This window comes from Pseudoalteromonas sp. MEBiC 03607, assembly GCF_004792295.1.
Taxonomy (GTDB): Bacteria; Pseudomonadota; Gammaproteobacteria; order Enterobacterales; family Alteromonadaceae; genus Pseudoalteromonas; species Pseudoalteromonas lipolytica_C.
In genome coordinates, this window is the sequence record NZ_SRRY01000002.1 from 57,672 (window position 1) to 173,014 (window position 115,343).

Below are 115,343 nucleotides of genomic sequence, written 5' to 3' on the forward strand. Positions count from 1 at the left end.
CATTTTTATTACACCCTTGGGCGTGACAAAGTCGGTGAATCGCAATTATATTTATATCATGCTTTAGCATTAACTATTCGTGACAGATTGGTTGCACGTTGCCGTGTAACTAATCAGCAAATTCACGGACAAAAGCGTCGTAAAACTGCTTATTTATCTCTTGAATTTTTAATGGGTCGTGCTCTTGGTAATGCCATTCTAAACCTAGATTTAGACGATCAAGTTGCAAAAGCATTACAAGACTACTGTACAAAGTTAGAGACAGTTGCAGAAGCTGAGCACGACGCAGGTTTAGGTAACGGTGGTTTGGGCCGTCTAGCTGCGTGTTTCTTGGATAGCTGTGCAAGCTTGGCACTACCTGTGATTGGTTATGGTATTCGTTATGAATATGGCATGTTTAATCAAGCGATTGAAAATGGCCATCAAATTGAACAGCCCGATAACTGGTTACGCGAAGGTCATCCTTGGGAGCTAAGTGCCCCAGAGCAATCAAAGCGCGTAAAATTCTTTGGTCATGTTGAAAGTTATACTGATAAATACGGGCGTGAGCACCGTCAATGGCTTGATTCTCACGATGTCTTAGCTGTGCCTTATGATGTGCCAATTCCAGGCTATAAAAACGATATCGTAAACACGCTACGTTTATGGAAATCAGAGGCGACTGACGAATTTGATTTGAGCGAATTCAACGCAGGGAGTTATTCAGAAGCTGTTGCTCGTAAAAACCTTGCTGAACAAATCACCATGGTACTTTATCCAAATGATAGCAGTGAAAATGGTAAAGAGCTTCGTTTACGCCAGCAATACTTCTTATCATCGGCGAGCTTACAAGACATCATAGATACGTGGGTTAGCAAACATGGCGAAGATTTCTCTGACTTTGCTGATTACCATGTTTTTCAATTAAACGATACACACCCAAGTATTGCTGTAGCAGAACTCATGCGTATTTTGGTTGATGAGTATGAGCTAGATTGGCAAGAAGCCTGGTCTATTACCACTAAAACCATGGCTTATACTAACCACACTTTACTGCCAGAAGCATTAGAGAAGTGGTCAGTATCATTATTTGCGCGATTATTACCGCGTATCTTAGAAATAATCTATGAAATCAATGCCCGCTTCTTAGCAGATGTTGCTCAAGCATGGCCTGGAGATGTTGAAAAACAACGAGCATTATCGCTTATTGAAGAAGGCCCAGAGCCACAAATCCGCATGGCGTATTTAGCAATTGTTGGTAGTTACTCAGTAAATGGTGTTGCTGCACTTCATACCGAGCTACTTAAAGCGGGCTTATTCAATGAGTTTTATCAGCTTTGGCCAGAAAAATTCAATAATAAGACCAATGGGGTTACGCCACGTCGTTGGCTTGCACATTGTAACCCTGATTTAGCCAAACTACTCAATAAGCACATAGGTGATGAGTGGGTAGGTGACTTCAGTAAAGTCAGTCAATTACGTCGCTTATACGACGACACTAAATTCCACAAAGAATGGCAAGCAGTTAAACATAGCAATAAGCAACGCCTTGTTGAACTTGTTAAGGCTCGTTGTGGCGTTGAGTTTGATCCATCAATGATGTTTGATGTGCAAGTAAAACGTATTCATGAATACAAGCGCCAATTATTAAATATATTACATGTTATTCACTTATATGATCGTATTCGCCAAGGTGATACTTCAAATATTGTCCCTCGTTGTGTGTTATTAGGTGGTAAAGCCGCACCTGGTTACTACATGGCGAAGAAGATAATTAAGTTAATTAACAATGTTGCTGAAGTGATCAATAAAGATCCATTGGCAAAACCGTACTTGAGAGTGGCTTTTTTACCGAATTATAACGTGACAGCAATGGAAACTATTTGCCCAGCAACGGATTTGTCTGAGCAAATTTCAACAGCAGGTAAAGAAGCATCGGGTACCGGTAACATGAAATTCATGATGAATGGTGCTTTGACCATTGGTACGTTAGATGGTGCCAATATCGAGATCCGTGACGCAGTAGGTGCTGATAATTTCTTCTTGTTTGGTGCTCGAGCAGAACAAATTGATGATATCAAAGCGCACTATAATCCTGAGCAAATTATTCATCAAACCGACAGCCTATACAAGGTAATGCAGTTACTTGAAAGCGGTCACTTTAACTTGTTTGAACCAAATCTATTCGACGACATTATTGCTGCGATTAAGAGCCCGCACGATCCGTGGTTAGTTGCACATGATTTTGCCAGCTTCGTTGAGGCACAAGAGCAAGTTGAAAAAGCTTACCTAGACACTGCTCACTGGACGCAAATGAGTATTTTAAATACGGCGGCTAGTGGCATGTTTTCGAGCGATAGAACAATTAGTCAATACAGTGATGACATCTGGCACTTGGAACCACTGTTAGACATTAGCGCAAAGCAAAACACACAGAAGAAAAGCAGCTAACTTAAGACGGAGAGAGTTATGCCTAGTTATGCAAATCGATACATAAGTAGTTTAACAAGAGAAACGTATGCACTCATTTTAGCAGGTGGGCGTGGTTCTCGTTTACATGAATTAACAGACTGGCGTGCTAAGCCAGCAGTGTATTTTGGCGGGAAACATCGAATAATCGATTTTCCTCTATCAAACTGTATTAACTCAGGCATTCGTCGTGTTGGTATAGCAACTCAATACAAGTCACACTCATTAATCCGCCATGTAAACCGTGCGTGGGGACACTTTAAGAAAGAACTCGGTGAGTCGGTAGAAATACTGCCGGCATCACAACGTAAAGGTGATGATTGGTATTGTGGTACGGCAGACGCCGTTTTCCAAAATATGGATATCATTCGTCATGAGCTGCCTAAATACGTGATGATTCTCTCAGGTGACCACGTTTACTGCATGGATTACGGCGGTTTACTTGCTAAGCATGTTGAAACTGGTGCAGATATGACAGTGTGCTGTATCGAAGTACCGTGTGAAGAGGCCGCAGGTACCTTTGGTGTAATGACTGTTGATGAGAATAACAGAGTTCGCCGTTTTGATGAGAAACCATCTGAGCCAACTTCAGTGCCGGGTAAACCAGGTACTTGTTTAGCGTCAATGGGTAACTACATTTTTAACACAGAGTTCTTATTTGAACAGTTAAAAAAAGATGCAGAAACAGAGGGTTCTGGTCGTGACTTTGGACACGATATTATCCCGGCCATCATTGAAGAGCACAATGTATTTGCATACCCATTTAGAGATGAAAATGAAGGCCAGCCGTACTGGCGTGATGTAGGTACCCTGGATTCGTTTTGGGAAGCCAATATGGAGCTTGTTATGCCAGAGCCTCAGCTTGATTTATACGATCCTAAATGGCCGATTTGGACATATCAAGAGCAATTACCACCTGCTAAATTCATTTTTAATGATGATGATAGACGTGGTATGGCTGTGGATTCAACGGTATCGGGTGGCTGTATTATCTCTGGTTCAATGGTTAGAAAATCACTGCTGTTTTCGAATGTATATGTTCATTCATATTGTGAAATCGAAGAGTCAGTGATCTTACCTGGGGTTAAAATTAACCGTAATTGCCGCATTAGGCGTGCTATTATAGACCGTAACTGTGAGATCCCTGCTGGCCTTGAAATTGGTTTTGATAATGAAGCTGATAAAGAAAATGGCTTTAGAGTGTCGAAAAAGGGTATCGTACTTGTTACCCGAGACATGTTGAATGAGCTTGAGAAAAAAGCAAAGGCAACAAAAGCAAAGTAATAAATACTTTGTTTAATGGTAAAGTCATAGTGTAGTAAGGAGTAGCAATTGCTACTCCTTGTTTCATAGTAAGAATTAATGTTATGGAGTACTGCTAATCATGCATGTGTTGATGGTGGCTGCAGAGAATGACGCATTACCGAATGCTAAAGTCGGTGGTGTAGCGGATGTTGTTAGGGACTGTCCTAAAGCGTTAGTTGATAAAGGCCTTACTGTTGATGTTGTGATCCCTGATTACGGATTTCATTATCTTGAACGTCATCATATCGGTGTTGTACATGTTCCATTTGCAGGGCATATGCAGCAACTAGACGTGTGGAAACTTGCCAATAGTGAACACGGTGTTACGCAACTGATTATTTCTCATTGGGAATTCAGTCGCCATAATGGTGCCGTGTATTGTAATGATGAACCTGGCAGGCCCTTTGCAACCGATGCGAGTAAGTTTGCATTGTTTAATGCGGCGGTGTGTGAAGCCTTACTACAAGGAATTATCCGAACCCCTGATGTAATGCATTTGCATGACTGGCATAGCGCCTGTGTGGCATTATTACTAAAAAATGACGGTCGTTACCGTACATTATCTAAGTTATTTTTAGCTTATACCGTTCATAATTTGGCATTGCAGGGTATTCGCCCATTTAAAGGCGATAGCTCAAGTTTAGAAGCATGGTTTCCGGGCTTAAATTATAACGGCGAGAAATTGTGCGATCCGCGTTATCACGATTGTTTTAATCCGATGCGAGCAGCGATTAATTTAGTTGATAAAGTGCACCTTGTTTCACCGACCTACTGTCAAGAAGTATTGCGTCCGAGTGATGCTGCAAATGGTTTTTTTGGTGGAGAAGGACTAGAAGCTGATTTGCAGGCAGCCTATCGTGAAGGTCGTGTGGTAGGGATCCTAAATGGTTGTGAATATCCAGGAATGGAACTCAAAGATATCAGCCTTGCAACACTTTACCATCATGCAGAGTCGGCACTATTTCAATGGATGGCGAAGAGCCCCATCTTGGATTCAAGTTATTATCTTGCTCACCAACGTTTATTACAGTTCAAAACAAAACCTTTTGCGGGTCCGCTTGTTACGAGTGTTGGTCGATTAACAGATCAAAAGGCACTTTTACTGCGTCAACCTTATGAAAAAGCATTGGTTTTAGATGAGTTATGTCAACGCTTAAAGCAACATGATGGCTACATGATAATTCTTGGCTCTGGTGATGCTGAACTTGAGCAAATCATGACAACTGTCATGGCACGCCAAGAGAATCTGCTATTTTTAAAAGGCTATGCACACTTGGTTGGTGAATATATGTATCACTTGGGTGATTTATTCTTAATGCCAAGCTCATTTGAGCCATGTGGAATAAGTCAAATGTTAGCAATGCGCGCTGGACAGCCATGCTTAGTTCATGGTGTTGGCGGTTTACAGGATACGGTCGAGCATAATGTCAGTGGTTTTAGTTTTAGAGGTGAGAGTTTAGCCTCTCAAAGCTACGAACTTATTACTGGTTTTAGTGATGCGCTAGACCTTAAAAAGTCGCAACCTGAGCAATGGCGCTCGATATGTGAACAAGCTAAAAATGCTCGTTTTACATGGGGATCTGTTGCAGATGGCTATTTATCAGGCTTATATCAATAAATATTGCGTGATTCATGGTAATTAAGTGACTTTTTTGTCTATTTCAGCTATTAATTACTTAGTGTGATATAAAAATTCAAAAGTAGGTAAAGTGGCTGTATTTGTTGCTAGGCAAGCGGTCTTTAATCGTCGTCAACAAGTTGTCGCCTATGAGCTACTATTTAGAGATAGTTTAAAAAACAGTTTCCCGGATGTTTCAGAGAGCACAGCTACTGCGCGTCTGATTATGGAAAACCAGCTCAATCTAGGCACTCGCCATATTACGTCGGGCAAAAAGGCGTTAATTAACATAGGTCCAGAATCGTTGAAACTGGACCTATGCGCGTTTTTGCCAACTCAAGACGTGGTTATTGAGCTTCTCGAAACGATGGAGCCAACAGATGAAAACTATGAATTTTGTCGGGAGCTTTTCCATAATAACTACAAACTTGCTCTTGATGATTTCGTATACCAACCTGAATGGGACCGCTTTTTAAAGTTAATTCGCTTGATTAAGTTCGATGTGAAGCAAACCCCCTTTGAGGACATTGCCCCTGTTTTACAGAAGCTGAAAAAGCATAAAAAAATAAAACTATTAGCAGAAAAGCTTGAAACTGCCGATGATTATGAGAAAGCCTACAAAATGGGTTTCGATTTTTTCCAAGGTTACTTTTTTGCAAAACCAAAAATGATCCAACATCGCGATATCGATTACAACTATGCATTAGTTTTGTCGATTTATGCTGAAGTAATGCGCCCTGATCCTAATATTAGCGAAATCGCGGGACTGTTTTCATTAGATACTGCACTTGCGTATAAGCTATTACGCTTGATAAACAGTGGTGTATTTCCAATAAAAAGTAAAATAGGTTCATTAAAGCAAGCGCTTGTGTACCTAGGTCATGAACGACTGAAAAAGTTTGTTAGTTTGATCATCACCGCCCATAGCGCCCAATCAAAACCAGCCGAGCTTACTCGGCTTTGTGTTGTCAGAGCGCGTTTTTGTGAATTAATAGCGCAGCGTGTCGCAAAACAACAAACCGGAGAGGCATTTTTAACGGGGCTGTTTTCATTACTCGATGCAATATTAGATCAGCCGATGGAAAAGCTGTTGGATAGATTGCCGTTTCCTGACGAAATACATGCAGCATTAATGCAAGAAAAGAATATTCTCTATTACATTCTCGAAACTGTTAAAGCATACGAAACAGGAAGCTGGTGGGCACTGGAGCAAGCAGTTGCCTATTTAAATATTGAGAGTGGGGAGCTTCCCAAAATATACGAAAATGCGGTAAATTGGAGCGATAGCTGTAGACAAAACTTATAAGGGAACTATGCGCAATATAAATATGGATGTTTTACGGGGTATTGCGGTGCTAGGTTTGATGTTTATGAACATCTATACCTTTGCTATGTTTGAGTATGATTATACTCCAAGCTCATCGCCACCACTTTCTGATACCGTCATAAACATCATTAATGTGTTATTTATTGATGGTCGTTTTAGAAGCCTTTTTTGCCTATTATTTGGTGCCTCATTGGTTATACAATGGCAGCTTTGGCAAAGTATAGATAAACAACATAATCGCTTAAAAGTGCTTGCTTATATTGGCCTTGCTCACGGCTTTTTGCTTTGGGCCGGCGATATTTTGTTTATTTATGCCTGTGCTGGTTGGTTAACCCTTAAATTTAGCCAGCAAGATAACGAAAAAATACTGCGTATGGGCATGTTGTTTTTACTTCTCGGTGCTTTTATTTCATTTTTACTTGCCTTTGTCGAACCTGAATTAACGCCTTTAACGCGAAGCTCAGACGCGTTTTTGATGGCTTATGATGCGGCTTATTCTTCCTACTTTGCTGGATTTGTCAGTAACGTATTAATGTTTACTGTGATGCTTATTGCAGTGCCGCTGATCACAATATGGATGGCCGCAGGGCTAATGCTAATGGGCGTTTATCTATATAAACAAGGGGTTTTTGTTGACGGCTTAACGAAAGCTCAGCTTAACATGATTGTTCCAGCGGCTATTGGTTTAACAGTCGTAAGGTTGATGATAGACCCTAACAGTAGTGTATTTATGTACGCGATTGTCGAGCCTATAAATTGGCTAGCAGCTTTAGCTATGGCCATTTGCTATTGCCATATCATTGTAAAAATAGTTAAAAATAAATCCAGTAAATGGTTACTGCTACAGCAGGCTGGACGCATGTCATTGACTTTATATCTGATGCAAACAGTAATATTTATACTGTTTTTTAAAGTTGCATTCTCAAGCGCTGCACTTAATTTCGATCGAATAGATTATTGGTTGGTTATTGCGGGTGTGCTTGTTTTTCAATTGGTATTTTGTAAAGTCTATAGCCAGTACTTTAAACATGGTCCGTGTGAATTAATCTGGCGAAAATTGTCGAGATAATGTCTCGTATACTACAATAAAAGAAAACAAAACGGAGTGGTTATGCGGACTTGCTGGTTAGTTTTAACATTGCTTTGCTGTTCACCACTTTATGCAGGCGATCAGTTTTCTGTGTTGCTCGTTAATCCATCAGTTAAAACCGACATATTTTGGCAAAAAGTGAGTGATATCATGCACGTGGCTGCCGAGCAAAATAATGTCAATCTCACGACCATTTACGGCGGCGGTAATCGTCATATTCAATTAGCTGAATTAAAACAGTACCTACAATATAACCCCAAGCCAGATTACGCTATCTTGATCAATTACCCAGGTGGTGCTGAGCAGTCAATGACTCTACTTGAGCAGCACAAAGTTAACTTTATAACACTGGAAGAAACCATTGTCGGCGTTGAGCGAGATGAAGTTGGTAAGCCTCGCCAGCGCTTTAAATACTGGTTAGGAGAGGTTTTTCACGATAACTTTAAAGCGGGAGAGCAACTTGGCAAAGCTTTGCTTAATGAGGCAATAGCAGCAAAGCAAACGCCGCATTTTGTTGCGATTAATGGTCATTATGGCTCCGAATCAGATACCCGCAGTGATGGCCTTGTTCATTACTTACGTAAACAAGATGTCGAGCTTGAGCAAGTTGTTTATGCCAACTGGAGCAAGCAAGAGGCAGTGCATAAAGTAAGTCGTTTATTACAACGATATCCAGATACTAATGTAATTTGGTGCGCTTCTGATTTAATGGCACAAGGTGCACTTGAAGCAGTAAAAGAAAAAGCAGAGAAAGCCTATTTTATTGGTGGTATAGATTGGCTTGATGAAAATTTAGACTTGATTGAACAGCAAAAACTCACGGCCAGTGTTGGCGGGCATTTTATGATGGGGGCGTGGGCATTAATAAGCTTAGTCGATCATAAAAATGGTAATCCTTATTGGCAAAACCATAATGCGATTAAGTTTCAACTTGGGGTCATTACACAGCACAATATAAAAAGTTATGGCTGGCTTAGAAATATTAAAGACTGGTCGGTTATCCCCTTTGAAACCTTTTTACTGCAAAACACTAAAAGTAGCGAGTACGCGTTCGATTTTGATACCCTGCATAGTTTATTGAGTGAAAAGCCTAAAAATGCAGCGCTGCACTAAAAGTGCTGCGAAAGAGCCTAGATTCTACCTAGCTTGGCAAAGGCTTCTGGTATAAACTAGCGGCTTTAAAATCCAGACAGAAGTATGCCATGACAGAGTTAAAGCGATTAAATAAATTTATCAGTGAAACAGGTTTTTGTTCACGCCGTGAGGCAGATAAATATATTGAAGAAGGTCGTGTAACTGTTAACGGCAACTTGCCTGAAATGGGCGTAAAAGTCAGCAATGATGATGACGTTCTGATTGATGGTCAGCCATTAAAAGCAAAACCTAAACGAGTTTATATCGCCTATAACAAAGCTGTTGGTATTACTTGTACAACTGAGCGAAAAATTCAAAGTAACATTGTTAAAGCGGTTAACTACCCAGAGCGTATTTTCCCAATCGGACGCTTAGATAGGCCTTCAGAAGGCTTGATTTTTTTAACCAACGAAGGCGACATCGTTAATAAAATCCTGCGTGCTGGTAATAATCATGAAAAAGAATACGTAGTGACAGTTGATAAACCGCTAAACCGCCAGTTTGTTAACAAGATGGCAAACGGTATTCCTATTCTTGATACTGTTACTAAAAAGTGTAAGGTAAAACAAACTGGCCCACAGCAATTTACCATTGTGTTAACACAAGGCTTAAACCGCCAAATTCGCCGCATGTGTGAATATTTAGGTTATGAAGTGGTGACTCTTAAACGCACACGTATCATGAACGTTACCCTAAAAGGTTTAAAAGTAGGGCAGTGGCGTCATTTAACTGAGCAAGAAATGGCAGAGATCAATAACTCAATTGCCGACTCAGGTAAAACAGAAGAGCGCTCAATTGATGAAAATAAACAGCCAACCCAAGCCCGCGGCAAGCAAAAACCACGTAATGAAGAAGAAAAAAAGCGCGATTTTTCTAAATACGTGAAAAAAGCACGCAATGATGCCAAACAAGGTCAATCAAGATCAAAGGCTGGCATTTCGCACTCAGCAAAACCAAATCAAACGAAACGTAGCGGCACCAAACGCACAGGTACATTAAGCCTGAAAAAGTAAGCTTGAGCTTTTAAAATTGTAGTGTTTGAATAGCTTTTTATGCTGTGGCGGTTTTAGTTACCAGTTATTCTAATAAAGAAAAAGCCCTAACAGTTTGCTGTTAGGGCTTTTGGTTGAGAGTCAATCTGTATTAATTAGCGTGACGCTGTTTAGGTACTTTGATCTTAAACAGCATGGTATAAAGCACAGGCACAACAATCAGGGTCAGCACTGTGGCAAAACCAAGGCCAAACATAATGGTTACCGCCATTGACTGGAAGAACACGTCAAATAGCAGTGGGATCATGCCTAAAATAGTAGTAATTGCGGCCATCGCTACAGGACGCACACGACTTACACCAGAATCGAATACCGCTTTATAAGGGTCTTTCCCGCTATCGAGTTCAAGGTTAATTTGGTCAACTAACACAATGCCGTTTTTGATGAGCATGCCGCTTAAACTAAGTAAGCCAAGCAGTGCCATAAAGCTAAATGCTGCATTCATTAGTAATAAACCTGCCGATACACCAATGATTGCTAACGGCACCGTCGCCCATATTACTAATGGTTGCTTAACAGAGTTAAACAGCAGTACTGTGATTGCGAACATGGCTAAATAACCAAGTGGCAATGAACCGAAAATGGCTTTTTGTGCTTTGCTTGACGACTCAAACTCGCCGCCCCATTGCAGTTCATAGCCATTCGGAAGTTTAATGGCTTCTATATCTTTGCGAACACGTGCAAAGAGCTTTGCTGGTGTTTCATCACCAATAACATCGTGGTCGGCCATCACTGTGATGGTACGCTTACGGTCACGTCGCATGATCAAGCTGTCTTCCCACTCAACCACAAAGTCATCAACCACTTGTGTAACGGGTACAAACACACCTAACACAGGGCTGTATATTTGTAAGTCACGCAGGCTTTCAACGTTTAAGCGCTCTTCTGCAGGCGAGCGGGCAATAATGGGCAGCATTTGCGTGCCATCTTTATAAACACCCACTTGCTTACCTGATAAGCTGGTTAACAGCAGCTGATCGAGGTCAGATTTGGCAATCCCTAAACGACGGGCTTTTTGCTCGTTAAACTGAGGACGGATTAACTTAGAGCGTGCTCGCCAATCGTCACGAATGTTAAATGCTCCTGCATCTTGATGCAGAATGTCTTTTGCCTCTTTTGCTAACTGGCGAAGTACCACGGGATCAGCACCAGAAAAACGCGCTTCGATTTTTGCATCAGTTGATGGGCCAATTTCCATACGTTTAACTTTAAGCTGAGCATCAAGTACATGCTCGTGTTGGTAATCACGTACTTTTTTGATCATAGTGGTGACGGCTTCACGGTCTTTTACACGAATAATCAATTGCCCATAAGCTGGGTATGATTTTTCAGGTGCGTAAGTCAGCATAAAGCGAGGCGCACCTTGGCCAACCGTTGTGGTTACTTCTTCTACAAGAGGGTCTGCTTGTAAGAATTTTTCAAGTTTTGCGACGCCATCCATTGTGGTATGAATATCAGCACCTTGTGTATGCCAATAATCAACATAAAACATTGGTGTATTTGATGCAGGGAAAAACGACTGCTTGATAAATTTAAAACCAAACACAGCACTCACAAGCATGATAACCATTAGTAACAATGTGGTTTTACGATAACGCATTGCCGCATGTAACACGCCTTTATAGACATTAAAAATAACACCTTGATAAGGGTCTTCATCATGATGTGGCTGTTTTTCAGTTGCTTGTTTAAACATTAAATCAGCAAAAAATGGCGTCAGGGTGATAGCTGTGATCCAGCTTAATAATAATGAAATAAACAACACCCAGAACAAGCTGCCAGCAAATTCACCACTGGCATCTGAACTCAAACCAATTGGCGCAAATGCCGTAATAGCGATAACCGTCGCACCGAGTAACGGCCACTTGGTTTGATCAACTATGTTAGTTGCAGCTTGCAGTTTTGTTTGTCCGCGCTTGAGGTTTATCAATATACCTTCGGTTACAACAATGGCATTATCAACCAGCATACCTAAGGCAATAATCAGGGCGCCTAATGAGATACGTTGTAAATCTATGGCAAACAACTTCATGAAAATAAAGGTGCCTAATACGGTAAGCAGAAGTATTACACCAATCAATACGCCACTTTTAAAGCCCATAAAGACTAAAAGTACAATAATAACAATGGCAACCGCTTCAAGCAGGCTGATAATAAAGCCACTTACTGACTTCTCAACTTCGGCTGGCTGGTTATAAACGCTGTTGATTTCCATACCATGCGGTCGCTGGTATTCGAGTGACGCTAGATGGGCATCAATATTTGCCCCTACATCAACGACGTTTACGCCTGTGCTAAATGACACACCTACCAGTAATGCTTGCTGTTGGTTATAGCGAATAATATTGTTTGGTACTTCAGCGTATTCACGAAATACCTTAGCAACATCACCTAAATAAATAAGTTCATTTTCACCTGGCTTTGAAATAAGAAGATTTTCAAGCTCTTTAACGTCTTTAAATTCACCAGTTGGGTGTAAGCGAATTGACTCATCGCCGACGCGCACCTTACCTGCGTTCGACACACTATTTTGAGTTTGTAAAAGTTGATAAATGCGGTTGGGTGAAATACCTAGCTGGGCAAGTTTACGGGTTGAAATTTCAACCATAACCTGTGCTTGTTGCTCGCCACCAACAGTTACTTTACTAACGCCATCAACCAACACAAGCTCACGTTTTAAATAATCAACGTAATCTTTCAGTTCATCGTAAGAGTAACCATCGCCAGTTACCGCGTACATCACACCGTATACATCACCAAAGTCATCCATAATTTTACTCGGATAAACCCCAGATGGCATTGAGGCTGCTTGGTCGTTGATTTTACGACGCAGTTCGTCCCATATTTGGCGTAAGTCTTGTTTACGATAATTGCTTTTCATCTCGACGGTAATTTGCGATTTACCCGGTGATGAAATACTGGTTACGTAATCAACATACGGCAGTTGTTGAATCGCATTCTCTATGGGAAAGGTAACTTCTTCTTCAACCTGTTGTGGCGACGCACCTGGATACAGGGTGATCACCATGGCTTTTTTTAAGGTGAATTCAGGGTCTTCAAGTTGTCCTAAGCCAAAGTAAGCCACTGTTCCGCCAATAAGCAAAAACAGCGCAAACATCCAACTTACCACTTTCCTTTCGATAGCAAGTGCAGCAAAGCTCATTATAAGCCTCGCTCTTTTTGCCAAGGACGAACTTTCATGCCTTCTTCTAAAAAGTTAACCCCTGCAGCGACTATTTTTTGTCCTGCTTTGATACCCGATAATACTTCAATACTATCACGATGTAGCTGTCCTACTTCTACAGCTTGCTTATGGACAAGGCCACTTTCTTCGTCATAAATCCATACATAACTATTGTTACTTTCAGGCTCGGTTGGCTCAGAGAAAACAGCTTCTACAGGTAATAATGTATAGGGGGATTGTGAGTTGGTGATCTTGCTTAAATCAATATCAACGCGGCCAGTCATACCTTCAAGTAGATTAAAATCTTTAGGAACCGGTAAAGAAAATACCACTTTATAGGTTAGGGTGATTGGATCTGCTTGAGTATCAAATTCTTTCACAGACAGTTTATAAGATTTGTTAGGATAGCCATCAAAGACAACATCAGGTTGATATTCAACATCTTTATCGATGCGTGCAATGAGTTTTTCTGGGACTTGAATAACAACATCCATTAAATCACGGGTTTCAAGTCGTAAAATATTCTGCTTGGCTTGAATGTTCTCAAAGTTTTTAACAAACACCTTTGCTACAGTGCCTGCAAACGGGGCACGTAGTTCACTGTTATCTAAATTCGTTTTAGCTATCTTTAATGCTGATTCTGCTACTTGCTTGTTAGCAAGGGCTTGGTCTAACTCAGATTGACTGGCGATTGAACGGTCAAAAAGCTTTTGTACACGTTCAAGTTGAGACTCTGCGAGTTCAAAGCGCGCTTTGCGCTCATCATATTGTAGTTGAAAGTCTTCAGGGTCGAGTTTGGCAAGCAGTTGTCCTTTTTCAACATGCTGACCGGCAAGCGCTGGGAACTCAAGTAACTCACCATTCACTCTAAAGGCGAGATATGAACCTTGGTTAGCAACAACTTCAGCTGGAAAACTACGTATAGTTTCATCTGAAAGATTACTTATAGTGAATAATTTTACCGGGCGCACAACTGGCTCAACCTCAGTATTAGATGCCTGCTCAGAACATGCCGCAAGCATCAAAATTAGGCTCGTAGTTATCGCAACGAATGCCAATTTCATTGTCTTCTCCATAGATATGATGCATAAATTAGCTGCAGGATACGCTGCAAACATATAAAATAAAAATTATTAAATTTTAGAAACATCATTAATTTTATTTATATAGTGGTTTTTATATCATGAACCTAAATCAACTCGTTATTTTAGATGCAATTGTACAGAGTGCTAGTTTGAGCCAAGCCGCTATAAAACTTCATAAAACCCAACCTGCACTAACACTGGCGATAAAAAAACTCGAATCTGAGCTGGGGTTTGAGCTTTTAGACCGTAGCCAGTATCGCTTACATCTTACTGAAAAAGGCCGTATTTTTTATCGTGAGGCACGTCAGTTACTTAACGCAAACAGTGAACTGAGCTCGCTTGCTAAAGAGTTGGCGCTAGGAAATGAAGCTAATTATAAAATTTGCTACGAGCAACTTTGCCACCAACCTAGTTACAATCAAGTCATAAGTGAAACCTTCCAACGTTTTGCTAGTACTGAGTTTAGTATTTCTTCAGGTAAACGCTTTGTATCCCTTGAACAAGTAAACAGTCATCAAGCGGACTTAGGGATTGGGCCTTGGTTTGACCTGTTCCATGCAACAGGGGATCTTGAAAGTTTGCCTATAGGTAAATTTGATATCGGTATAGTCAGCGCACCTAATGTGGTACCTAGTAAAATTAGCTTTGCTGATATTCAAAATTACCCATGCTTGGCTATGTTTGAGAGTGACTTGAGTTTCGATAGTGATAGGTTGTCTTATACATTGGGCTCTGCATTAATGAAAATTGACGATATAACCAGTGTAAAGTCGTTTTTACTGTCTGGTGCGGGTTGGGCGATGATTAGTTTGCAACATTGCCAAGCTGAGATTGAAGCCGGTTTGTTGCAGCAAATAAAAATTACTGACCGTGAACACCAGTTTGGCGCTGAAATACGCGTTTTTAGGCAGCACTCTGTCCATCATGGTCCTGTTGCGAGAGCAATTTGGCAAGATTTTAGCGAAGTCAGCAAACAGTATTTGGAGTCTAGTCGTGCAGCAGGCAACTAAAGAAGATTTAATTTATACCATTATTTGCGCCATTCCAGCGGGAAAAGTAGCCAGTTATGGGCAAGTTGCAAAGCTTGCAGGTTATCCTAATAACGCAAGGTTAGTAGGGCGGTTATTGAAAGTGATGCCTGAAGGTTCACGTATTCCGTGGCATCGAGTAGTAAATAGCCAGGGCAAAATATCGTTTCCAGAGGGTAGCAATAAACATCTTGAGCAACGACAAAAACTACTCAGTGAAGGCGTTACCTTTAACAAGGCCAAAATTAATATGCGCTTGCATCAGTGGCACTAATAAACATACAAACTAATTGATAAGTAGTGGCAAACACAGCCAACCAGCACAAATACATGCCAAATTGCATGGCTGTAATGGCGAGTTTTAGCACTGTAAAACACAGTGCCTAAACTGTAAGCAATCCCACCTGCTAGCAGCCACCATAAAGCGCTTAAATCAAGGTTTAAATAAAGTGGGTAAACAAGCGCTAATGCAAACCAACCCATTAATAAATAGGTAGCGAGTGAGACCTTTTTATTGGTGTTTTTGACTAGTAATTTATACGCAACGCCGCCAAGTGCTAAAGACCAAATAAACACCAAAGCTGCAATTGACCATGCCCCTGATAACGAAATAACCAAATAAGGCGTGTAAGTACCCGCAATAAGCAAGTAAATAGCACAGTGGTCACATTTTTTATAAATGGCCCGTATACGCTCCTTGGTGCTTGCGTGATACAAAGTAGAAGCTAAAAATAATACTAGTAGGCTTGAGCCATATACGATGGCACTTACCGTAGCTGACACAGCTTTAGATTGTGAAACTAAGTCCCACAGTACATATACCGCAAACAGGACTCCCATGCCGTGAGTAAGCACGTTAAGTTGTTCTTCTTGGCGTGAGTAGGGGAGTTGTTCTGTCATATCTATCTACTAAAAATGAGTGATTAAAACAGTTTCAGTGTACAAGTGTACGCTGAAGTTGGCAATGCTTATTTTTTCACTAAATGTTGGTCAAAACATTTAAATTTGTTGGTTTTATTAACCAACTCTGAATGCGGTTGAAAATTTAATTTATTTTTAAATCGTTAAAAATCATGAAATTAAAAAATATTTTCAGGGTGGCACAACCTTTGATTAAGTAATTACGACTAATTACTTAAAGAGACAAGGAATACCACTATGAATAACTCACTTAAATTAACTACTGCTGCGTTACTTGTATTTGCGTCAACTCAAGCAAGCGCTACTGACTTTGAATTAGATATCAGCAACACAATTACACAATCTGTTAAAAGCTATGTTCAACAAGCAAGTAACGAATTGAAACAAAGCGTAATGAACAGCATTGAGTTTGATGCTCAAAAGTTACTAGATACTTACATGAGTGAAGATGCAATTGCTTCGAAAGAAGAAGAGTTAAAAGTTGCTCAAGCTCCTAAAGCAACAAACAAGCAGTAAGGAAACAAGACAATGAGTAGTGAAATCAGCTTATTTTTACTTATGGTTGCACCGGTTTTGAGTTTACTCAGTGCATATGCATCAATCGAATTATTTCGTAACGTTGCGCAATGGTTCAACTTCTAAAGTACAAGTAGATATTAAGATTTCATGAAATATTGATCGGCGGATAGAAAGCGCACGTAATTAAAGGCATGTGGTTTTAGAATAGTAGACTTTATGAAGCGTGCGATTTTTCCTTTACCGGTTTTTATTTTACCTGAAGGGTTCACCAAGCTAAGAATCTTTGAGCAACGTTATTTAACAATGGTCAAAGAAGCTGTGCAAGATAATACAGGTTTTGTGCTTTGCACTTACCAACACGACACAGACCTTAACTTGCCCGAGATAGGTTGTTTAATGCAAATAACCGATTTCAATCAAGATGATAATGGCCAACTATTAATTGATGTTTATGCTGAACATGCGGTTTCTATTCACAACGCTAGTCAGGACAAGCAGCAGCTACGCCATGCTGACATCGAAATAACTACGTCACCTTCGTGGTATGTAAGCACGCCAATTAATGACGAAAACACCTTACTAAGTGACACACTTCGTGCTGTGTTTGCAAATCAGCCTGACTTAGCGGGTCTATATAAAACTCCACAATTTGATAACCTTGCTTGGGTCGCTGCTCGTTGGCTAGAGATCCTGCCTATATCGTTAGTTAAAAAACAACAACTTGCTTATAAATCTAGCTTTGAAAACTTGCTAAGTTTCCTCCATACTCTAATTAACAACGAATTTACTGATTAATGTGATCTAACATCAACTTTTTGGCGTATTACTACAAACGACAATAATTGGATGACATAAAGATGGTAAGTCAACAACTTCAAACAGGTTGTAAACCTAACACAGGTCAATACTCTGCCATGCCAGATACACCAAGCAAAGAGCTTGCTGATGCATTATTTGCTGTTGCTACGCACCGTGATAAACGTGCGTTTGCAATACTTTTCCAATATTTCTCACCAAAAATTAAACGTTTTGGGATAAAGCAGTTCGGCTCTGAAGCACAAGCAATGGAATTAGTTCAAGAAACGTTAACCTCAGTTTGGCGTAAAGCACATCTTTACCATAAAGAGAAAGGGGCGGCGACGACATGGGTTTATACCGTGATGCGTAACGCGTCTTTCGACATGCTCAGAAAAATGAAGAGCAGTAAAGAAGAGTGTATCAGTGAAGATATTTGGCCTCTAATTGATGAAGCCCAGCCGGGTCAACACGAATTTAGTGATCACTTAGAAGATAAACAAATTAAACAATACCTTGATAAACTACCACTTGCACAACGTGAAGTCGTGCGTGGCGTTTACTTTCAAGATATGTCGCAAGAGCAACTTGCTGAACATTTAAATATTCCCGTAGGCACAGTGAAGTCACGTCTTCGCTTAGCCTTGCAGAAGTTACGCAATGAAATGGGAGATCACCATGATTAAGCACCATCCTAGCAACGAATTACTTGCCAAGTTCAGTGAAGGTAATTTACCTGCCACTTTGAGTGTTGCAGTCGCTATTCATGTTGAAATGTGTCCTGTGTGCCAAAAAGAGTTAGCCGCGCTTGAGGCAAAAAATGCTGACGACATATTTATCGAATCTGCTAATGATATGGATGATATGTTCGATAAAACTCTTTTTGATGCCATCATAGCTGACGAGTCAATTGATGAGGTATACGAGCAAGCACAGGTATCGGTTGATGTTAAAGATAAAACCTACACATTACCTAGAGCACTTACGCGTATTGGCCACAGTAACTTTATGCAAATAGGTAAACTTGCCCGCTCTCGCATTGATTTAGACGACGGCCCATTACGAGCAAGTCTATTGCACATTGATGCGGGTGGTGAAATACCTGAGCACACACATACGGGTTTTGAGCTAACTTTATTATTAGATGGTGAGTTTAGTGATGAAGACGGACACTATGTACCAGGTGACTTTATGATGTTAGATGGTCGCCACAATCACACGCCAAAAACAATTGAAGGGTGCTTGTGCTTTACAGTTGTTAGTAGTGCCCTACACTTCAATAAAGGTATTAGTAAATTACTAAATCCAATTGGTAATCTAATCTATTAGTAGAGTTTATATGCAGCAATCGACAATTAAAATTGGTTTAAGCGCCTGTTTAGCAGGCGACAAAGTTCGCTTTGACAGTGGACACAAAAAATCTAATTTTTGCATGGATGAGTTGGCTAACCATGTTGAGTATAAAAAGTTTTGCCCTGAAGTAGCGGTAGGGTTGCCAATCCCTAGACCAACGATTCGCCAAGTGCGAGTTGGCGACACCATTAAAGTGTGCCGTCCTGATGGTACTGGCGATGTTGGCCCTAAACTAACAGAATATGGTAAACGAGTGGCAACAGAGCAAACCGCTGAGTTAAGCGGCTTTGTGTTTTGTGCCAAAAGCCCTAGTTGCGGTATGGAACGTATTAAAATCTACAACGAAGCGGGTACAGGTAACACCTCAGAAGGTGTCGGCTTTTTTGCAGAGCAAATAATGGCACACAATCCATTGTTGCCTTGTGAAGAAAACGGCCGTTTAAACGATATGCATCTTCGCGAAAACTTTGTTATGCGCGTTTATACCTACAAGCATTGGCAAACACTATGTGAGCAGCCACTCACAGTTCATAGATTGACCCAGTTCCATGCTCAATATAAGTATTTATTGATGGCACATAATTACGAAGCTTACCGTAGTTTAGGGAATTTACTGGGCACCTTTGATGGTGAAGATATCCAAGCCTTGGCAGATGAATATATTCTAGGGTTAATGACAGCCCTCAAAAAACCAGCTTCTCGCAAAAATAATGCAAATACCTTGATGCATTTACAGGGTTATTTCAAAAAGTCACTTTCTAAAATAGAAAAGCAAGAACTAAGAGATGCAATCGACGAATACCGTAAAGGTCTCGTACCACTTTATGTTCCACTGACATTAATTAAGCATCATTTAAAAGTTCACCCAAATGAATACTTGGCGAAACAAGTTTATCTAGACCCCTATCCGAACGAATTAAAACTACGCTACGGAATTTAATGAACACTTTATTTTGGTTTAGGCGCGATTTGCGCCTTTTTAATAACGATGCACTGTATCTGGCAATCGAAAATGGTTGCGAGAATGCAGTTTTTTTTATTACTGAAAAGCAATGGCAAAAACATGATGTAGCAGCTATACAGCTTGATTTACTAAAGCGTAGGCTTGGCTTTTTAGGTGAGCTTTTAGCCAGTAAAGGTATTAAATTACATGTCATTGATGCGGTTGATTACGATGGGTGCGTTGAAAAATTAGCGTCATTTTGTGAGCAACATCAGGTAAAAAATGTATACGCTAACAACGAATATGAGCTTAACGAAGTAAACCGTGATAAAGCGTTTTTACAGCATGCTGACAGTAAAAATATTGCTTTTTATGCATACGACGGCGATGTAATTGCGCCACCGGGAAGCATCAAAAATCAAAGCGGCGAAATGTTTAAAGTATTCACGCCATTTAAAAATGCATGGCTTAAAGCTTATCAAGACACCCACTTTTATTTTGCTGAGCCGCCTAAGATGTTCGAGGCCATTGAATGGCAGCCAAATGAGTTATTAGACTCAGACGGCTGCTCAGAAAAATGGCCTGTTGATGATGATACCCTCAGCCACGTTTGCGCACGCTTTATTGAAGAAAAGCTAGCAACCTATCAAGACCAGCGTGATATCCCAAGCATTAAAGGCACTTCGGGATTAAGCCCATATTTAGCCTTGGGTATTGTTAGCGTTCAGCAATTATTGGCACTCATTCAGCAGCGCCATCCTGATGTACTACGTAGCAGCAAAAGTAACTTATTTTGTTGGGTTAACGAATTGATTTGGCGTGAGTTTTATCGTCACCTTATCGCGATTTATCCAAACCTAAGTAAATACGACAACTTCAATGATAAATACAACGCTGTGAAATGGCGTGATGATGAGAGCGACTTTAAAGCGTGGTGCGAAGGTAAAACAGGCTACCCACTAGTTGATGCTGCAATGAGGCAGTTACTGCAAACTGGTTGGATGCATAATCGTTTACGCATGGTGGTCGCAAGCTTTTTAACTAAGCACTTATTAATTGATTGGCGTAAAGGCGAGCGCTTTTTTATGCAGCACCTTATAGACGGCGACCTTGCCTCTAACAACGGTGGCTGGCAATGGGCTGCAAGTACGGGATGTGATGCTCAGCCGTATTTTCGAATTTTCAATCCAATCACCCAAAGTGAGCGATTTGATCCAGATGGTGAATTTATCCGTAAATATCTACCAGAGTTGGAAAAAGTACCTGCAAAGCAAATCCATTTTCCGCATGATTATTTAGCGAAACAGGGTAAGTCGAGCAGTTATTGGCCAGCAATTGTTGATCATAAAGCCGCGCGAGAGCGAGCGCTAAACGCATTTAAGGTGTGACATGGACAAGGCAATCCTTGATAGATTTATTGATGTTTATCAAACACTCAATAAAGACAATTTGCAGCTACTGGATGAAATCTATCATCCAGATATTCACTTTGCAGATCCCTTGCATGCGGTAAATGGTCTTGGGGAGCTACGTGAGTATTTCAAAAACCTCTATGCTAACGTTATATCTTGTGAATTTGTTATTGAAGACAGCTATGTTACTGAAAATACTCAGAGCAAAGATGATACCGCGTTCATCTACTGGACCATGCAATACCGTCATCCCAAGCTCAATAAAGGGCAAGCAATCTCGGTTGCAGGTCATAGCCGTTTAAAGTTTGCTGGTGATAAAATAATTAATCATCGCGATTATTTTGACGTAGGCGCTATGCTTTACAGGCATATCCCTGTACTTGGCTCGGCTGTTAAATTTATTGATAAAAGGGCGAGTGCATAATGACAACATTAATTACAGGCGCAACTTCAGGTATTGGCGAGTCATTAGCAAAGCTATACGCAGACAATAATGAGCATGTGATTGCATGCGGCAGGAACACAGAAAAGCTTGCTAAATTGAGCCAACATCAAAACATTGAGTCTTGCCAATTTGATGCAACAGACCTTCAGGATATACGTTCGAGCACAGTCGCCTATACACAATTCGATCGTGTCATTTTAAATGCAGGCAATTGTGAATATATTGATGATGCTCGTAATTTTGATAGCAGTTTATTCGAACGTGTGATCACCACTAATCTACTCAGTATGGGCTATTGCCTTGAGGCATTACTGCCAAAGATAAAACCCGGTGGTCAGCTGGTGATTGTAAGCTCTAGTGTGACTTACTTACCGCTACCGCGCAGCCAGGCTTATGGCGCGTCTAAAGCCGGTGTAAGTTATTTAGCTAATAGCTTAGCGGTTGATTTAAAAGATGTTGATGTGACTTTAGTTCACCCTGGTTTTGTTAAAACGCCGCTGACTGATAAAAACGACTTTCCAATGCCAATGGCGGTGAGTGCTGAAAAAGCGGCAAATTATATTTATAAAGGGGTCGCGAAAAGGCGCAAAGAAGTGCACTTTCCGCACCGTTTTACCTTCATTTTGAAATTTTTAAGAATGCTTCCTACGCCACTTTGGCTGAAGCTTGCAAAAGGATTATCACGTTGAAAAAAGTGGCTGTTATTGGATCTGGCATAGCGGGTTTAAGCTGTGCGCACCTATTGCATAAGCACTACGATGTAACCGTATTTGAGAAAAACGACTACATAGGTGGCCATACTGCAACCATTGACGTAAAGGTTGATGGCGTTGAATACGCTGTAGACACAGGTTTTATTGTATTTAACGACCGCACTTACCCATATTTTGAAAAATTACTTAAGCGTTTGGGTGTCGAGCGTCAGAAAACTCAAATGAGCTTTAGTGTGCATAACGAACAAACCGGCTTTGAATATAACGGTCATACATTTTGGAGCTTGTTCGCACAAAAGCGTAATATCTTTCGTCCTAAGTTTTGGAAACTCTTAAAAGACATAGTGCGCTTCAATGAAGTGTGTAAATCATTGCATGCACAACAAAACTACAAGGCCAATCAAACATTAGGCGAATTTTTGGATGAGCATGACTTTAACGAGTTCTTTCGCTTCCATTATATTTTGCCGATGGGCGCTGCTATTTGGTCAACCAGTATTAAAGAAATGGCACAAGTTGGCGTAGAGTTTTTTGTTAAGTTCTTTTATAACCACGGTTTGCTGGATATCACTAATCGTCCGCAGTGGTATGTTATTCCGGGTGGCTCTCGCGAATACATTAAACCCATGATCCAAGGCTTCGCTGATAAAATTCGTTTAAATAGCAATATCAGCTCGGTATCTCGAAAAGATGACAGTGTTCACGTTCATTTTGATGATGGTCATAGCGAAATATTCGACAAAGTGGTGTTTGCTTGCCATTCTGATCAGGCTTTAAAGTTATTACTTGACCCAAGTGAAGACGAAAAGAATGTACTTTCAGCCATTCCTTATACTGCTAATTCAGTGGTTTTACATACTGATACAGCGTTGTTGCCAAAACGCAAGGCAGCTTGGGCTAGCTGGAACTATTTGTTGAATAACAACACAGACAAAGCGGCTGTTGTGACTTATCAAATGAATATTCTGCAAGGTATTCAAAGCGACACGCAATTTTGTGTAACCCTCAACCACCTTGACGGTATCAATAAAGATAAAATTTTACGCGAGTTTACCTACCACCATCCGGTATTTAATAAAGAATCGATTGCCGCACAGCAGCAAAAGTCATTAATCGACGGCAAAAATAATAGCTATTTCTGTGGCGCTTATTGGTATAACGGCTTTCATGAAGATGGTGTAAGAAGTGCGGTCAACGTGGCAAAGCAGCTTGGGGTTGAATTTGAATAGCGCCATTTATGTCGGTGACGTAAGACACCGACGTTTTGCAGTTAAAAAACATCATTTCAAATACCCACTTTACATGATGTGGGTCGATTTAGCTCAGCCTGAAGAACTTAATGACATTCACCCATGGCTGGGCTGTTCAGGCTTTAAAGCTCTAAAGTTTAAACAAAGCGATTATTTTAATTTTCAGACAAACATGCAGCTATCAGTACAGCAACGTGCGCTCGCCAAGATAGCTGAATTAGGCGTAAATCAAACCTTTACTAAAGTGTATATGCTTGGGCAACTTCGTTGTATGGGAATATATTTCAGTCCTGTTAACTTTTTTTTCTACCAAAGTAATGATGGTAATTTCACGCATATGCTTGCTGAAGTAAGTAATACTCCGTGGAATGAACGTCATTATTATGTCGTGCCGCTCGAAAAAAAAGTGAACTTTAAAAAGGTTTTTTCCGTATCACCTTTCATGAACTTAGATATGAACTATTATTGGCATATCAGAATGAATCCTGATAACACCATGATTCATATTGAAAATAAAAAAGACGACACACTCTTGTTTGACGCAACGCTACGTTTACAAAAGCATCCACTCAATAAAGAGAGGATGAGTGCGGTGCTCAAGCAGTTTCCAGCAATGACGTTGAGTATATTCAAAGGTATTTATATTCACGCGCTGAAACTATTTTGTAAACGTGTGCCATTTATTGGTCATTCGGGCAAACAAGAGAATTAAACTAGGTGATGTGATGGAAAAAGTATCAAATTTGACTGAGACTCAAGCAACAGGTTGGGTGGCAAAACTATACAAAAAATTAGTAATAGGTGCATTTAATAGCATCAAAATTGGTCGCATTACTTTAATTGAAGGAAATGACCGTACACAATTTGGTGATACATCCAGTGATATACACGCCACTGTTACAGTTAACGATGCAGCTATGTACAAATTGTTTGCATTGTCAGGAAGCGTGGGCGCTGGTGAAGCCTACATTCTAGGTTTCTGGGATTGTGATAACCTTACTAAATTAATTGAAATATTTGCCCTAAACCAAGACGAGCTTGATGCTTTTGAGAAAAAATTCGCTTTTTTTAGTGGTATAGCTCATCGCTTAAACCATTTTAGAAATCGAAATTCAGCTCAAGGTTCTAAGAAAAATATCGCAGCGCATTATGACTTAGGTAACGACCTTTATAGTGCATTTTTAAGTGATGAAATGTTGTATTCATGTGCCGTGTACCCTTCAAAACAAGCCACTCTTGAACAAGCCCAAGATCACAAACTGGCATTAATTTGTGAGCAAGTTGATTTACAGCCAGGTGACTCAGTTATTGAGATTGGCACAGGGTGGGGCGCCTTTGCGATTTACGCGGCAACGCATTTTGACTGCCATGTAACGACTACAACTATTTCAGATGAGCAATATGCCTATGTTGAAGAAAAAGTTAAAGAGCTAAATCTTGAGCATAAAATCACCTTATTAAAGCAGGATTACCGTCTCTTAGAGGGCAAATACGACAAGCTCGTGTCTATTGAAATGATTGAAGCTGTTGGGCATGAGTATTTACCAGGCTTTTTTGCCAAATGTCACTCTTTGTTGAAAGACAGCGGCGCAATGCTGATCCAAGCCATTACCATTGCTGATCAACGTTATAGTCATTACCTGAAAAACTCTGACTTCATTCAGCAGTATATCTTCCCGGGTGGTTGTCTCCCTTGCTTAGACGAAATGAATAAGCAAATTAAACAGCAAACTGACATGGTGGTACATAGTGTAAAAGATATTGGTGTTCACTATGCAAGAACATTGGCTGATTGGCGAGAGCGCTTTGTTGCCAGCTGGCCTGAAATTGATAAAGTTAAGTTTGATCAGCGCTTTTATCGTTTATGGTTGTTTTACCTAGCCTATTGTGAAGGTGCATTTAGAACTCGTGCAATAAGCACTGTGCACCTCGTAGCCCGTAAACCGCGATTTGGACACTCTGACGATGGCATTGCGCTCGATTATTAATTTCGTGTTGTTTCAAGGAGTATGGTTTAGTGCCTTACTCCTTGAGCGCGATGCGGTAATCCCCGCCTCTTTTATTATTTGTTTAATGCTTTTTTTATCAGAGCAACGCAAGCAAGACATACTGCTTTTAGCATGTGGGCTACCAATTGCGCTGGGCTATGAATGGCTTGCAAGTGGTTTTGAGCTAATTAATTATAAAGTATCTCCATTGCCTCTGTGGCTCGCTTTTCTTTGGGCTGCACTATTACTCACCGTTAATACGTCTATGCATTTTTTGCAAAAGCTTCCTTGGTATTTCGCTTGGTTGGTTTGTTTAGCCTTTGCTCCGGCTAGCTATTATGCAGGTATACGATTTGGCGTATTAAGCACAGATCTGACTGTTGTGAGTTTTTGGCTGTATTACGGTGTAGGCTGGGCAACGATGTTTGTATGCATTATTACCTATAATAAGCGTTTTTTAGCCGCTAAATGATCAGTTAGTGATGGTTTTACGTAACATTGCATAACTAGTTTTTTAGGATAAGACGATGAAACAGTTTATGACTATAGCGGCATTTATGTGCTCATTGTTTATGGCAGATGTTGCTGCAAATGGTTTTAAAACCGTTGGCCAAGCTAAAATGGAGTATTTATTTTGGGATGTTTATAACGCCAAACTTGAAACTCCCAACGGCACTTACACATTCGGTCAACACCCTAGTAAATTAACACTTACCTATTTGCGTGATTTTAAAGCCAAAGACATTGTTAAAGCCACTAACGAGCAATGGCAGCATTTAGGCTTGGATGAAATGGTAGGGGCTTACGACAAACAACTGTTGGACTTATGGCCTGATATTTCTAAAAACGATTCATTAACGTTTCAAACAAATGAGCAGGCAATAGGGACCTTTTACTTTAATGGCAAGCCACTTGGACAGATAAATGATGACAAGTTTGCCGATAACTTTTTAGCAATCTGGCTAAGCGCAGAGACTTCTGAGCCATCACTACGCAAACAGCTTATTGGAGGGAAACATGATTAAACTCAAAGCAATTCTTATTTTAGCTATGGTAATGTTAATTACCAGCTGCTCTGCGCCCGATGTTGATTATTATCGAGGTACAGAACCTGAATTTAACTTTAAGCAGTTTTTTAGTGGTGAGCTAAAAGCCTATGGGGTAGTACAGGACCACAAAGGCGAATTAACTCGTAAGCTGGTAGTCGACATGCAAGCAAGCTGGGATGGCAACAAAGGCGTGATTGACGAGCAATTTGTTTATGATGACGGTGAAACGCAAACACGTGTTTGGTACATCACCATTAATGATGATGGCAGTATAACAGGTACAGCGTCAGATGTTATTGGCGAAGCAGAAGGTGAAAGTAATGGCAGTGTGTTCCATTGGACATATTCTGTCGAGCTTCCATATGATGATAGTACTTTAGTGGTAAATTTCGATGATTGGATGTACTTGGTAACACAATCACGCTTGATAAACCGCACTGCTATTGATAAGTTTGGCATCGAGGTCGGGGAAGTAACCTTAGTTATCGAGAAAATCGAGTAATCGTTTAATTACCAGAAAACTTCGCGATGTTGGTTAAATTAAGTCTTTATTAATATTAACGTCGCTAACCTCGTTTTTGATAGTTAAATAGTAGTCATTTTTGAACAAATTACGTAAAAATAGCAATTTGCTGTTGCTAACTTCTCAAAAATGCATAAAGATAGGTTTTGCGAAGGCAAAATAATAACGAATAGGAATCTAACAATGAATAAAGCTCAATTAGTTGAAAAAATTGCTACTGATGCAGAAATCTCAAAAGCGGCAGCAACGCGTGCACTAGATGCATTCACTGGCGCAGTTACTAATTCTCTTAAAGAAGGTAACTCAGTAGCATTAGTTGGTTTCGGTACTTTCTCAGTAAAAGAGCGTGCAGCGCGTACTGGCCGTAACCCACAAACTGGTGCAGAAATCCAAATCGCAGCAGCAACTATCCCAAGCTTTAAAGCGGGTAAAGGTCTTAAAGACCAAGTTAATCCATAATTGGGTAACTAGGTTTATATTGAAAAAAGGGCTTATAGCCCTTTTTTTGTATTTGTTATATTTGAATCGAAGTGGCGAAAAAGGCTTATGCCTTTAACGCTTTATCACCACGACCAATACCAACCGCGCCAGAGCGAACTACTTCAATCAAATCACTTTCATGACGTAATGTATCAAGGAAGGATTCAACCTTCTCTGTGCTCGCTACAAGCTGCAGAGTATAGCTATGACGGCCCATATCTAAGATAGCCCCTTGGAATACATCAACAACTCGTGTAACAGCAGCACGTGTATTCTCATCTTGTGCGAATACTTTAACTAATAACAGTTCACGCTCAATATGTGCCATCTCAGTTAGATCGATAATTTTTAGTACATCGACTAGCTTATTAACTTGCTTGGTGATTTGCTCAACAATACGATCATCACCCATGGTGGTAATGGTAATTCGTGATAATGAATGATCGTCAGTCGTACCAACAGTCAAACTGTCGATGTTATAAGCGCGTTGTGAAAATAAGCCAACAATGCGCGATAGTGAACCAGGTTCGTTTTCTAATAAGATTGATAAAATACGGCGCATTATGCTTTTACTCCTTTACGTAACCACATATCATCTACAGCCCCTAGCTTAATTTGCATTGGGTAAACATGTTCTTTTTCATCAACACAGATATCTAAAAATACCAGTCTGTCGTTTATAGACATGGCTTTTTCAATAGCAGGCTGTAGTTCATCAATATGATCAACGCGAATACCTACATGGCCATAGCTTTCTACTAATTTTACGAAATCAGGAAGTGATTCCATGTAAGAAGATGAGTGACGTCCTGAATACATCATATCCTGCCATTGACGTACCATGCCTAATGAGCGGTTATTCAACGACACAACCTTTACTGCTAAATTGTATTGTAAGCATGTTGATAGCTCTTGAATGTTCATTTGGATTGAACCATCACCAGTTACACAGATTGACTCTTTATCAGGGAAGGCAAGCTTAACACCCATTGCCGCTGGTAGACCAAAGCCCATGGTGCCTAAACCACCAGAATTAATCCATTGGCGAGGATGTTTAAATGGATAATATTGAGCTGCAAACATTTGATGCTGGCCTACGTCAGAGCTGATGTAAGCATCGCCATTGGTTGCTTTGTAAATTGCCTCGATAACTGCTTGTGGTTTGATTTTATCGCCATCTGTGCTGTAGCTAAGGCATTTTTGCTCACGCCAGCTGATGATTTGTCGCCACCAATCTTCTTGCGCAGAACGGTCTATCGATATTGAGCTCTTATCAATAGCCGCTTGTAATTGTTCGAGTACGGTCTTTAAGCAGCCAACAACCGGGATATGCGCTTTAATTGTTTTAGAGATTGAAGTTGGATCGACATCAACATGTACTATGGTTGCATTTGGGCAGAATTTTTTAACGTTATTCGTAACCCGATCATCAAATCGTGCACCTAGCGCTAAGATCACATCCGCGTTCGCCATGGCTTTATTTGCCTCAAGGCTACCATGCATTCCTAACATGCCAATAAAGTTAGGGTGGGTACCGCTGATACCGCCTAGGCCCATTAAGGTGTTAGTGATTGGTGCGTTTAATGATTCAACCAAGTGCGTTAGTTGCTCAGAGGTGTTTGATAAAATAATACCGCCACCAGAATAGATCACTAATTTCTTCGCTTCTAAAATTGCTGTGACAGCTTTACGAATTTGTTTTGAATGACCTTTGGTATTTGGATTATAAGTACGTAGTTCAGTGGTTTTTGGAAACTCAAAAGGAAATTTAAGCTCAGGGTTTAACATATCCTTTGGTAATTCAACCACAACTGGGCCTGGGCGTCCGGTGCTCGCTAAGTAAAATGCTTTAGCTAAAATAGTAGGGATATCTTTAGCGCTGCGACAGTTGTAACTGTGTTTAACGATTGGACGAGAACAACCAACAATATCTGTTTCTTGGAAAGCATCGTCACCAATTAAACCTGTAGGCACTTGCCCAGAAAGCACCACCATAGGAATAGAGTCCATATAAGCGGTTGCAATACCGGTAATACAGTTTGTTGCACCCGGACCTGAGGTGGCAAGAACAACACCAACGTCACCTGTTGCTCTGGCATAGCCATCGGCCATATGTGTTGCGGCTTGCTCATGTCGAACTAAAATATGCTCAATATCTTCTTGCTGAAATAATGCGTCGTATAAATCAAGTACAGAACCACCAGGGTAACCAAAAATATACTTTACATTCAATTCTTTAAGTGCCCGAACAACTAGTTCGGATCCATTGTATTCTGTTGTACTCATCCTCATTCCTCTGTGTGTGCAAGCATAAATGCATAAAAAAACCCCCGCATAGGGCGGGGGTTTTTTAAAAAGCGTGCTTTCACCTTTTAATAGACTCCCGCTGGGCTTGTAACTAAGACCAGTACGAGTACATTGACGACTAAAAGGTGACGGCTAATATTCATTGTTTATTAGTTTCTTCTAAAAATCACAGCCGACTAGAAGGCTGTTGTTTAAAAAATGTTAGATGTATTTTTAAGTGTTTTAGAAACTGATGTCAACCGCAAAAGTGTTATTTTGCATTAATTTTTCTATATTTTCATTTTTGTATGTTTTTATTGCAAATTAAAGTGTGGTTTTATGTTTTTGCAGGTGTAACTATGCATTAAATTGATTGTGTGATGAATGTTGAGCTTTGCATATAGATAATGCGTACTTATCACTGATACGCATAACTTAGCCTAGTAAAATCCACTTTTTAAACTCTTTTAATAAGACACCCACTTTAACTTTTACTTACAGCCAATACGCGACTTAACTAAACAAGACACCCAGTTTTATTTTTCAATCGTAATTAACAATCTATATGGTCTTTAACTAAAAGAGTGTGTGGATATTAAGGTATGAATAATATTTGCCCACTAAAATGCAAATTAACACTAAAAATGATGGATTTAGTTTCTTCTTGGACAAATTGCTAAGCATTAGTTGTAAAGAGTGCTTACCTCAGGTTTGCAACGAGGTTGTGCTCATTAATTATGTTCTGGAGGTTTAATTTATAATTAAGCAAATAAAGCTAAGCTGGTAGTAATTGAGCTTCTTCGCTTTCGTTTCATGTTATTTGCATAAGCCGTGATAGCTTGCTCTTTACCTGCAGTATTTTTAAATGAGCGGGTAAAGGAAGTGGTAAGTGTAAGCCAATTATCAGAGCAGATATTTAATCTTTCTAATATAGGTGCTGCATCTAGGGGGATTACACCAGGTTTACCTTCTCTTATAGAATGGCCAGTCCAATCAATAAGTTGTAAATAGGTTTTAAGTTCAAATGGGAGTCCTTTAGGCATATGTTTGCGTAGTTTACCTGCAAAGCGCATAAGTGTTTTCGGTTGCTTTGCTTTTTGAGCTGACTCAATACGTGATTTTATACTGGTGTAGTCTGATTGCTCTGGTAAATTAGCTGCTTTTGCTCTCACAGGGTTCAAGTCAACATAAGCAAGGCAAGCTGCAAGTGCTGCGTCATCAAGCAAGGCTTGCGATTTAAAGCGACCTTCCCAAAAGCGCCCTTTGCAATCATCTTCTTGATTCGCTTTTCGCGCGATGCTCTCATTTAGAACACGCATAAACCAACTAATACTACTTAGCCTTTCTCGATATAAATTAACTCTGTCATTAACTGCCGAGAGCTCTGCTTGTGTTAGTAATTCGCCATTTAAGAAGCGTTGGCATAGGAATGTACTGTTGAATACCTTGTGCCACCTAATCAAAATAGCTTTATTACTTAAACGCTTCGCTTTTGCTATATCAATGTGCAGAACCAGATGTGTGTGATTACTCATTACTGCGTAGGCGCAAATATCTATACAAAATATCCGACCAAGTTGAAGTAGTTTCTTTTCAACCCAATCCCGCCTATGTTCATATGAGCGGCCTGTTAGTGGATCATGCCCACACAAAAAAGCGCGACGAACGCAGCGTGAAATACAGTGATAATAGGGTGTGTTTGAAACGCTAATTAAGTTTCTGCGAGGGGTTGCCATGTTCTTCTCCTCCATGAGTGAACTATGTAAGTTTAGTCATAATTTTGAGAAGTGAGAACTATTAAGTTGGGTGTCTATTTTTATGTGTATTCACATATTATGGATGTCCAATTAATTGAGGGTATAAAAAAGCCAGTCTTAGACTGGCTTTGGGTAGGGAGTGTTTAAGGGTTAGGTTGTCTTAAGCCCTAAACAATTATTCTCTTATAGACGCTCAATTACAGCTTGAGTGAAGTCTGTCGTACCGTGGCTGCCGCCAAGGTCACGCGTTGTGCGGTCACCTGTTTTGATAACATCTGCAACTGCACTGCGGATGCGCTCTGCAGTGTCAGCCATACCTAGGTGCTCTAGCATTTGGATTGATGCTAAGATCACTGAAGTTGGGTTTGCAAGGTTTTTACCAGCGATGTCTGGTGCGCTACCGTGTACAGCTTCGAAGATAGCTGCATCTTCACCAATGTTTGCGCCAGGAGCCATACCAAGACCACCAACTAGACCAGCACATAGGTCAGATAAGATATCACCGAATAAGTTTGTAGTAACGATTACATCAAACTCATCAGGAGTCATAACTAGTTTCATACATGTTGCATCAACAATCATTTCTGTTGATTCGATTTGCGGGTAACGCTCAGCTACTTCACGTGCAACTTTTAAGAATAAACCAGATGTTGATTTAAGGATGTTAGCTTTGTGAACAGCCGTTACTTTTTTACGGCCTTCACGCACTGCTAGTTCGTATGCAAAAGTTACGATTTTTTCTGCACCTTCACGGGTGATTTTTGACATTGCTTCTGCTTCGTTACCATCTTCAGATACAACTTGGCCAAGACCTGAGTACATACCTTGTGTGTTTTCACGAACAGTGATGATGTCGATATCGTCGTAACGAGCTTGTGTACCTGCAAATGATTTAACAGGACGAACATTAGCATATAGGCCAAACTTTTTACGTAAAGTCACGTTGATTGAAGTGAAACCTTCACCAACTGGTGTAGTTAATGGGCCTTTTAAAGTGATCTTGTTACGCGCAATTGTGTCGATTGTTTCTTGCGGAAGTAACTCACCAGTTTTTTCTAGGGCAGCAAGGCCAGCATCAACGAATTCATAATCAAAATCGCAACCTGCAGCTTCAAGGATCTCAAGTGCTGAATCAATAATGCTAGGACCAATGCCGTCGCCTTTGATCACTGTGATGGTTTGTTTAGCCATTTACTTTTCCTATTTATGAGTAGATAAACACGTAAACTCGTCGCGAAATAGCATGCGATTTACTTGTTAGAAGGTTTACGTGGATGTGTTTGAAAATTTAAGCGGCTTTTATAGCAATTTATTCAGCTTTTTACCAGTTTATCCTGTGAATACTGACTATAAACAGACTAAAGTTCATATTTATTTAACGTTTTCGCACTTTTTAACAACACATTCTAAAAATTGTCTGCAAACTCGCAATTTTTCAAATATGCATAAAAATTAGCTTTTGAGTCCCAACCAGCAGCCGATAGGCTGTCGAAAATGATTTGCTCTTGCCAGCTGCTAAATAAAGCTTTTGGTTGAAAAACATAATAAGTAAATAATTTAATAGCTATCCAATGTTTCTCATTTATGGTGAGTTGCTGTTTTTTGTGTTGTTCACTAGCCAGTAAATGTTGAGTCCAGACGTTGTCACCAATTAGCTGATTTAAATATTCAGTCAATGGGGCTTGATCTAGGTGATTAACACCAAATAGGCAGGCCAATGGTGGGCTAATAACATGCTCTTCGGCTTGTTCAAATATAGTTTTTCGAGACAGGCTCGTAGCTTGATATTCGCAAAGGTATAAAACGTAGGCATATAATGGCAAGCTCACGTGTTCAAATTGCACTGAGTCAGAGTGTTTAAACAATGCTTGAATAATCCGCACCATATTTTCAAGTCGTTTAGAAATATGCTGAAACAGTGGGTGAGTAGTTGTTGCTACTAAGCGTTGAAACAATACTTTCTGAATGATTGCCGGCGCATTGTCGTATCCAACCATCGATAAACAATGACGCAAGTCTTTGGCTCTTTGCTGCTCTTTATTATAGGGCTTAGCGGCAATTGTAAGTTGCGTAATTAATTCAGGGTAGGGACTTAACAGCTTATTTAAACCACGATAGCTGTATTCTTTTGATACTTTTAAGTCACTAATTAATGCTAAGTATTGCTGTCTGCGTTGCTGATTTATAGGTGGTGGTTCTGTAAAATTGATGTTCTCACTAAACCATACGGTGTAAAGCAAACGCGTGTCTTTACACGTTCTTTGTTTGTCTAAAATGCTTAAATTAGCTTTGATGCGATGCCAGCGTACTTTTTCTGGGCGGCTAGCATCGACTAAAATATGCCTACCTTGCTCATCGGTGGTTAAATAGATAAGAATGCGTTCAGCGTAATTTACTTCACTTGCTGGAATGTATGGGCCTATGTGCGCAATGAGCGCCTTTATTGCATTTTGAGCAAACTCATTAGGTGTACGAAGATAAATATCAGCCAATGCTTTATGTATACTAATATGCCCACCAGGTTCACGATAAGTGGTATTCATGGCGATAATGTTAGCTAAAGCTACAAGTGTTGTTGCTCCGTCATAAATCATAATTTTTGGCGCACTTAAAAGTGCTTGTTTGTATTTATTTAACCGCGCTAACAAATGCTGAATAGATAATGTATGAGGACCTGAGCTTTGCAGTAATTTTGCAGCAAGCTGGTGACGATTCTGCCAAAGTTTTTTATCTTGTAATGTTAGTTTTTCACAGGCAGCTAACTTATTGCTTTGAGTTTGTACGCACAGGTAATTAGCTAAACAGCAGCTAATAATTTGTTCACTAATTGCTTGGCTGTAATTTAGGCTACGACATAGAATGCAAGCAATAACGCATTGGTTAACAACTAAATTTGTTGTGTAGCCATGATTAGGAACATATAAACTAAGTTGCGCTTGCATACCCTTTGGGCAGGCTTGGTAGATTAAGTAATATCGCTCAGCAAGGTTGCTTAATAAAGGATAAATTTGCGACCATTTCTGCTTTTGATAATAAAGCTTGAGCAACTGGTGCGTACTATCAAATAAGCGTGCCAAGTCACGAGGCGTCACGTTTTCCATCATAAGCGGTTAGGTTTCTTGTTGATAGCTTTCATAGGCACTTGGCCCCCACAATACTAATTGACCATTTTTAAACAGCAAGCCAGTGCACTCATCTATTGTTGTAATACCATCCGATTTTACGTGTTGCGTGCGGTAAAAAATGATTTGCCAAACATTGTCTTCGACTCGTTTAGCATAGGTTAGATCTGGGCTGCCTAAGTAATCAAGTACGGCGTTTAAGTTTTCAGGCTTATCGATAGATAGTTTCGAGATGTAACGTTTATTAAAAGCTTCACGGTCTTGCCAGATCATGGCTTGTGGGTCATCTTTATAAAAAGTGATCACAAGAGTGGCGATAAGTGCATAAACACCTAAACCCAGCACCAGATATTGGAAAACCTTTTTAAACATGTGTAACTCTTTAAAATTAACGCGAATTTGCAGTATACGCTGTGATATCCAAGTGCGCTACGAGATTGCGATTAATTGAGCCTTAACTGCTTTAAACTAAAGCCTAAGTGAATATCTGTGCGTAACATCACAAGATTTTTCGAAATAACAAACATATCCATCTCATCGTTCAATTTGCGCTTTACTGAAGGGTTTAGTTCATCGTCGTTGATTGCGGCTGCAATTGACTCATACTCATTTACTAATTGCTGCGCAGTTTTGTTACCAATACCTTTCACGCCGGGTATGTCATTGGTTTTATCACCAGCTAAAGCCCAAAAATCAGCGAGTCGATGCTTTGGAACATTAAAGCGCTGTGTAATGTCGTCGGCTTCAAGATACTGTTTTTTGAAGTAATCATAAATAGCAATCTGCTCAGATAAAAATGGTAAAAATCCTTTATCTGTAGAAACGATAGTAGAAGGTACATTATTAGTCGCGGCTTTATGTGCCAGCGTGGCAATTATATCGTCAGCTTCATCATTGTTAGGTGAAAACACCACAATGCCTGTTTGTTCAATGGCTTGTTTAAAAAGCGATAAGTTTTGTTTTAGGGTATCTGGCATCGGTGAGCGAGTGCTTTTGTACGCCTCATAGTAGTGATAACGCCAGCTTCTTTCACCATCAAACACAGCTATCGCGTGAGTAGCATTAGTTTGCTGACGTAACTTTTTACAAGCATGTGCCACGCGGGCACAGCTTGCTTTTATCATATGTTCTTCACTGTGATGACTCTGATTACTATCAACAGCATAGATGCGCCTAATAAGATTTAACGCATCTATTAAAAGTAACTGGGTTGTCACATAGTCTCCTGTTAAGCTTTTATCTCATAGCAAGGAATATACTTACTACCGGGTAATTTCATTCGCCCTTGTTCAACAAAAGCAGCAAGTAGTTTATCCATATCAGCCATTAATGCAGGCTCACCACTTAATACAAATCGGCCATGTTGCTTGATGGCTTGCAAACCTTCGTCTTTAACATTACCGGCCACAATACCTGAAAACGCACGGCGTAAATTAGCGGCTAGTTGCTGAGTCGGCTGATCTAAGTGTAAATCCAAACTCGCCATATTGGCATGAGTCGGTGCAAACGGCTGTTGAAAATCATTATCGATTTTTAGCGTCCAGTTAAAGTAGTATGCATCACCTTGACTCTTGCGGTATTCACGCACTTCAGCCATTTTTGATTTGAGTGTTTTGCCAACTCGCTCTGGGTCATCGATGATCACTTCAAACTTCTCAAGCGCCTCTTTACCAAGCGTTTTCTCAATGAATTTACACAGCTCAATAAAGTAATTTTCACTCTCTCTAGGGCCAGTTAAGATCACAGGTAAAGATTGTTTTTCGTTTTCAGGGTGCAGCAAAATACCTAAAAGATATAACAGCTCCTCTGCGGTGCCCGCGCCACCTGGGAAAATAATAATGCCATGGGCTGTACGGATAAACGCCTCTAAACGTTTTTCGATATCAGGCAAAATCACTAATTCGTTTACAATTGGGTTAGGTGGCTCAGCGGCAATAATACTTGGTTCAGTTAAACCTAAATAACGATTATTAGTAATACGCTGTTTGGCATGGCCTATCGTCGCGCCTTTCATTGGGCCTTTCATTGCACCTGGGCCACAACCTGTACAAATGTTTAAGCCACGAAGCCCAAGCTCATAGCCAACTTGCTTGGTGTATTTGTATTCGACTTCGTTTATAGAGTGGCCACCCCAGCAAACTATCATGCTCGGATCGCTATTGACTCTTAGCGCACCTGCATTCCTGAGCATGTCAAACACCATATGAGTTATGGCTTTTTGCTCAGTTAAATCTTTTTCGTATTTTTGACAAATAAATAGAATATCGCGAATAACCGAGAAGATATGTTCATGAATACCAGTGATAATTTCGCCATCGACAAAGGCTGATTCGGGTGGGTTTTCAAGCTCAATTTTAATCCCGCGTTCGCGGCTCAATAAGCGAATATCAAAATTTTCGTATTTGTTGTAAATTTCAGAGCTTGAGTCAGTGTGGCTGCCCACATTAAGAACCGCGAGCACACAGTTCCTAAATAATTTATAGCGCTCGCTGGTGGATGATTGTTCGAGTAGATCAACTTCTAGTTGCGATAGTAAATCCAGTACACCTGTAGGATTCAGTTGTTTTAACATAAGCACTCTCCTGGCTCGTCAATGAGCCTTTATCATTGTGTGTCAAAGACCTTACTAACAAGATGAGGCCTTTATTTGCTAATGCAAACTTTATTTCGTCCCTCGTTCTTGGCTTTGTATAGTGCTTCGTCTGCACGGTCAAAGGCAATCAGTGGGGTATCACCTTTTTTCAACTGGGTTGCGCCAGCAGAAATGGTGATTTCTACTTGCTTATCTTTGAATTTAAATGGAATACTTTGAATTGTCTTACGCAACTTTTCAAGTGGAGCTGCTGCACTTTCAAGTGACATACCGCTCATTAGTAACACAAACTCTTCGCCACCGTAACGGGCAATAAAGTCTGATTTACGTATTGATTTTTGTAGTGCTTTAGCAATGACTTGTAATGTTTTGTCACCAGCACTGTGGCCATATTGGTCATTGATTGATTTAAAATGGTCTACATCAATTACTACAAATGTCACTGCCGACTCTTGTAGATCAAATAATTGAAACTCTTGATTAAACCGTTCATCAAACGCTGCGCGGTTGGGTAATTTTGTTAAACCATCTAGCAAACTTTTAAATCGCTGTTCATTTAAGCGTTGTTTATAAGTTGAAAGTTTAGTTTCTAAATGGCTAATACGGCTATTGATATCGTTAAAGCTAGCGAGCAAGTTTTCTCGCTCCGTTTGCTCTAGTTTTTCTTTGGCAATTAAATCATCACTTAAAGATTTAAGTTCTTCTTCTACTAATTCTTTAAGTGATGTTATTGAGGTAGCCTGCTGAGTTTGCGTATGAAGATTCTTAATTTTTGCTTCAATCTGTTTGTTCAGCGAATCGTATTCGGCACTAATCGACTCTGAGTGTTTACTGGTTGAAACAATAGAGTGATGTAAATCTTCAATAGTTTGATTTAATGAGATTAAAAAGCTTTGTGCAGATTGACGCTCTTTACTCATATTACGCGTGATGATGGTGATAATACTCAGCGCAGAATCAAGTAAATCGTCAACACTGTCATTATGAGTGATTTTGCTTTTAATTATATTTATTTGCTCTGCACTTTCATCCTCGAGCACAAGCTCATTAGCAAGAGACAGCAGCTCAGACGCTAACTCAGGTTTGATTAATGCCTCGGCTTGACTACTTTTAGCGAGCTTTGCTTGAAGTGCATGGTGATAAATAGTAACCAGCTTAGACAATAAAGGTATAAAGTCATGATTAGACTGTATATTATTCAATTCGTGGTCAAGCAGATAACGCAATGTTCGACGGGCATTATCAGGTAAACCTTGGACTTTTTGTAATTGTTTACCTGCATCAGTGATGCTTTTGTTAAGCTCGCGTTGTTGAGCCATTTGCTTGGTTTCTTGTTGTTTTAGAAGACCAAGTACATCATCTATGAAAGGTGTTAGTAATTCAAAATTAACACCTTTTTTTAGTGCGTTTCTAAATTTGGCTAAACGGTTATCTAGCTCAATGTCTAGCCCTTTACAGCTGAGCGACAGTTTTGCCGCAAACTGTGAAAGCACTTCAACTTGATGTTTGCGTGCATCTTCGACCACTGTGCGTGCGTCGATAGCCTGCTTTAACTTTTTATTAAGAACATCATGCTGTTGCTGCACCTAGTAATACCGCCGTGAAGATTCAAATTTTCTATAGGGTAAGTTTACAACAAATTAATACGAAATGTAGGTTCCAAGTCAAAAACTTAGTTAATTTGTATATCAAACCTGTTGCAATGGCTGTTTATCGGTTTTTAATTCACATTTTTTCTCGCAATTGTTAGGCTTGTCCGCAATTTTAAAAGTAATAAAAAGAGTTGTTATGAAAAAGTTTTTGGCACTGTCAATTTTGGCAGCGTGCTCAAGCAGTGTGTTTGCAGATGTAAACTATTCACTGTCGATTACTGAGCCAGAGCATCATTTAGGTAATGTGAGTGTTGAGTTTCCTGAAACTGCACAAGCACATTTAGATGTTAAACTTCCCGCTTGGCGTACTGGTCGTTATGAAATTTTGAATCTTGCTAATGGCGTACGTTTTTTTGAAGCAAAAGATGATGACGGCAAGCCATTAAAGTGGGAAAAAATTGATCACAGCACGTGGCGTGTTCACTTAAACGAGCCAACTCAAGTCAATGTAGATTACCAAGTTTACGCTAACGAGCTAGGTAAACGCGCTCGTCATATTGATGACAGCCATGCATTTATTGATGCATCTGGCTTTTTCATGTTTAGTGAATCATTCCGTCAAGACCCGGTAACCGTAAAATTAAACGTACCAAAACAATGGCGTTCAGTATCGGGTATGGAAAATGCGGGCTCTAAACACAGCTTTAAAGCCGCTGATTACGATATCTTAGTTGATTCACCAATCGAAAGTGGTATCAATGAGCTACACAAGTTCACCGTTGATGGCCGTGAATACGAATTAGTTATTTGGGGCGATGGCAACTACGACGTAGATCAAATGCTAACTGACCTTAAAAAGCTAGTGACAACTGGCAATGTAATTTGGGATGGTTACCCATATGAGCGCTATGTATTTATGGTCCATGCTACGTCTGGTGCCGGTGGCGCAACAGAGCATTTAAACTCTACGATTATCCAGCGCCCACGTGACCGTTTTGGTTCTCGTAAAGACTACCTTGCGTTTATCAGCACCGCAGCTCACGAATTTATTCATACTTGGAACGTTAAAGCATACCGTCCAAAAGGTATTGCTCCATACGATTACACCAATATTAACTACGCTAAAACATTATGGATTGCAGAGGGCTCAACCAGCTACTTTGAAGATCACTTAATGGTTCGCTCTGGAATTGAAACAACCGATGAGTTTTTCGGTACGTTAACGAAAACGATTAATCGTCACTTACAAACACCGGGTCGCGAAGTACAAAGCGCAACCGAAACCAGTTTTGATAAGTGGATCAACCAAGGCGGTGACCACGCTCGCAACTATAGCACCAATATCTATTTAGAAGGTTCATTGATCTCAATGGCGCTTGATATTGATTTGCTAGAAAAAAGCGATGGCAAAATCAGTTACCGCGATGTTCACCGTGAACTGTACAACAAGCATCGTTTACCTGATGGTTTTACGCCTGATGATGTTAAAGCGATTTTAAAAGAACTTACAGGCCGTGATTACAGTGCTTGGTGGCAAGCGAATGTGGATGAGCCAGCGGCTATCGACTTTGATTCGCTACTTGCAAAAGTGGGCTTAGGTTTAATTCGTCCTGAAGGCGCTAAATCAGTACCTAGTATTGACTCGTTTGCTAAAAACAGCGGTGAGTTATTAACCCTAACTCATGTTCGTCGTGGTGGCGCTGCATGGCAAGCAGGCTTAACTACAGATGATAAAATCGTTGCGTTGAACAAAAAGCATGTTGGTAAAGACTTAACAGCCAGCCTTGAAACGTTTAAAGCAGGCGACACAGTGACTGTTGATTTTATTAGACGTGATGCACTGCAAAGCACAACGCTAACACTGAGCGAAGACTTTGATAAAGAGAAAAAGGTAAAAGCATTAAAAGATGCAACACCAGCTCAAATGGCACTGTTTAAAGCGTGGATGGGCGTTGACCACCCAAATCAAGCTAAATAACAGCCAAGCAAAATAAATCGTTAATGATTTTTGATTGGTAAGAGAGGAGCTGCGGCTCCTTTCTTTTTGTTTGGTACTTGCTGCGTTTTTACAAACTGCTTAGTGTATTTTGCATTTAGTAGTGCACTATTAAGTTGCTGCTTTTTACGTCGCCAAAACGACTTTTTAACTTTGCTTGATCTATCACGAATATCGCTTTGTGAATTATCAGGTTGTGACACTGGGTAGGGCAGTAAAGAATAACCGTATACGCCGGTTTCCCACACATGCTGTAAATCGCAATCGACAGGGCGGCCAAATGTAGCAGTGGCTTTTAATAGCGCTTTTGCACCAGCTAAACTAACAGCCGTTGCACAGCAGCCAGACATAAGCTTTTTATGAATGACTAAATGCTGCTCATCAGCGATGGGTTTTGTAAAGGCAATTTCCCGATTTCGGTCTTTATAAGCGGCCAATTTTATTAGCTGCCAAGGCTGTTTTAATGTATTAATGTTTTCAATTGCACTGTGGATAGAGCGGTCGAGAACAAAGTCATCTTCTAAAATAATGGCGTATTCTAATTGCCGATCGACAATGGTTTGCCATGCTTTTCTGTGACTCAGGTAACAGCCAATTTCACCTTTACTCAATGGTTTATGGTATTTTTTTAGATTTAAATCAGCATTATAATGCTCAGCAATTGCTGTATCAGAAAGCTCTCTACCATCAATTGCATCAATGCGTTCAAATGCTAAACCTTGCGCGTTGAGTTCATTGCTCACACGGTGTAATCGTTCTGTAGAGCTTGCTAAGTTAATTACAAAAATAGCGGTCATTATTGTTACCTGATGGGTCAGTTTGAATCAGGCTAACAAGCTTTAATGACGCTTGGGTGTCAGAACTATTTCGCTTTTATGTCAGGTCGAGGAGTATTTAAAATCGCTTGTTTTTCTTGCTCGGATAAAATGATCCAATCAAAAATTTCGTCATTACTGCGACCACAGCCAGTGCAATAGCCATTGAGGCGATGACATTGACCGATGCAATCTGTTTTAAATTGGCTGGTTGGTTTTTTTGAATGTGCCATAGAGATACGAAGGCTAATGTCTATTAGCCTTCCGAAGTGTATTACTTACCTTCAACAGGCTTACCAATTTCAAGCGTGGTAGACCAAGGCTGTTTACGCGATAGAGTTTTACCCGAATGAATTGAGATAACAGGGGTATTTTCGTCAAGTACAAAGGTTGTGCGTAACGATTCAGCAGATTCTTTTTGTGTTTGATGCCAATTATTACCTGCTAAACACGCTTGGGTAAAATTAACCGCACGGGTGTGATCAGCGACAGCTTGCTGCTGTTGCTCATAGTTGCCTACACAGCGGTAGGTAACATTGTCTTTATCAAGCGCCGTGATTTGACAGTTATCGGCAATAAGGTTGTATTTTGCTGTCCATGTTTCCATGTATTTAGTATTTACACGGCTACGTTTTAAGCCTTCAAAGCGGTTGTCGTAAGCACCTAATAGGGCATTGATTTTCTCGCAAGGGGTTAGGTTATCAATGGCCGTTTGTTGTTCAGTTGTCAGTCCTGTACAACCAGTTAAAACAAGGCCAGTTAGTAAGGCGGCGAGTGGCTTTTTCATATCAGGCTATCCTTTTAAATAGCAGTTCCTTAAACGTTTCCTAAAGGATACCTAAGCCCTTGTAAAAATGCTAATAAAGATTGGCTATTACAATTTAAAATGCCTTCGCAAAGGAAGGCATTTTAGTTGCTAATAACTGTAAACGCGTGAGCTTACATCTTAGTTTTACCTGCAATGTTGGTTACTTTTATTGAGCCAGAGCCATCACTTAGTAACTCAAAGTTTGCTGCAGTATCAACGCGAATGCTGCCTGAGCCATCTGAAACGACAACATCACCCGAAATATCATTTAAGTCGATACCACCAGAACCATCGTGTACTTCAATATTACCCAGTGCGTTGGCAACATCAATATTACCTGAGCCGTCATGAATTTTAATATCACGGCTGATATTACGTGCTTCTATGCTACCCGAACCATCATTGATTTCTAATGTGCCTGTAATGTCATTTGCTGTAATCGACCCTGAACCATCGTTGATTACAGTATTCGCAACTTTACTAATGATAATTTCACCTGAGCCATCGTGCACATCGACATTAAATGAGCGAGGGATCGCAACGGTTAAATCAATGCGAGTTTGCTTATTGGTATGATATTCACATTGACCTGCACTTAGCGCTGCACTCTTACCTTTAGCTTCAAGCGTTAAGCAATATTCATCATGTGGCTGCTCCTGATAAATCTCGGCTTTAACGCTCACTTCATCACTGTCACTACCGGTAATGTGTAAAAAACCTGAGCCTGCTTCTACTTTTAAAGCGCTTAATGATGCTGCATCTAGCGTTAGGTTTTTAGTTGCTTGTAGAGGCATTTCACCCTAAGCAAATGTCTGTGCTGATAATAAGCCTGCGGCAATTAGTGAGAGTGTTTTTACTGTACTTAACATGGTTCTTCCCTTTCATATGTGTGGTGTTATTAGCTTAGTCGCAAGTGCTGATAAAAAAGGTTTAAAGGCTTTAAAAACTTTTTTACACAAATAGGCAAGAAAGCGCGAGCTTCAGGCATTTATGGTTTTTCGCGATGCTTTAGACTGAAATAGTAGACCATAACCTAAGCAAGCCAAGGAGAAACATATGAGTGATTCAGCGCAAACAAACGATATGCAAGTAATTAAGTCAGGTTCTCAAGATCCAATTGCAGGGCCAGCAGAATGTTTCACAGGTAAAGTGCAAATTAGTACTTTATTTAATGCACCAGCACCTGCTCGCGTTGGTGTTGCTGTGGTGGAGTTTTCAAAAGGAGCTCGCACAAATTGGCATTCTCATCCACTCGGCCAAGTATTATTAGTTACAGAAGGTCAAGGTTGGACACAGTGTGAGGGTGGTGAGAAAACAGTCATCAATCCAGGTGATTTAATTTGGTGTAACTGCGGAAAGAGGCACTGGCATGGTGCGACTGCTGATAGTGCAATGAAACATGTAGCAGTTCAAGAAGCACTCGATGGTAAACCTGTTGACTGGTTCGAAGCTGTTTCAGATGAAGATTATTTAGCATAAGGTACATTAAGATGTGTGACAAACATGAAACGCAAGACTTATCACGTCGTAATTTTATTAAAACGAGTTCAGCTTTAGGTGCAGGCCTGTTATTAGGTGGCTTTGCGGCGCCTTCATTTGCAGCATCATCTGAGCAGCTTGCAAATGGCAATATAAAATCTCGTGGCTATGCGGCTTTTGATAATTCAGGCTTACTAAAACCATGGGAATTCGAAAGACGCCCAGTAGGCGATAACGATATTTTAATCGAAATTAAATTCGCCAGTATTTGCCACTCAGATATTCATCAGATGAAAGGGCATTGGGGCGCACAGCAATACCCTCAAGTACCAGGTCATGAAATTGCAGGTATCGTAACTGCGGTCGGTAAGAATGTGACTAAGTTTAAAGTGGGCGACCGTGCTGGTGTAGGCTGTATGGTTGATAGCTGTCTTGACTGTAATAGCTGTAAAGATCAAGGCGAGCAATATTGCCCAGAAACAAAATTCACTTATGGCTACCCTGATGAACGCTCACCGACTGGTATCACACAAGGTGGTTACTCGAATAATATTGTTGTTCGCGATCATTTTGCAGTGCATATTCCTGAAAACATGAGTTTAGAGCATGCTGCTCCTTTATTATGTGCCGGCATTACAACGTATTCTCCGTTGCTTAAATTTAACTTGAAAAAAGGCGATAAAGTAGGTGTTGTTGGTATTGGTGGGCTTGGGCACTTAGCTGTTAAATTGGCTGTGTCGCAAGGTGCTGATGTCTATGCGTTCACTAGCTCTAAAGATAAAGTAGCCGATATTAAAGCCTTTGGCGCTAAAGTGGTTGTTGTTGACGGTGAAGACGCTTACAACGAGCATAAGTCGCAGCTTGATTATTTAATTAATACCTTGCCAGTGAAATATGATATTGCTAAATATGCATCATTAGTAAAACCATTCGGCACGTATACCCAAGTGGGTATGCCAGAAGAGTTTTCATTAAATATGAATGCATTAGCATTGGCTGCAAGCCGCGTAAACTTTAATGCTTCGTTAATTGGTGATATGCAAGAAACGCAAGAAGTTGTTGATTACTGTGCGAAGAATAATATTCTGCCAGCAACCCAGTTAATCAAAGCCTCTGAAATCAATAATGCATGGCAAAGCGTGGTGGAGAAAAAAGCGCGCTATCGTTATGTAATTGATGCCTCGACATTTTAAATAATTTTTAGATTGAGTAAGCCAAACGCCATACCCAGTATGGCGTTTTTTGTTGTTCCTTTTTTATTCGGTGATTTATCGCTTAAAGAGCGAATACTGCCGTAAAAACATATCATTATTTTTTTCTTTTGCTAACTTAAACTCTTTGGCCTCCATGGAGTAATAATGAAAAAAATAACCTTCCTGAGTACGTTGTTGTGCACTAGCTTTTTTGTTTGTAGCGAAGAAACAGATACAACCTTGAACGCTTATGCCGCTGGGTACGTCGCCAATTTTACCTGTAGTGCCACGTTTAACGCTGGCAAAAGCAAAGATCAAATCAATATAGATGAACTTACCGGTATTTACCCTTTAATAGCAGACACTGTAAAAACACTAAAAGCGAACATTGAAACTGAGCACAAACGAGTCATTGTTGATTACGATAAAGATAAGCAGCGCATATCGGTGTGGCGGCCTCGTTTAGGCTGTGTTGATTTACCCGTAGGGGCAAGCCTGAAAGCTGCATCACTCGTGCAAGCACCGTTTAAAGAAAACTTAGCCTACCAAAAGGATGATGGTAAGCCTTGGCAAACGCTAAATGGTGTTAATAAAGCGACGGGCAATAAGGCACTTGATGAGGTTATTGCACAAGCTTTTACTCGTCATTATGGTGAAGGCGCACGAACTTCAGCAATTTTAATAGCAAGCCCTGATGCGATTCTAGCAGAGCAATATAAAGCCGGTTTTACCCCTGAAACCGCCCAGCGTACTTGGTCTGTTGCAAAAAGTATTGGCGCGAGCATTATTGGAGTGGCGGTAGCGCAAAAGCGACTTGATGTTACAAAGCCTGCGGGACTTGAAAGCTGGTCTCATCCGCTTGACCCACGTGGCGAAATTACCCTTGAAAACTTACTTCACATGGCATCAGGTTTAGATAGTAATAAAGCGGGTAACCGGACAGACCGTGTGTATATGGGAGGCGGTTTAGTGTCTGATACTGCAACGCATACCGCATTAGAAGTTAAGCCTGGTAGCCGTTGGAAATACGCTAATAACGACACCATGTTAGCGCTACGCACCTTACGAGAAACGTTTAACGATGAGGCGAGCTATTTGCGTTACCCATATGACAACTTACTCGATAAAATCGGCATGCAGCACACGTTTTTAGAGTCAGATTGGCAAAGTGACTATATTTTGTCATCGCAAGTGTGGACTACTTCACGGGATCTTGCTCGCTTGGGGCTATTACACCTGAATAATGGCCGCTGGCAAGGTGAGCAAATATTACCAAAAGACTGGTTAAGTTATATTAGTAAACCAGCACCTGCTCAACCCCCTGTAACGGCACCAGGATACGGCGCACAGTGGTGGCTTTATAACGAACGTTTTCCTGAGTTACCAAACGATACCATTGCAGCGCGAGGCAACCGTGGTCAATTTTTAGTGATCATTCCAAGCGAGCAGTTAGTGATTGTTAGGCGAGGGTACGACCTTGCAGGACTTAAAGGCTTTAGTGAACATGACTTTACCCGTGATGTTTTAAAAGCACTGGGCAGATAAAGTCAGGCAATAAAAAAGCTACTTTGTGGCGTACAGAAGCAGCTTTGCTAACTGGAGAGTTAGTATCTACTACAAGGGCTCTATAGTGACATCCGCTTGGCCTAAACTTTTAAAAAACTGACTATCGCCCGTTATTTTGCCAAGTTTTATCAGACCATTTGCATAACTTTGCTGCTTATAAAAGAGCGCAAGGTTACCCCAAGGTGCGTAATAAGTAATGTCTCCTGCGCCGGCATCAGTGCCAGCAGGTAAGCCTTGTAGATTTAATTTCTCTGGTAAAGTGGCAATTTTCTCAGCATTGGCGAAGTCATCTACTTTTAGAGTCAGTGGTAGAAGTTGATAAAAATGCTTAGCGGCATTGTTACTTTCTAGAGTCGCTTGCATAGTTTTGCCGTTACTGGTGAACTTTATTTGCATTTCACTTACCATCTTTACTGCTTTTTTAAATATTGCTTATCTGTTACTGGCTCTAACCAATCAACAACCTTACCGTCTTTTGATTCTTGAATAGCTAAGTGCATCATGGCTGTTTTATCTGTAGCACCGTGCCAATGTTTAACATTAGCAGGAATATGGACAACGTCACCTGGTTTTATAACCTGAGGTTGTCCGTGCCACTGATTAACCCAACCCATACCTGATGTAACAATTAAGGTTTGGCCAACAGGGTGAGTGTGCCAGTTTGTGCGAGCACCTGGCTCAAAGGTTACCATGGCACCAGCGGCTTTCGCTTCGCCATGAGCTTGGAAACTAGGCTCGACGCGTACTTTGCCCGTGAAATACTTGTCGAGCCCAGTCATTGGGTACTGAGTGCCATTTTTTTGCACTGTGATTTGCGGTAACTCTAAACGTTGTGAAGAGGCGTTTTCTGCATGACTAAATGCACTCATCGTTAAGATAAGGGTACCGATAATATACTTCATACTTTTCTCCATGTGTTTGTAACCGAACGAATCTTCATTTTGGCTAAAAACTGTGCCTTTAAAAAGTACAATGCACGCAAGTTATTGCCTATTAGTCCGAGGGTTAGATTTTTTAACTAGCCAACTTTATGAAATCGAGCGTATAGTTAAGTATCTTAATTTTGATTGGGTTGGTTATGCACTCAGATTATGAAACTCTTGCTAAAATGAGCGCCTCTTTAGCAGATAAAATTGCGCCGCATATAGGTCAGCAAGAAACCGCTGATAGTGTGATTGAGGATTTGTTTTTTTATAGACAAACACAGGCCGCCACCTCTTGTTCAATGTGTGTGGTTGAACCAAGTATTGCACTGGTGCTACAAGGGGCAAAAAGCATGACCTTGGGCGAAGATGTGTTCAAGTATGACCCACACAAGTATTTGATTACCTCAATTGATTTGCCTGCAAAAATGCAAGTTCTTGAAGCAAAAGACGACGCACCTTATTTAGGCTTAGTGTTAAAGCTTGATTTGGCTATGTTAGGTGAACTGATTTCGCAAATACCGCTCGATAAATTAAACAAGCAATCACTGAACAAGGGTATGACTTTAGGTGAGATGACAGAGCCTCTGCTTAACGCTTTTACGCGATTAATTGAGCTGGTTGATGATCCTGAGTCTATGCCAGTGCTGGCGCCATTAATTAAACGCGAAATTTTTTGGCGTGTACTTAACAGTGAGCATGGGGCGGAGCTTCGTCATATAGTGTCAACAGGTAGCCAAGGGCTGAGAATTGCTCGTAGTGTTAAGTGGTTAAAAGAAAACTATGATCAACCCTTGAGTGTAGAGGACTTAGCGGGTCTTGCGAAAATGAGTAAATCGACTTTCCACCATCACTTTCGAGATCTAACTTCAATGAGTCCGTTGCAATATCAAAAGCGTTTAAGGTTAATGGAAGCTAGAAGGTTGATGGTTGGCGAGAGTATGGACGCGTCAGGTGCTGCTTTTAAGGTTGGCTACGAAAGCCCCTCACAGTTTTCTCGCGAGTATTCCCGGTTTTTTGGTTTATCACCAAAACGAGATGTTGAAGCTTTTTTAGCAACGGCTAAATAGCCGGCTACATATAATACCAATGGGCAATAATAGTTAATTAAGCGAATTGGTATAAAAAACGAATGGGCATATCCCTATGTCCCATTCGTTACCATGACACGTTTTAGTTAAAGACTTGCTTTGAAAAATTCAGCAATTTTAGTGAATGGAATTAAACCCACATCATCATATAAATCAACATGACCTGCATTTGGTACAACCAATAATTGCTTAGGCTCAGCAGCTAAATCATAGGCTTGTTGGCTAAACTCAAATGAGTGAGCCTGTTCACCAGCAACAAACAGTAATGGACGTGGTGAAATAGTTTCAATATCGTTAAATGGATAAAAGTTCATAAAACGCACATTGCTGCTTAATGTTGGGTGTGTTGTTAAATCTGCTGATGAACGCTCTGGTGTATATTCGCCACGCTCAGTGCGATAAAAGTCATAAAACTCTTTTGCAATTGGGTGCGAGCTTTCATCAATGTGATGCGGGCAGCCGCCGGTGTACTGAACTTCGCCACCTAGGTACTCAACATTACGTTGCTCAGCGGCTTCATCAAGCATACCTTTACGCATATCAAGGTCGATAGAGTTACCTAAACCATTGCGCGTTGCACCACCCATGTCATACATACTCGCTGTTGCTACAGCTTTGATACGTGGGTCAATTTTAGCGGCACTAATGATGAAACCACCACTACCACATACACCTAAACCACCAATGCTTTCTTTGTTGACGTATGAACGGCTAGCAAGGTAATCGACACCCGCACTGAATGACTCTGCGTATAAATCAGGAAGCACTGTATTACGTGGTTCGCCGTCACTTTCGCCCCAGAAGCTAAGATCAATTGCCAAAGTAACAAAGCCAAGTTCTGCAAGTTTAGTTGCATATAAAGTAGCACTTTGCTCTTTTACCGCACCCATAGGATGACCAATTACAAGTGCCGGAAGGTTCGCGCCTTTCTCAGCATTTTTTGGTGTAAAAAGATTACCGACTACATTCATCTGTAATTGGTTTTTGAAAATTACTTTTTCAAAGTTAACAGCATCGCTTTGGTAAAAATTATCCGTTGAGGTAGTCATAACACTCTCCTATTTTGTGATTAACAGGGACTGCAATTTGTTTTCACAATGCAGCTTTGATGAGGTTATTGTCGGATATTTATGCAGTTTGGCGTTATATTAGAACAGTCGATTTATTGCCTAAAAGTGTCGAATGTATAAAAAGCTGCAGCAAGCGCTGCAGCTTATTCATTTACTTATGGCGGCCTTGTAAACAGTTCACCACATCAGCCAATGATAGGCCTTGGCGCTGCAATAACACAGTTAAATGATACAGTAAGTCTGCCGATTCATTGGTTAATTCATCGTTATCATGTTTCATGGCTGCAAGGGCAACTTCGACACCTTCTTCACCTACTTTTTGGCAACTACGGCTTAAGTCTTTTGCAAATAAAGACGCAGTGTAGCTTTTGCTTGGATCATCGTCTTTACGCGAAACAATCACTTGTTCAAGCTCAGCTAAAAACGACAAGCTAGGTTTAGCATCATCGCCAAAGCAGCTTTGTGTACCTAGGTGGCATGTTGGCCCAAGTGGGTATGCCAGTACTAATAGTGAGTCGTAATCACAGTCGGTGTGCACAGAAACTACTTCAAGGTAGTTTTCTGATGTTTCGCCTTTGGTCCATAAGCGCTCTTTAGAACGCGAGTAAAAGGTTACTTTTTGCTTGTCGAAAGTGGCAGCTAATGCATCTTGATTCATAAAGCCTTGCATTAAAATTACCCCAGAGCGTGCGTCTTGCACGATAGCTGGGATCAATTCGCTTTTGGCAAAGTCGACTTGAGAAAGAGTGTCTTTGGTTAATTGCATAGTCTTGCCGCTACATTATTATCGATTAAAAATTGTTTTAGTTCGCCAATATCAATGACGTTCTTGTGAAATACGCTGGCAGCGAGCGCGCCATCAACTTGGCTTTGTTGAAACACATCAACAAAGTCTTGCATCGTACCTGCGCCGCCCGATGCAATTAGTGGAATATCGCACAGTGCACGCATTTTTGATAGCTGAACATTGTCGTAGCCTTTACGCACGCCATCTTGATTCATGCAATTTAGTACGATTTCACCAGCGCCTAGGTCTTGCACGCGCTTAACCCATTCTTCGGTTTTGTAGCGAGTACGGCTTGATGCATTTGGGTCGCCAGTCAGCTGGTAGACTAAATACTCGCCAGTGTTTTCATCATAAAAGCTATCAATACCCACAACCACGCATTGTTTACCAAACTCATCGTGTAACTCTTTGATAAGCTCTGGGCGAGCAATAGCGGGGCTGTTAATACTGATTTTATCTGCACCACGTTCTAAAACACGTGCTGCATCAGCAACAGATTTAATACCGCCAGCCACACAAAATGGAATATCAATGTGGCGTGCAATGTTCTCTACCCAATTGACATCAAGTAGGCGTTTTTCGACGCTGGCACTGATTTCATAAAACACCAGCTCATCCGCACCAGCATCGCTGTATGCCTTGGCAAGCGTTAAAATATCACCAACCACTTCATGGCCTTTAAATTTAACACCTTTAACGACTAGGCCGTCTTTTACATCTAAACAAGGGATTATGCGTTTTGATAACATGCTAACGCCTCCTCAACATTAAAGGCACCATCGAGCAATGATTTACCTAAGATAACACCGCCAACGCCTAGTTTTTTCAGCTTTGCGATATCATCAAGAGAGCTTACACCGCCTGATGCTTGAACTTTAATCTCGCTGTTGTGGTTAGTTAAATCTTCATAAAGTGCAAACGAAGGGCCGGTCATGGTGCCGTCTTTACTGATGTCAGTACACAGAAAATCAACCACACCCAGTGCCACGTAAAAATCAACAAGTTCGAACAAGCCAAACTCAGATTCACTTAACCAACCATGTGTTGCTGGTGCCCAGCCGTTGTCAGTTTTATTAACATCTAGTGCGATAACAAAGTGTTCGCTGCCAAATTTTTCAATCCACGCCTGCACTTGCTCACGCTTTTCAACGGCCATTGAGCCTATAACAACTTGGTTAGCACCGGCTTCAAGCCAGTCAGCAACATCTTGCTCAGAGCGAATACCGCCGCCCACTTGATAAGGCACATTAAGCGCTTTGGTTGCGGCTTGAATATGCTGCCATTGTTTTTTATTTGGATCGCGCGCGCCTTCTAAATCAACTAGGTGCAGTTTGCCTGCGCCGCTGCTTGCGTACTCTTGTAAGCGTGCGCCAAGTTCGTAAGGGTAAAATTGTGCTGTATCATACTTACCTTGGTATAAGCGCACAATTTGGTTTTGTAATACATCGAGTGCTGGAATAATCACGTTTATTTCTCTTATTTTTTGCTGCGCTTACAGCTGCCAATCTAAAAAGTTTTGTAAAAGTCGTGTGCCTACTTTGGCGCTTCGCTCTGGGTGGAACTGCATGCCTGCGTAGTTATCTTTGGCAACAATTGCTGAAAAAGCTTGCCCGTATTCACCGCTAACTAGGGTGGCATCGTTCACTGTGTGAGCAAAGCTATGCACAAAGTACACTTGATCTTGCGCCGATAACCCTTTGGTAAGGGCATGCTCTTTTAGTACGCTTAGGTCGTTCCACCCCATGTGTGGAGAAGTTAATGTACCCACATCTAAGTGCTTAACAACACCCGGAATTTTGCCAAGGCAATCGACATTGCCTTCTTCTGTGCTATCACAAAGTAATTGCATGCCTAAACAAATTCCCATCAGCGGGCGTTGATATTCATCAATTGCTTGCTGCCAACCACCGTCTTTTAAGCGTTTCATTGCAACGGAAGCATGGCCTACACCAGGTAAAATCGCACGTTCAAAGCCTTTTAGTTGTTCAGGTGAGGTGATCACCTCTGGCTTTTCACCTAAACGTTCAAAGGCAAAGCGAACAGAGTTAATGTTGGCACAACCGGTATTAATTATGGCAATCATAAACACCCCTTAGAGCTTGCTGTTTGTTGCGAAGCATCTTTTGCAATCGCAGCACGAAGTGCTCTTGCAAACGCTTTAAATAGGCCTTCAACTTGGTGGTGACAGTTACCGTCGCTAACCGACAGAATTAGGCTCATGGCGGCATTATCACTTAAGCTTTTAAAGAAGTGCTCAACCATTTGTACGTCTAAGTCGCCCACTTTTTCACGGCTAAAATCAGCGTTTAATACAAATGAGGCGCGGCCTGATAAATCAATTTGCGCTTCTGCTTTACATTCATCCATAGGTAATGCAAAACCATAGCGACCAATTTGCGTTTTTGTACCTAGGGCTTGTTTAAGGGCTAGGCCAAGCGCAATACCGATATCTTCAACAAGGTGATGCTCGTCAATGTGTAGGTCACCAGTGGCTTGAATATTAAGTCCGATATTGGCGTGAGTGCGAATTTGGTCAAGCATGTGATCGAAAAAGCCAAGACCAGTGCTAATTTCGCCATTTTTTGTTTGGTCTAAATTAATTTGCACATCGATTTGCGTTTCTTTGGTGTTGCGAGTGACACGGCCTTCACGGTTCGCGGTTGTCAGTTTAGTGACAATGGCATCCCAGCTGCCGTCATACAAAATACCTTCACAACATAAGTTATTGGCAAGTCCAATATCTGTTTGGCGGTCGCCAATCACAAATGAGCGTGCTAAATCGACTTTACCTGAACGCATAAGCTCTGTAAGTAAGCCGGTTTTTGGTTTACGGCATTCACAATTTTGCTCATCAAAGTGAGGGCAAATCAGAACTTCATCAAATTTAATTCCTTGGCTGTTTAAGATATTCATCATCTTGTCTTGAGCAATATCAAAATCAGCTGTCGGGAAGCTATCAGTGCCTAAACCATCTTGGTTTGAAACCATTACAAGGCGGTAACCTGCCGCTTGAAGTTGTAACAGAGCAGGGATCACATTTGGCAAAAACACTAATTTTTCGAGGCTATCAACCTGTTTGTCGGTGATAGGCTCTTCGATAATCGTGCCATCGCGGTCAATAAATAAATACGGGTTGCTCATGATAATTCCTGTTCTACTGTATTGCTGGTCAGTGATAAGCCATCTAACCAAATTTTTACTTGTTCTAGTTCTTGCTCGTTACCGATAGAAATTCGTAACCAATCATTTTCGCCATATAAGGTGAAGGCACGCATCACAAGCCCTTGCTCTAATGCGATATTAAATGATTGTTTGTCTTTTAATTTTAAGGTGACAAAGTTACCTTCACCGCTCAGGACTTTGATAACGGCAGGTGATTGCTCAAGCCAGCTTTTCAGTTTGCCTTTTAAGCTATTTAGAATAGTCACCTGACGGCGCATTGAAGCGATGTTGTCACTACTTAATGCATCTGCTGCAATGCTAGCAACCACCGTTGATACAGGATAAGGCGCAATCACTTTACGAATAGGCGCAAGTAATTCGCTGTTGGCTAAAGTGAATCCAGTCCTTAAACCCGCAAGTGCAAATGCTTTTGATAAGGTTCTTAGTACCACAAGGTTACTAAACTCGTTGATCAGGCTTGCTGCTGTTTGTTCAGGGCAAAATTCTATATAAGCTTCATCCACCACCACAATCGCTTTACCCGCAAGTTGTTGGGTGATTTTTCTGATTTTGTCTAGGCTTGTCATGCTGCCGGTTGGGTTATTTGGATTACAAATAAACACCAACTTTGAATCAGCAACTGCAGTGACAATCTCATCAACTGTGCCTTTTAATAACAGCTCTTGAGTTAAACCGTTAATCGCAATGTTGTGGGTATCAGCTGTTACTTTGTACATGCCGTAAGTTGGCAAAAAGAGTGCAATGCTATCTTTAGCTGGGCTACAAAAAGTACGTACTAATAGTTCAATACCCTCATCAGCACCGCGAGTCATCAGTACTTGCTCTGGCTCTAAATTAGCATAGCAAGCGTAACGATTGATCACTTGCTGAGGCTGCGGATCTGGGTAGCGGTTTAAATCAGCTAAATTGATATTTGGCGTACGTGAATACGGGCTTTCGTTGGCATTTAACCACGTTGTACCTGTTAGTTTTTCACTTTTCGCTGAACTATAGGCTGTAAGCGCTGCAATGTTATCTGGCAACAACGTTGTTATTTTTGAATTATCGCTCATTGTTCATAGCCTCAAGACGAATTGAAACAGCATTAGCGTGAGCATCAAGCCCCTCTGCTGCGGCCAAAGGTAAAATTGCTTTAGATAATTCACGTAAACCATTTTTGCTGATGGTTTGCACTGTGTAAGTTCTAAAGAAGTCCAGTAAGTTTAAGCTCGAATAGGTCGCACTGTAACCATACGTTGGTAGTACGTGATTCGTGCCAGACGCATAGTCACCGGCAGACTCTGGGGTGTAATCGCCTACAAATACTGAGCCAGCATTTTTCACTAAGTTTAAATAAGGCTGCGCATCAGCAAGTTGTAAAATAAGATGCTCAGGACCATATTGAGCAGACACCGCAAAGGCTTGCTCAACCGAGTCCACTAATATCAAGCTTGAGTTTGCAAGCGCTTGCTCGGCAGTGTCTTTACGACTTAATTTTGCTAGCTGCTCAGTTAAAGCTTGCTGTGTTTTTTCAATAATACGTTCGCTGTTACACAGTAAAATAACCTGCGAATCGGCACCGTGCTCTGCTTGCGATAATAAATCTGCCGCAATAAACTCTGGGTTTGCACGCTCATCTGCAATCACTAACACTTCAGAAGGGCCCGCTGGCATATCAATCGCCATGCCCGGAATGGTTTGCGCAACAAGTTGTTTTGCCATGGTGACAAAGCTATTTCCCGGGCCAAAAATTTTGTTCACTTTAGGCACTGACTCTGTGCCGTATGCCATTGCTGCAATCGCTCCGGCGCCACCACTTTCTACAATGGTTTTAATACCACATAGTTTTGCAGCATATAAAATGGCAGGGTTGATGGTTTCATCGGCTTTTACAGGTGTAGTAAGCACAACAGTTTGTGCACCGCTTAATTGTGCAAGCACCCCTTGCATGATCACTGATGATGGCAATGGTGCACTGCCACCTGGCACGTAAATACCCACCGCTTCAATGGCTTGATATTTAAGTTCACATAACACACCAGGTTGCGTTGTTAACTTAATGTCTTTTGGCAATTGTGCTTGGTGAAAGCGTTTTACATTAGCATAGGCCGTTTCGATGGCGGCTTTTAACTCGTTTGATAATAACTGCTCAGCTTGATTAATTTCTTCAACTGGTACTAATAAACGTGGTGTCTCGCGCTTATCAAACTCTTTAGCCATCTTTAATAACGCAGCGTCACCTTCGGTTTTAACTGCATTTAAGATGTCGATGCAAATTGCTTCGACCTCTTTACTTGCAGTAACAGCAGGGCGGGTGAGTACCGCCTGCTGTGCTTGTTGATTTTCCTCATTCCAGCGAAACATGGATTATTACTCCATCATTTTTTCAATTGGCATAACAAGGATTGAGTTAGCACCCAGTGCTTTTAACTGTTCCATTGTTTCCCAAAATAGAGTTTCGCTGCTAACCATGTGCAGTGCTACGTAATCGTCGCTACCAGCAAGTGCTAACAATGTTGGCTGGCCAGTACCTGGTAGTAAATCGCACACTTCATCAAGCTTTGCTTTTGGTGCGTGTAACATAATGTATTTACTTTCTTTAGCTTGACGAACACCACGTAGACGCGGCATTAGCGTATTGATTAAATCAAGTTTACTTTGGTCTTTAAGGTCTTTGTTTTGAATTAAACATGCGTTTGATTCTAAGATGGTCTCGCCTTGCATTAGGCCGTTTGCTTCTAATGTTGCACCAGTAGACACTAAATCACAGATTGCATCAGCTAAACCTGCACGCGGGGCTACTTCAACAGAACCCGTTAACATTACCGTGCTTGCGTTGATGCCTTCGCGTTTTAGGTATTGGCTCAAGATTTCTGGGTAGGTAGTAGCAATGCGTTTACCTTCAAACCAGCTTTTATCTTGCGGACCAAGTTCTTGTGGCCATGCAAGTGCTAGGCGGCAGTAACCGAAATCAAGTTTAGAAAGTTTATTTACTTCGAATGCTGCGCCTTGGCGTTCGCGTTCGGCTTGTACTTCAACAAGTACGTTTTCGCCAACGATACCTAGGTCACACACACCGTCCATTACAAGGCCCGGAATATCGTCATCGCGTACACGAAGTACATCAATTGGCATGTTGGTAGAGTGTGCGATTAAACGTTGTTCACGAAGGTTTAATTTAACGCCTAATTGCTTAAGTAATTCTTGGCAGTCTTTTGATAAGCGGCCACCTTTTTGGATGGCGATTCGTAAACGGTTGGTATTGCTCATTATTTATTTTCCTTTAATTCAAAAACTAAAAACCCCGAGGGAACCTCAGGGCGAAAATAAATAATTTGGTTGATTGCTCGCCAGAGGTTCCTTTTAGGAATAACCTCTCAGCGAAAAACCTGACAGGCTATTCCGGTGAATGATGGTGATGATGGATAGTTGTCAGATTGAAACGCATAATTTTTCCTGTACTGCACTCGTTTATGTAAACCAGTGCGTATATCTGTTTAAATAAGTTACGTATATAGATAAACATGCTTTGCTAATCTTTGGCAAGCATTTTTTTTCTAAATTAAAGTATATGCTATAACTGCCGATAATAAATGGAGTGATAGGAGGTACAAATGGATATCATGATCCCCTTTTTAGGTCGCATAACGCGCTTACAGTTGGAGAGTAAAGGCGCGTTTCATATTGCGGGCGTAAAAGACGCGAACGTGCAGCGAATTGAACTCGAAAAACGGCAAAAACGTGAAATTGAACGACGTAAAAAAGCTGCTGAAAATGGCGATAAAAACAGTAAAAATGCTATTGAAGAAGATGAAGAGGGTAATAAGCACCTAGATACCTGGGCTTAAACGAAAGCCAAATTTTTCTGCAACAGTTGCGCAATTTCTGCTAACGTTTAAGTAAGTTCATTTATATTTTACAGGGCAGATTAATGGATAAACCTGCAGTGCCATTGAATGAGCAAGCTCGCCTTGACGAATTGCGTTCGCTTGAAATATTAGATACGCAAAGAGAACCTGTTTTCGACAGAATCACACGCCTTGCTCAGCAATTCTTTTCAGTGCCAATTTGCATCATAAGTTTAGTTGATGAGCAACGTCAGTGGTTTAAGTCTTGTGTTGGTTTAAATGTCAGTGAAACTGCCCGAGATATCTCATTTTGTGGCCATGCAATCCTACAAGACGAACCTTTTGTGATTAATGATGCGTTGAAAGACAAAAGGTTTGCAGATAATCCGCTAGTAGTTGGAGAGCCACATATTCGCTTTTATGCGGGATGCCCAATCATCCTTAAATCAGGTAATTGTATTGGAACACTGTGTATTATTGACTATAAACCACGCACATTGAGTAATAAAAATCTTCAAGCGCTGAAAGATTTTGCTGCAATTATTGAGCGTGAATTTGCCATATTGCAACTTGCTACAATGGACGAATTGACCTTGCTCCCTAATCGTCGAGGTTTTACAAGCACTGCTGAGCATTATTTAGATTTGTGTATTAGGCAGCAATTAAATGCCAAATTGGTATTTATAGATTTAGATAACTTCAAATACATTAATGATAACTTTGGGCATTCTGCTGGTGATAGAGTTCTGAAAGAATTTGCATCATTACTAAAAGAATACTGCCGAAAAGCAGACTTATATGCACGTTTGAGTGGGGATGAGTTCGTGATTCTGTTTACTGATTTAAACACCTCAGAATGCGAAACAATCATGCAACGTCTACTGCAGTCATTTTGTAATTTACCTTCGAGTTTTACAGGTCAAAGCATATTGAGTTTTTCTTATGGAATTGCTGATTTTTCGGGCCAGCAACCCTGTTCACTTGCAAAGCTATTAGCTGTTGCTGATAGTAGAATGTATAACGCAAAGGTACAAAAAAAGGCTCAATTATGAGCCTTTTTAATGACTAATGGCATACTCACTGTTGCGTTTTAGCAGATTGAATACTGCTTTGGATCAATGGTGAGATTGTTAAGCCTTGTACAATAATCGAAAAAATCACAACTACATAAGTCACTATTACTATTAGGTCATGCAAGTCAGACCCTGCAATCATCACTTGATCGCGTGGGATGGCAGCTGCCATTGCTAGTGCTAATCCACCACGCAGGCCGCCCCAAGTTAAGATTTTTACCGAGTGTTTGTCGTATTGACGATACTTTTTAAAGAATACAAATGGCGCACCTACACTTATAAATCGCGCTAGCAACACCACAGGTACCATGAGTAGACCTAAACCGATTTCTTCAAAGGTAATAGGCATAGTCACGATGAGCATACCGATGATCAAAAACAGCAAGGCGTTTAAAAAACTATCGGTGGCATGCCAAAAGTCTTTTACATAACGGGTATCTTCAGGCCCTGTGCGCTCTGTTGCCTTTGAGCGGGTAATATTACCAAGCAAAATACCACTGGTAACCATGGCAAGTGCGCCCGATATTTCCCAAATATTCGCTGCTGCAAAACCAGCGGTTGGGATGGTCAAAGTTAGAAGTAACCGAATATTCACATCGCGGCTATTGATGATCAAAAAGTGCCCAACCAATGCAATGACTAACCCAAACACAATACCGCCAATGGCATCCACTAAGAACAGTTCGGCAACATCAGCAAAAGTGGCTTCGGTGCCATAAAAGGCCACTGAAAATATGGTGGTGAATATGACTAAGCCAATACCATCATTAAACAAAGACTCACCTTCAACTTGCACAGAAATTCCTTCTGGGGCTCGCATTTGTTTAATAATGGCTAACACGGCAATCGGATCGGTTGGGCTTATTAATGCTCCAAACAGCAAGCAATAAATAAACGGCACTGGCCATCCAACAAAGGCAAATAAGTAATAACTTAAATAACCGACTATGACCGTAGAGGTTATGGTTGAAAATAGCACTAATGCAGTTATCTCCCATCGTTGTTTACGAAGGGCTGCCAAGTTGATTTCCAATGCCCCTGCGAATAGCAAAAACCCAAGCATGCCTTTTAATAGCAACTGATTAAAGTTGATACTAGAAACAATCTGAGTTATTTCGAGGGCCGTGCTATCACCGAGCATTTTAACGGCAAGTATAAGAAGTAAAGAAATAACAACAGAGCCTGTTGTTATAGCAATCGTGGTTTGCATTTTGAGGATATATTGGTTAGCAAAAGCAATAAAAATAGCTAATGCTGAAAGAAAACAAATGAGGTACCAAGCATTCATTGTTTGACCTTAAATATTTGTATAACAAGACGCAGAAAGCTGTCACTTTCTGGCCGCATATAGTACGCCTCTAATATAGGTATGTCACAGTGTTTATGCGATTTTTATGACTTTTTAGAGTAAAAATACTTGATGCTGATTGCATATGTATAATTGCTGTTAAAAATGTCTAAAAAGAGACATAAAAAGCCCTGCAAAACATGTAGCATTGATAAGTTTAGTTAGGTCAATTTGTTGAACTGGGCAGATTCTTGACTGGTATTTATAGCCCTGATTGGATAAGGAATCACAATGCCTTCTTCGGCGTAACGTTTATGGAGTGCTTTTATAAACGCTGATTTAACCCAAAATCGGTTGAAGTACTCTTTTGCTCTTAGCATCACCGTAAAGTTAATACTTGATTGATCAAAGGTGTGAAACACCACAAAAGTATCGTAGTCATCAACACCCCATTGATGACTTTTTAAAATCTGTCTGGCAACATCCAAAGTCACTTGCTCAACTTTTTCAAGGTCTGAGCCATAATGAACACCCACCTCAACGGGGACGCTGAGTTCTTTTTCGGGATAAAAGTAATTAATGATGCGTGATTTAGACAGCTGACTATTTGGGATGACTATCATGTTATTCGGCAACATTTTTACCCATGTAGAGCGCCAACCAATTTTTTCAACAAAACCTTGGTCGCCACTTTCAAGTTCTATAAAGTCGCCAACCCGAATAGGTTTATCAATCACCAACTGAACGCCTGAAAAGAAGTTTTCAAGTGTAGGTTGCAAAGCCAAAGCAACAGCAAGTGAGGTAATGCCCAAAGAGGCAATAATCGGAGTGATTGAAATCCCCAACGTGCCCAATAACACCAATAAGCCAATACAGACTATGGCGCAGCGGATCAAGCCTTTAATGATGCTATGACTATTCGAAACAACCACTGAGCGGGCACTGTAATAATCAACGGTGCCAAATAAGAAATGGTCTAAAAATAACACTAAGGCAAAAATACAAATGGCTTTAGCGGTGGCTGCAATGGGTAAGGGGTGTTCGGCCATAAAGCCGGTGATGTTTAATAACTGACCAAAAATGATCACAAGCACCATCATTGTGCACAAGGTCAATGGCGTAGAAAGTGAGTTAACAAGCAAGGTATCGAACACAAAATCAGTTCGTTGGGTCCATTTTTTTAGGCAATAGATAATTACAAACTTTAATAAAAACAGGGTTATGGCGGCTAGTACAGTGCCGCCAATGACGACCAGCCAAGGCTCATTTAGCCATTCATTTTGTATTAGTTCAGTAATCATACTTAGTCCTTAAACCCTAGATACTTGCGATAGCTGCAAGTTATGTACCTAGGCTTTTTGGTTAATAGCTGAATTTTTAGCGGTGAATCACAAATGGTAAGGTGAGCAAAATAAATACAAATAAAAGGTACAAATGTTTATTAAATGTTATCTTTTTGTATCAATAAATTTACATTTAAGTTGTATTTGTTAACATTTAATAAACCTGGAAATGCTTATCTTGCTGTTAATTATAGTGTTTTAAATTGGAGCTAATACTTTACTTGTAAATTTTTTGTTTCATTTTCAATTTCACTCCATTCAATCTAGGCTGGTCACTAATCGGGAACAGTGCAGTCCGGTTACTAGGAAAATATTAAATACATAACAATCTAACGGAGCGTAAACGTGAATTTATCTAAAATCACATTAGCAACTCTTGCTGCTTTTGCTTTGACTCAAGCAACAAGTGCAGTAGCTGCGAACAAGAAATACCTAAACGAACAAACAGGGATTAACCAAGCTTTGCAAACCAATGCGTCATCGGTATTGAGTGCAAATCCTAATCAGTTAGTTGGTTTAGGTGCAGGGAATGATTTAGTTGTATTAAAAGAAATCAAAACCAGTAACGGCAACACCACTCGTCGTTATCAACAGATGTATCAAGGTCTACCTGTCATTGGCGATACGGTTAGCCTTACATTTGATGCTAATGGCCAATTAAAACGTGCACATGGTGCTGCGGTATATGATATTGCCGCCGACATCGATTCTGTCTCTCCGGCTCTTAACAAGAAAAAAGCAATGGCAAAAGGCCTTGCTAATTCACCTGCTGCAATTAAATCAGTTGGGTTAAAAAAGCATAATGAACAATCACGTTTAGCTATTTGGCTAGATGAGGACAGTGTTGCACACCTTGTGTATGAAGTATCTTATGTGACGTATGGCGACAACCCATCTCGTCCGTATCAAATTATTGATGCTAACAGCGGTGAAGTTTTATTTAGCTTCGATAACTTACAACATGCCAGTGCAACAGGCCCAGGTGGTAACTTAAAAACGGGTAAGTACATTTATGGTACTGATTTTGACAGCCTAGATGTTGCTCAGTCGGGCAGCACTTGTACGATGAACAACGCCAATGTAAAAACCATTAACCTAAATGGTGGTACAAGTGGTTCGACAGCGTATTCGTTTACATGCCCAGAAAATACCTTTAAAGAAATTAACGGTGCGTACTCGCCTTTAAATGATGCGCATTATTTCGGTAACGTAATTTTTAATATGTATAACGATTGGGTCGGCACTGCGCCATTAACTTTCCAATTGCAAATGCGCGTTCATTACGGCAGTAATTACGAAAATGCGTTTTGGGATGGTAGTGCTATGACCTTTGGTGATGGTCAAAATACCTTCTACCCACTGGTTAGTCTTGATGTCTCGGCGCATGAAGTAAGCCATGGTTTTACCGAACAAAACTCAGGCCTCGTTTATTCAGGTAAATCTGGTGGTTTGAACGAAGCGTTCTCTGATATGGCAGGTGAAGCGGCTGAGTTTTACATGAAAGGCTCAAACGATTGGTTAGTGGGTCAGGAAATCTTTAAAGGTAACGGTGCACTACGTTACATGAATAACCCAACCCAAGATGGCAGCTCGATTGACCATCAAAACAATTACTACTCTGGTATGGATGTGCACTACAGCTCAGGTGTATTCAACAAGGCATTTTATAACCTTGCGACCACACCAGGTTGGGATACTCAAAAGGCATTTGTTGTGATGGCGCGTGCTAACCAACTTTACTGGACAGCCAGCACAAACTGGGATTTAGCAGGTAATGGCGTGATGGATGCGGCGTGTGATTTAAGCTATGACCCAGCCGATGTTCAAGCGGCACTTGCGGCGGTGGGTGTGACTTCAAGCTTAAGTGCGGGTAGTAGCTGTGGCACGACTGAGCCACCTCCAAGCGGTGATGAAGAACTAACTAATGGCGTTGCGCGCACAGGGATCAGTGGTGCAGCGAAAGATCAAATGTTCTTTACTCTTGAAGTGCCAGCAGGTGCAACGAATTTACAATTCAATACAACTGGTGGAAGTGGTGATGCAGACCTTTATGTTATGTATGGCGCAAAACCAACACTAAGCAACTTTGATTGTAAAAGCACTTCATCTACTAGCACAGAAAGCTGCGCTATTAGTAATGTGCAAGCGGGTACTTACTATGTAATGGTAGAAGCGTGGAATCAAATTTCAGGTGTATCACTTACAGGTAGCTTTGATTCGGGCAGCGGTGGTGGTGTAACACCAATTAACCGCACTGAGTCTAACTTAAGTGTTGCTACAAATAGCTGGACTCGTTTCACGCAAGACCTCGATGCGGGTTACTCGTCACTGGATGTGACTATTTCTGGAGGCTCTGGTGATGCTGACTTGTATGTGAACTTTGGTTCGCAATCGACAACATCTAGCTATGACTGCCGTCCTTATAAAAACGGCAATAGCGAAACCTGTACATTTACAAACCCACAAGCGGGTACTTGGTATATCGACCTTCGCGGCTATCGCGCTGCAAGTGGTGTAACTCTCACCATTTCGGCTAACTAGCCACCCTTTTAGGGAGCTTCGGCTCCCTTTTTTATTTTATTAAAATACACATCATAAAAGGATTGATTATGACAACCCGTCTAACGCAGTGCCTCGTGGGTTTTGCCACGCTATCACTAAGCCAAGTAAGTTATGCAGCGCAAGACGAAACAATTTGGGTCACCATTGATGCCCTTGCTGCAGAGCACTTTCAACAAGATACAGTGAGTAAACGTAAACAAAGCAGTAATTTTGCGATGCAAAAATCGGCTTTGAATCAAGTTAATTTTATGCGCGTTAACAAGCAGGATATTGCTGGTTTAAGTGAGTTTATGCACGATAACTATCATCGCTGCGGTGGTTTTGTCGCCCATGAATCATTAGCAGATGCCGAGCTTTATACTCAGCAATTAAATGCGGTGTCGAACATTGCGATGAATGCCAGCCTTGTTAACTACAGCATTAATAATGCCGCGACAGTTAACGCGCTAATATCTTCGATTAATACTAGTGAACTAAGCGATAAAGTTAATAGTATGATGAACTTTCATAACCGTTATTATGCAGTGCAAAGTGGTATTGATGCAGCAGATTGGTTAAAGAGCCATTGGCAACAAATAGCCAGTAGTCGCAGTGATATCAGTGTTGAATATTTTAACCATAGCTTTTCGCAGTCATCAGTTATTGTGACTATTCCTGGTGCAGAAAAAGCAGATGAAATCGTCGTTATTGGTGGTCATTTAGACTCAATCAATCAGTCAAATCCAAGTAATGGTCGTGCTCCCGGTGCAGATGATAATGCCTCGGGTATTGCGGTGCTTACACAAACCCTAAAAGCGATTGTAGAAAATAACTACCAACCTCAGCGAACCATTCAAATTATGGGGTTTGCTGCTGAAGAAGTGGGTCTTAGAGGCTCAAAAGATATTGCTCAAAGTTATAAAGCACAGGGTAAGAATGTTGTAGGCATGGTGCAGTTTGATATGACTGGCAATAACGGCAGCAGCACAGATATTGTGATGATGACCGACTACACAAACTCATCGCAAAATCAGTATCTATCGCAGTTGCTCGATGCTTATCAACCCTCAGTGAGCTATGGCTTTGATCAATGTGGTTATGGCTGCTCAGATCATGCCTCTTGGTATCAACAAGGATTTGCCGCCTCAATGCCATTTGAATCAACAATGAGTGATATCAACCCATTGATCCACACATCAAATGATGCCCAATTTAATGCGGCTCACGCGAGTAAATTTGCCAAATTGGCAGTGAGTTATGTTGCTGAAATGGCCAAAAATGCCGGTGATGTGGTGACTGAGCCGACTAATCAGCTTGAAAATGGCGTAGCTAAAACGGGTTTGGCTGGCGCAGCAAAAGAGCAGCTATTCTTTACGCTCGAGGTACCTGCAATGAGCAGTAACCTTGAGTTTGTAACCGAGGGCGGCTCCGGTGATGCCGATTTATACGTTAAATTTGGCAGTAAGCCGACCTTACAAGACTTTGACTGTAAAAGCACAACCTCTACAAGTAATGAAAGTTGTGTGATGTCGTCAGTTCAAACTGGAACTTATCATGTCATGGTCGAAGCGTGGAATGAGATTTCGAATGTGTCACTCACGGGAAGCTACAGTACCTCTGGTGGCAGCGAAAACGTTGATCGAACTGAGACAAACGTGAGTGTGGCTACCGGGAGTTGGCGGCGCTTTACTCAACAAATACCCGCTGGCCTTAGTAATTTAACGGTGACGATTACTGGCGGTAGTGGCGATGCAGATTTGTATGTTAACTATGGCTCAGCGTCAACAAGTTCAAATTATCTATGTCGGCCTTACAAAAATGGTAACGAAGAAAGTTGTCAATTTGATAACCCACAAAGTGGAACTTGGTACATAGATTTACAGGGTTACCGAGCTGCATCAGGCGTGACATTAACGATTCAAGGACAATGATTTAAATGCAATCATACTTTTAACCATGAGGAAGCCTTGCTTCCTCATTTAGTCTTGCCCTTGGCAAGTCAGTTACGTAAAATCTGCCCATCACTTTTAATCTATTGGCGAAGTTTATCAAACAACTTTTCAGTGCCACTGGCCCCCTTGCACTTTCTCTTGATGGATATACTCCTCGGCAGCCACAAATTGACATGGCTGTTGCAGTTGATGATGCCTTAAAAAAACGTCACCAATTAGTGGTTGAGGCGGGCACAGGCACGGGTAAAACCTATGCTTACTTAGCGCCTGCGTTAAAATCAAAAGGCAAAACCATCATCTCAACGGGTTCAAAAGCACTGCAAGAGCAGTTATTTCACCGTGATTTACCCAATTTAGTCAAAGCACTGAGCGCCACTAAAAAAGTTGCCCTTTTAAAAGGCCGCGCGAATTATTTGTGTACGTATCGTTTAAGTCAGCATGTTGCGCATGTGCCAACAGATGATCCTGATGTAATGCATCAACTCGCGATGGTGGCAAAGTTTGCAAGCGAAACCCGTTCCGGCGATTTAGCGGATTGTATTGGCATAGAAGAAGACGCCAAAGTACTGCCTTATGTTAGCTCAACTGCTGATAACTGTTTGGGTAAAGAGTGCCCCGATTTTCAAGATTGCTATATTCGTAAAGCGCGCTTAAACGCCATGGAAGCTGATGTGGTGGTGATCAACCATCATTTATTCTTTGCCGATATGGCTGTAAAAGACACGGGTTTTGCTGAATTAATGCCTACGGCAGATGCCTATATTTTTGATGAGGCGCATCAGCTTAGTGAAATTGCCAGTGACTATTTTGGTGAAAGTGTTAGCACTAAAAAGCTGGTGGATTTAATTAATGACTTACGAGCAATATACCGTGCAGATATCCCGGATATGCTGCAATTAGGTAAAACCCTCAACAAGTTAGAAACCAGCGTAGCAGATTTACGCTTACAGTTTGGGGTTGATGGTAGCCGTGGTGATTGGCGTGAAAAGCTGGCTGATAAAGAGATTTGTGCAGCACTGCACCGAGTAATTAGCGACCTCGACTTTTTATACCAAGTATTAAAGTTATGCTTAGACCGTAGCGAAAAAATAGAGCATCCATTTGAGCGTACACTGGCCTTTAAAGGTCAGTTAGAGCGGGTATTTGATACCGCACAAACGGGCTATAGTTATTGGTACGAAACCACTCGCCGATACCTAACGGTAAACATTACACCGCTTAATGTATCGGCTAAATTCGCACAAATGATGAAAGACACGGGAGCTGGCTTTGTGTTTACATCGGCCACTTTATCGGTCGATAACGACTTAGCGCACTTTAACGCCAGCCTTGGCTTAAAACCAGCGCAAAGCATGATTGTTGAAAGTCCGTTTGATTATCAACAACAAGCGCTACTTTGCTTACCGCGCTACTTACCTGAGTCTCACGCGAATAATATGCCCCATGCTATTATTAAGTTGACCCTTGAGTTGATAAAATCAGCAAAAGGTCGCTGCTTTGTGCTATTTACTAGCTATCGTATGATGCACTTAGTGGCTGAAGGTTTAACCACACAAATGGATTATCCGGTTTATATGCAAGGGCAAATGTCTAAACGCATTATCCTTGAGAAGTTTACCCGTCACGGTAATGCCGTTTTACTCGGCACAGCCTCATTTTGGGAAGGCGTAGATGTTAGAGGCAGTACATTAAGTTGTGTTATCATTGATAAATTGCCGTTTGCCGCACCAGATGACCCATTATTGCAAGCAAAAATGCAAGATTGCCAGCTGCAAGGTAAAGACCCATTTGCGCATATTCAATTACCCCAAGCGGTGATTGCATTAAAGCAAGGGGTAGGGCGACTTATTCGCGATAGTAAAGATAAAGGTGTGCTGGTTATTTGCGATAATCGCTTAGTAACACGCCATTACGGCCAAGTATTTTTAAAAAGTTTGCCACCCATGCGCCGCACACGCGATTTAGCAATGGCAAACGCGTTTTTAGAACAGATCAATTAGAGTAACTTAGATGATTAAACACAATATTCTTGCCTTAGATGCATCAACTGAAGCGTTATCGCTGGTGCTACATTATCAAGGGCAAACATTTCATCATTTTGAAGAGTGCCCACAGCAGCACAGCCAAAAGATTTTGCCTTTAATTGATGAGTTACTCGCAAAGGCGCAATGTAAACTAACCGATTTAGATGTGATTGGTTTTGGTCAAGGACCGGGTAGCTTTACGGGCGTGCGTATTAGTGTTGCGATTGCTCAAGGTTTAGCGTATGCCGCACGTTTACCTTTGGTTGGCGTATCAACATTGCAGATGATGGCGCAACAAGCATTTGAACAACACCAAGCAAGTGATGTGTTTTCTGCGATTGATGCGCGTATGGGTGAGATTTATTTCGCTCACTACAAAGCAGATGATAATGGCTTAATGCTACTTGTTGATGAAGAGCAAGTTATTAAACCTGAGTTGCTAACGCTACCTGAAACAGCAGCAACTGCGGTGGGTACTGGCTGGCAGACCTATCCTTCGCTTGTTTCAGAACTTGCAAATGTAAGTCTAAATGAAACTATTCTACTGCCTGATGCGAAATACATGCTGGCCTCGGTTGCAACGGCTTTTGCTAACGGTGAAACAGTGACAGCAGCCAATGCACAGCCTAAATATGTTCGTGATACAGTGACTTGGAAAAAGCTACCAGGCCGAGAGTAACTGAGATATTAACTGAGAGAATAACGGGACTTGCGTGCTTGTCAGTTATGGCACATAATTTAGTCATGTTTGATGTGGAATTACGAGTTTGACTTTACCAATTGGCTCAGGCTTTTATACCGGTGACATTCCCGGTCAATATAGCCGTAAAAATACCGTTACTGATAAGCCTAAGGCGATATCAGACCAAACGGCTGAGCAAAAATCGTCAACCGAATATGTTAAATCGAGCCCTCAAGCTGTTGCTATTGCCGATGAATTTAAAGCTGAGTCGCAAAACTATCAGCAAACAATTTATGACAAACCAAGCAACCCAAAAATCAGCCGGGCAATTTCAACCTACACCGAATTTGCTAACTTAGAGCGCCGCGCCGAAGTGCAAAGCCTCATTGGCGTTGATGTATATGCTTAGTTAATTGCTAATACTGAATTCACAAAAAAAAGCCTAAACTAATTGTTTAGGCTTTTTTATGCTTGGACAGTATTCAATATAAATTACTGTTTAATAAAATCAATCAGCTTGTCGGCAATTGCAGTATTGTTTTGCGAACCGTAGAAATCTTCAGCACGTTTACCATAGGCAAATACTTGCACATCGATAGCCGTGTGGCCGCCAGTAGTCCAACCGGTGAAGCTGGCATGATTGATGATATCTTTTACAGCAAGTAGCAGTGCTTTCTCGCCCATTTTCTTAGCTTCGCTTAGCTTAATGCTGTTAGCATCAGTGAATTCGATATCAGAATACTTTTGCCATACTGCTTTTAAGTCATCGCTTTCAAGTAGATCTTTTGTGATAGTGCCAGCTGTTGCTTTAACACCTTTAATCACCTCAGTTTCCCACTTATATTGACCATGAGCACCAAGCGTTAAACCACCTGTTGAGTGATCGGCGGTGATAACCAGTAGAGTGTCTGGGTTTTTATCTACATACGCTTTTGCTTGTTCAATCGATTTAGCAAAGTCGTCCATTTCACCCATCGCACAAGCAATATCGTTTGCATGACCACACCAATCAATTTGGCTACCTTCGATCATCACAAAGAAACCTTTGTCGTTTTGACCATCAAGTAAATCAAGTGCTTTAGTTGTCATTTGCGTAAGGCGCGTTGGATTTTCGTCAAGCGCAAACGGTAAACCTACTTCAGCGAATAAACCAAGTGCAGGAACTTGTTTTAAGTCACTCATTGCTGCGAAGTCATCGCTGTATTGATAACCTGCAGCTTTAAACTCCTCAACTAAATTCCGGTCTTCACGAACATAATATTTAGTGCCGCCACCTAACATTAAATCAACCGGTAATTTACCCGCGATTTTGTTATCGATATAGTCGTTAGCAATCTCGTCGTAGTTGCGGCGTGATTCGTTGTGCGAAGCAAAGCTTGCTGGTGTGGCATGATTGATTTGCGAAGTAGCTACGAGTGCTGTTGTCATACCGCGTTCTTTTGCAACCTCAAGCATAGTTTTAACTGGTTTTTTATCAGTATCAACGGCAATTGCGCCATTATAACTTTTATGGCCACTACTCAGTGCTGTTGCACCTGCTGCGCTGTCTGTTACATAGGTATGATCATCAGGGTAGGTATGTGCCATACCACGTAAAATAGTATCGAAAACAGTTGGGTCAACAACTTTAGTATTTGGATCATCTTTAAAGTAACGATATGCAGTTGTGTACGCCGGGCCCATACCATCACCAATCATATAAATGATATTTTTTGGTGCTGATTCAGCCATTACTGAGCCTGCTGAGCATAATAATGCTAAAAGACTTAATTTTAATTTCATTGATGTAACCTTATTATTGTGCCCTTATTTATACTGCGAGGATTATTGTATACTAGCCAGACGATAAATAAACGCCTTTAAGTTGAAACGCTTAATAAATAGGAGCAATTGTGCAACCTTTTTCTTTTCAAACTGGCACTCAGGCAATGCATGGCCTAACCTTTGGTCATGGCGAAGAAGTTGTGATTGCCTTACATGGTTGGCTTGATAACGCACATAGTTACATACCTATGTTACAAAATGTGCAGCTTAATCAGCGTTGGTATTGTCTCGATTTTCCTGGCCATGGTTTATCTGATTGGCGAAGTAGTGATGCCCACTATTACTTTATTGACTATATTGATGACGTATATAAGTTTATTGAGTCACTTGATGTAACGAAAGTGCATTTAGTTGGCCACTCAATGGGGGCCATGGTTGCCGGGGTTTTTGCCAGCTGTTTTCCTGAAAAGGTAGCAACGGTAAATTTTATTGAAGGAATAGGCTGCGTTACAACAAACAGTAATGAAGTGAGCAGCCAACTTCGTAAAGCAATTTTAAATAGAGCGCGGGTAAACACTAGAGGGCCACGTGCATTTGACTCAATAGCGCACATTATTAGTGCAAGGCTTGCAAGTGGGGATCTTGAATACCCACAAGCTGAGCTATTAATGACACGCAATAGTTACGAAAAAGCAGGGAAGTGGTATTTAACAACCGATCCAAAGCTTAAAAATCACTCAGGATTTCGCTTTGATGAGGCACAATGTATTGCAACCATCAAACAAATAAACGCACCATGTCAGCTTATCTTAGGGGATAAGGGGTATCCTTTTGTGAAAGATAACCTAGAGGCATATGGTAAATATTACAAGGAGTTAAAAATTCATGAGATACCTGGAGGTCACCATTGCCATATGCAAAGTCCTGCATTAACCTTAGAGCACATTCATGCATTTATTGGGCAGTATAAAGCAAGTTAATTGTATAATTGCACCAAATGTGGGATTATCTGCACCATTAGAGTATTTACTCCATTGAGAAACGGCCTTAGTTAGATTAAGGTTATTAAAAAAATATAATTATAAACAGGAGCTAAGAGTGGAAAAAATCTGGCTTAAACGCTACCCAGAAGGTATGCCTGAAACAATCGACCCTGAGCATTATCACTCGCTACTCGACTTGTTTGAAAAAAGTTTTGCTGACTATAGTGACCTTCCAGCCTTTACCAACATGGGTAAAGTGTTGACCTATAGTGAGTTAGACAGTGCTACAAAACGTGTTGCGTCGTACATTCAAAATGATCTTGGTCTGAAAAAAGGCGATAAAGTAGCGGTTATGATGCCGAACCTACTGCAAACGCCTGTGACTATTCTAGGTGTTCTTCGTGCAGGCTGTGTAGTGGTAAATGTAAACCCACTTTACACGGTACGTGAATTAGAGCATCAACTAAATGACTCTGAATCATCAGCAATTTTCATTCTTGCTAATTTTGCAGATACTCTAGAAAAGGCTTTACCAAAAACCAACGTTAAGCACATCGTGGTTACCCAAGTAGGTGACATGGTGGGTGGCCTTAAAAAGCACATCGTTAACTTTGTGGTTAAGCACATTAAAAAAATGGTACCTAGCTACTCATTGCCAAATGCAATTAAATTTGCAGATGCACTTGCTGGTAACGAAGCAACCTACAAAAAGCCTGATGTTGATTTAAACGACCTAGCATTTTTACAATACACTGGTGGTACTACGGGTGTATCTAAAGGTGCAATGCTATCGCATGGCAACATGGTTGGTAACCTTGAGCAAGTATCGGGCTGTTTAGATAACGTGCTTGAGCGTGGCAAAGAAGTCGTTATCACTGCACTGCCGCTTTATCATATCTTTGCTTTAACAGCTAACTGCTTAACATTTATGAAATATGGTGGTTTAAATGTACTTATTACAAACCCACGCGATATGCCAGGTTTTGTAAAAGAGTTAGCACAACACAAATTTACTGCGGTAACGGGTGTAAATACCTTATTTAATGGTTTACTAAATACCCCGGGTTTTGCTGAACTTGATTTCTCAAGCTTAAAAATGTCACTTGGCGGTGGTATGGCGGTACAGCGTCCAGTTGCTGAAAAATGGCAAGCTGTAACTAAAACCAAATTAATGGAAGGTTATGGTTTAACTGAGTGCGCACCACTTGTAACTGTAAGCCCATATGATCTTGATGGTTATAACGGCTCAATTGGTTTACCAGCACCAAGTACTGACATTAAACTTATGCTTGAAAACGGCGAAGAAGCAGCGAAAGGTGAGCCAGGCGAGCTTTGGGTTAAAGGCCCACAAGTTATGCAAGGTTACTATAACCGTCCAGATGCAACAGCCGAATGCTTAAAAGACGGTTGGTTTGCAACCGGTGATATTGCAACTTACGATGATGAAGGCTTCTTCTACATTGTTGATCGTAAGAAAGACATGATTATCGTATCTGGCTTTAATGTATTCCCTAATGAGATTGAAGAAGTTGTTGCAATGCACGATGGTGTGCTTGAAGTAGCTGCTATCGGTGTCCCGCATGAAGTAAGTGGCGAGCAAGTTAAAGTTTTTGTCGTGAAAAAAGATCAATCTTTAACTGAAAAAGATATAATAAAGCATTGTCGTGATAATTTAACGAACTATAAGGTGCCTAAACTCGTTGAGTTTAGAGATGAATTACCAAAAACCAACGTTGGTAAGATTCTTAGAAGAGCCTTAAAGGACGAAGAGAAATAATAAAAGCCGGCATTAGCCGGCTTTTTTATGTGAAACAAAGGGGTGTAAGTGCAATACCAACTGATCGAAACGCAAAATCAGTTAAATGATTTTGTAGAAAAAATAATAGGAAAACCAGTATTAGCAATTGATACTGAGTTTATGCGGCGCCGCACCCTGTACCCTGAAGTTGCACTTATTCAAGTATATGATGGTGAGCATTTAGCGTTAATCGACCCACTGGCAGAGTTATCGCTCTATGATTTTTGGCAAGTACTTAAAAACCCAGAGGTGTTAAAAGTACTGCATTCACCGTCAGAAGATATTGAAGTGTTTCAAAAGTACGCTGGCTTTGTACCAACACCGCTATTTGATACCCAATTTGCATTGCAAATTTTAGGTCATGGTAACTGCATGGGCTTTGCGCATATGGTCAAAGAGTTACTAGATATCGAAATTGATAAAAGTGAATCGCGCACTAATTGGTTGCAGCGCCCGCTTACAGAAAAACAGCTAGATTATGCCGCTGCCGATACCTTTCATTTACTCCCATGCTTTGAAATTATTAAAAAACAAATTGATGAAGCAGGCTTTTTTGACATTGTGATCAGTGAAAGTGAGTTAGTCGCGCAAAAACGTGCTTATCAAACACCTGCAGAGCAGCTTTACAAAGACATTAAAAATGCTTGGCAGTTACGACCGCATGATTTAGCGGTATTACGTGAACTTGCTAAGTGGCGCCGTGAAAAGGCAGAGCGCAAAAATCTTGCTCTTAACTTTGTGTTAAAAGAACATAATTTGGTTGAAATAGCTAAACGTAAACCAGTAAATCTTAATGCACTTCGCCGCGTTCCGGGTGTTGAGCCAATGGAAGTAAACCGTTCTGGTGTTGAAATTTTAAAATGCATCGAACTGGGTAAAGCGGTTGCGCCAGAAGAGCAACCAGCACAACTAAAACGACTTATTGATTTTCCGGCATACAAAAAAGCCGCTAAAGATATAAAACAAAAAATTACCAAAGCTGCTAAAGCAAATGGAATCCCAGAAGATGTGCTTGCATCTAAAAAGCAAATCAATCAATTGATTAGTTGGAATTGGAAGCTAGATGCACAAGAGCGTAAAGACAGTTCAAAACCCGACTTATTAAACTCGTGGCGTTATGAGCTTGTAAAAGACACCCTTAAAGAGTGGGATAACTAAAAATTTGGCTCTAAGCAATTGCTCAGAGCTTAGAGCCATAAAATTTGTCGCGTTTATTACTTACTTGCAGCCATTGTAATAGGTTGTAATCGTATCGTTTTAATCTGTGCATTTGTTTTGATGTTAAACAATAAAAAGGAGCAAATATAATAAACCTAGGACCTATTATAAATATGCAGCTTAAACCAAACTTTGAGTAATGCTGAATCAATTTTATTTCTTGCGCTGCAATGTAGTGGTGCCCCCAAATTGAATGATAATAAATACCGTGTCGGCAAACAGTAAGAGCATGTTTGCAGTTAATTGCCAGAAAGAACAAAACCAGCGCGATAAAAAAGCACAGCGCAGCGATTAGCTCATAAATAATATGCTGTGGAGAAAAAAGCTTTAACAACATCAATGTGAAAAACAATAATAAGGCTAAAAAAGAATAAACCTTTTTTTCTGACCTTTTCTTAAGATTTAGAACTTTCATACTCATCCCTTGAGATTTTTATAGCTTAATGCTACCTCTCCAAGAATTTAAAGCAATCTGCCAAAAAAATGAAAATAGGGACAAGTGTTCAGCTTTTATTATTATTTTTTTATCTATGTTTTTTACTAGGAATGATGAATAATATATTTTTAATCAATATATTATGTGGTTGTGAGGGCTGTTTTATAGCCGCTTTGAAACAACTTTAAATTGACCAAAGGTCAGAGCAGGTTAATGCAAAAAAAGTGAATAATGTTATTTGTAGATAACTTAAAATCAGCTTATTATTAGTACCAATTAAACTTACTATACTGAAAAATAAAGGAAGCTTCGTTATTGCTTACAATAAAGTGAATAGTAAGTAATATGGCATGCAACTAATAGCTGCATGCCTATTTAACCGACACAGACGAATAAAAAAACGGATTTTATAAGTATAAAAAATAATCAGTGTCAGTATTGATTTCTTAGGTTTTTAGTATGAAACTCACTTACTTTTAAACAAACAATTAATTCAGACTAGAGATCAAAATCAATTACTTATTTAATAAAATCTTATCCAGATTTTGTTTTGATTTCGCAACGCTTTGTAGCGGTGTTAGTCCACTTGGGTATTCTTCTTGCTCCAGCACTAACCACTTGGTGTTGCCGTGCGACTCTAAAGTGTCGATGATGGCAGGCCAATCAATGTTGTTTTCGCCGATAATCGGGCTCATGTTGCTCCCCTCAACCGTACGTACTTTAATGTGCGTAGCAAGTGTGCGGTTAGGGTACTGTTTAATGAAGTAAATTGGATCTTTAGCTGCGTAATTGACCCAGCCAATATCTAACTGCAATGGCATGGTCTTGGGTGTGTTACTGGCAATATAATCCCAAAATGTAGCGTTATTAAATGCATTAAACTCTTTATTATGATTGTGAAAACCGATCTTCATATTAAAGCGAGTTGCATAATCACTAACTTTAGTGAGCTCTTTAACCAGTGACTTAACCCCTTCAGGATGCCATGCTCGCTCATCCCAAGGTACATAGAGTGTGGTAACACCAAGGGTTTTGTAAAACAGTAGGGTGCTATCAATAGTGCTTTCGGTGAGAGCATCAAAGCCGATGTGGGCACTACTGGCAACTAAACCTAATTCAGAGAGCTTTGCTTTTAAGGCCGCAGGGTTATCAGAATAAGGGCCAAAATCTCCGGCAAACTCAACGCCGTCAAATCCCATTTCGGCAAGTGATTTAAGCGTACCATGAAAGTCATTTTTTAAGGTGTCTTTGACTGACCACAATTGCACACTAACTGGCAGTTTTGCGAATAATTGACCACTAAATACAAGGCTAATAATGAGCAATAAAATGCGGGTTTTAAACATACTTAAATCCTAAAAAAGCAGGGGAGTGACCCCCTGCATTAAATTGTGTTATTAAACAACACAAGGGGGAAAGTTAATCGGTATAGGCGTACTCGCTTAAACCAAGCTCAGCTAAAACCTGATCTAAATGGGCTTTTGCTTCATCTGAAGGCCCTGGGTAATCACCAGCAATAGGAACATTGCCTAGGTAGCCTATGTCTTTACAGCCTTCAGGTGTACAGAAAAATGCTGCCAGCACTAATTCTTTAAAGCGTAAAAAGGCTTTACCAATACGCTGAAATTGCGCAGGTGTTTGCTCGTTTAAAAATGCAATATCGTCTAAAATCGCACGATGTTGCTTTTCGTTAAGCGCAACAAATTGCTTTTTAAAGCGAAGCTGCGCTTCATCGTTAAGCCACGCTAGAGAGTTTAAAATTTTAATTCTATCGCGTTGTTGGCCTTCATAAGGCGCGCTCACCCACTCATTAATAACTGCCGGTACTTCTAGCTCACTGGCTGAAGGAATAGCGCCTTCGCGTGGCACAATGTAATCAGCTAATAGTGCTACTAACGTAAGCTCGTCTGCGGTTAAAGTTAGTGGCCAAGGTGATTCTGGTGGCATCACCAAATTAGGGTCTTGACCATAGCCTTTAGCGGTCACAGGCTTAATATCTAAATCAGGCCAATGCTCTTTTGCAGAGACTGCACCGTCATCTTCAAGTGCTTTTGTGCAACCTGCAGTTAAACCAACCGCTGAGCCTGCAGCTAATAAGCCAAGCCATTTTAAAGACTCACGGCGGCTCATGTTAGAAACATAGTTATATGAGTCGTGTTCGTTACGATGATGCATAATTAAAGTACCCCGTTATCAATTTGTTGAGCAAGCCAAGTTGAATTACGCATTGCCAGTGTCATGATGGTGAGCGTACAGTTTTTATGAGGGTTAGAAGCAAATACGCCCGCATCCATTACAAATAGGTTATTACAATCCCATGTTTGACCCCATTGGTTGGTGACTGAGTCTTTCTTCGAGCTACCCATTCGTGTGGTGCCCACTTCGTGGATGATTTCGCCACCTTTTGAAATTGCCTTTTCAGCAGGCGGGAGTTCGCCAACGGTCGCACCCATGTTTTCTAGGATTTGTTTCGCGGTTTTTAAACCATGTTCGATTTGCTTTAACTCTCTGTCAGACCACTTAAAGTGAAACTTTGATACCGGAATACCCCATTTGTCTTTAACGTTTTCGTCAATCTCCATGTAGGTATCCTTGTTCGGTAACATCTCACCACGCAGGGCAAAGCCAACGTAAGAGCCATATGCATCACGAATTTGTTGTTTAAGGGCAGGGCCATAACCTTGTTTATCACCCGACACACCCGAGCCCGGCTGACCAAAGCCACTGCCAATTTCAAAGTGATAACCACGTGGGAAATCTAATTCATTGTTAGCTTGTGCTTGATGACCCCACCAAGGAATAAATAAGTGGTTAGCGGTATGTCCATCTTCGTTATAACGTGGGCGACCTTTAAGTGCCGGAATTTGCGCACCTAACCATGCACCCGTCGAATCCATTAAATTTCGACCTACTTGACCACTTGAATTAGCAAGGCCTTTCGGGTGCTTTTTATTCTTTGAGTTTAATAAAATACGTGCTGATTCACAGGCGCTGGCGGCTAAGATAACCACATCGGCATCAATAGCATGTTCGGTTACTGTGTGTTTATCAACATAAGTGACGCCAGTGACTTTACCTTGCTCATCAACCTTAACTGATTTAACCATAGCATCGGTAATGACTTTTAAGTTTCCGGTGGCTTTTGCCATTGGCAGTAATGATGTCGTAGTTTGGAAAGCAGCACCAATTGAGCAACCAGAGCCACAAGGTGTTGCATAAAAACAGGCCATGCGATCATCTTTCGGGCGAGTTAATACTGCGCGATGCATCGGCACTGCTTGAATGCCCATTTTCTTTGCAGAAGCGGCAATTAAAAGTTCAGGCACACGCGGTTTTGGTGGCGGTTGTAAAATACCCGGTGACGAATCTGGCATATCTTCATGGCCTGTATTAGTGCCACATACGCCAACAAGCTCTTCTGTTTTATCGTACCAAGGTGCTAAATCAGCGTATTCAAATGGCCAGTCGGCACCGTGACCATCACGGCTTTTACCTTTAAAATCGTGCTCACTAAAGCGTAATGAATAGCGGCCCCAGTGGTTAGTTCGACCACCTAACATACGGGCGCGCCACCAATAAAAGTCGCTCCCTTTGGCGCTAGTGTATGGCTCATCAGGTACTTGCCAACCGCCATCAACGGTTGCATCGTAAAAGCCAAAGTTTTTGTCTTTGTTACCTGCACCCATAAGCGGGGCTTCGCTGTTACGACGAAACATTGGGCTTTCTGTTTTCGGGTCATAATTACGGCCCGCTTCAAGTAATAACACTTTGTGACCAAGTTTAGTTAGCGTATAAGCGGCCATTGCACCACCAGCACCAGAGCCAACAACCAATACCTTGTGTTTAAATTCAGACATCTTATAGCTCCTTGATTTTTATATTTTTAAACCACACTTTGTCACCGTGGTCTTGAAGCCCAATATGACCTTGCTCAGCCGTTGCAAAGTTTTTCCAAGTTGCAAACTTACTGCCTTTAACAAGGGTATTCCATGTTGTACTACCAATCACAATGCTGGTGGTGCTAATACCGTTTTGCCAAACTTGTAAGTGGTTGTCTTGCATTTTTATACGCACGTGGTTCCAGCTATTTGCTGGCTTGTGCGCCGCAACTGGAGCAGCAAATAAATCGTAAATCGAACCTGCTAAGTGCGAGTCAATTTCGGTATCTGGATTCTCTTCGTTATCAATAATTTGAATTTCAGGCGCATGAGAGTAAATCATCTGTCCGGTTTCATCAGCCAATACGAAAATACCGCTATTGCCTTTGGTAGAGATTTTCCAATCAATCTGTAATTCAAAGTTTTGGTATTGCTTTTTAGTAAGCAGATCACCGCCACCTTTGGTTAATGTCATAGCGCCATCTTCAACGACCCATGCAGGATTTAAAGATTCGCTTTTAAAGTTACGCCACTGCGACATATCTTTGCCGTCAAACAATAACTGCCAGCCAGCTTGCTTTTCTTGTTGTGTAAGCTGATTATCAGCCGCATTAGCGAGTGCACAGCTACTAACGGTGAGCATTAAAGTCAGTGCTTTAAGAGATTTAAACATAGTGTTCCTCGACGATTTACTTGCTTAAGACGCACATTTTTCGGTGCGTTTGTTGTTATTAATTACTAGATGCAACCCAATGAATGCGACGATTAAAATAATTGGGAAGATCAGTAGGTTTTGTAATACAGCCTGTCCGGCTAAAATTTCAATTTGTTCAGCGCTTGCGCCACTTGCCTGTGCCGATGAGCGTGCGGTATCTATCCAGCTACCAATTACAGGGTTCCAAATGCTCATAGCAAACATGCCTGCACCACCCATTAACGACATACCCAGCGCCCCTGACTTAGGAATATATTCAGCAACGCAGCCAAGCATGGTCGGCCAAAAATAGGTAACGCCAAGTGCAAACAGCATCGCTGCCAGATAAATCATGCTGCCCTCGGCCTGACTCATCATAAAAATCCCCAAGCTTGCACAAATGGCAGAGCCAAGTAACACACCGGTAGGATTAAGCCTATGTACAATTGGTCCTGCAAAGAAGCGACCAACAGCCATTAAGCCGGTGATCAGGGCTAACACCACCATAGGAGAGGCGCCTGAAGACCCTAAAATACGCTCAATCCATTGCTGTGTGCCAAACTCAGTGGTTGCGGTGAATGTCATGCAGGCAATTAAAAAGATGTATAACGGCGTGAATAAGTGGCGAATATTGCTGCTGGTAGAGTGAGTACGCGTATCAAAGCGTGGAAACTGCGCTTTGATCAGCATAGCGCCATAAATAACCGTAGGAACTAAAATTAAAGCCACTTGCCATTGCCAGTTTAAACCCGCTCCCGACATAAAATTCGACGCAAGTGCGCCTATCACAATGCCTCCAGGGAACCAAACATGAAAACGGTTTAGCATAGTGGTGGTATTTTTAGGGTACATTTCTGCAATCAGTGGATTACAGCCCGCTTCAACCGCCCCGTTGGCAAAACCAATCAAAAAGGTAGAAACTAGTAAGCCCCAAAAACCATCAGCAGTGATAGTTAAAACAAGACCAAGTAAATGACAAATAAACGCTAAAGCCACTAATTTCTTAGCGCCAATGGCATTATAAATAATACCGCCGACCATAGTCGCAACGGGAAAACCTAAAAATGCCATGGCATTAACCCAACCTAGTTCGGTATCGGTTAAGCCAAACTCACCGCCAAGTTGACCCAAAATACCAGCACGAATGGCAAAGGTCATAGAGGTCACAATCAGTGCTATACAGCAAAGCCGAAAGACTATGCGGTTATAATTATTGTTGTCCATATTGTGTGTCCTGTGTGTTCAATTGTTGTCGGTTTTATAAACCTAAAATTCGATTATTACGCTCAGTGTTTGTTGCGCCACTGGCAAAATCGTCAAAGGCTTTGTCTGTTGGGTTTATCAAGTGTGCTTTAATAAACTCAGCGCCTTCTCTTGCCCCATCTTCTGGGTGCTTTAAGCAACATTCCCATTCAAGTACAGCCCAACCATCAAAACCATATTGAGTTAACTTGCTAAAGATTTGCTTAAAATCTACTTGGCCATCACCTAAAGAACGAAAACGCCCCGGTCGGTCTTGCCAGTTCTGAAATCCGCCATAAACACCTGAGCGGCCATTTGCGATAAATTCGGCATCTTTGACATGAAACGCCTTAATGCGCGAATGATAGATATCGATAAACGCTAAATAGTCGAGCTGTTGCAATACAAAATGGCTCGGATCATAAAGAATATTAACGCGTGGGTGATTATTGGTTGCTGCTAAAAAGCGCTCAAATGTCACACCATCATGTAGGTCTTCACCCGGATGCAATTCATAACACACGTCCACGCCATACTCGTCAAAGCAATCTAAAATGGGTAACCAGCGCTTAGCAAGTTCACTAAAGCCTTGTTCAACAAGCCCTTGTGGACGCTGTGGCCACGGGTAAAAGGTATGCCATAAAAAAGAACCCGAGAAAGTCGCATGGGTGGTTAAGCCAAGGTTGTTACTCGCTTTCGCAGCTAGCATTAGTTGTTCTGTTGCCCATTTGGTACGCGCAGCAGGGTTACCTTTTACATGTTCTGCGGCAAAGTTATCGAACATTTCATCGTAGGCAGGGTGTACAGCAATTAGCTGACCTTGCAAATGCGTTGATAACTCTGAAATTGTAAGTCCATACTCTGTGGCAATACCAGTGACTTCATCGCAGTATTGCTGGCTTTGAGCTGCTTTTTCTAAATCGAAAATGTCTGGGTTTGAGGTTGGCACTTGAATCGCTTTGTAACCTAAACCGCTTGCCCACTCACATAAACCTTTAAAGTTATTGAAGGGGGCTTGCTCTGAAATAAACTGCGCCAAAAATATTGCTGGCCCTTTGATTTTATTCATTCTTTATTATCCAATCTGTAATTTGTGCCATTTAGTGTCTTGTTTTGAAGAAGCTACAACGTGCTCAATAAACGCCATACCGCGCACGGCATCTTTAATGCCTGGTACATCAAATGCAGAATTTGTCGCGTTGTCGCCTTGCTTAAAGGCATGAATTTGCGCTGCAAAATTACGGTAAATATTGGCGAATGCTTCAAGGTAGCCCTCTGGGTGACCGGCAGGGGTGCGCAGAGCATTGTGTGTGTCAGGGTGTAATTCACCCACGCCAGCTCTTAGTAACGTAGCGGCTTGATTGTGGCCTCTTAGCCATAAGCTATTAGGCTCAAGTTGTGACCATTCAAGGCTGGCTTTATCGCCATAAATACGCAGGCGTAAGTTGTTTTCATCGCCAATAGCAACTTGGCTTGCCAGTAAAACGCCCTTACAACCATTATTGAATCTAAGTAGCACGGTGCCATCATCATCAAGGCCTCGGCCTTCAACCACATGATTTAAATCGGCGCAAAGCTCGGTGATTTCGAGATCAGAAACATACTCGGCTAAGTTAGCAGCATGCACGCCAATATCGCCCATACAACAACTAATGCCAGACTTACTGCTGTCTAAACGCCAGCTCGCTTGTTTTGAACCTTCGTCTTCGCTGTGCGCTAACCAACCTTGGGTGTACTCAACAATCACTTTTCGTATGGTGCCAAGCTCACCAGCTTTAACGCGATGCTTGGCTTCTTTTACCATTGGGTAACCGGTATAAGTGTGGGTCAGTCCATATAAAACTTGCTGTTTTACAATAATGCTTTGTAATTGCTCCGCTTCTGCGAGAGTAAGTGTTGCTGGTTTATCTGATAACACATGAAAGCCGTGCTCAAGCGCCATTTTCGCGACCGGAAAATGCAAATGGTTTGGCGTGACAATAGCCACAAAGTCGATACGCTCATCAGCGGGTAATTTTGCTTCTTCGGTAAATAGTGTATGGTAACTGTCGTAGCAGCGGCTGCTATCAAGCCCGAGTAGTTCGCCGGTTGCTTTACATTTGTTTGCGTCTGAACTGAATGCGCCTGCAACAAGCTCTATCATTCCGTCTAATCGCGCTGCAATTCGATGAATAGCGCCAATAAAGGCTCCATCGCCACCGCCTACCATTGCCATGCGGATCTTAGCTTTGCTCATCTTAAGCGCTCCTAATTTAAATAGCGTCGGCTACTGTTAATATCATGTTATTGATAATAGGAAAGCTTAAGCGATAAGCGCTAATAAAAATTCGGTTGACAATGCAACAAAATCGGCGTTTAAAATATATAGAATTGTTCTTTATAGAGACAAATTAAAGCGATGGATATTCAAGAAATAATTAAAAAAGCTGGCGTAAATCAGCTGATTGCTGCATTTGATTTACTGCCAGATATCCTCTTTTGGGTAAAAGATACAGATAGTAGAATCGTGCATTGTAATCAGCATTTTATTGAGCATCAGGGTTATAAAACACTGGAGCAAATATTGCTAAAAACTGACTTTGATTTTTCGCCAAAGCACCTCGCGTTTCAGTACGTCAATGATGATAAACGGGTGATGGAAGGCTACATAGTAACTGACCGTTTAGAGCTTAACCAAACCCAACAAGGTGAGCTTGGTTGGTTTTCTACATCAAAGCATGCTTTAAAAGATCACGATGGTAATGTGATTGGCACCTATGGGGTGACCCGACATTTACAAAAAACCTCAAAAGCGCTTTCTCATGTCAGGGCAATTGAAGAGCCGGTAAAATTTATTCGTGAGCATTTTCATCGTCAGATCAGTATTGATGAATTGGCAGAGCTTGCACACTTGTCGGTTAGCGCTTTAGAGCGTCGTTTTAAAAAGCACTTAGCAAAAACACCCAATCAATTTATTAACGAAGTGCGTCTCGAAAATGCCCGTAAGCTACTGATTGAAACGCGACTGCCCATTTCACAAGTCGCTTATCAGTGCGGGTTTTCTGAACCGAGTTACTTCAGCAAACAATTTCGGCGTTTGTTTGGTGAAATACCTTCGCAAATGCGTGAACAATTGGACGATTAAATTGCCTCTCTCGCCATTAAAATAGCCCCTTGCTCAGCACTGGCAAGGGCAGGGGTTAAACGCGCTTTACTGGCATTAGGTAAGTAAGGGGTGATGACACTGGCAATGCCGCCCATCAAGCTGACTTTTGTAATACCTTGTTTTTCAAAGTAAGTGATATAGCGCGCAATGAATGCACACGCTTCACTGATTAATTGCTGACAAAAAGCGTCGTATGAATGACTAAAAACTAGGGGCGCAAATTTGGCAAGTTCAGCAGGGCGAGCCGATATTAAACGTTGACTTAACGCTTGGCTTGAGTGGCAGTTAAGTTGGGTGAGCAGGGCATCTACAGCCGCTGAACTTTGCGCAACACCATCAAGAACTTCAAATGCTTTTCGACAAAGCTGTAAACCTAACCAACCACCACTGGCACCATCGCTCAGTAATAAACCATAACCCCCTAATTCGCTAAATTGGTTTTGCAGCTGGTAACCCGCACAAAAGCCCGTACCAAGAATAATCACTGCACCATCATGGTGTTGATGTGCGCCTTTACAGGCAATTAGCATATCTGTTGAGAGGGTAAACTTGGCAAAAGGGTGCTGCCACTTAGTCATAGCTTGGTAAGCTGAGTCGATATTAGCTCCGGCAAGTCCTGCATGCACATAAGTGTTTTTCAGCTCACTTAAGGCAAGCCCTGCCTCATGAAAAGCATGTTCAGTGGCGAGTAGTATTGATTCTTGGCTTTGTTGGCAGCTGGTGGCCACGTTTGCAGAGCCACTTATAGCTTCGCTGAGTAGAGTGCCGTTTTCGTTTTCTAAACGGACTTTACACTTACTGCCACCGCCATCAATTCCTAAAAAATACGTTGCTTTGCTTACCATACTTAATCCTTTGAAAGAAGCTTTTTGATAGCCTCAGCGTTAATTGCACCATTTTCGTTATGCACGCATGAGTGTACATGCACAGCTGCCTTTGCTGAATGATTTTCTATTAATTGCCAAAGAGCTTCCGCGTTTTCTAAAGTAACGCCACCACCCATAACAATTTCAATTTGATTAGCGCAGTGCGCTAAGTATGTGTTGAGCAGCTTGTAGCCATCTACGGCACTTTGGCCGCTTTGCCACGGCGTGCCTGCTGTTAAAACGCGGTCAACTCCTAAGCTAATCAGTTTATCAAGTGCGCTTAACGGGTTTGTTAGGGTATCGAATGCACGGTGAAAGGTCACCATCAGGCCATGCTGTTTGGCTGTGGCAACTAAAGAGCGGGTCACCTCTAAATCAAGTTTGCCATGCTTTACTGCACCGAATACCACCCCATGCACCCCCGCATTCGCTGCCATTATTATTTGTTTTTCCATTAATTTGTGACTCTCGGCACTAACAATAAAATCACCAGCTTCACGGCGGATCATCACCACTAATTCTGCGTTATTGGTTAGGCTTTTTACAGCACTGTCAATTGCAGGTTTACTCGGTGTTAGGCCACCTAAATGTAAATTACTGCATAGCTCAAAACGGCTTACACCTAAGTTGCCAGCCATTAAAACATTGTTTGTCAGCTGCTTTGTGTCTGTTTCATTTAAGCAGACTTCAAGAATTTTACCATTACTCATTGTTATTTGTTTGCCATGTTTATTACACCAGCTTTAAAGTATCTATTTAAGAACCATAATGATAGTATTGTTTCTGTTAGTATTTTAATTATAAATCAGTGGCTTATTATTTAGTTCCTGTTTTAAATGCAAGTGTTTTTGACTGTATAAACTTGTGATTCACTATAAAACATAAATTACAAAAAATAAGATAAAATATTCTTAACGCCGATTTTGTCATATCTGTCACCGAATTTTTATTATCACTTTTTGACCACCTCCCCCTATTCTGAGTTTGAGTTTAACAAGCTGTTAACTACCAAAAATCAGTTTAAAAACCGACAACAATAAATCGTTTTTGCAGGGGCTAAAACCTCTTATACAAAAACAGAACACACAACTGGAGATAGGCATGGGCAAGCAAACTGTAATAAAAACAAAAGGGCAGGGAAGGCATTTTAAGCGTAATGCAATTTTGATTTCGCTACTGGCTGCAGTTAATACAAGTTACGCGGCAGAGCAAGTAAATGATGATGTAGAAGTGATTGAGGTACGTGGTATTCGTTCTTCAACCGCAGAAAACTTAGCAATAAAACGACTTTCAGCTGCAACTGTCGATGCAATTACAGCAGAGGATATTGGTAAATTTCCTGATAAAAATGTCGCTGATTCATTGCAACGTGTATCGGGCGTTTTGATTGACCGCGATGGTGGCGAAGGTAGCCGTGTCAGTATTCGCGGTACGTCACCTGATTGGACACTTACCCAATTAAACGGTAACTATATCGCTTCATCAGGTTCTGGTACTCCTACCCGTAGTTTTAATTACACGCTATTGCCATCAAGCATGATCAAAAGTGTAGAAGTATACAAAAGTGCTGAAGCTCGCATTGATGAAGGCGGTATTGGTGGTACAGTTATTTTACACACCCGTAAACCACTTGAAATGGAAGCAAACTCAGGGGCGTTAAGCGCTGAGGTAACTTACGATGATGTGTCTGAAGACACTAAGCCGCAAGTTAATGTGCTGTATTCATGGAAAAATGACGACGAAAACTTTGGTGTGCTTGCCGGATTTACTCGTCAAGATCGCACCGTAACAACCATCACTAACAACGCCTCACACTGGCGTTTTCACTCAGATACGGTTGAAGGGGCAGAGCGCCCAGCGCTTGTAGACCAAGCAACTGGCGAAGTGTACAACAATGTGTGGGCGCCTCGTGCTATGTACGTTACAAACTCAAACCAAGACCGTACACGCGATGGTTATCAAGTGGCTGTTCAGTGGGCACCGAGTGACAGACTTGATTTAAACTTTAACTATTTTGGCGCCAAGCTAGGCTATGACCAATCTAGTCAAGCCATTACTTTTGCCGAGTGGAACGATAACCACAACCCGTATTACGGTATTGTGCTTGATGGCGATACGGTGGTTGCCTATGGTAATGCTGATAACGGTTTACTGAATGACAATAACTGGGGTGATGCCGATGTAAATGGCGGTGTGCCCGTTCGTCGTGGTTTGTTATCGCCGCAGTTGACAGGGCGTGAACGCTTTGGTGAGTCAAAATCAAATACCTATGATTTTGAAGGCACTTATTATGGCGATACTTACAGCGTTACATTAAAGCTTGGTCATACCGAAGCTGAAGGTGGTACTTCAAAAGAAACCTACGCTAATATTGATGCACGATTAGGCTCAGTAAATAGCTGGTTATGGTCAATTGAAAACGGAAAACCAAGCTACGAATTGTCGACTGATTTAGCTACCGATAAACAAGCGTACCAATATTATGATTGGTTTGATTCTTACTCATCAGAAAATGAAGACTCAGAAGATTACATTCAAACTGATGTAAAATTTGACCTTGATGGCAGCTTTTTCACCCGTGTCTATGTGGGGGCTAAATACCGCGACCACGAAATTAAAGGTATTCGTAACGACTTTCGTTGGGATGACGGCATAGCGGATAACGGTGGTTACCGTGGTTATTTACCGGGAACTGAGTGGTTCCATAATCCAGATTTTCACCCGGATGCACCAACATTGGTGAGCGACCATGTGGTTGATAACAGTGCGGGTGATACAGGTGCATTTAACTTCTTAGCGTTTGATTTTGGAGCGCTTGATAACTACTTAAAAGAGAACTTTAGCCAGACAGTTGTGCCTTCACTGTCGGGTACCTATGCCCTTGAAGAGAAAATTTGGTCTGTTTACACACAAGCTGATTTCGAATGGCAAGATTTCCGCGGTAATGTTGGTGTGCGCTATGTAAATACAGAGCTTAGTACTTTGACTTACGACGAAGTCATTGGCCATGATGATAATGATACTGACCCGAATGAACGCAGTAGTGATGGCAGTGAAGTATTACCAAGCTTTAACTTAGCATGGGATGCAACCGAAGACCTTGTCGTTCGCTTTGCTGCAGCGCGCACAATGGCAAGAGTGAGTTATTCAGACTTAAGCCAAGCGGAATCATACGGACCACCAGTTAACATTAACTCGCCGGATTCATGGACTGGTCGTGGTACAGGTACTTCTGTAAACACCGGGCTTGAACCTATGTTATCTGATCAATTCGATTTAGGTATTGAATGGTATTACGATGATGGCTCTGCGCTAGGGGCAACTTTATTCTCTAAGGATATTTCTAATTTACCGATTTCATCAGTGGAAATAGTTGAGCGTGAGCACAATTGTTGTAATGGCCCAATTGAAGTTGAAATGAACACCAAAGTAGGTGGCGGTGATGCAAAATCAGAAGGCTTAGAGCTATTCTTCCAGCATTCGTTTGATAATGGCTTTGGTATTTTAACCAACTATACCTACACAGATACCAGCACCAGCGAAGTATCGACTGACGGGCAAAAAACAAAGGCTGAAATTCCAGGCACGGCTAAGCACCAATATAATGTGTCGGTGTATTTTGAGAATGACGACTTTAGTGTTCGTGCGTCTTACAACTGGAAAGATGACCGTGCCAACGGTATTCACCAAGGCTACAACTTATATACCAAAGACTATGGTCAGCTTGATGTGAATGCCTCTTATAACCTAACAGAGGATCTTTCGTTTACCGCGTCAGTTGTAAACCTAACAGAAGAGTTAGAAGAAGGTTATTGGAAACAAAGTAATCGCTTTACCTATAACCAATATTCGGGCCGCCGTTTTTACCTAGGCGCAAATTATAGCTTCTAATACTAGATATGTTGTTTGTTGCAACCTAAAAAGGTACTTTTATATAAGTACCTTTTTCTTTTTTAAGACAATAATGATTGAATTTGTAGCGACTACCGAGCAAGACAAATCCTATTTACTCGAGTTAAGGTTAAATACCATGGTTGAGCACTTAGAGAATCAGGGATTATTTTTATCACTTGAGCAGCATCAAGCACGAGTGGCAGAGCACTTTGAGCACAGTCATTTAGTGTTAAATAACGGGCAATGTGTAGGCGCTGCCAAGTTCATAGTTAGTGAGCAAGCAATTAGTTTATTACAGCTACAAATTGCACCTAAAGAGCAGGGCAAGGGGCTAGGCACAAAGGTGTTAGATGCACTAAAAGCGCAAACATCAGAAATTAATTTAACGGTGCTAAAAGCGAACCCAGCGTATGGGCTATATCAACGGGCAGGGTTTAAAACTCTAGGCGAAGATGACTACGAGTTTCATATGCAGTGGCAAAAATAAATACAGCAGAAATAAAAAAGGGCGCTGTTAAGAATAACTAAGCGCCCAATTTTGACTATTTCTTTTCTTCGTCAGGTAAAGTGACGTTTAGCTCAAGTACCGCTAAGTCATCTTCGTTTTGGTCAAACTGCACCTGAACTGCATCACTGTTTACATTCACATATTTACGAATAACATCAAGGATGTCTTGTTTTAGCTGTGGTAAATAATCTGGTGTACCACGCTGTGAACGTTCGTGCGCGACGATGATCTGCAATCGCTCTTTTGCAAGTGACGCACTGCTTTTCTTTTCTGAGCGGAAGTAGTCAAGTAAAGACACATTAACCTCCAAAAATCCGTTTAAATAAGCCTTTCTTCTCTACGTCTAAGAAACGAAAATCAACAGTTTCGCCTAATAAACGATTGATAGCATCAGTGTACGCTTGGCCTGCATCCGATTCAGAATCTAAGATAACCGGTTGACCAGAGTTTGATGCACTTAGTACAGCTTGTGATTCTGGAATAACGCCCAGTAGTTTAATCGCTAAGATTTCTTGTACGTCTTCTACCGAAAGCATTTCGCCTTTTTCAACACGCTCAGGATTATAGCGAGTTAATAGTAAGTGTTCTTTAACGCTTTCAAGGCCTTCTTCAGCACGTTTTGATTTGCTGTGTAAAATACCTAGGATACGGTCAGAGTCACGTACTGATGATACTTCTGGATTAGTTGTAACAATCGCTTCGTCAGCGAAGTACATTGCCATCATTGCACCGGCTTCGATACCTGCTGGTGAATCACACACAATGTAATCAAAATCTTTTTTCAGCTCGTTTAGTACACGCTCAACACCATCACGGGTAAGGGCATCTTTATCGCGGGTTTGTGAAGCAGGTAAAATATGTAACTTATCAACGCGTTTATCTTTGATAAGCGCTTGGTTAAGGTTTGCTTCACCATTGATTACGTTTACGAAATCATAAACAACGCGGCGCTCACAACCCATGATAAGGTCAAGATTACGCAGACCAATATCAAAATCGATAATAACGGTTTTAAAGCCCTTAAGCGCTAAACCTGTGCCAATCGCAGCACTCGATGTGGTTTTACCAACACCACCTTTACCAGAAGTAACGACAATCACTTTTGCCATGAGATTTATCCTTTAACCAAAGCTGAAATTTCTAATGAATCATTTTTTTGTTGGATTTGTACTGCGCTACCCCAGTGTTCACCCTGAAGAGAGTCGCTGATCCAATAACTACCATTAATTGAAACAAGTTCTGCTTCTAATTTTTGGCAAAATATATGTGCTTCGTTGTAACCTTTTGCCCCTGCAATTGCACGGCCGCGAAGAGTGCCATAAATGTGCACGTTACCGTCGCTTATTACTTCGGCGCCATGACTTACAGAACCAATCACGATTAGGTCGCGGTCTTTTGCGTATACTTGCTGACCAGAGCGTACAGTGCCGCTAATAACCTGCGCAGGCAAATGAACGGTTTTTTCAACGATAGATGTATTTGTTTGTTGTTTAGCGGTTGCACCCTTAACGTCTTGTGAATAATTTAACACCGACAGGCCTGCAGCTTTCGCGCTTTCGTTTTGCTCTTGAGAGCCATTGCAAACGCCAACAGGGTTTAGCGAAAGACCGCTTAACATTGATTTTAAGAATGAGAAATCAAGAGTTTCGTCTTGTATGTCACTTAAGTTAATTACGATGGGGGCACCAGCAAAAAACTTAGGTGCTTGGGCGATTTTCTCATCTAACTGCTTACTTAAGAGGGATGTATCTGCTGAAAATAAATGTAAAACAGATAACGTAAAAAGGTTCCCTTTTAGCTCAAAAATTTGTTCCGACATACACGCTCAATTGATTTGTTTTGATTAGTATAGTTTGTATATAAACACAGGCTGAACAAGGCATACACAGTAAAAACTAATCTATTTTTTCTAACTTATTATTTGACTCATGTTATAGTGTGCGACTTCGTTAAGCAAGATATTATAGGGCCATAATGCTAACTGCGGTGTATAAAAGTATTAAAAAAGCGGATACTTACCTTTTTATTGAAAAAAGAGACGATTTTGGTCGTGTTCCTGAACCTTTACTAGAAACGTTTGGTCAACCTAAATACGTAATGATGATCAATCTTGCTAGTCGTGAAAAGTTAGGTTTTGCAGATATCGAAACGGTTAAGCAAGCGTTAATTGATAAAGGTTTCTACTTACAATTACCACCGCCAGAAGAAAACCTGTTAACCCAATTCAAAAAAAACAAGGGAGTTGAGAGTGATTAAAAAACTTGCCGTTATTTTACTTAGTGCCTCTTTGAGCACATCAGTACTGGCAGAAGAAAAAACCCAAGCTGATTTTGACGTTTACGTTGCTGCATTAAAAAAAGAAGCAATTGAAAAGGGCTATGATCAAGCCTTAATCGAGCAAGCATTCGCAACGGCTAAATTTAAAAAGAAAGTAATCTCAGCAGATAAAAATCAGCCAGAAGTAAAAGAAACCCTCGAAACTTATTTACCTAAACGTGTGCCGCAATGGAAAATTGACCGCGCGCGTAAGTTATACAAAGAAAACCAAGACGTTCTAGAAAAAGTAGCCAAAGAATACGGCGTTCAAGCACGTTTTATTGTGGCACTTTGGGGCCTTGAAAGTAACTTCGGTAAAATCCAAGGTGGTCACAGTGTAATTGCATCATTAGTAACACTTGCTTTTGATGGCCGCCGCGAAACTATGTACAAAAACCAACTTTGGGCAGCGCTTGATATCTTAAAAGAGGGTCACATTACCCTTGATAAGTTTAAAGGCTCGTGGGCTGGTGCAATGGGGCAAACGCAGTTTATGCCAACCTCATTTAACGCTTACGCTGTTGATTACAATGGTGATGGCCGCAAAGATATTTGGACCACAGAAGAAGACGCATTCGCTTCAATCGCCAATTACTTAAAGCAAGCAGGGTGGAACGATGATTTAACCTGGGGTCGCCAAGTTAAATTACCTGAAGGCTTCGATAATTCAAATATTCTTAAACGCGGCACTAAAACCCGCAGCCAATGGTTAGAGTATTGGAAAGATTCAGAGCGCAGCCTTGCTGATTGGCAAGCTCTTGGGGTTCGTAAAATGGATGGTAGCGACTTACCAAACGTTGATATTACCGCCGCAATGGTAATGCCTGATGACGTAAACGGTCGTATGTATCTAGCCTACGATAACTACAAAGCACTTATGCACTGGAATCGCTCGTATTACTTTGCTACTAGTGTAGGTTACTTATCTGACCGTATCGGTTACCCAGCGATTAAGTAATTGAGTAATAAAAGTTAGCAAGTACCAAGGGTAAAGCTACAAGTTTTACCCGAGCAACTTGCTAACTTACTCGGCGTTAAAACGCCTCCTACGTCGAGAAATTGTACTGGTGTAGGTCGTCATTTATGGCGACACAATCTTGAACATTTTTTGTAGGAGCGGCTTCAGCCGTGAATTTAGATGTTCGGCGTTGAAACGCCTCCGACAAACTCGCAAACTTTCCCCTCGATACAATTTTTAAACGTTTACTTTGAGTGCTTTTTGCAGTGCCTCTACGTTTTTACAGCCAAGGTATATGTTTTTCCCGTCGGTTAAAGTTATTTTAACGGCTTTTCCAACTGAGGCATTATATAACCAGCCATCACTTAGCATACGTATACCAATTCCTTGATACCATTTTGTTTGGTATGTAGAAGTATCGTCAATCTGAGATAATTCAACACTTTTGCTAATAATCCCAAACCCAAAATACCAACGTAGCTTTTGCTTATCGATGACTATTGTTAGTGAAAAGAATAACAAAGTAATAAGCAGGTTTATCGATAATATAATTATTTTGAGGCCAGCCAGTTCAGGCGATAAAATTATAAAGGCACTAATCACTAATAAAATAATAATTAACGAGTAATTTATTTCTGTCTGTTTATACATAGATTAATATCCTTTTAAGTCAGAACGTAAATAAATACTTAATTATTAGTATAGCAAAGGCAAGAGCAGATATGATTACCCGTTCAAACGCGCTAAAGCACGACCTACAAAACATCGTAAGAACGGCTTCAGCCGTGAATCTTTGGATGTTTGGCTTTAAAGGCCTCTGTTGAGGGATTATATTGATGTAGGTCGTCATTTATGGCGACAAAACGTTAAATATTTTTCAAATGACGCGCTAAAGCACGACCTACAAAACATCGTAGGAACGGCTTCAGCCGTGAATCTTTGGGTGTTTTGCTTTAAACGACTCCAACACCGAAGGGGATATTGGCGTAGGTCGTCATTTATGGCGACACAATCTTGAATGCTTTCTCAAATGACGCGCTAAAGCACGACCTACAAAACATCGTAGGAACGGCTTCAGCCGTGAATCTTTGGATGTTTGGCTTTAAAGGCCTCTGTTGAGGGATTATATTGATGTAGGTCGTCATTTATGGCGACAAAACGTTAAATATTTTTCAAATGACGCGCTAAAGCACGACCTACAAGACAACGCGCGAAACAAGTTTCACGCCTACGATGACTCCCGTAGGAACGGCTTCAGCCGTGAATCTTTGGATGTTTGGCTTTAAAGGCTTCTGTTGAGGGATTATATTGATGTAGGTCGTCATTTATGGCGACACAATCTTGAATGCTTTCTCAAATGACGCGCTAAAGCACGACCTACAAGAGTGCGCGCGAAACAAGTTTCACGCCTACAAGGTCAAACTTGCTAACTTACTCACTCTTCGCCGGCTTTTTCAAAATCTTGTCTTTAAAATCAAGTACCTTGCCAATGCCAGAACCTAGTTTCATAAGGCTTTGAAGCTGTTCAGGGCTTAAGCGTTGTAGCTCTGCTGACCACTTGGTTACAGTTTCGAGTAGGTCGTGAATTTCTTGCATTTGCTGCTGAGCAAAGCGCTCATCATCAGTGTGCGCTTCTTCTAAAATGTTATCGCGAAGCAGGCTAAGGGTTGGGTCTATCTCGCGCTTTTTACGCTCTTCGAATACGCGGTTGGCCATATCCCAAATGCTGCCAGCAGGGCCGTAGTATTCTTTACGATCACCCGGAATATGATGCACTTTAATTAAGCGCCAAGACTGTAGCTCTTTAATACCCATGCTTACGTTTCCGCGCGAGATACTTAAGGTATCGGCAATTTCATTGGCCGTCATTGGCTCTTTAGTAATGGTTAATAATCCACACATTTGACCAATGGTACGGTTAAAGCCCCAACGGCTACCCATTTCACCGCAGTGCATAACAAAAGCTAAGTTTTTTTCAGATAGGCTCATAATTTTTAGTATTCAAAAATTTCAGAAATTAAATGCTAGCACGCTCGGGGTATAACTAAAAGAAATAGCCACTATGTAATCTGCTACTACTAAAGTGTAGATACGCCATATTTAAATTTAAGTCATTGAATTTAAATGAAAGATTAATTAAATGTCGCAGTGATTAGCTATTTGATGTGGATCAATAATAGTGACAGTTAATAAGTTTATCGTATAGGCTGAAATCTAATAATACCATGGAGGAACGTTATGAAAGCTGCAGTAAATAAAGAGTACAAGGGTAAATTAACTATCGAAGATATCCCATGCCCAGAGGTGGGAATTAACGATGTGCTAGTTAAAATTGCCGCATGTGGAGTGTGCCACACAGATTTACACGCTTGTCATGGAGATTGGCCAGTCAAACCAAAAATGCCATTAGTACCGGGCCATGAAGGGGTAGGTACTATCGAAAAAGTAGGCGCAAACATTAAGCACTTATCAGTAGGAGACCGTGTCGGTGTTCCTTGGTTGTATAGCGCCTGTGGTCATTGTGAGTTTTGTTTAGAAGGCAAAGAAACCTTATGCCTTGAGCAGCACAACACGGGGTATTCAGTTGATGGTGGTTACGCTGAGTACTGTGTAGCCCATGGCGATTACGTGGTGAAAATTCCTGAAGGATTAGGGTTTGCAGAAGCCGCACCTTTGTTTTGTGCGGGGGTTACAACCTATAAAGCGCTTAAAGTAACTGATGCAAAAGCGGGTGATTGGGTGGCAATTGTCGGTGTTGGCGGCCTTGGCCATTTAGCAGTGCAGTACGCAAAAGCAATGGGCTTTAATGTAATTGCCGTTGATACCGGCGAGAGCAAGTTGGCACTAGCCAAAGAGCTTGGCGCAGACATCACCATAGATTTTATGAAGCAAGTACCTTCAGAAACCATTTTTGAACAAGTGGGCGGGGCACATGGCGTTGTGTGTACAGCTGTTTCAAAACCCGGTTTTGAGCAAGCTTATAAAAGTGTACGCCGTGGCGGTAAGTGCGTACTTGTAGGTTTACCACCAGAAGATATGCCACTGCCAATTTTCGATACTGTATTAAATGGGGTATCTGTTGTAGGCTCTATCGTTGGTACTCGTAAAGACTTACAAGAATGCCTCGACTTTGCTGCTAAAGGTAAAGTTAAAGCCATTATTGAAGAAAAACGCCTAGAAGATATCAACGATATTTTTGACGACATGCTTAAAGGCGATATCACAGGCCGAATCGTAATGACGCTTTAAGCTGAGTTAGTTAACGCTGTCAGGTTTGGTTAAGTGATTCAATTGAATCTGACAGTAACATTACAAATAGGATCAATAAGTTAACTTATTGGCTTCATACATTTTCCTTGTAAAAAATATAATTGCATATCTAGCCAAAGTTAGGTGTAATGATATCTGAACATACGCTGAGCAGTGCAGGGAATGCTGAAATAATAGCTAAGCTAAAGCCACCAAAAGCAAATTCTCATAGCATAAACAACACTAACTCTGACACACCGAGCAGGTAGCGGCTCAGTCCAACAAGCGATTATGCAAACACAAACTGCGTGTTGCATAAATACTAAAATGTTATGTATGAATGGAGGTTGTTATAAATGGACGATTTTTTGAAAGGCGTTTATGTTAGAGAGATTAAAAAACAATGTGAGTTTGGGTTGGCTGCGGTCAAGTATTTAAACCATGCATTGCAACAGCTACATAATCAAGAACTATCACAAGAAGAAAGGCAGTTTTACCATTCCGAAGTATTTAGACAAATTCATAGCTTATTAACCCATGCCAGTAATGTTTCTAGAATGTTTTGGCCACCAATACCTAGACAGAAGCAGAATGAAACAGACCAAAACTATGAAAATAGAATACTGACAATAGACAAGGTAGTAAGAGGCAGAGCCCTCAAGGGTGAGTACGGGCTGGACGATAATAACCCATTAAAAAATAGAAAACTACGTGATCACTTGGAGCACTATGATGAGCGACTTGACCATTGGCGTAACAATAGCATCAATAGAAATATTGTCAGCGATACTATTGGGCCGCCAAATGCGATCGTCGGTCCAGCAGAGTCAGATATGATGCGCTGGTTTGACCCAACCAGAAACGTCTTTAAATTCCGAGGTGAGGAATACGACCTTCAGAGTATTACTACATCTATAGACCAGTTATTACTTCGTTCGCGTAACCTTGAAGAAGAATTGTGGAATCGCCGAGTCAACCCATTATAACAAGCGGTTTTAGTCGCCATGCATGCATAGCTGGGCGTTAAGAATAAATACTCAAACTCATTTATCTCCAAAAACAAGCCATCACTAAAACCCGTTCTCACCAAACAAAAAAGCGCGACCTACTTAAGCCGCGCTTTTTGCTATCAACTCACAATTAAAGTGTGTAGCTAAAGGTTAATTTAGCATTACGCTCTTCACCTGGCATACCGCCTAAAAACATAGCTTTTGAGTAATAGGTTTTGTTAAACAAGTTATTTAGGTTTAACTGTAGTTTCCAATTATCTGTTTGATATTGAATTGCGGCGTCGTACACCGTGTAGCTTGGTACGTAGCCATCAGGAATACCAAACGAGGTTGAGTTTGTGCTGCGGTCATCAATATATTGCACGCCTGCGCTAATTGTCAGTGGCTCGGCTAAATCAAACCATTTAGCGTCATAGCTTAACCAGCTGCTTGCTGTTACATAAGGCACACCTTTTTGGCGAGAATCAAAGCTTGATGAATTTGGATTTTGCTTATCGCGCGCGTCTTGATACACCGCGTTTACGTTAAGTTTCCACTGCTCGTTTAAATCGGCATTTAAATCAAGTTCAACACCTTTGGTTTGCTCTTCACCATCGTAAAAGCTTTTTGGTACTGAAGCATCAGATACACCGGCTTCGTAATCTGGGTTGGCATACTCAAGGTTTGTACGGGCACTATCAAATACCACAAGTGAGGCCAGTAGTTGATCATCAAAGGCTTTTACACGCATACCAATGTCGTTACTGACTGACTCTGCGTCATCGCGGTCTGCTTTGTTACCCGATACACTGCCAAGCACGCTGTAGGCTGTACGACCTTTAGAGTGGTTTACAAAGAACGAAATATCATCGCTCAGTTTGTAGGTTGCACCTAGGTTGTAGGTCATACCGCTGTCTGATGTATCTGCTTCTGGCGTTGGCTCGGCGGCACTGGCACGGTAGCGCGCATCAACACCAAAATGTTCGTAGCTTTGTTTAATACGGTTAAAGGCAACGCCTACTCGGGTTGTAAAGGTATCGTGAATATAGGCAACATGTTGAATACCCACACCCCAAGCTTGAACTTTTTTATTGTAATCGCTGGTTTTTAGTGGGTCGTAATCAAAAAAGCTGCCTTCGCCCCAGTTTGGGTTACGAATATCAAAAATGTAAGGTAATTGACCTTTGTAAATAACCTCTCCATCTTTGTTTTTAATGACCTGATCAGCATCGTAAATTGAATATTGTTTAAAACGAATATCGCGGTCTTCGTAGTTGGCGTTTACCAGTAGTTCGTTATCGATTCCGGCAAAGCTAAAGTCATAACGCAAGTCAGCAAAGTATTGCCATGATTTTTCGTCAGCTTCTACTTGGCGGTACTCTTGGCGACGCGCGGCAAATGGGTAAAGTACGTCATCAACCACTAAAGGTGCGCGCGGGTCTGCATTGATCACGCCATTACGGTTCCAATAAACATAGTTATAAGCACCCGTTTGGCGGGCAAAGCTCGATTCGTAATTACGATATTGTAGTTGCTGATTTAAAAATAAATTATCAGTAATAAAGTAGTTATGAGTTAACTTAAAGCGTAGCTCTTCGCCTTCGTTGTCATTTGCCATTGGCGAGATAATACCGTTATGACCAAAGGTATAAGGTGTTAGGCCATCATTTGCTGCCAGTGAGTCTGCTAATTGTTGGCGTTGCTGTTCGGTTAGTTGCAGGCCTTTTGCCGTTGCATCGTTAATTAAATCGGCAGCGGTTACTTCACCTGCGGTTTTACCATTCACTGAGTCGCTGTTAAAGATACGAATAGGGTGGCCAATTGAATCAACGGCAATGGCATCTTTGATGTAAGCGGCAGAAATCATGATGTCTTGTTTGTCGCTTAATACGTATTTTAATGCGCCATAAATTTCATCGCGGTCGTCTTTTAAGTCGCGGTAACCATCGCTACGAGCAGTTTTTGCGTTAACGCGATAAGCAAGGTTTTCGGTTAATGCTGCTGTGCTATCAAAGCCTAATGAGTAGCTATCCCATTGACCAAGCTCAGCATTAACGGTGTGTTTTTCAGTGAATTGCGGTTTCTTTTCAATAAGGTTGATAACACCGCCTGCGCTACCCATACCATATAAGCCCGTTGCTGGGCCTTTAAGTACTTCTACAGATTCAACATTGGTCATTGAGCGTGTTGGGTTAAAGGTGTTACCTAGGCCTGCACCACCGTACATGCCATCGTAAGTATAGTTTGCACCTAAACCGCGGATCACTAAGTTATCGCCAATGCCGTAGTTATTACCGGCTTGGGTTACACCACTGATGTTACGCACTAAGTCTTGTAAGTTTGTCGCACCTTGCGAGTTGATAAGCTCTTGATCAACAACCACAACCGGGGCTGGCGTTTCCATTAGGGTCATATTTGATTTAGTGGCAAGGCCAGATTCAAGTACTACTCGGTTTTGTTTGTCGTAAACGGTAATACGTTCAACTGAATCTAAATCGTTGGCGGTTGCATTGAATGCGCTTAAGCAAGCTAGAGCTAAAATTGAGTATTTATGTGTCGTCATTATAGGTAAATCGTCGAAATTTTTCGGCAATGATAATGCGAGTTGTTTTCATTTCAAGTTTTATTTATCTGTTTTGGGTAATTTCTTTTATTAGATACAAGTTGCTAACAACAGGTTTTATGGTTGGTAATTTTGTTTACGGTATAGATACAAGTGAGGGTTGCTGGCTTCACTCATGCAAAGCCAGCAAAATAGCTTATTTAAAAACTTTGCCGTCTTTCATAACAAATTGTACATCTTCAAGTACTGCAATGTTTTCAAGTGGGTTGCCTTTAACGGCAATAATATCGGCTAAGAAGCCGCTTTTGATTTGGCCAAGTTGATCATCCATTTTTAGCAGTTTAGCGCTATTGATGGTGGCAGACTGCAATGCTTGCAGGGGGGTCATACCAAATTCAACCATACGCGAGAACTGCTTTGCGTTATCGCCATGAGGGTAAATCGCTGCATCGGTACCAAATACCATGTTTACGCCTGCTTTTACTGCACGGCTAAAGCTATCACGTTGCTTTTTAGATACTTGGCGTTCTTTATTGAGATTTTCTTCTGCAACCCCGTTTTGTTCGCCAAAGGCAAGGGTGTACTCAGTGTTGTAAATATCCATTGAGAACCAAGTGCCGTGTTCTTTCGCAAGTTTAATGGCTTCGTCATCAACAAAACTAACGTGTTCAACACTGTCTACACCGGCAACAATGGCCGCTTTAATACCACTTGTACCATGCGCATGAGCAGCAACGGTTAGGCCACGTAAATGAGCTTCGTCAACAATGGCGTTCATTTCGTCTTGGCTATATTGTTGAATACCTACTTTGGTGCCTTTTGAAAATACGCCGCCTGTTGCACAAAACTTAATGGCATTGGCACCGTACTTAATGTTTTCACGCACTTTAGCGCGCACAGCCCAAGGGCCATCAGCAACGCCTTCTGCGGTGTATTTCATTTCTGGTGGTAAACGGTTGTTATCGCAGTGACCGCCAGTAACACCTAAAGACGGGCCAGCCGCCCAAATACGTGGGCCAACAATATCGCCTGAGTTAATGCCATCGCGTACTGCAATCACGCTGTAGCCTTCTGCGCCTAAGTTACGCAGCGTTGTAAAGCCTGCATACAGTGTTTTTTCGGCAAAGTGCGCCGCTTTAATAGCTTTACGCGGAATCGATTGACCAATTCGCTCACTGCGCGGCACGGTAGGGTCGCTTGTTAAATGCACATGCATATCCATTAAACCTGGTACCAGAGTCAGCTCTGGTAATTGAATATGCTTATCGCCGTCTTTTAAGTTTGGCTGTTTATTGCTTTGTACAGCTGTAATTTGACCATTATCTATACTGATAAGTGGTGATTTAATCAGTTTACCTGAATTTACATCTACCATGGCTTTTGCCGATAAGTAGGTGGTTGCGTAGGTATTTAAAGAGGTTAGGCAAGCAAGGCCTAGGCTAATAGCGAGAGCTGTCTTTTTCATTTTTATTCAAAATTGGTAAGTCGAGCCGCCACTCTAGCAATCAGCTTGTTAAGTGTAAATAAACTGCGATAAGTTGCAGCGCTACTTGCTAAATAGGGAACTAAACCCTCATAATTTACGCGTACTTAATATAAGGGCAGGGAAAGAATGAAAAACGTAAAACTAGCACTACTTAGTTCGGCGGTGATGTTTGCATTACTTGGTTGTAATGAATCAACGCCAAGCAACGAAAAAACAACGCAGGCAGTAAGCAAACAAGCGCCAAGCGCAACGTCAGCCAAAGAGCAACTTGATACATTACTAGCAGACTACTTTGAAGCAGGCTTAAAGTTTAATCCAATTGGCGGTACTTACATTGGTCGCAGCGAATATAACGACCAATTTATTGCACCTATTAGTAAAGCAAACCGCGACGAGCAGCTTAACTTTGTTAAAGAATACAAAAACAAACTAGCAAATATCGACAAAGCGCAATTAACAGGTCAGTCATTATTGAGCTACGAAATTCTAGCCCGCGATTTAGACCTTGCGATTGAAGGCGCTCAGTTTCCAAGTTACTTAATGCCAATTAACCAAATGGGCGGGGCGCATAATACCTTTGCTGCGCTAGGTTCTGGGCAAAGCGCACAACCTTTTAACACGGTTGAAGATTATCAAGCATTTGAAAAACGTGCTGACGGTTTCATCGCTTGGCTAGACAGTGTTGAGCAGTCAATGCGCCAAGGCATGAAAGACAAAGTTGTTCTTCCTAAGCCGCTTGCTGAAAAACTATTACCGCAATTTCAAACTCATATTGTAGAAAAACCAGAAGAGTCATTATTCTGGGGGCCAATTGCTCAGTTACCTGAGTCTTTTAGCGACGAGCAAAAAGCACAGCTAACAAGCGCGTACACGGCGATGATCAGCGAGCGTTTAGTGCCTGCGTATCAAAAAATGGCTGACTTTTTAGCGAATGAATATATTCCAAATGCCCGTGAAAGCATTGGTTACAGTGACCTACCAAATGGTAAAGCATGGTATGAGTATCAAATTAAACAGCATACAACGCTTAGCTTAAACGCCGATGAAATTCATGATATTGGTTTAAGCGAAGTATCGCGCATTTTATCTGAGATGAAAAAAGTCAAAGAGACTGTCGGTTTTGAAGGCGATTTAAAAGCGTTTTTTGAACACCTAAGAACCTCAGATGAGTTTTACTACGATACGCCAGAAGAGCTAATTGCCGCGTACGAAGCAGTAAAAGAGAAGATTGATGCTAAGCTGCCGCAAATGTTCGATATTGCGCCAAAAGCGCCATACGTAGTTAAAGCAGTTGAAGATTTCCGCGCAGAATCTGCTGCGGGTGCATCTTACCAGTCGCCAGCACCAGATGGTTCGCGCCCAGGTATTTTTTATATCAATACCTTTAACCTAAAAGCACAACCTAAGTTTTTACTTGAAACCTTATCTATTCACGAAGCCGCACCGGGTCACCACTTTCAAATTGCCTTGCAACAAGAAATTGAAGGATTACCGCTGTTTCGTAAATTCGGTGGCTACACGGTATTTGCAGAAGGTTGGGCATTGTATGCAGAAAGCTTAGGTAAAGAGCTTGGTTTATTCACGGACCCTTACATGTGGTACGGCCGTTTATCAGATGAGCAATTACGTGCAATGCGCTTAGTGCTTGATACTGGTTTCCATGCAAAGGGTTGGACACGTCAACAAGGTATTGATTACATGTTGGCTAACTCATCAATGGCCGAAAGTGACATTATTGCCGAAGTTGAGCGTTACATTGCATGGCCGGGCCAAGCGCTGTCGTACAAGTTAGGTCAGTTCAAAATTCAAGAACTACGTGACTACGCGAGCAAAGAGCTGGGCGATAAGTTCGACATAAAAGCTTTCCATACGCAAGTTCTAATTGATGGCGCATTACCTATGCCAATTCTTGAAGAGAAAATTAAGCGTTGGGTTAACGAGCAAAAATAGCACCTTTGCGCGCATGCTGGCTTTACGCTAGAATGCGCGCTGTTTAGGGGCTTTGAGTAATACCATGTTAGAAGATCAATTTTGGCTTAAGCGCTCGCTTGAGCAAATGTCACAACCCGAATGGGAAGCCATTTGTGACGGCTGTGGTAAATGTTGTTTAAACACATTTATCGACAGTGAAGACGAAGATGAATTTACCGCAACGGATCAACTTCGCGAGGGTGAAGAACTCATTTTCACTAATATCGTTTGCCAATACCTAGACAACGACACCTGTGGGTGTAGCGAATATGCGAACCGCCAAACCTTGGTGCCTTCATGTGTAAAGCTCACTAAAGAAAACCTCAAAGATATCTTTTTTATGCCACAAAGTTGTAGCTACCGACGCCTTTACGAAGGCCGTGGCCTTGCGTCTTGGCACCCGCTACTAAACAGTGGCAGTAAAGACATGATGCATGAGTTGGGTATTTCTGTGCGTGACAAAACAGTGAAAGACTGCGACGTAGACCTAGATGACTTTGACCTTTACGTGGCCGAATGGCCAACCAGAGACATTGATTAATGAGCACACTTAAAGCCAGCATTGGCTTGTTAAACCCAAAAAGCCCAACCAATGTGGGTGGCGTATTACGTGCCGCGGGTTGTTACAATGCCAAGCAGGTGTTTTTTACTGGTAGCCGCTATTTACGCGCTAATAAGTACCATACCGATACCAAAAATGTGCTTGAGCACATTCCGCTAACGCAAGTCGAAAGCCTTGAGCAAGCAAAGCCTGAAGGTGCCACAACGGTGGTGATTGAGCTTGTTGAAGGTGCAACGCCGCTGCCTGAATTTAAGCACCCTGAAAACGCATTTTATGTGTTTGGCCCTGAAGATGGCTCGGTTAGTAAAGACGTGCTGAAATGGTGTGATGAAGTAGTGTATGTGCCAACCATAGGCTGTATGAACCTAGCTGCAACCTGCAATGTTGTGCTGTACGACCGACTTGCCAAACTCGGTGGTATTGAGAGTTCAAACGACACCATTTGTAATAGTCGAGACACTAACAACTCACTTAAATGGCAACAAAAAAAGAGCGCTAAATAGCGCTCTTTTTAGATTCAAACTCAAAACTACTTTTTAGTAATTTGTACGTTACTTTCAAGGCCAATGCCGTTGTCGGTAATGTCTGTGGCAAAATAAACACCGACAGGTTGCTCGCGTAGCGAATCAAGCTCAGCCATTTCTTCATTAGTTAATTGACCCGTTGATGCAATCGTATCAAGTAAAGGTAATAAGATTTTTTGTACGTCGAATGCCATGTTCACAAAGCCATTTTTAGTAACACTTTGCGACTCTAAAGTCTCGGCAATCTGCGCTGACTTATCACCGGTGAAAATCACAATATGATTGCCTTTCAGCGCCATTTTAATATCAAAGTTAAGTGGCACAGGTGATGGAATGTGTTGGTTGATCACTACCGCATCACCATTAGCTGGTAGCTTTATATTAGCAAGCGGCGGTACAAAACCTTGCGCAATTGAATACAAGCCATGGGCATCGGTTGCAGATAGGGTAACGATGGCATCAAGCTTGTCTATTTGTGGGCCATTGTAGTCATCGATAGTAAATGCAGCGTCTTGAACGCTGACACTCATGCCTTGTACGCCATTTGCAAAGCCCGACATCATAGCAAGGCCAGCGGTGCTCACTTCTTGCATTTCATTCTGTAGTGCGACAATTGGCCCACAGTTAAACTCAGCTGATTTAATTGCACCCGTTAATGTGTTGGCTAGCGGCAGGACTTTTGCTACATCAATACCATAGGCAACACTCATCATTTGCCCATCAAGCCCAGTGGTATGTTTTGGTACAAAACCACGCACAGCTTGAAGCGTATTTAGTAAGTCTTGATCTGTGCTTTGCAATACTGCTTTTACGTCAAAGTCGGCGTAGTCGGCGGTAATACGGGTTTTTGTTGTGCCCGATACAGTCGCAGGCCATTTAGCGGCAATAGCTGCAATATCATCTTGACACTCAGGTGTTGAAATCATTGCTAATGCGTTTGATTGCTGGGCTTTATCAAGTAGTTCTTTGAGCATCTGGTGTAAGCGAGAGTCTTCTTTGCCTGTTACAGCATTGGCGATACGTTGATGATCAACAAAGCCAACCGAATTACCATCAAGCGAGAAAGTTTTAATTAGCTCAGGTAGTTTTTTAGTCTCAGCCAGTGATTGAGCCGGTTTTTCTACGCCAAGGGCAATACGTAAATCTTGCTCATTAGAAAGCGCAGTGGTCAGCGTTAAGGTAGCCCAATTGTTGTGAGTTGATGCAATTAGGTTGATGTTATCTAGTCCTTCAAGCTCAATGGCAAAGCGGGTGTAGCTTACGCCTTCAAGGCTTTCTGTTGTATAAGCAATACCGGCTTCATCAGCAGATTGCTTAATACTATTGATAATGCTGCTTTGATCAGCGACCTGAAAACGCACAATCGGCATTAAACCTTGCGCGTACATCATGCCTTTGTAGTCATCACCAAAGCCCCAAATCGATTTAAAGGCGTCGTAAGAGCTCAGTGATTGTTGGTATTTTTCCATCAGTGATGCAAGGAATCGGGCATTCTTATCATCAACGGTTTTAAGCTCAGCAATGATGGGCGTTAAATCGCTAGAGCCTTTCATTGCATCTGGCATAAGCGCAAAGTATTTGCTGTACGGAAACGGCTTAAGTTGACCATAAAAAACCGCCGTATCGGCAGGCACGTAAGCAAGCTCATGTAAATCTACATCAACAGTGGCTTTATTTTGAGAGTACAACAATGCACCTGCAACAATGGCAATCGCGCCCCCAGCAAGAAGCTTATTATTCATAGGATGAATTCCTTTTTCTTTAATTAGTTAAAAAACATACCATGATTATCAGCAACAGTTCTAGGTTTAGATACCTCTTAGAGTGAGATCATTATTTTTGTTTGTTTCAAATTATGTCTGAATTTCATCGCAAATCTTAGTAATAAATAATTGCTCATGTCATTTTGAATCAATAAAAATAACGATAAGGAAAAGGATTTTGCAAGTAAATCAATTTTTTAAAGTAGCAACAACCCTCGTAGCATCGGCTGTATTAGCCGCTTGTAGTTCACAACCTGTTGCGTTGGATCCTGTTATTGGTGATACAGGGCAAGCTTTATCGGCAATTGCACTTAAAAGTGATGTTAAGCACTACGATTTGGTACTTGAGGTATTTCCAGATAACCAACGTATTGAAGGTGTTGCTACAACAGAGTTTAAAGTGCTAGAAGCCACTCAATTTGTAGAATTAAAATTAGATAGCCGCTTTACAATTAATGAAGTGAGCTCAAAAGGGGAGGCCCTTAAATATGAACGAGATGGCGGTGTAATTCGGGTTGACTTAGGTGAACAACAAGCAAAAGACAGCATGGTAAGCATTGCTATAGCCTATCAAGGATTTCCTCATATAGCTAAAAATGCTCCTTGGGATGGCGGTTTTGTATTTTCAAAAACAGAGGAAGGTGAACCTTGGATAGCAACGGCTGTACAAGGTGAAGGCTGCGACTTATTTTGGCCATGTAAAGATCATTTTGCAGACAAAGCAGATAGTATGCGCATTCGTCTAACAGTACCAGAAGGGCTGAGTGCGGTGACTAATGGCGTTTTACAAGAAGTGAAGCCAGTTGATGGTAATAAACAGCAGTTTGATTGGCTGTTATCAGTGCCAGCCAGTGACTATAACATTGCAATTAATATTGGCCCCTATACGCGAATTCAAACCGATTACACCAGTGTTAACGGCGCGACTGTGCCCATCGAATTTTGGGCACTCAAAAAAAACGAGCAAAAAGCACGCGAGCTTATCGAAAATGATTTACGCCAACAGGTTACGTTTTTTGAAAAGATGCTTGGTCCATATCCATGGGGCGGTGAAAAGTTAGGTTTTGTTGAGACGCCACACTTAGGCATGGAACATCAAACAATCAACGCGTATGGTAAAAAATACAAACGCGACCCAAATGGTTATGATTGGTTACTGCAACACGAATTAGCTCATGAATGGTTTGGCAACTTAATGACTCATGAGAAGCTCAATGATGCATGGCTTCATGAAGGGTTTGGTTTTTATATGCAACCAAGTTACAGCCTATATAAGTTTGGTGACGCAGCTTATAACCACAGCATGTATAAGTCGTATTTAGGGCTGAAAAACTGTAAAGCCATTGTGCTTGATGGACAAGTAACATCTGACCAAGCGTTTAACTCTGATATATATGGCAAGGGTGGCTGGACATTACACACTCTTCGCTGGCTAGTTGGTGAAGATATATTTTGGCAAGCAACACGTGAGCTACTTTATGGTGTGAACGACACTAAGCAATTGGCTTATCCAATTTCACCGCGCTATCGAAATACCAACGAGTTTATTAGCATTGTTAATCGTTTAACGGGTAAAGACTATCAATGGTTTTTTAATATGTATCTTAAGCAGGCTGAATTACCTAAACTTGATGTTGTTCAATCAGCTAACAGATTGACACTTAAATGGAACAAGAACTCTTTGCAAGGAAAGCCATTCCCTATGCCAGTTCCGGTGCAAATAAATGGCTCGTTACAAACTTATTCTGTTGAAAGTGGCGAGATTAGCATTGCTTTAAAAGCGGGGGATCATGTGGTGGTCGATCCAAATATGAAGGTGTTTAGGTATTTACCAATTATCGATAAATGTAAAACTGAGCAATAGCGAATAAGCCCGGCATTAATTACTTAATGCTGGGCTTTAAACTCAACATTCTTAGGCTAAATCGGCCGCGCTCGGCAATGAAGCAAATGCACCATAGCGGCTTACTGCAAAAGCACCGGCTTTAGCTGCATAAGCAATGGTTTGTTCAATATTTGCTGGGGTTTGGCAAAACGCTTTAAAGCTTTGTTTGTTTTCACAATGCTGACCAATCTTTGACAGCATACCACCAATAAAGGCATCGCCAGCGGCTGTAGTATCAACCACTTTTGTAGCTGGTGGGCTAACTTGGCCTTTAAAATCTGCGTGGTAAAAGTTGATTGCTTCGCCGCCATTGGTAACCAGCAAGCAGGTTACACCGGCCTTTAAAATGGCATCGATGGTATGTTCAAGTGGCATTGCTTGATGGCTTTTTTGATTTAAAAACTCAAGTTCTTCAAATGAGAGTTTTACGATATCTGCCAAAGATATAACATGCCACATTCTATCGAGTGTATGACGCATACTTGGCCAGAGGTTTTCGCGCAGATTCATATCAAAACTACAAATCGCGCCGGCTTTTTTCGCCTGAGTTAAACCATAAATTGTGGTTTGATAGATGTTGTGCTCAGTCAGGCTGTTGCTGCATACATGCATAATGGCATGATTTGCAAACATTGCATGGTCGAAGTCGTCTACGCTATAAAGTAAATCAGCGGCTGGTGGGCGATAAAAGCTAAAGGAGCGTTCACCACTTTCATCAAGTGATACAAATGCAAGCGCTGTTTTGGCTGCATCAGTAAAGCGGCAATAAGATGTATTAACGCTATGTTGATCTAGCTCACCTTTAATAAAGTGGCCAAACATATCATCGCCTAACATGCCGCAAAAGCTGGTGTTTAGGCCTAGTTTTGCTGCTGCAACAGCCACATTAGCAGGTGCGCCACCTGCGTATTTGGTAAATGACTCTGGTTGTTTACCATCTGATAAAAAGTCGATTAATGCTTCGCCAAAACACACTAAACTCATTATGCATTCCTCAAGGTTAAGGTTTTTAATACTTCGTAGCAGGCACCCATAGTATGGTAGTCAGTTTTGCCTGCTGGCGATTTTTCGTCACTGTAAGGTTGGTTTTGGGCAGATAAAATACGATACCAAGCACCATATTGGTGATCTACCATATGCTGCCAACTGTACAGCCAAATTTTTTCGTACCATTGCCAATAGCTTTCGTCATTTGTGGCATCAGCGAGTAGGGCCGCTGCCGCTAATGACTCGGCCTGCACCCAAAAGTATTTATCGCTATCACAAATTTGTTTATCTGGTGCAAAGCCATAGAAAATGCCACCATGTTGCTGATCCCATGCAATGCTTAGGGTTTCATCAAACAGGCTTTTAGCGCGCGTTACTAACCAAGGTTCGTCAATATGGCGGTGTAAAATAAGTAACAGTTTTGCCCACTCAGTTTGATGACCTGGCTGAAATCCCCAAGGTCTAAATAAATGCTGTGGGTCATCTTTGTTGTAATCTAAATCGATTTGCCAGTTTTTATTGTAATGCTCCCAGACAAACTGTTGGCTGTGTGCGGCTAGTTTTACTGTAAAGGTCTCGGCAAGCTGTTTAGCACGCTTTAAATAACGGGTCTCGTTGGTTGCTTCAAAACACATGAGTAAGGCTTCGCATAAATGCATATTGGCATTTTGGCCTCGGTAGTCATCTGCATGGCTAAAATCGGCATTTTGTTCGTCTAAGTAGGCATTATGCTGGGGTTCAAAGTAGTACTGCTCTAATAAGTCCCATACCTGCGAAATGGTATTTTTACAATCGCTAATGCCTGCTTTTAACGCAACTGCGTTTGCAAGCAATACAAAGGCAAGCCCGTAGCAATGGTTGGTATCGTCTAACACAGTGACTGCGCCGCTCTCATCTTGCTTTATAAGCCAAGCATAACCCCCAGATGCTTGCTTATGCGCATGTTCAAGGTGGGCTAAACCATGTTTAGCAAGGCTTAAATATTCAGGCTCTTTGAACTCGATATACGCCATCGCGTAGTTAAAAACAAAGCGGGTACTCGATACTAAATGACGGGTTTGTTTATCGTAAATTGCGCCATCATTTTTAAAATACTGATAAAACCCAGCTAAGCCATGGGCTGTATGATCAACACAATGAGGATGATAAAAAGCAAGGATGTCTTTTATGTGCTGCTTAAGAAAATCAGGGCTTTTAAAGTCAACTGTGGCCATGGTGTATCAATAAATCTATGTTCGTTTTGCAACTATAGCAGGAAATAAAAATATTGGAACGTTCCTAGTAAATCTTTGTGCTATTTTTGCTTCAATGTGTAGAATCAAAGATAACTTGTTAACGGAGTGAAAACCACGTGAGTGAAATAAATACAAACCAATCGTTTGTCGCCGATGGTTCGCAGCAAAATAAAAACTACCTGCTACCACTGACGGCAATGACAACCCTGTTCTTTTTATGGGGCTTCATTACAGTTTTAAATGACGTTTTAATCCCGCGTTTAAAAGGGGTATTCGATCTAACCTACACAGAGGCAATGCTGGTTCAGTTTTGTTTCTTTGGTGCTTACTTTATCGTTTCGCTACCAGCGGGTATGTTGGTTAAAAAAATGGGCTACAAAAACGGTGTACTTACTGGCTTAGTCGTGGCATCAATCGGCTGTATGTTATTTTACCCAGCGGTTGTTGTGCATGAGTACTGGTTATTCTTAAGTGCATTATTTGTACTTGCGGCCGGTATTACCGTATTACAGGTATCAGCTAACCCGTATGTTGTGGCGTTAGGTCCTGAAAAAACGGCATCGTCACGTTTAAATTTAGCACAAGCACTTAACTCACTAGGCACAACAGTTGGCCCATATGTGGGTGGTATTTTATTCTTCGGTACAGCGGGTACGTTAGCTGCAAACGCAGCAACCGCTGAGTCGGTTAAAGTACCTTACCTTATGCTTGCAGCAGCATTACTGACTATTGCTGTGGTATTTGCCTTCTTTAAATTACCTGTAATTGCAGAGCATACAGAAGAGCAAGACTGTAAAGCGAAAGGCCACAGCCTAGCTGAAGCACCTCATTTAATGATGGGTGTTGTGGGTATCTTCTGTTACGTAGGTGCTGAGGTTTCAATTGGTAGCTTTTTAGTAAATTACTTTGGTGAAGAGCATATTGCTGGCCTTGAAGAGCATGCGGCTGCAAGCCTAATTGCTTACTACTGGGGTGGTGCTATGGTGGGTCGTTTTATTGGCTCTGCTGCACTGCAAAAGATTGCGCCTTCAAAAGCGTTATTCTTTAATGCCATGATGGTTATTGTATTGCTGTTAGTGACTATATTCACTGAAGGTGATGTAGCGCTTTACTCTGTACTTGCGATTGGTTTATTCAATTCAATTATGTTCCCAACTATTTTCTCTGTTGCAATCGAAAGCTTAGGCTCACTAACCAGTAAAGGTTCGGGTTGGTTATGTTTAGCAATCGTTGGTGGTGCCTTAGTACCATTAGTACAAGGTGTGGTTGCAGATACGGTTAGTATTCAGCAAAGCTTCTTTGTACCAGTGATTTGTTATGCATTTATCGCTTGGTATGGCTTAAACGTTGTACGTTTGGCTGATAGCTGGAAGAAACGCATAGCTTAAATAGCTATTTAATAAAAAACCCCGCACTGAGATGCGGGGTTTTTTATGTTTGTAATTCAGTATTATAAACAAAGTTAAATGACAAATAGATTTAATGAATACGTATTCAGAATGTATTTTTCACCTGTTTGTTAGGAACGTTCCAGTACTGTATTTTTAAATTGATCTAATAATTTACTTTAGATGCAGGATTTGCTGCCGTTAACAAAGTAATTGATTTTTATGGAAAGCGTTTATTTTCAATAATGAACGTTTTTTCTAGTTTTAGCTTAAATTTATAAGACAAAGAGCTCTAAATTTGTTAAATATAAATGCGCTAACAACGAAAAAAATAACAAACAGGTTTGTCATGCAAAGCACTCTTAAATTTACCACCAAGGTAACTGTGGCTGCATCACTGGTTTTAGTGATCGTGCTCGGTTTATTCACGATTAACAACTTCATCTCTATGCGCAGCCAAACGCAGGAGCAGCTTTCGCTGGTTCTACAAGAGATTTCTCAGTCAGTGTCGCAAAACATAGCCAACTGGTTGAATGCTAAGTTAGCTATTGTCTCGTCGGTTGCTGACACATATCAACTTGGCGACAGTAAAGAACTGACACTCACACAACTCAACACAGCTGACAAAGCCGGTAACTTCAAAAATACTTATATTGGTATCACTGACGGCACCTTTGTGTTGAACGACCAATCTGTTGTGTTGCCACCCGATTACGACGCTACAACACGTCCATGGTACAAACTGGTTGAGAACAAAACCAATACTGCATTTACAGCCCCTTATATTGATGTAACAACCAATGAACTAACAATTTCGGCTGTAGCACCAATGCAAGCAAACGGCGTATTTAGTGGTGTTGCAGGTGCCGATATCGATATGAAAACCATAACTAAAATCGTCAACGAAATTGACTTTTTAGGTTTCGGTTATGGTTTTTTACTTGATAGTGAAGGGCGAATTTTAAGCCACCCAGAAACTAAATTTAACGATAAAAACATGCGCGACTTATTTGGCAAAAGTTTGTCGTTAAAATCTGAATTTGTAGAAGTACAGGTAGGTGGTTTAGATAAACTTGTTTCGTTCACTAAAATTAAAGGGATTCAAAACGTTGATTGGTATTTAGGAGTGGTGATCAACGAAGAAATTGCTTATTCATCAGTTGCTTCATTTAGAAATATGGCGGCTATCTACATGCTGATGGGTATAGTTGCGATTGTATTAATGATGCAGTTTTTACTTCGCTATTTAATGCGTCCAATGCAGCGCTTAAACGATGCAATTAAAGATATTGCAGAGGGTGAGGGCGATTTAACCCGCCGCCTTGAGGTTGAAAACAATGATGAGTTTGGCGAGCTAAGCCATTACTTTAATGCGTTTATCGAAAAAATTCATACATCAATTGAGCAAGTTAAAAATACCACCGTTGAACTTGAACGCCTAGTTGAGAGTTTAGTTAATCAAACTCAAGGCACCCTCGATATGTATGCAGACCAAACAAAACGCACTGATAACGTTGCCACCGCAATCAATGAGCTAACATCGAGTGCGGTAGAAATCTCAAATAGTGCTAGTAATGCATCAACGTTAGCAACCAGTGCTAATAGCCAATCTTTACAAAGCCAATCTGCCTTGGCTGATAACTTAGAGGCTATTAATGCTTTGTCTCGTAATATGGAGCAGGCACAAAAAACAATTAATAGTTTAGATGCACACACAGTAAGCATCGGCCAAGTTCTCGAAGTGATAAAAGGTGTTAGTGAACAAACTAACTTACTAGCGCTTAATGCTGCAATTGAGGCGGCCCGTGCAGGTGAAGCGGGTCGTGGTTTTGCGGTTGTTGCTGACGAAGTGCGTCAACTAGCCCATCGTACACAACAATCAACTCAAGAAATCGAAGACACTATTTCTCAGTTACAACAAGGCTCAGCCTCGGCGGTAGAGGTAATGACTGCCAGTATTCGCGATAGCGAAAAGAGTGTCGAGCAGGCACGTATTGCCGGCGATAAAATGGCTGAAGTCACACGAGCTATTGAATCAATTGACGACGTAAATCACAGTGTTGCCAATGCTACGACTGAGCAAAACCACGTGATCCAGAGCTTAGACAGTGACATTCATTCGATTAGCGAACTATCTAATCAAGGTCAAAGTAACCTTAATAATACACTTAATGAATGCACTAAGTTAAAAGCACAGTTTTATGAATTAGAAAAACTTGTTTTGAAATTTAAAGTTTAATTTTATACCGAGCATTTACAATTGGAACAAAACTGGCTTAGTGCCATCACCATAAACAGTGTCGACACGGCGGATAAACAACGCCGTGCTTTCACGTTATTTACTATGGCATTTTTTGCCATCGTATTGATCACTTCGTTAGTGTTGTCTAACTACCATATTTACGCAGTGCAATTGACAGTGATGTTATTGGTAAGTGATATAACCATTGTTTTGTGTATGTTGTATTACTTCCGTACTGGTGCGCTGGTTTTAGTAACCAGTATCATTTTGTCAATTATTTTGTTGTTATGCATGTCTTTGGTTTATACCGGTGGCAAAGAAAATACGGCACTGTATTGGTTGATGTTTTACCCTATTGTCAGCTATGTCACATTAGGCTTAAGAACGGGCAGTATTCTTGTCGGTAGCATGTACTTAAGTGCATTGGTTTTATTACTCGGGCCAGATATTGGTCAAGCTAAATACGGGCCAGTCGAAATGTCGCGTTTTTTAGCTTCTTTTACCATGGTGATTTTGTTTTCTGCAATTAGTGAATACTTCAGACAAAAAAGCCATCAAAAGATTGCTGATATCACTTTAATTGAAAAGCGCGATGCCTTGACCGATCCCCTTACAGGCCTTGCGAATCGTCGTTATATTTATGAACATATTCAGCCTCGCCTTGAAGCTGAAGCGGCAAACTACTTACCCATGTCGGTATTATTGATTGATTTGGATAACTTTAAATCTCTCAACGATAGTTATGGCCATGACTTTGGTGATCAGGTTTTGATAGCGTTTACTGCTATGTTGCACGATAAATTGCGTGGCACAGATATAAAAGCACGCTATGGCGGCGAAGAGTTCATCATTTTATTGCCTAAGGCTGGGATTCAGATTGCCCATGCGGTAGCCGAAAAGTTACGTGCTTATGTTGCGCAAAAGCAAATCCCTTATGATGTTGGGCAGTCTGTTACCATTACTTGCAGCATTGGTATTGCTAGCCTAGAACGGGGTAGCCAGTTTAGTAAAACAATTAAGCAAGCTGATGACAACCTCTATAAAGCGAAAGCAAAAGGGCGTAACTTAGTAGTGTCGGAATTGAGTGAGATAAGCTAAATGGCAAAGCTAATTTATGTTTACGACCCCATGTGTAGTTGGTGTTGGGGCTATAGAGAAACTTGGTTAAAACTCCAAGCAGCCCTTGGTGGTAAACTTGCTATTGAATATAAAGTGGGTGGCCTTGCTCCCGATTCAGATGAGCCAATGCCAAAAGATATGCAGCAGTTTTTACAGCAAACATGGAAGCGTATAGAGCAGCAACTTGGCACACCGTTTAATCATGAGTTTTGGCGTACCGCGCAACCACGTCGCTCTACTTACCCAGCATGCCGCGCAGTACTTGTTGCAAGGCAGCACAATAAAGAGCACGAGATGCTCTATGCCATTCAAAAAGCCTACTACTTAAATGCACAAAATCCATCGGACATCAGCACCCTTGCAAGCCTTGCAGAGCAAATTGGGTTAGAAAAAAATGCATTCATTAAAGAAATTGAAAGTGAAAAAATAAATTCATTGCTTATGGCCGAAATAAACCAAGCCAGAAGCTTACCCATTCAAGGCTTTCCGTCTTTAGTCCTTGAAAATAAAGGCCTATACGCTGCTATACCTGTTAATTATCAAGACTGGCAAAGCACTTACCAGCAATTAATTGATACTATTTAATCTCGTTTTTTGCATTGATGTTCTTCTGAGAGCGAAAGTTTTTATCTCTTAAAAATTGATTATCTCAAATATAATTATTGTTTTATATTTTTTGCATTTGGCTTATTTTTGATCAGCTATTGCAAGTCGGGCTCATTTGAGCCAATATTGTAAGCTCATATGGTCTATTTTTTTTGGGAGCTGTTATGGCAAATGCTGAATTAAAAAGTTTTAAACCGAGTCGCGATAACAAATCTAGTTTTTGGATTGCTCTAGGCATTGAAGACGCCAAAACAGCTCGTATGGATGCGGTACACCAAGGATTTAAACCTAAGGTATATCGCAATATTATCGAAAAAACAAAGTTGTCTCAGAACGAGTTTCATAGTGTTACTCATATACCAGTGAGCACTATTAAGCGCCGACTCAAAAACGGAGAACGCTTTAACACCCAGGAAAGTGA

Annotated in this window: 105 protein-coding genes (2 of these 105 cut by a window edge); 55 read left to right on the top strand and 50 right to left on the bottom strand. The window is 41.2% G+C overall.

Annotated elements, in window-relative coordinates:
• The 7 genes from E5N72_RS17225 to rluF form a co-directional block, all read left to right on the top strand.
• Nucleotides 1-2,430 carry the 3' portion of a glycogen/starch/alpha-glucan phosphorylase gene (locus tag E5N72_RS17225; RefSeq protein WP_135926360.1) on the top strand. The gene continues 93 nt to the left of window position 1, outside the view, so 2,430 of the gene's 2,523 nt are visible here — the last part of the coding sequence; its start codon lies beyond the left edge, outside the window; its stop codon occupies nucleotides 2,428-2,430.
• An 18-nt stretch (nucleotides 2,431-2,448) separates the two neighbouring features.
• Nucleotides 2,449-3,732, top strand: coding sequence for a glucose-1-phosphate adenylyltransferase (gene glgC / locus E5N72_RS17230; protein ID WP_135926361.1), 1,284 nt, complete (start codon nucleotides 2,449-2,451; stop codon nucleotides 3,730-3,732).
• A gap of 100 nt (nucleotides 3,733-3,832) precedes the next feature.
• A complete protein-coding gene (locus tag E5N72_RS17235) occupies nucleotides 3,833-5,371 on the top strand; it encodes a glycogen/starch synthase (protein ID WP_135926362.1) in 1,539 nt (512 codons plus the stop codon).
• 91 nt (nucleotides 5,372-5,462) lie between these two features.
• Nucleotides 5,463-6,677: an HDOD domain-containing protein gene (locus E5N72_RS17240; RefSeq protein ID WP_135926363.1), complete on the top strand. Its 1,215-nt coding sequence runs from the start codon at nucleotides 5,463-5,465 to the stop codon at nucleotides 6,675-6,677.
• A gap of 7 nt (nucleotides 6,678-6,684) precedes the next feature.
• Nucleotides 6,685-7,767 carry a DUF418 domain-containing protein gene (locus E5N72_RS17245; protein ID WP_135926364.1) on the top strand — a complete coding sequence of 361 codons (1,083 nt, stop codon included), beginning with the start codon at nucleotides 6,685-6,687 and terminating at the stop codon, nucleotides 7,765-7,767.
• Nucleotides 7,768-7,809: 42 nt separating this feature from the next.
• Nucleotides 7,810-8,901 carry an ABC transporter substrate-binding protein gene (locus tag E5N72_RS17250; RefSeq protein ID WP_135926365.1) on the top strand — a complete coding sequence of 364 codons (1,092 nt, stop codon included), beginning with the start codon at nucleotides 7,810-7,812 and terminating at the stop codon, nucleotides 8,899-8,901.
• A gap of 89 nt (nucleotides 8,902-8,990) precedes the next feature.
• The gene (rluF, locus tag E5N72_RS17255) at nucleotides 8,991-9,935 is read left to right on the top strand and encodes a 23S rRNA pseudouridine(2604) synthase RluF (RefSeq protein ID WP_135926366.1); all 945 of its coding nucleotides are present in this window, start codon (nucleotides 8,991-8,993) and stop codon (nucleotides 9,933-9,935) included.
• 130 nt (nucleotides 9,936-10,065) lie between these two features.
• Here rluF and E5N72_RS17260 read toward each other — a convergent pair whose 3' ends face one another.
• Together E5N72_RS17260 and E5N72_RS17265 are read right to left on the bottom strand one after the other, a co-directional pair.
• Entirely contained in the window at nucleotides 10,066-13,137 is a 3,072-nt protein-coding gene (locus E5N72_RS17260) for an efflux RND transporter permease subunit (RefSeq protein ID WP_135926367.1), read from the bottom strand.
• Entirely contained in the window at nucleotides 13,137-14,222 is a 1,086-nt protein-coding gene (locus E5N72_RS17265; RefSeq protein ID WP_135926368.1) for an efflux RND transporter periplasmic adaptor subunit, read from the bottom strand. Before E5N72_RS17265 ends, E5N72_RS17260 begins: the two co-directional genes overlap by 1 nt.
• Nucleotides 14,223-14,341: 119 nt before the next feature.
• Here E5N72_RS17265 and E5N72_RS17270 point away from each other — a divergent pair, with 119 nt between their 5' ends.
• Nucleotides 14,342-15,253, top strand: a complete 912-nt coding sequence (locus E5N72_RS17270; protein ID WP_135926369.1) for a LysR family transcriptional regulator — start codon at nucleotides 14,342-14,344, stop codon at nucleotides 15,251-15,253.
• On the top strand, nucleotides 15,237-15,545 hold the full coding sequence (locus E5N72_RS17275; protein ID WP_235383426.1) for an MGMT family protein: 309 nt from the start codon (nucleotides 15,237-15,239) through the stop codon (nucleotides 15,543-15,545). The genes E5N72_RS17270 and E5N72_RS17275 overlap by 17 nt, the downstream gene beginning before the upstream one ends.
• Here E5N72_RS17275 and E5N72_RS17280 read toward each other — a convergent pair.
• On the bottom strand, nucleotides 15,542-16,171 hold the full coding sequence (locus tag E5N72_RS17280; RefSeq protein ID WP_135926371.1) for a hemolysin III family protein: 630 nt from the start codon (nucleotides 16,169-16,171) through the stop codon (nucleotides 15,542-15,544). The genes E5N72_RS17275 and E5N72_RS17280 overlap by 4 nt on opposite strands.
• A gap of 258 nt (nucleotides 16,172-16,429) precedes the next feature.
• Here E5N72_RS17280 and E5N72_RS17285 point away from each other — a divergent pair, with 258 nt between their 5' ends.
• The 15 genes from E5N72_RS17285 to E5N72_RS17355 all read left to right on the top strand — a co-directional run bounded on the left by E5N72_RS17285 (nucleotide 16,430) and on the right by E5N72_RS17355 (nucleotide 27,641).
• Nucleotides 16,430-16,708: a hypothetical protein gene (locus E5N72_RS17285; protein ID WP_135926372.1), complete on the top strand. Its 279-nt coding sequence runs from the start codon at nucleotides 16,430-16,432 to the stop codon at nucleotides 16,706-16,708.
• A 219-nt stretch (nucleotides 16,709-16,927) separates the two neighbouring features.
• Nucleotides 16,928-17,506 carry an LON peptidase substrate-binding domain-containing protein gene (locus E5N72_RS17290; RefSeq protein ID WP_135926373.1) on the top strand — a complete coding sequence of 193 codons (579 nt, stop codon included), beginning with the start codon at nucleotides 16,928-16,930 and terminating at the stop codon, nucleotides 17,504-17,506.
• 62 nt (nucleotides 17,507-17,568) lie between these two features.
• Nucleotides 17,569-18,192, top strand: coding sequence for a sigma-70 family RNA polymerase sigma factor (locus E5N72_RS17295; RefSeq protein WP_135926374.1), 624 nt, complete (start codon nucleotides 17,569-17,571; stop codon nucleotides 18,190-18,192).
• Nucleotides 18,185-18,835: a ChrR family anti-sigma-E factor gene (locus E5N72_RS17300; RefSeq protein WP_135926375.1), complete on the top strand. Its 651-nt coding sequence runs from the start codon at nucleotides 18,185-18,187 to the stop codon at nucleotides 18,833-18,835. Before E5N72_RS17295 ends, E5N72_RS17300 begins: the two co-directional genes overlap by 8 nt.
• Before the next feature lie 10 nt (nucleotides 18,836-18,845).
• Entirely contained in the window at nucleotides 18,846-19,799 is a 954-nt protein-coding gene (locus tag E5N72_RS17305) for a DUF523 and DUF1722 domain-containing protein (protein ID WP_135926376.1), read from the top strand.
• Nucleotides 19,799-21,190: a deoxyribodipyrimidine photo-lyase gene (gene phrB, locus E5N72_RS17310; protein WP_135926377.1), complete on the top strand. Its 1,392-nt coding sequence runs from the start codon at nucleotides 19,799-19,801 to the stop codon at nucleotides 21,188-21,190. Before E5N72_RS17305 ends, phrB begins: the two co-directional genes overlap by 1 nt.
• Before the next feature lies 1 nt (nucleotide 21,191).
• Nucleotides 21,192-21,638, top strand: a complete 447-nt coding sequence (locus tag E5N72_RS17315) for a nuclear transport factor 2 family protein (protein ID WP_135926378.1) — start codon at nucleotides 21,192-21,194, stop codon at nucleotides 21,636-21,638.
• Nucleotides 21,638-22,348, top strand: a complete 711-nt coding sequence (locus E5N72_RS17320) for an SDR family NAD(P)-dependent oxidoreductase (RefSeq protein WP_135926379.1) — start codon at nucleotides 21,638-21,640, stop codon at nucleotides 22,346-22,348. The genes E5N72_RS17315 and E5N72_RS17320 overlap by 1 nt, the downstream gene beginning before the upstream one ends.
• Nucleotides 22,345-23,601: an FAD-dependent oxidoreductase gene (locus E5N72_RS17325; RefSeq protein WP_135926380.1), complete on the top strand. Its 1,257-nt coding sequence runs from the start codon at nucleotides 22,345-22,347 to the stop codon at nucleotides 23,599-23,601. The genes E5N72_RS17320 and E5N72_RS17325 overlap by 4 nt, the downstream gene beginning before the upstream one ends.
• Entirely contained in the window at nucleotides 23,594-24,334 is a 741-nt protein-coding gene (locus E5N72_RS17330; protein ID WP_135926381.1) for a DUF1365 domain-containing protein, read from the top strand. The genes E5N72_RS17325 and E5N72_RS17330 overlap by 8 nt, the downstream gene beginning before the upstream one ends.
• 13 nt (nucleotides 24,335-24,347) lie before the next feature.
• Entirely contained in the window at nucleotides 24,348-25,610 is a 1,263-nt protein-coding gene (locus E5N72_RS17335) for a cyclopropane-fatty-acyl-phospholipid synthase family protein (RefSeq protein WP_135926382.1), read from the top strand.
• The gene (locus E5N72_RS17340; RefSeq protein WP_135926383.1) at nucleotides 25,588-26,082 is read left to right on the top strand and encodes a DUF2878 domain-containing protein; all 495 of its coding nucleotides are present in this window, start codon (nucleotides 25,588-25,590) and stop codon (nucleotides 26,080-26,082) included. Before E5N72_RS17335 ends, E5N72_RS17340 begins: the two co-directional genes overlap by 23 nt.
• Before the next feature lie 55 nt (nucleotides 26,083-26,137).
• Entirely contained in the window at nucleotides 26,138-26,635 is a 498-nt protein-coding gene (locus tag E5N72_RS17345; RefSeq protein ID WP_235403766.1) for a chalcone isomerase family protein, read from the top strand.
• A complete protein-coding gene (locus E5N72_RS17350; RefSeq protein WP_135926384.1) occupies nucleotides 26,628-27,161 on the top strand; it encodes a DUF3833 domain-containing protein in 534 nt (177 codons plus the stop codon). Before E5N72_RS17345 ends, E5N72_RS17350 begins: the two co-directional genes overlap by 8 nt.
• A gap of 204 nt (nucleotides 27,162-27,365) precedes the next feature.
• Nucleotides 27,366-27,641: an HU family DNA-binding protein gene (locus E5N72_RS17355; RefSeq protein WP_036972004.1), complete on the top strand. Its 276-nt coding sequence runs from the start codon at nucleotides 27,366-27,368 to the stop codon at nucleotides 27,639-27,641.
• 85 nt (nucleotides 27,642-27,726) lie between these two features.
• Here E5N72_RS17355 and ilvN read toward each other — a convergent pair whose 3' ends face one another.
• The 9 genes from ilvN to E5N72_RS17400 all read right to left on the bottom strand — a co-directional run bounded on the left by ilvN (nucleotide 27,727) and on the right by E5N72_RS17400 (nucleotide 39,006).
• The gene (gene ilvN / locus E5N72_RS17360) at nucleotides 27,727-28,224 is read right to left on the bottom strand and encodes an acetolactate synthase small subunit (protein ID WP_135926385.1); all 498 of its coding nucleotides are present in this window, start codon (nucleotides 28,222-28,224) and stop codon (nucleotides 27,727-27,729) included.
• Complete coding sequence (locus E5N72_RS17365; protein ID WP_135926386.1) at nucleotides 28,224-29,948, bottom strand: acetolactate synthase 3 large subunit; 1,725 nt, start codon at nucleotides 29,946-29,948, stop codon at nucleotides 28,224-28,226. The genes ilvN and E5N72_RS17365 overlap by 1 nt, the downstream gene beginning before the upstream one ends.
• A 761-nt stretch (nucleotides 29,949-30,709) precedes the next feature.
• Nucleotides 30,710-31,684: a transposase gene (locus E5N72_RS17370; RefSeq protein WP_135926387.1), complete on the bottom strand. Its 975-nt coding sequence runs from the start codon at nucleotides 31,682-31,684 to the stop codon at nucleotides 30,710-30,712.
• 204 nt (nucleotides 31,685-31,888) lie between these two features.
• Nucleotides 31,889-32,896, bottom strand: coding sequence for an isocitrate dehydrogenase (locus tag E5N72_RS17375; protein WP_130052654.1), 1,008 nt, complete (start codon nucleotides 32,894-32,896; stop codon nucleotides 31,889-31,891).
• Nucleotides 32,897-33,111: 215 nt separating this feature from the next.
• Nucleotides 33,112-34,809 (bottom strand): hypothetical protein, encoded by a 1,698-nt coding sequence (locus E5N72_RS17380; protein ID WP_135926388.1) that lies wholly within the window; start codon nucleotides 34,807-34,809, stop codon nucleotides 33,112-33,114.
• A 6-nt stretch (nucleotides 34,810-34,815) separates the two neighbouring features.
• Nucleotides 34,816-35,199: a DUF3192 domain-containing protein gene (locus E5N72_RS17385; protein ID WP_075594547.1), complete on the bottom strand. Its 384-nt coding sequence runs from the start codon at nucleotides 35,197-35,199 to the stop codon at nucleotides 34,816-34,818.
• Nucleotides 35,200-35,270: 71 nt separating this feature from the next.
• Entirely contained in the window at nucleotides 35,271-36,044 is a 774-nt protein-coding gene (gene xni, locus E5N72_RS17390) for a flap endonuclease Xni (RefSeq protein ID WP_135926389.1), read from the bottom strand.
• 11 nt (nucleotides 36,045-36,055) lie between these two features.
• Nucleotides 36,056-37,399 carry a nucleotide 5'-monophosphate nucleosidase PpnN gene (ppnN, locus tag E5N72_RS17395; protein WP_135926390.1) on the bottom strand — a complete coding sequence of 448 codons (1,344 nt, stop codon included), beginning with the start codon at nucleotides 37,397-37,399 and terminating at the stop codon, nucleotides 36,056-36,058.
• Between the two features lie 71 nt (nucleotides 37,400-37,470).
• Nucleotides 37,471-39,006, bottom strand: a complete 1,536-nt coding sequence (locus tag E5N72_RS17400) for a GGDEF domain-containing protein (protein ID WP_135926391.1) — start codon at nucleotides 39,004-39,006, stop codon at nucleotides 37,471-37,473.
• Nucleotides 39,007-39,208: 202 nt separating this feature from the next.
• Here E5N72_RS17400 and E5N72_RS17405 point away from each other — a divergent pair, with 202 nt between their 5' ends.
• Nucleotides 39,209-40,990, top strand: coding sequence for a PDZ domain-containing protein (locus tag E5N72_RS17405; RefSeq protein ID WP_135926392.1), 1,782 nt, complete (start codon nucleotides 39,209-39,211; stop codon nucleotides 40,988-40,990).
• 20 nt (nucleotides 40,991-41,010) lie between these two features.
• On the opposite strand, the gene E5N72_RS17410 is transcribed toward E5N72_RS17405, so the two are convergent.
• From E5N72_RS17410 to E5N72_RS17425, 4 genes are all read right to left on the bottom strand, one after another.
• Entirely contained in the window at nucleotides 41,011-41,805 is a 795-nt protein-coding gene (locus E5N72_RS17410; RefSeq protein ID WP_135926393.1) for a glycosyltransferase family 25 protein, read from the bottom strand.
• 65 nt (nucleotides 41,806-41,870) lie between these two features.
• The gene (locus tag E5N72_RS17415) at nucleotides 41,871-42,056 is read right to left on the bottom strand and encodes a DUF1289 domain-containing protein (protein WP_135926394.1); all 186 of its coding nucleotides are present in this window, start codon (nucleotides 42,054-42,056) and stop codon (nucleotides 41,871-41,873) included.
• Nucleotides 42,057-42,097: 41 nt separating this feature from the next.
• Nucleotides 42,098-42,610, bottom strand: a complete 513-nt coding sequence (locus E5N72_RS17420; RefSeq protein ID WP_135926395.1) for a hypothetical protein — start codon at nucleotides 42,608-42,610, stop codon at nucleotides 42,098-42,100.
• Between the two features lie 152 nt (nucleotides 42,611-42,762).
• Nucleotides 42,763-43,425 carry a hypothetical protein gene (locus E5N72_RS17425; RefSeq protein ID WP_135926396.1) on the bottom strand — a complete coding sequence of 221 codons (663 nt, stop codon included), beginning with the start codon at nucleotides 43,423-43,425 and terminating at the stop codon, nucleotides 42,763-42,765.
• Nucleotides 43,426-43,687: 262 nt separating this feature from the next.
• Between E5N72_RS17425 and E5N72_RS17430 the strand changes: the two genes are divergently transcribed.
• From E5N72_RS17430 to E5N72_RS17440, 3 genes are all read left to right on the top strand, one after another.
• Nucleotides 43,688-44,110, top strand: coding sequence for a cupin domain-containing protein (locus E5N72_RS17430; protein WP_055021700.1), 423 nt, complete (start codon nucleotides 43,688-43,690; stop codon nucleotides 44,108-44,110).
• Between the two features lie 11 nt (nucleotides 44,111-44,121).
• Entirely contained in the window at nucleotides 44,122-45,303 is a 1,182-nt protein-coding gene (locus E5N72_RS17435; RefSeq protein WP_135926397.1) for an NAD(P)-dependent alcohol dehydrogenase, read from the top strand.
• A 165-nt stretch (nucleotides 45,304-45,468) separates the two neighbouring features.
• Entirely contained in the window at nucleotides 45,469-46,848 is a 1,380-nt protein-coding gene (locus E5N72_RS17440; RefSeq protein ID WP_135926398.1) for a serine hydrolase, read from the top strand.
• Nucleotides 46,849-46,917: 69 nt separating this feature from the next.
• On the opposite strand, the gene E5N72_RS17445 is transcribed toward E5N72_RS17440, so the two are convergent.
• Together E5N72_RS17445 and E5N72_RS17450 are read right to left on the bottom strand one after the other, a co-directional pair.
• Nucleotides 46,918-47,265, bottom strand: coding sequence for a cyclophilin-like fold protein (locus E5N72_RS17445; protein ID WP_135926399.1), 348 nt, complete (start codon nucleotides 47,263-47,265; stop codon nucleotides 46,918-46,920).
• 14 nt (nucleotides 47,266-47,279) lie between these two features.
• Nucleotides 47,280-47,771, bottom strand: a complete 492-nt coding sequence (locus tag E5N72_RS17450; RefSeq protein WP_105181850.1) for a cupin domain-containing protein — start codon at nucleotides 47,769-47,771, stop codon at nucleotides 47,280-47,282.
• A 176-nt stretch (nucleotides 47,772-47,947) separates the two neighbouring features.
• On the opposite strand from E5N72_RS17450, the gene E5N72_RS17455 reads away from it, so the two are divergent.
• On the top strand, nucleotides 47,948-48,862 hold the full coding sequence (locus E5N72_RS17455) for an AraC family transcriptional regulator (protein WP_135926400.1): 915 nt from the start codon (nucleotides 47,948-47,950) through the stop codon (nucleotides 48,860-48,862).
• Nucleotides 48,863-48,969: 107 nt separating this feature from the next.
• Here E5N72_RS17455 and E5N72_RS17460 read toward each other — a convergent pair whose 3' ends face one another.
• From E5N72_RS17460 to hisG, 9 genes are all read right to left on the bottom strand, one after another.
• On the bottom strand, nucleotides 48,970-49,932 hold the full coding sequence (locus tag E5N72_RS17460; protein WP_135926401.1) for an alpha/beta hydrolase: 963 nt from the start codon (nucleotides 49,930-49,932) through the stop codon (nucleotides 48,970-48,972).
• Between the two features lie 172 nt (nucleotides 49,933-50,104).
• Nucleotides 50,105-50,719 carry a bifunctional phosphoribosyl-AMP cyclohydrolase/phosphoribosyl-ATP diphosphatase HisIE gene (gene hisIE, locus E5N72_RS17465; protein WP_135926402.1) on the bottom strand — a complete coding sequence of 205 codons (615 nt, stop codon included), beginning with the start codon at nucleotides 50,717-50,719 and terminating at the stop codon, nucleotides 50,105-50,107.
• Nucleotides 50,710-51,489 (bottom strand): imidazole glycerol phosphate synthase subunit HisF, encoded by a 780-nt coding sequence (hisF, locus tag E5N72_RS17470; protein ID WP_135926403.1) that lies wholly within the window; start codon nucleotides 51,487-51,489, stop codon nucleotides 50,710-50,712. Before hisF ends, hisIE begins: the two co-directional genes overlap by 10 nt.
• Entirely contained in the window at nucleotides 51,471-52,205 is a 735-nt protein-coding gene (locus E5N72_RS17475) for a 1-(5-phosphoribosyl)-5-[(5-phosphoribosylamino)methylideneamino] imidazole-4-carboxamide isomerase (protein WP_135926404.1), read from the bottom strand. The genes hisF and E5N72_RS17475 overlap by 19 nt, the downstream gene beginning before the upstream one ends.
• Nucleotides 52,206-52,232: 27 nt before the next feature.
• Nucleotides 52,233-52,823 (bottom strand): imidazole glycerol phosphate synthase subunit HisH, encoded by a 591-nt coding sequence (gene hisH, locus E5N72_RS17480; protein ID WP_135926405.1) that lies wholly within the window; start codon nucleotides 52,821-52,823, stop codon nucleotides 52,233-52,235.
• Nucleotides 52,820-53,881 (bottom strand): bifunctional histidinol-phosphatase/imidazoleglycerol-phosphate dehydratase HisB, encoded by a 1,062-nt coding sequence (gene hisB, locus E5N72_RS17485; RefSeq protein ID WP_135926406.1) that lies wholly within the window; start codon nucleotides 53,879-53,881, stop codon nucleotides 52,820-52,822. The genes hisH and hisB overlap by 4 nt, the downstream gene beginning before the upstream one ends.
• Nucleotides 53,878-54,975, bottom strand: coding sequence for a histidinol-phosphate transaminase (gene hisC, locus E5N72_RS17490; protein ID WP_135926407.1), 1,098 nt, complete (start codon nucleotides 54,973-54,975; stop codon nucleotides 53,878-53,880). Before hisC ends, hisB begins: the two co-directional genes overlap by 4 nt.
• Nucleotides 54,965-56,266 carry a histidinol dehydrogenase gene (gene hisD, locus E5N72_RS17495; RefSeq protein ID WP_135926408.1) on the bottom strand — a complete coding sequence of 434 codons (1,302 nt, stop codon included), beginning with the start codon at nucleotides 56,264-56,266 and terminating at the stop codon, nucleotides 54,965-54,967. The genes hisC and hisD overlap by 11 nt, the downstream gene beginning before the upstream one ends.
• A gap of 6 nt (nucleotides 56,267-56,272) precedes the next feature.
• Nucleotides 56,273-57,172, bottom strand: coding sequence for an ATP phosphoribosyltransferase (hisG, locus tag E5N72_RS17500; protein ID WP_135926409.1), 900 nt, complete (start codon nucleotides 57,170-57,172; stop codon nucleotides 56,273-56,275).
• 344 nt (nucleotides 57,173-57,516) lie between these two features.
• On the opposite strand from hisG, the gene E5N72_RS17505 reads away from it, so the two are divergent.
• Both E5N72_RS17505 and E5N72_RS17510 read left to right on the top strand, forming a co-directional pair.
• Nucleotides 57,517-57,750: a hypothetical protein gene (locus E5N72_RS17505; RefSeq protein WP_063529102.1), complete on the top strand. Its 234-nt coding sequence runs from the start codon at nucleotides 57,517-57,519 to the stop codon at nucleotides 57,748-57,750.
• An 83-nt stretch (nucleotides 57,751-57,833) separates the two neighbouring features.
• A complete protein-coding gene (locus E5N72_RS17510) occupies nucleotides 57,834-58,802 on the top strand; it encodes a sensor domain-containing diguanylate cyclase (protein ID WP_135926410.1) in 969 nt (322 codons plus the stop codon).
• Nucleotides 58,803-58,827: 25 nt separating this feature from the next.
• On the opposite strand, the gene E5N72_RS17515 is transcribed toward E5N72_RS17510, so the two are convergent.
• Together E5N72_RS17515 and E5N72_RS17520 are read right to left on the bottom strand one after the other, a co-directional pair.
• Complete coding sequence (locus tag E5N72_RS17515) at nucleotides 58,828-60,111, bottom strand: sodium:proton antiporter (protein WP_135926411.1); 1,284 nt, start codon at nucleotides 60,109-60,111, stop codon at nucleotides 58,828-58,830.
• A 221-nt stretch (nucleotides 60,112-60,332) separates the two neighbouring features.
• Nucleotides 60,333-61,412: a mechanosensitive ion channel family protein gene (locus E5N72_RS17520; RefSeq protein WP_135926412.1), complete on the bottom strand. Its 1,080-nt coding sequence runs from the start codon at nucleotides 61,410-61,412 to the stop codon at nucleotides 60,333-60,335.
• Between the two features lie 387 nt (nucleotides 61,413-61,799).
• On the opposite strand from E5N72_RS17520, the gene E5N72_RS17525 reads away from it, so the two are divergent.
• The 5 genes from E5N72_RS17525 to E5N72_RS17545 all read left to right on the top strand — a co-directional run bounded on the left by E5N72_RS17525 (nucleotide 61,800) and on the right by E5N72_RS17545 (nucleotide 69,062).
• On the top strand, nucleotides 61,800-63,995 hold the full coding sequence (locus E5N72_RS17525; RefSeq protein WP_135926413.1) for a pre-peptidase C-terminal domain-containing protein: 2,196 nt from the start codon (nucleotides 61,800-61,802) through the stop codon (nucleotides 63,993-63,995).
• Between the two features lie 68 nt (nucleotides 63,996-64,063).
• The gene (locus E5N72_RS17530; protein WP_135926414.1) at nucleotides 64,064-65,926 is read left to right on the top strand and encodes a M28 family metallopeptidase; all 1,863 of its coding nucleotides are present in this window, start codon (nucleotides 64,064-64,066) and stop codon (nucleotides 65,924-65,926) included.
• Nucleotides 65,927-66,030: 104 nt separating this feature from the next.
• Entirely contained in the window at nucleotides 66,031-67,947 is a 1,917-nt protein-coding gene (locus E5N72_RS17535; protein ID WP_135926415.1) for an ATP-dependent DNA helicase, read from the top strand.
• Between the two features lie 10 nt (nucleotides 67,948-67,957).
• Nucleotides 67,958-68,650 (top strand): tRNA (adenosine(37)-N6)-threonylcarbamoyltransferase complex dimerization subunit type 1 TsaB, encoded by a 693-nt coding sequence (tsaB, locus tag E5N72_RS17540; RefSeq protein ID WP_135926416.1) that lies wholly within the window; start codon nucleotides 67,958-67,960, stop codon nucleotides 68,648-68,650.
• Between the two features lie 88 nt (nucleotides 68,651-68,738).
• Nucleotides 68,739-69,062: a hypothetical protein gene (locus tag E5N72_RS17545; RefSeq protein ID WP_135926417.1), complete on the top strand. Its 324-nt coding sequence runs from the start codon at nucleotides 68,739-68,741 to the stop codon at nucleotides 69,060-69,062.
• 83 nt (nucleotides 69,063-69,145) lie between these two features.
• Here the strand turns inward: E5N72_RS17545 and E5N72_RS17550 are convergent, their stop codons facing one another.
• Nucleotides 69,146-70,435, bottom strand: a complete 1,290-nt coding sequence (locus E5N72_RS17550) for an alkaline phosphatase (protein WP_135926418.1) — start codon at nucleotides 70,433-70,435, stop codon at nucleotides 69,146-69,148.
• Nucleotides 70,436-70,545: 110 nt separating this feature from the next.
• Here E5N72_RS17550 and E5N72_RS17555 point away from each other — a divergent pair, with 110 nt between their 5' ends.
• The 3 genes from E5N72_RS17555 to rnd all read left to right on the top strand — a co-directional run bounded on the left by E5N72_RS17555 (nucleotide 70,546) and on the right by rnd (nucleotide 74,356).
• On the top strand, nucleotides 70,546-71,397 hold the full coding sequence (locus tag E5N72_RS17555; RefSeq protein WP_135926419.1) for an alpha/beta hydrolase: 852 nt from the start codon (nucleotides 70,546-70,548) through the stop codon (nucleotides 71,395-71,397).
• A 118-nt stretch (nucleotides 71,398-71,515) separates the two neighbouring features.
• On the top strand, nucleotides 71,516-73,177 hold the full coding sequence (fadD, locus tag E5N72_RS17560) for a long-chain-fatty-acid--CoA ligase FadD (RefSeq protein WP_135926420.1): 1,662 nt from the start codon (nucleotides 71,516-71,518) through the stop codon (nucleotides 73,175-73,177).
• A 48-nt stretch (nucleotides 73,178-73,225) separates the two neighbouring features.
• The gene (gene rnd, locus E5N72_RS17565; protein WP_135926421.1) at nucleotides 73,226-74,356 is read left to right on the top strand and encodes a ribonuclease D; all 1,131 of its coding nucleotides are present in this window, start codon (nucleotides 73,226-73,228) and stop codon (nucleotides 74,354-74,356) included.
• Nucleotides 74,357-74,378: 22 nt separating this feature from the next.
• Here rnd and E5N72_RS17570 read toward each other — a convergent pair whose 3' ends face one another.
• The 8 genes from E5N72_RS17570 to E5N72_RS17605 all read right to left on the bottom strand — a co-directional run bounded on the left by E5N72_RS17570 (nucleotide 74,379) and on the right by E5N72_RS17605 (nucleotide 82,902).
• Nucleotides 74,379-74,831, bottom strand: a complete 453-nt coding sequence (locus tag E5N72_RS17570; RefSeq protein ID WP_135926422.1) for a hypothetical protein — start codon at nucleotides 74,829-74,831, stop codon at nucleotides 74,379-74,381.
• Nucleotides 74,832-75,367: 536 nt separating this feature from the next.
• The gene (locus E5N72_RS17575) at nucleotides 75,368-76,198 is read right to left on the bottom strand and encodes a sugar phosphate isomerase/epimerase (protein WP_135926423.1); all 831 of its coding nucleotides are present in this window, start codon (nucleotides 76,196-76,198) and stop codon (nucleotides 75,368-75,370) included.
• A 73-nt stretch (nucleotides 76,199-76,271) separates the two neighbouring features.
• Nucleotides 76,272-77,027 (bottom strand): gluconate 2-dehydrogenase subunit 3 family protein, encoded by a 756-nt coding sequence (locus E5N72_RS17580; RefSeq protein ID WP_130167604.1) that lies wholly within the window; start codon nucleotides 77,025-77,027, stop codon nucleotides 76,272-76,274.
• A 2-nt stretch (nucleotides 77,028-77,029) separates the two neighbouring features.
• A complete protein-coding gene (locus E5N72_RS17585) occupies nucleotides 77,030-78,709 on the bottom strand; it encodes a GMC family oxidoreductase (protein ID WP_135926424.1) in 1,680 nt (559 codons plus the stop codon).
• A 1-nt stretch (nucleotide 78,710) separates the two neighbouring features.
• Nucleotides 78,711-79,403, bottom strand: coding sequence for a DUF1080 domain-containing protein (locus E5N72_RS17590; protein WP_135926425.1), 693 nt, complete (start codon nucleotides 79,401-79,403; stop codon nucleotides 78,711-78,713).
• A 24-nt stretch (nucleotides 79,404-79,427) separates the two neighbouring features.
• Nucleotides 79,428-80,648 carry an MFS transporter gene (locus E5N72_RS17595; protein WP_135926426.1) on the bottom strand — a complete coding sequence of 407 codons (1,221 nt, stop codon included), beginning with the start codon at nucleotides 80,646-80,648 and terminating at the stop codon, nucleotides 79,428-79,430.
• A gap of 34 nt (nucleotides 80,649-80,682) precedes the next feature.
• A complete protein-coding gene (locus E5N72_RS17600) occupies nucleotides 80,683-81,735 on the bottom strand; it encodes a sugar phosphate isomerase/epimerase (protein ID WP_135926427.1) in 1,053 nt (350 codons plus the stop codon).
• Nucleotides 81,736-81,741: 6 nt separating this feature from the next.
• Nucleotides 81,742-82,902, bottom strand: coding sequence for a Gfo/Idh/MocA family oxidoreductase (locus E5N72_RS17605; RefSeq protein WP_135926428.1), 1,161 nt, complete (start codon nucleotides 82,900-82,902; stop codon nucleotides 81,742-81,744).
• A gap of 162 nt (nucleotides 82,903-83,064) precedes the next feature.
• Between E5N72_RS17605 and E5N72_RS17610 the strand changes: the two genes are divergently transcribed.
• Nucleotides 83,065-83,790: an AraC family transcriptional regulator gene (locus tag E5N72_RS17610; RefSeq protein WP_135926429.1), complete on the top strand. Its 726-nt coding sequence runs from the start codon at nucleotides 83,065-83,067 to the stop codon at nucleotides 83,788-83,790.
• On the opposite strand, the gene E5N72_RS17615 is transcribed toward E5N72_RS17610, so the two are convergent.
• Together E5N72_RS17615 and E5N72_RS17620 are read right to left on the bottom strand one after the other, a co-directional pair.
• Nucleotides 83,787-84,656: a BadF/BadG/BcrA/BcrD ATPase family protein gene (locus E5N72_RS17615; RefSeq protein WP_135926430.1), complete on the bottom strand. Its 870-nt coding sequence runs from the start codon at nucleotides 84,654-84,656 to the stop codon at nucleotides 83,787-83,789. The genes E5N72_RS17610 and E5N72_RS17615 overlap by 4 nt on opposite strands.
• 2 nt (nucleotides 84,657-84,658) lie before the next feature.
• Nucleotides 84,659-85,387 (bottom strand): copper homeostasis protein CutC, encoded by a 729-nt coding sequence (locus E5N72_RS17620; RefSeq protein WP_135926431.1) that lies wholly within the window; start codon nucleotides 85,385-85,387, stop codon nucleotides 84,659-84,661.
• A 391-nt stretch (nucleotides 85,388-85,778) separates the two neighbouring features.
• Between E5N72_RS17620 and E5N72_RS17625 the strand changes: the two genes are divergently transcribed.
• Both E5N72_RS17625 and E5N72_RS17630 read left to right on the top strand, forming a co-directional pair.
• On the top strand, nucleotides 85,779-88,568 hold the full coding sequence (locus tag E5N72_RS17625; protein ID WP_135926432.1) for a TonB-dependent receptor: 2,790 nt from the start codon (nucleotides 85,779-85,781) through the stop codon (nucleotides 88,566-88,568).
• Nucleotides 88,569-88,641: 73 nt separating this feature from the next.
• A complete protein-coding gene (locus E5N72_RS17630) occupies nucleotides 88,642-89,058 on the top strand; it encodes a GNAT family N-acetyltransferase (RefSeq protein WP_240704554.1) in 417 nt (138 codons plus the stop codon).
• Nucleotides 89,059-89,113: 55 nt separating this feature from the next.
• On the opposite strand, the gene minE is transcribed toward E5N72_RS17630, so the two are convergent.
• The 3 genes from minE to minC are packed head-to-tail and all read right to left on the bottom strand — an operon-like array spanning nucleotide 89,114 to nucleotide 90,898.
• A complete protein-coding gene (gene minE / locus E5N72_RS17635) occupies nucleotides 89,114-89,377 on the bottom strand; it encodes a cell division topological specificity factor MinE (protein ID WP_135926433.1) in 264 nt (87 codons plus the stop codon).
• A gap of 1 nt (nucleotide 89,378) precedes the next feature.
• Nucleotides 89,379-90,188, bottom strand: coding sequence for a septum site-determining protein MinD (gene minD / locus E5N72_RS17640; protein ID WP_135926434.1), 810 nt, complete (start codon nucleotides 90,186-90,188; stop codon nucleotides 89,379-89,381).
• 5 nt (nucleotides 90,189-90,193) lie between these two features.
• Nucleotides 90,194-90,898: a septum site-determining protein MinC gene (minC, locus tag E5N72_RS17645; protein WP_135926435.1), complete on the bottom strand. Its 705-nt coding sequence runs from the start codon at nucleotides 90,896-90,898 to the stop codon at nucleotides 90,194-90,196.
• 155 nt (nucleotides 90,899-91,053) lie between these two features.
• Between minC and E5N72_RS17650 the strand changes: the two genes are divergently transcribed.
• Together E5N72_RS17650 and E5N72_RS17655 are read left to right on the top strand one after the other, a co-directional pair.
• Nucleotides 91,054-91,335: a YcgL domain-containing protein gene (locus E5N72_RS17650; protein WP_135926436.1), complete on the top strand. Its 282-nt coding sequence runs from the start codon at nucleotides 91,054-91,056 to the stop codon at nucleotides 91,333-91,335.
• Nucleotides 91,328-92,353: a lytic murein transglycosylase gene (locus E5N72_RS17655; protein WP_135926437.1), complete on the top strand. Its 1,026-nt coding sequence runs from the start codon at nucleotides 91,328-91,330 to the stop codon at nucleotides 92,351-92,353. Before E5N72_RS17650 ends, E5N72_RS17655 begins: the two co-directional genes overlap by 8 nt.
• A gap of 237 nt (nucleotides 92,354-92,590) precedes the next feature.
• On the opposite strand, the gene E5N72_RS17660 is transcribed toward E5N72_RS17655, so the two are convergent.
• Nucleotides 92,591-93,004, bottom strand: a complete 414-nt coding sequence (locus E5N72_RS17660; protein WP_135926438.1) for a hypothetical protein — start codon at nucleotides 93,002-93,004, stop codon at nucleotides 92,591-92,593.
• Nucleotides 93,005-93,784: 780 nt separating this feature from the next.
• Nucleotides 93,785-94,342: a MarR family transcriptional regulator gene (locus E5N72_RS17665; protein WP_135926439.1), complete on the bottom strand. Its 558-nt coding sequence runs from the start codon at nucleotides 94,340-94,342 to the stop codon at nucleotides 93,785-93,787.
• Between the two features lie 249 nt (nucleotides 94,343-94,591).
• Here E5N72_RS17665 and adhP point away from each other — a divergent pair, with 249 nt between their 5' ends.
• Both adhP and E5N72_RS17675 read left to right on the top strand, forming a co-directional pair.
• Complete coding sequence (gene adhP, locus E5N72_RS17670; RefSeq protein ID WP_054563854.1) at nucleotides 94,592-95,602, top strand: alcohol dehydrogenase AdhP; 1,011 nt, start codon at nucleotides 94,592-94,594, stop codon at nucleotides 95,600-95,602.
• 356 nt (nucleotides 95,603-95,958) lie between these two features.
• The gene (locus E5N72_RS17675) at nucleotides 95,959-96,588 is read left to right on the top strand and encodes a hypothetical protein (RefSeq protein WP_135926440.1); all 630 of its coding nucleotides are present in this window, start codon (nucleotides 95,959-95,961) and stop codon (nucleotides 96,586-96,588) included.
• Nucleotides 96,589-96,742: 154 nt separating this feature from the next.
• On the opposite strand, the gene E5N72_RS17680 is transcribed toward E5N72_RS17675, so the two are convergent.
• On the bottom strand, nucleotides 96,743-99,154 hold the full coding sequence (locus E5N72_RS17680) for a TonB-dependent receptor (protein WP_135926441.1): 2,412 nt from the start codon (nucleotides 99,152-99,154) through the stop codon (nucleotides 96,743-96,745).
• Nucleotides 99,155-99,350: 196 nt separating this feature from the next.
• Complete coding sequence (locus E5N72_RS17685) at nucleotides 99,351-100,619, bottom strand: amidohydrolase family protein (RefSeq protein ID WP_135926442.1); 1,269 nt, start codon at nucleotides 100,617-100,619, stop codon at nucleotides 99,351-99,353.
• 147 nt (nucleotides 100,620-100,766) lie between these two features.
• Between E5N72_RS17685 and E5N72_RS17690 the strand changes: the two genes are divergently transcribed.
• The 3 genes from E5N72_RS17690 to E5N72_RS17700 all read left to right on the top strand — a co-directional run bounded on the left by E5N72_RS17690 (nucleotide 100,767) and on the right by E5N72_RS17700 (nucleotide 103,676).
• Nucleotides 100,767-102,590, top strand: a complete 1,824-nt coding sequence (locus E5N72_RS17690; protein ID WP_135926443.1) for a DUF885 domain-containing protein — start codon at nucleotides 100,767-100,769, stop codon at nucleotides 102,588-102,590.
• Between the two features lie 64 nt (nucleotides 102,591-102,654).
• Entirely contained in the window at nucleotides 102,655-103,152 is a 498-nt protein-coding gene (locus E5N72_RS17695) for a YcgN family cysteine cluster protein (RefSeq protein WP_135926444.1), read from the top strand.
• The gene (locus E5N72_RS17700) at nucleotides 103,152-103,676 is read left to right on the top strand and encodes an RNA methyltransferase (RefSeq protein WP_054563794.1); all 525 of its coding nucleotides are present in this window, start codon (nucleotides 103,152-103,154) and stop codon (nucleotides 103,674-103,676) included. The genes E5N72_RS17695 and E5N72_RS17700 overlap by 1 nt, the downstream gene beginning before the upstream one ends.
• 26 nt (nucleotides 103,677-103,702) lie before the next feature.
• Here the strand turns inward: E5N72_RS17700 and E5N72_RS17705 are convergent, their stop codons facing one another.
• A complete protein-coding gene (locus E5N72_RS17705) occupies nucleotides 103,703-105,439 on the bottom strand; it encodes a hypothetical protein (protein ID WP_135926445.1) in 1,737 nt (578 codons plus the stop codon).
• A 199-nt stretch (nucleotides 105,440-105,638) separates the two neighbouring features.
• Between E5N72_RS17705 and E5N72_RS17710 the strand changes: the two genes are divergently transcribed.
• A complete protein-coding gene (locus tag E5N72_RS17710) occupies nucleotides 105,639-107,324 on the top strand; it encodes a M1 family metallopeptidase (RefSeq protein WP_135926446.1) in 1,686 nt (561 codons plus the stop codon).
• 51 nt (nucleotides 107,325-107,375) lie between these two features.
• On the opposite strand, the gene E5N72_RS17715 is transcribed toward E5N72_RS17710, so the two are convergent.
• Nucleotides 107,376-108,329: a carbohydrate kinase gene (locus E5N72_RS17715; protein WP_135926447.1), complete on the bottom strand. Its 954-nt coding sequence runs from the start codon at nucleotides 108,327-108,329 to the stop codon at nucleotides 107,376-107,378.
• A complete protein-coding gene (locus E5N72_RS17720) occupies nucleotides 108,329-109,546 on the bottom strand; it encodes an AGE family epimerase/isomerase (RefSeq protein ID WP_135926448.1) in 1,218 nt (405 codons plus the stop codon). The genes E5N72_RS17715 and E5N72_RS17720 overlap by 1 nt, the downstream gene beginning before the upstream one ends.
• A 137-nt stretch (nucleotides 109,547-109,683) precedes the next feature.
• Between E5N72_RS17720 and E5N72_RS17725 the strand changes: the two genes are divergently transcribed.
• From E5N72_RS17725 to E5N72_RS17745, 5 genes are all read left to right on the top strand, one after another.
• Nucleotides 109,684-110,955, top strand: a complete 1,272-nt coding sequence (locus E5N72_RS17725; RefSeq protein ID WP_135926449.1) for a sugar MFS transporter — start codon at nucleotides 109,684-109,686, stop codon at nucleotides 110,953-110,955.
• Between the two features lie 349 nt (nucleotides 110,956-111,304).
• Entirely contained in the window at nucleotides 111,305-113,194 is a 1,890-nt protein-coding gene (locus tag E5N72_RS17730; RefSeq protein WP_135926450.1) for a methyl-accepting chemotaxis protein, read from the top strand.
• A 21-nt stretch (nucleotides 113,195-113,215) separates the two neighbouring features.
• Nucleotides 113,216-114,295: a GGDEF domain-containing protein gene (locus E5N72_RS17735; protein WP_235404231.1), complete on the top strand. Its 1,080-nt coding sequence runs from the start codon at nucleotides 113,216-113,218 to the stop codon at nucleotides 114,293-114,295.
• Nucleotides 114,296-114,901, top strand: a complete 606-nt coding sequence (locus E5N72_RS17740; RefSeq protein ID WP_135926451.1) for a DsbA family protein — start codon at nucleotides 114,296-114,298, stop codon at nucleotides 114,899-114,901.
• Nucleotides 114,902-115,086: 185 nt separating this feature from the next.
• Nucleotides 115,087-115,343 carry the 5' portion of an antitoxin Xre/MbcA/ParS toxin-binding domain-containing protein gene (locus E5N72_RS17745; RefSeq protein ID WP_135926452.1) on the top strand. Its footprint extends 196 nt past the window's final position, so the window shows 257 of its 453 coding nt (coding positions 1-257); the start codon lies at nucleotides 115,087-115,089; its stop codon lies beyond the right edge, outside the window.

Excerpts from the sequence above, each read along its gene's own strand:
- glgC (WP_135926361.1), top strand. The coding sequence starts at position 2,449 with ATGCCTAGTTATGCAAATCGATACATAAGTAGTTTAACAAGAGAAACG.
- E5N72_RS17235 (WP_135926362.1), top strand. The coding sequence starts at position 3,833 with ATGCATGTGTTGATGGTGGCTGCAGAGAATGACGCATTACCGAATGCT.
- E5N72_RS17245 (WP_135926364.1), top strand. The coding sequence starts at position 6,685 with ATGCGCAATATAAATATGGATGTTTTACGGGGTATTGCGGTGCTAGGT.
- E5N72_RS17250 (WP_135926365.1), top strand. The coding sequence starts at position 7,810 with ATGCGGACTTGCTGGTTAGTTTTAACATTGCTTTGCTGTTCACCACTT.
- rluF (WP_135926366.1), top strand. The coding sequence starts at position 8,991 with ATGACAGAGTTAAAGCGATTAAATAAATTTATCAGTGAAACAGGTTTT.
- E5N72_RS17260 (WP_135926367.1), bottom strand. The coding sequence starts at position 13,137 with ATGAGCTTTGCTGCACTTGCTATCGAAAGGAAAGTGGTAAGTTGGATG.
- E5N72_RS17265 (WP_135926368.1), bottom strand. The coding sequence starts at position 14,222 with ATGAAATTGGCATTCGTTGCGATAACTACGAGCCTAATTTTGATGCTT.
- E5N72_RS17270 (WP_135926369.1), top strand. The coding sequence starts at position 14,342 with ATGAACCTAAATCAACTCGTTATTTTAGATGCAATTGTACAGAGTGCT.
- E5N72_RS17280 (WP_135926371.1), bottom strand. The coding sequence starts at position 16,171 with ATGACAGAACAACTCCCCTACTCACGCCAAGAAGAACAACTTAACGTG.
- E5N72_RS17285 (WP_135926372.1), top strand. The coding sequence starts at position 16,430 with ATGAATAACTCACTTAAATTAACTACTGCTGCGTTACTTGTATTTGCG.
- E5N72_RS17290 (WP_135926373.1), top strand. The coding sequence starts at position 16,928 with ATGAAGCGTGCGATTTTTCCTTTACCGGTTTTTATTTTACCTGAAGGG.
- E5N72_RS17295 (WP_135926374.1), top strand. The coding sequence starts at position 17,569 with ATGGTAAGTCAACAACTTCAAACAGGTTGTAAACCTAACACAGGTCAA.
- E5N72_RS17300 (WP_135926375.1), top strand. The coding sequence starts at position 18,185 with ATGATTAAGCACCATCCTAGCAACGAATTACTTGCCAAGTTCAGTGAA.
- E5N72_RS17305 (WP_135926376.1), top strand. The coding sequence starts at position 18,846 with ATGCAGCAATCGACAATTAAAATTGGTTTAAGCGCCTGTTTAGCAGGC.
- phrB (WP_135926377.1), top strand. The coding sequence starts at position 19,799 with ATGAACACTTTATTTTGGTTTAGGCGCGATTTGCGCCTTTTTAATAAC.
- E5N72_RS17315 (WP_135926378.1), top strand. The coding sequence starts at position 21,192 with ATGGACAAGGCAATCCTTGATAGATTTATTGATGTTTATCAAACACTC.
- E5N72_RS17320 (WP_135926379.1), top strand. The coding sequence starts at position 21,638 with ATGACAACATTAATTACAGGCGCAACTTCAGGTATTGGCGAGTCATTA.
- E5N72_RS17335 (WP_135926382.1), top strand. The coding sequence starts at position 24,348 with ATGGAAAAAGTATCAAATTTGACTGAGACTCAAGCAACAGGTTGGGTG.
- E5N72_RS17340 (WP_135926383.1), top strand. The coding sequence starts at position 25,588 with ATGGCATTGCGCTCGATTATTAATTTCGTGTTGTTTCAAGGAGTATGG.
- E5N72_RS17345 (WP_235403766.1), top strand. The coding sequence starts at position 26,138 with ATGAAACAGTTTATGACTATAGCGGCATTTATGTGCTCATTGTTTATG.
- E5N72_RS17350 (WP_135926384.1), top strand. The coding sequence starts at position 26,628 with ATGATTAAACTCAAAGCAATTCTTATTTTAGCTATGGTAATGTTAATT.
- E5N72_RS17355 (WP_036972004.1), top strand. The coding sequence starts at position 27,366 with ATGAATAAAGCTCAATTAGTTGAAAAAATTGCTACTGATGCAGAAATC.
- ilvN (WP_135926385.1), bottom strand. The coding sequence starts at position 28,224 with ATGCGCCGTATTTTATCAATCTTATTAGAAAACGAACCTGGTTCACTA.
- E5N72_RS17365 (WP_135926386.1), bottom strand. The coding sequence starts at position 29,948 with ATGAGTACAACAGAATACAATGGATCCGAACTAGTTGTTCGGGCACTT.
- E5N72_RS17370 (WP_135926387.1), bottom strand. The coding sequence starts at position 31,684 with ATGGCAACCCCTCGCAGAAACTTAATTAGCGTTTCAAACACACCCTAT.
- E5N72_RS17375 (WP_130052654.1), bottom strand. The coding sequence starts at position 32,896 with ATGGCTAAACAAACCATCACAGTGATCAAAGGCGACGGCATTGGTCCT.
- E5N72_RS17380 (WP_135926388.1), bottom strand. The coding sequence starts at position 34,809 with ATGATGGAAAACGTGACGCCTCGTGACTTGGCACGCTTATTTGATAGT.
- E5N72_RS17385 (WP_075594547.1), bottom strand. The coding sequence starts at position 35,199 with ATGTTTAAAAAGGTTTTCCAATATCTGGTGCTGGGTTTAGGTGTTTAT.
- ppnN (WP_135926390.1), bottom strand. The coding sequence starts at position 37,399 with ATGTTAAAACAACTGAATCCTACAGGTGTACTGGATTTACTATCGCAA.
- E5N72_RS17405 (WP_135926392.1), top strand. The coding sequence starts at position 39,209 with ATGAAAAAGTTTTTGGCACTGTCAATTTTGGCAGCGTGCTCAAGCAGT.
- E5N72_RS17410 (WP_135926393.1), bottom strand. The coding sequence starts at position 41,805 with ATGACCGCTATTTTTGTAATTAACTTAGCAAGCTCTACAGAACGATTA.
- E5N72_RS17415 (WP_135926394.1), bottom strand. The coding sequence starts at position 42,056 with ATGGCACATTCAAAAAAACCAACCAGCCAATTTAAAACAGATTGCATC.
- E5N72_RS17420 (WP_135926395.1), bottom strand. The coding sequence starts at position 42,610 with ATGAAAAAGCCACTCGCCGCCTTACTAACTGGCCTTGTTTTAACTGGT.
- E5N72_RS17425 (WP_135926396.1), bottom strand. The coding sequence starts at position 43,425 with ATGCCTCTACAAGCAACTAAAAACCTAACGCTAGATGCAGCATCATTA.
- E5N72_RS17430 (WP_055021700.1), top strand. The coding sequence starts at position 43,688 with ATGAGTGATTCAGCGCAAACAAACGATATGCAAGTAATTAAGTCAGGT.
- E5N72_RS17435 (WP_135926397.1), top strand. The coding sequence starts at position 44,122 with ATGTGTGACAAACATGAAACGCAAGACTTATCACGTCGTAATTTTATT.
- E5N72_RS17440 (WP_135926398.1), top strand. The coding sequence starts at position 45,469 with ATGAAAAAAATAACCTTCCTGAGTACGTTGTTGTGCACTAGCTTTTTT.
- E5N72_RS17445 (WP_135926399.1), bottom strand. The coding sequence starts at position 47,265 with ATGCAAATAAAGTTCACCAGTAACGGCAAAACTATGCAAGCGACTCTA.
- E5N72_RS17450 (WP_105181850.1), bottom strand. The coding sequence starts at position 47,771 with ATGAAGTATATTATCGGTACCCTTATCTTAACGATGAGTGCATTTAGT.
- E5N72_RS17455 (WP_135926400.1), top strand. The coding sequence starts at position 47,948 with ATGCACTCAGATTATGAAACTCTTGCTAAAATGAGCGCCTCTTTAGCA.
- E5N72_RS17460 (WP_135926401.1), bottom strand. The coding sequence starts at position 49,932 with ATGACTACCTCAACGGATAATTTTTACCAAAGCGATGCTGTTAACTTT.
- hisIE (WP_135926402.1), bottom strand. The coding sequence starts at position 50,719 with ATGCAATTAACCAAAGACACTCTTTCTCAAGTCGACTTTGCCAAAAGC.
- hisF (WP_135926403.1), bottom strand. The coding sequence starts at position 51,489 with ATGTTATCAAAACGCATAATCCCTTGTTTAGATGTAAAAGACGGCCTA.
- hisH (WP_135926405.1), bottom strand. The coding sequence starts at position 52,823 with ATGATTGCCATAATTAATACCGGTTGTGCCAACATTAACTCTGTTCGC.
- hisB (WP_135926406.1), bottom strand. The coding sequence starts at position 53,881 with ATGAGCAACCCGTATTTATTTATTGACCGCGATGGCACGATTATCGAA.
- hisC (WP_135926407.1), bottom strand. The coding sequence starts at position 54,975 with ATGAGCGATAATTCAAAAATAACAACGTTGTTGCCAGATAACATTGCA.
- hisD (WP_135926408.1), bottom strand. The coding sequence starts at position 56,266 with ATGTTTCGCTGGAATGAGGAAAATCAACAAGCACAGCAGGCGGTACTC.
- hisG (WP_135926409.1), bottom strand. The coding sequence starts at position 57,172 with ATGAGCAATACCAACCGTTTACGAATCGCCATCCAAAAAGGTGGCCGC.
- E5N72_RS17505 (WP_063529102.1), top strand. The coding sequence starts at position 57,517 with ATGGATATCATGATCCCCTTTTTAGGTCGCATAACGCGCTTACAGTTG.
- E5N72_RS17510 (WP_135926410.1), top strand. The coding sequence starts at position 57,834 with ATGGATAAACCTGCAGTGCCATTGAATGAGCAAGCTCGCCTTGACGAA.
- E5N72_RS17515 (WP_135926411.1), bottom strand. The coding sequence starts at position 60,111 with ATGAATGCTTGGTACCTCATTTGTTTTCTTTCAGCATTAGCTATTTTT.
- E5N72_RS17520 (WP_135926412.1), bottom strand. The coding sequence starts at position 61,412 with ATGATTACTGAACTAATACAAAATGAATGGCTAAATGAGCCTTGGCTG.
- E5N72_RS17530 (WP_135926414.1), top strand. The coding sequence starts at position 64,064 with ATGACAACCCGTCTAACGCAGTGCCTCGTGGGTTTTGCCACGCTATCA.
- tsaB (WP_135926416.1), top strand. The coding sequence starts at position 67,958 with ATGATTAAACACAATATTCTTGCCTTAGATGCATCAACTGAAGCGTTA.
- E5N72_RS17550 (WP_135926418.1), bottom strand. The coding sequence starts at position 70,435 with ATGAAATTAAAATTAAGTCTTTTAGCATTATTATGCTCAGCAGGCTCA.
- E5N72_RS17570 (WP_135926422.1), bottom strand. The coding sequence starts at position 74,831 with ATGAAAGTTCTAAATCTTAAGAAAAGGTCAGAAAAAAAGGTTTATTCT.
- E5N72_RS17575 (WP_135926423.1), bottom strand. The coding sequence starts at position 76,198 with ATGTTTAAAACCCGCATTTTATTGCTCATTATTAGCCTTGTATTTAGT.
- E5N72_RS17580 (WP_130167604.1), bottom strand. The coding sequence starts at position 77,027 with ATGCATCATCGTAACGAACACGACTCATATAACTATGTTTCTAACATG.
- E5N72_RS17585 (WP_135926424.1), bottom strand. The coding sequence starts at position 78,709 with ATGTCTGAATTTAAACACAAGGTATTGGTTGTTGGCTCTGGTGCTGGT.
- E5N72_RS17590 (WP_135926425.1), bottom strand. The coding sequence starts at position 79,403 with ATGTTTAAATCTCTTAAAGCACTGACTTTAATGCTCACCGTTAGTAGC.
- E5N72_RS17595 (WP_135926426.1), bottom strand. The coding sequence starts at position 80,648 with ATGGACAACAATAATTATAACCGCATAGTCTTTCGGCTTTGCTGTATA.
- E5N72_RS17600 (WP_135926427.1), bottom strand. The coding sequence starts at position 81,735 with ATGAATAAAATCAAAGGGCCAGCAATATTTTTGGCGCAGTTTATTTCA.
- E5N72_RS17605 (WP_135926428.1), bottom strand. The coding sequence starts at position 82,902 with ATGAGCAAAGCTAAGATCCGCATGGCAATGGTAGGCGGTGGCGATGGA.
- E5N72_RS17610 (WP_135926429.1), top strand. The coding sequence starts at position 83,065 with ATGGATATTCAAGAAATAATTAAAAAAGCTGGCGTAAATCAGCTGATT.
- E5N72_RS17615 (WP_135926430.1), bottom strand. The coding sequence starts at position 84,656 with ATGGTAAGCAAAGCAACGTATTTTTTAGGAATTGATGGCGGTGGCAGT.
- E5N72_RS17620 (WP_135926431.1), bottom strand. The coding sequence starts at position 85,387 with ATGAGTAATGGTAAAATTCTTGAAGTCTGCTTAAATGAAACAGACACA.
- E5N72_RS17625 (WP_135926432.1), top strand. The coding sequence starts at position 85,779 with ATGGGCAAGCAAACTGTAATAAAAACAAAAGGGCAGGGAAGGCATTTT.
- E5N72_RS17630 (WP_240704554.1), top strand. The coding sequence starts at position 88,642 with ATGATTGAATTTGTAGCGACTACCGAGCAAGACAAATCCTATTTACTC.
- minD (WP_135926434.1), bottom strand. The coding sequence starts at position 90,188 with ATGGCAAAAGTGATTGTCGTTACTTCTGGTAAAGGTGGTGTTGGTAAA.
- minC (WP_135926435.1), bottom strand. The coding sequence starts at position 90,898 with ATGTCGGAACAAATTTTTGAGCTAAAAGGGAACCTTTTTACGTTATCT.
- E5N72_RS17650 (WP_135926436.1), top strand. The coding sequence starts at position 91,054 with ATGCTAACTGCGGTGTATAAAAGTATTAAAAAAGCGGATACTTACCTT.
- E5N72_RS17660 (WP_135926438.1), bottom strand. The coding sequence starts at position 93,004 with ATGTATAAACAGACAGAAATAAATTACTCGTTAATTATTATTTTATTA.
- E5N72_RS17665 (WP_135926439.1), bottom strand. The coding sequence starts at position 94,342 with ATGAGCCTATCTGAAAAAAACTTAGCTTTTGTTATGCACTGCGGTGAA.
- adhP (WP_054563854.1), top strand. The coding sequence starts at position 94,592 with ATGAAAGCTGCAGTAAATAAAGAGTACAAGGGTAAATTAACTATCGAA.
- E5N72_RS17675 (WP_135926440.1), top strand. The coding sequence starts at position 95,959 with ATGGACGATTTTTTGAAAGGCGTTTATGTTAGAGAGATTAAAAAACAA.
- E5N72_RS17680 (WP_135926441.1), bottom strand. The coding sequence starts at position 99,154 with ATGACGACACATAAATACTCAATTTTAGCTCTAGCTTGCTTAAGCGCA.
- E5N72_RS17685 (WP_135926442.1), bottom strand. The coding sequence starts at position 100,619 with ATGAAAAAGACAGCTCTCGCTATTAGCCTAGGCCTTGCTTGCCTAACC.
- E5N72_RS17690 (WP_135926443.1), top strand. The coding sequence starts at position 100,767 with ATGAAAAACGTAAAACTAGCACTACTTAGTTCGGCGGTGATGTTTGCA.
- E5N72_RS17695 (WP_135926444.1), top strand. The coding sequence starts at position 102,655 with ATGTTAGAAGATCAATTTTGGCTTAAGCGCTCGCTTGAGCAAATGTCA.
- E5N72_RS17700 (WP_054563794.1), top strand. The coding sequence starts at position 103,152 with ATGAGCACACTTAAAGCCAGCATTGGCTTGTTAAACCCAAAAAGCCCA.
- E5N72_RS17705 (WP_135926445.1), bottom strand. The coding sequence starts at position 105,439 with ATGAATAATAAGCTTCTTGCTGGGGGCGCGATTGCCATTGTTGCAGGT.
- E5N72_RS17715 (WP_135926447.1), bottom strand. The coding sequence starts at position 108,329 with ATGAGTTTAGTGTGTTTTGGCGAAGCATTAATCGACTTTTTATCAGAT.
- E5N72_RS17720 (WP_135926448.1), bottom strand. The coding sequence starts at position 109,546 with ATGGCCACAGTTGACTTTAAAAGCCCTGATTTTCTTAAGCAGCACATA.
- E5N72_RS17730 (WP_135926450.1), top strand. The coding sequence starts at position 111,305 with ATGCAAAGCACTCTTAAATTTACCACCAAGGTAACTGTGGCTGCATCA.
- E5N72_RS17740 (WP_135926451.1), top strand. The coding sequence starts at position 114,296 with ATGGCAAAGCTAATTTATGTTTACGACCCCATGTGTAGTTGGTGTTGG.